Source organism: Geodermatophilus sp. SYSU D00684, from assembly GCF_054050455.1.
Window position 1 is genome coordinate 1 of the sequence record NZ_JBJGZI010000017.1, and the last position, 112,815, is coordinate 112,815.

The 112,815-nt window shown below is 75.0% G+C and carries 115 protein-coding genes, 2 pseudogenes and 1 riboswitch (1 of these 118 only partly in view); of the genes and pseudogenes, 50 read left to right on the forward strand and 67 right to left on the reverse strand.

The window, feature by feature from the left end; all coding sequences use genetic code 11:
- From ACI79L_RS13665 to ACI79L_RS13725, 13 genes and pseudogenes are all read right to left on the reverse strand, one after another.
- Nucleotides 1–182, reverse strand: a pseudogene (locus ACI79L_RS13665) (CpaF family protein); the annotation flags it as partial.
- A gap of 230 nt (nt 183–412) precedes the next feature.
- The gene (locus ACI79L_RS13670; protein WP_456937317.1) at nt 413–1,414 is read right to left on the reverse strand and encodes an NAD-dependent epimerase/dehydratase family protein; all 1,002 of its coding nucleotides are present in this window, start codon (nt 1,412–1,414) and stop codon (nt 413–415) included.
- Nucleotides 1,411–2,307 (reverse strand): phosphotransferase family protein, encoded by an 897-nt coding sequence (locus tag ACI79L_RS13675; RefSeq protein ID WP_456937318.1) that lies wholly within the window; start codon nt 2,305–2,307, stop codon nt 1,411–1,413. The genes ACI79L_RS13670 and ACI79L_RS13675 overlap by 4 nt, the downstream gene beginning before the upstream one ends.
- A gap of 56 nt (nt 2,308–2,363) precedes the next feature.
- Nucleotides 2,364–3,404, reverse strand: coding sequence for a phosphotransferase (locus ACI79L_RS13680; protein ID WP_456937319.1), 1,041 nt, complete (start codon nt 3,402–3,404; stop codon nt 2,364–2,366).
- Nucleotides 3,308–4,264 carry an aminoglycoside phosphotransferase family protein gene (locus ACI79L_RS13685; RefSeq protein WP_456937320.1) on the reverse strand — a complete coding sequence of 319 codons (957 nt, stop codon included), beginning with the start codon at nt 4,262–4,264 and terminating at the stop codon, nt 3,308–3,310. The genes ACI79L_RS13680 and ACI79L_RS13685 overlap by 97 nt, the downstream gene beginning before the upstream one ends.
- 8 nt (nt 4,265–4,272) lie before the next feature.
- Nucleotides 4,273–5,451: a hypothetical protein gene (locus tag ACI79L_RS13690; RefSeq protein ID WP_456937321.1), complete on the reverse strand. Its 1,179-nt coding sequence runs from the start codon at nt 5,449–5,451 to the stop codon at nt 4,273–4,275.
- A 42-nt stretch (nt 5,452–5,493) separates the two neighbouring features.
- Entirely contained in the window at nt 5,494–6,705 is a 1,212-nt protein-coding gene (locus ACI79L_RS13695; protein WP_456937322.1) for a hypothetical protein, read from the reverse strand.
- Nucleotides 6,702–7,778, reverse strand: a complete 1,077-nt coding sequence (locus ACI79L_RS13700) for a glycosyltransferase family 4 protein (protein ID WP_456937323.1) — start codon at nt 7,776–7,778, stop codon at nt 6,702–6,704. Before ACI79L_RS13700 ends, ACI79L_RS13695 begins: the two co-directional genes overlap by 4 nt.
- Nucleotides 7,775–8,752, reverse strand: coding sequence for a phosphotransferase (locus tag ACI79L_RS13705; protein ID WP_456937324.1), 978 nt, complete (start codon nt 8,750–8,752; stop codon nt 7,775–7,777). Before ACI79L_RS13705 ends, ACI79L_RS13700 begins: the two co-directional genes overlap by 4 nt.
- Entirely contained in the window at nt 8,749–11,379 is a 2,631-nt protein-coding gene (locus tag ACI79L_RS13710; RefSeq protein ID WP_456937325.1) for an ABC transporter transmembrane domain-containing protein, read from the reverse strand. The genes ACI79L_RS13705 and ACI79L_RS13710 overlap by 4 nt, the downstream gene beginning before the upstream one ends.
- 184 nt (nt 11,380–11,563) lie before the next feature.
- Entirely contained in the window at nt 11,564–13,996 is a 2,433-nt protein-coding gene (locus ACI79L_RS13715) for a glycosyltransferase (protein ID WP_456937326.1), read from the reverse strand.
- 143 nt (nt 13,997–14,139) lie between these two features.
- A complete protein-coding gene (locus ACI79L_RS13720) occupies nt 14,140–15,492 on the reverse strand; it encodes a UDP-glucose dehydrogenase family protein (RefSeq protein WP_456937327.1) in 1,353 nt (450 codons plus the stop codon).
- The gene (locus tag ACI79L_RS13725; RefSeq protein WP_456937328.1) at nt 15,483–16,502 is read right to left on the reverse strand and encodes a UDP-glucuronic acid decarboxylase family protein; all 1,020 of its coding nucleotides are present in this window, start codon (nt 16,500–16,502) and stop codon (nt 15,483–15,485) included. Before ACI79L_RS13725 ends, ACI79L_RS13720 begins: the two co-directional genes overlap by 10 nt.
- A 1,177-nt stretch (nt 16,503–17,679) precedes the next feature.
- Between ACI79L_RS13725 and ACI79L_RS13730 the strand changes: the two genes are divergently transcribed.
- Complete coding sequence (locus tag ACI79L_RS13730) at nt 17,680–18,381, forward strand: DUF4230 domain-containing protein (RefSeq protein ID WP_456937329.1); 702 nt, start codon at nt 17,680–17,682, stop codon at nt 18,379–18,381.
- Between the two features lie 10 nt (nt 18,382–18,391).
- On the opposite strand, the gene ACI79L_RS13735 is transcribed toward ACI79L_RS13730, so the two are convergent.
- From ACI79L_RS13735 to ACI79L_RS13755, 5 genes are all read right to left on the reverse strand, one after another.
- Complete coding sequence (locus tag ACI79L_RS13735) at nt 18,392–21,049, reverse strand: putative bifunctional diguanylate cyclase/phosphodiesterase (RefSeq protein WP_456937330.1); 2,658 nt, start codon at nt 21,047–21,049, stop codon at nt 18,392–18,394.
- 116 nt (nt 21,050–21,165) lie between these two features.
- The gene (locus tag ACI79L_RS13740; protein ID WP_456937331.1) at nt 21,166–22,716 is read right to left on the reverse strand and encodes an acetolactate synthase large subunit; all 1,551 of its coding nucleotides are present in this window, start codon (nt 22,714–22,716) and stop codon (nt 21,166–21,168) included.
- Entirely contained in the window at nt 22,713–23,033 is a 321-nt protein-coding gene (locus ACI79L_RS13745; RefSeq protein ID WP_456937332.1) for an EthD family reductase, read from the reverse strand. Before ACI79L_RS13745 ends, ACI79L_RS13740 begins: the two co-directional genes overlap by 4 nt.
- 80 nt (nt 23,034–23,113) lie before the next feature.
- Nucleotides 23,114–24,049: an NADP-dependent oxidoreductase gene (locus tag ACI79L_RS13750; RefSeq protein WP_456937333.1), complete on the reverse strand. Its 936-nt coding sequence runs from the start codon at nt 24,047–24,049 to the stop codon at nt 23,114–23,116.
- A 27-nt stretch (nt 24,050–24,076) separates the two neighbouring features.
- Nucleotides 24,077–25,141, reverse strand: coding sequence for a LacI family DNA-binding transcriptional regulator (locus ACI79L_RS13755; RefSeq protein ID WP_456937334.1), 1,065 nt, complete (start codon nt 25,139–25,141; stop codon nt 24,077–24,079).
- Between the two features lie 15 nt (nt 25,142–25,156).
- Here ACI79L_RS13755 and ACI79L_RS13760 point away from each other — a divergent pair, with 15 nt between their 5' ends.
- The 5 genes from ACI79L_RS13760 (at nt 25,157) to ACI79L_RS13780 (ending at nt 29,525) form a co-directional block, all read left to right on the forward strand.
- The gene (locus ACI79L_RS13760; protein ID WP_456937335.1) at nt 25,157–26,356 is read left to right on the forward strand and encodes an MFS transporter; all 1,200 of its coding nucleotides are present in this window, start codon (nt 25,157–25,159) and stop codon (nt 26,354–26,356) included.
- A 47-nt stretch (nt 26,357–26,403) separates the two neighbouring features.
- Complete coding sequence (locus ACI79L_RS13765) at nt 26,404–26,913, forward strand: hypothetical protein (protein WP_456937336.1); 510 nt, start codon at nt 26,404–26,406, stop codon at nt 26,911–26,913.
- A 91-nt stretch (nt 26,914–27,004) separates the two neighbouring features.
- Complete coding sequence (locus ACI79L_RS13770) at nt 27,005–27,796, forward strand: DUF4097 family beta strand repeat-containing protein (RefSeq protein ID WP_456937337.1); 792 nt, start codon at nt 27,005–27,007, stop codon at nt 27,794–27,796.
- On the forward strand, nt 27,793–28,740 hold the full coding sequence (locus tag ACI79L_RS13775; protein WP_456937338.1) for an ATP-binding cassette domain-containing protein: 948 nt from the start codon (nt 27,793–27,795) through the stop codon (nt 28,738–28,740). Before ACI79L_RS13770 ends, ACI79L_RS13775 begins: the two co-directional genes overlap by 4 nt.
- Nucleotides 28,737–29,525, forward strand: a complete 789-nt coding sequence (locus ACI79L_RS13780; RefSeq protein WP_456937339.1) for an ABC transporter permease — start codon at nt 28,737–28,739, stop codon at nt 29,523–29,525. Before ACI79L_RS13775 ends, ACI79L_RS13780 begins: the two co-directional genes overlap by 4 nt.
- A gap of 110 nt (nt 29,526–29,635) precedes the next feature.
- Here the strand turns inward: ACI79L_RS13780 and ACI79L_RS13785 are convergent, their stop codons facing one another.
- The 4 genes from ACI79L_RS13785 to ACI79L_RS13800 form a co-directional block, all read right to left on the reverse strand.
- Nucleotides 29,636–30,832: an acyl-CoA dehydrogenase family protein gene (locus ACI79L_RS13785; protein WP_456937340.1), complete on the reverse strand. Its 1,197-nt coding sequence runs from the start codon at nt 30,830–30,832 to the stop codon at nt 29,636–29,638.
- A 157-nt stretch (nt 30,833–30,989) separates the two neighbouring features.
- A complete protein-coding gene (locus ACI79L_RS13790) occupies nt 30,990–31,946 on the reverse strand; it encodes an HpcH/HpaI aldolase/citrate lyase family protein (protein WP_456937341.1) in 957 nt (318 codons plus the stop codon).
- A 76-nt stretch (nt 31,947–32,022) separates the two neighbouring features.
- Nucleotides 32,023–32,955, reverse strand: a complete 933-nt coding sequence (locus tag ACI79L_RS13795; RefSeq protein ID WP_456937342.1) for a DMT family transporter — start codon at nt 32,953–32,955, stop codon at nt 32,023–32,025.
- Nucleotides 32,952–33,845 carry a PhzF family phenazine biosynthesis protein gene (locus tag ACI79L_RS13800; RefSeq protein ID WP_456937343.1) on the reverse strand — a complete coding sequence of 298 codons (894 nt, stop codon included), beginning with the start codon at nt 33,843–33,845 and terminating at the stop codon, nt 32,952–32,954. The genes ACI79L_RS13795 and ACI79L_RS13800 overlap by 4 nt, the downstream gene beginning before the upstream one ends.
- A 25-nt stretch (nt 33,846–33,870) precedes the next feature.
- Between ACI79L_RS13800 and ACI79L_RS13805 the strand changes: the two genes are divergently transcribed.
- From ACI79L_RS13805 to ACI79L_RS13815, 3 genes are read left to right on the forward strand one after another with little or no spacing between them, the layout of a single operon-like run.
- Entirely contained in the window at nt 33,871–35,109 is a 1,239-nt protein-coding gene (locus tag ACI79L_RS13805; RefSeq protein WP_456937344.1) for a magnesium transporter MgtE N-terminal domain-containing protein, read from the forward strand.
- Entirely contained in the window at nt 35,102–35,641 is a 540-nt protein-coding gene (locus tag ACI79L_RS13810) for a DUF1003 domain-containing protein (RefSeq protein ID WP_456926222.1), read from the forward strand. The genes ACI79L_RS13805 and ACI79L_RS13810 overlap by 8 nt, the downstream gene beginning before the upstream one ends.
- Before the next feature lie 47 nt (nt 35,642–35,688).
- Nucleotides 35,689–36,165, forward strand: coding sequence for a methylated-DNA--[protein]-cysteine S-methyltransferase (locus ACI79L_RS13815; protein ID WP_456937345.1), 477 nt, complete (start codon nt 35,689–35,691; stop codon nt 36,163–36,165).
- A gap of 17 nt (nt 36,166–36,182) precedes the next feature.
- On the opposite strand, the gene ACI79L_RS13820 is transcribed toward ACI79L_RS13815, so the two are convergent.
- Entirely contained in the window at nt 36,183–36,500 is a 318-nt protein-coding gene (locus ACI79L_RS13820; protein ID WP_456937346.1) for an AzlD domain-containing protein, read from the reverse strand.
- A complete protein-coding gene (locus ACI79L_RS13825) occupies nt 36,497–37,186 on the reverse strand; it encodes an AzlC family ABC transporter permease (RefSeq protein WP_456937347.1) in 690 nt (229 codons plus the stop codon). Before ACI79L_RS13825 ends, ACI79L_RS13820 begins: the two co-directional genes overlap by 4 nt.
- A 315-nt stretch (nt 37,187–37,501) precedes the next feature.
- Here ACI79L_RS13825 and ACI79L_RS13830 point away from each other — a divergent pair, with 315 nt between their 5' ends.
- The gene (locus tag ACI79L_RS13830) at nt 37,502–38,662 is read left to right on the forward strand and encodes an Mrp/NBP35 family ATP-binding protein (RefSeq protein ID WP_456937348.1); all 1,161 of its coding nucleotides are present in this window, start codon (nt 37,502–37,504) and stop codon (nt 38,660–38,662) included.
- A 126-nt stretch (nt 38,663–38,788) separates the two neighbouring features.
- Here ACI79L_RS13830 and ACI79L_RS13835 read toward each other — a convergent pair whose 3' ends face one another.
- The 4 genes from ACI79L_RS13835 to sigE all read right to left on the reverse strand — a co-directional run bounded on the left by ACI79L_RS13835 (nt 38,789) and on the right by sigE (nt 42,126).
- Entirely contained in the window at nt 38,789–39,178 is a 390-nt protein-coding gene (locus ACI79L_RS13835) for a twin-arginine translocase TatA/TatE family subunit (protein ID WP_456937349.1), read from the reverse strand.
- Between the two features lie 50 nt (nt 39,179–39,228).
- The gene (locus ACI79L_RS13840) at nt 39,229–40,854 is read right to left on the reverse strand and encodes a S1C family serine protease (RefSeq protein WP_456937350.1); all 1,626 of its coding nucleotides are present in this window, start codon (nt 40,852–40,854) and stop codon (nt 39,229–39,231) included.
- Between the two features lie 103 nt (nt 40,855–40,957).
- Nucleotides 40,958–41,530 carry a zf-HC2 domain-containing protein gene (locus ACI79L_RS13845; RefSeq protein ID WP_456937351.1) on the reverse strand — a complete coding sequence of 191 codons (573 nt, stop codon included), beginning with the start codon at nt 41,528–41,530 and terminating at the stop codon, nt 40,958–40,960.
- Nucleotides 41,527–42,126, reverse strand: a complete 600-nt coding sequence (gene sigE, locus ACI79L_RS13850) for an RNA polymerase sigma factor SigE (protein WP_387986193.1) — start codon at nt 42,124–42,126, stop codon at nt 41,527–41,529. The genes ACI79L_RS13845 and sigE overlap by 4 nt, the downstream gene beginning before the upstream one ends.
- Nucleotides 42,127–42,318: 192 nt before the next feature.
- Between sigE and ACI79L_RS13855 the strand changes: the two genes are divergently transcribed.
- On the forward strand, nt 42,319–42,975 hold the full coding sequence (locus ACI79L_RS13855; protein WP_456937352.1) for an O-methyltransferase: 657 nt from the start codon (nt 42,319–42,321) through the stop codon (nt 42,973–42,975).
- A gap of 62 nt (nt 42,976–43,037) precedes the next feature.
- Here ACI79L_RS13855 and ACI79L_RS13860 read toward each other — a convergent pair whose 3' ends face one another.
- Together ACI79L_RS13860 and glgC are read right to left on the reverse strand one after the other, a co-directional pair.
- The gene (locus ACI79L_RS13860; RefSeq protein WP_456937353.1) at nt 43,038–43,547 is read right to left on the reverse strand and encodes a 2'-5' RNA ligase family protein; all 510 of its coding nucleotides are present in this window, start codon (nt 43,545–43,547) and stop codon (nt 43,038–43,040) included.
- On the reverse strand, nt 43,544–44,746 hold the full coding sequence (glgC, locus tag ACI79L_RS13865; RefSeq protein WP_456937354.1) for a glucose-1-phosphate adenylyltransferase: 1,203 nt from the start codon (nt 44,744–44,746) through the stop codon (nt 43,544–43,546). The genes ACI79L_RS13860 and glgC overlap by 4 nt, the downstream gene beginning before the upstream one ends.
- Before the next feature lie 91 nt (nt 44,747–44,837).
- Between glgC and glgA the strand changes: the two genes are divergently transcribed.
- From glgA to ACI79L_RS13895, 6 genes are all read left to right on the forward strand, one after another.
- Nucleotides 44,838–46,010, forward strand: a complete 1,173-nt coding sequence (gene glgA / locus ACI79L_RS13870) for a glycogen synthase (protein WP_456937355.1) — start codon at nt 44,838–44,840, stop codon at nt 46,008–46,010.
- Between the two features lie 58 nt (nt 46,011–46,068).
- The gene (locus ACI79L_RS13875; protein WP_456937356.1) at nt 46,069–47,277 is read left to right on the forward strand and encodes a PP2C family protein-serine/threonine phosphatase; all 1,209 of its coding nucleotides are present in this window, start codon (nt 46,069–46,071) and stop codon (nt 47,275–47,277) included.
- Entirely contained in the window at nt 47,274–48,359 is a 1,086-nt protein-coding gene (locus tag ACI79L_RS13880) for a hypothetical protein (protein WP_456937357.1), read from the forward strand. Before ACI79L_RS13875 ends, ACI79L_RS13880 begins: the two co-directional genes overlap by 4 nt.
- 40 nt (nt 48,360–48,399) lie before the next feature.
- Nucleotides 48,400–49,134, forward strand: coding sequence for a GAF domain-containing protein (locus ACI79L_RS13885; protein ID WP_456937358.1), 735 nt, complete (start codon nt 48,400–48,402; stop codon nt 49,132–49,134).
- A gap of 70 nt (nt 49,135–49,204) precedes the next feature.
- Nucleotides 49,205–50,311 carry a spore photoproduct lyase family protein gene (locus ACI79L_RS13890; RefSeq protein WP_456937359.1) on the forward strand — a complete coding sequence of 369 codons (1,107 nt, stop codon included), beginning with the start codon at nt 49,205–49,207 and terminating at the stop codon, nt 50,309–50,311.
- Complete coding sequence (locus ACI79L_RS13895; protein WP_456937360.1) at nt 50,311–51,363, forward strand: MsnO8 family LLM class oxidoreductase; 1,053 nt, start codon at nt 50,311–50,313, stop codon at nt 51,361–51,363. Before ACI79L_RS13890 ends, ACI79L_RS13895 begins: the two co-directional genes overlap by 1 nt.
- Here ACI79L_RS13895 and ACI79L_RS13900 read toward each other — a convergent pair.
- Both ACI79L_RS13900 and ACI79L_RS13905 read right to left on the reverse strand, forming a co-directional pair.
- On the reverse strand, nt 51,288–51,971 hold the full coding sequence (locus ACI79L_RS13900; protein WP_456937361.1) for a DUF6766 family protein: 684 nt from the start codon (nt 51,969–51,971) through the stop codon (nt 51,288–51,290). The genes ACI79L_RS13895 and ACI79L_RS13900 overlap by 76 nt on opposite strands.
- A gap of 85 nt (nt 51,972–52,056) precedes the next feature.
- Nucleotides 52,057–52,431, reverse strand: a complete 375-nt coding sequence (locus ACI79L_RS13905) for a hypothetical protein (protein WP_456937362.1) — start codon at nt 52,429–52,431, stop codon at nt 52,057–52,059.
- A 127-nt stretch (nt 52,432–52,558) separates the two neighbouring features.
- Here ACI79L_RS13905 and ACI79L_RS13910 point away from each other — a divergent pair, with 127 nt between their 5' ends.
- Together ACI79L_RS13910 and ACI79L_RS13915 are read left to right on the forward strand one after the other, a co-directional pair.
- Complete coding sequence (locus ACI79L_RS13910; RefSeq protein ID WP_456937363.1) at nt 52,559–54,061, forward strand: phytoene desaturase family protein; 1,503 nt, start codon at nt 52,559–52,561, stop codon at nt 54,059–54,061.
- Between the two features lie 27 nt (nt 54,062–54,088).
- Nucleotides 54,089–54,598, forward strand: coding sequence for a DinB family protein (locus tag ACI79L_RS13915; RefSeq protein ID WP_456937364.1), 510 nt, complete (start codon nt 54,089–54,091; stop codon nt 54,596–54,598).
- A 4-nt stretch (nt 54,599–54,602) separates the two neighbouring features.
- On the opposite strand, the gene ACI79L_RS13920 is transcribed toward ACI79L_RS13915, so the two are convergent.
- The 5 genes from ACI79L_RS13920 to ACI79L_RS13940 form a co-directional block, all read right to left on the reverse strand.
- Entirely contained in the window at nt 54,603–55,256 is a 654-nt protein-coding gene (locus ACI79L_RS13920) for a DUF4232 domain-containing protein (protein WP_456937365.1), read from the reverse strand.
- Nucleotides 55,240–56,703 (reverse strand): hypothetical protein, encoded by a 1,464-nt coding sequence (locus tag ACI79L_RS13925; RefSeq protein ID WP_456937366.1) that lies wholly within the window; start codon nt 56,701–56,703, stop codon nt 55,240–55,242. The genes ACI79L_RS13920 and ACI79L_RS13925 overlap by 17 nt, the downstream gene beginning before the upstream one ends.
- A 7-nt stretch (nt 56,704–56,710) precedes the next feature.
- On the reverse strand, nt 56,711–58,219 hold the full coding sequence (locus tag ACI79L_RS13930) for a leucyl aminopeptidase family protein (protein WP_456937367.1): 1,509 nt from the start codon (nt 58,217–58,219) through the stop codon (nt 56,711–56,713).
- Nucleotides 58,220–58,326: 107 nt separating this feature from the next.
- The gene (locus ACI79L_RS13935) at nt 58,327–58,494 is read right to left on the reverse strand and encodes a DUF3117 domain-containing protein (RefSeq protein ID WP_012947303.1); all 168 of its coding nucleotides are present in this window, start codon (nt 58,492–58,494) and stop codon (nt 58,327–58,329) included.
- 74 nt (nt 58,495–58,568) lie between these two features.
- On the reverse strand, nt 58,569–59,222 hold the full coding sequence (locus tag ACI79L_RS13940; protein ID WP_456937368.1) for a DNA-3-methyladenine glycosylase I: 654 nt from the start codon (nt 59,220–59,222) through the stop codon (nt 58,569–58,571).
- A gap of 117 nt (nt 59,223–59,339) precedes the next feature.
- On the opposite strand from ACI79L_RS13940, the gene ACI79L_RS13945 reads away from it, so the two are divergent.
- Nucleotides 59,340–60,515: a DUF222 domain-containing protein gene (locus ACI79L_RS13945; RefSeq protein WP_456937369.1), complete on the forward strand. Its 1,176-nt coding sequence runs from the start codon at nt 59,340–59,342 to the stop codon at nt 60,513–60,515.
- A gap of 592 nt (nt 60,516–61,107) precedes the next feature.
- Here ACI79L_RS13945 and ACI79L_RS13950 read toward each other — a convergent pair.
- On the reverse strand, nt 61,108–62,004 hold the full coding sequence (locus tag ACI79L_RS13950) for a DMT family transporter (RefSeq protein WP_456937370.1): 897 nt from the start codon (nt 62,002–62,004) through the stop codon (nt 61,108–61,110).
- 71 nt (nt 62,005–62,075) lie between these two features.
- Between ACI79L_RS13950 and ACI79L_RS13955 the strand changes: the two genes are divergently transcribed.
- A complete protein-coding gene (locus ACI79L_RS13955; RefSeq protein WP_456937371.1) occupies nt 62,076–62,411 on the forward strand; it encodes a hypothetical protein in 336 nt (111 codons plus the stop codon).
- 6 nt (nt 62,412–62,417) lie between these two features.
- Here the strand turns inward: ACI79L_RS13955 and ACI79L_RS13960 are convergent, their stop codons facing one another.
- Both ACI79L_RS13960 and ACI79L_RS13965 read right to left on the reverse strand, forming a co-directional pair.
- Nucleotides 62,418–63,266, reverse strand: coding sequence for an ABC transporter permease (locus ACI79L_RS13960; RefSeq protein WP_456937372.1), 849 nt, complete (start codon nt 63,264–63,266; stop codon nt 62,418–62,420).
- The gene (locus tag ACI79L_RS13965; protein WP_456937373.1) at nt 63,263–64,288 is read right to left on the reverse strand and encodes an ATP-binding cassette domain-containing protein; all 1,026 of its coding nucleotides are present in this window, start codon (nt 64,286–64,288) and stop codon (nt 63,263–63,265) included. Before ACI79L_RS13965 ends, ACI79L_RS13960 begins: the two co-directional genes overlap by 4 nt.
- A gap of 36 nt (nt 64,289–64,324) precedes the next feature.
- On the opposite strand from ACI79L_RS13965, the gene ACI79L_RS13970 reads away from it, so the two are divergent.
- From ACI79L_RS13970 to ACI79L_RS13985, 4 genes are all read left to right on the forward strand, one after another.
- Complete coding sequence (locus ACI79L_RS13970) at nt 64,325–65,041, forward strand: TetR/AcrR family transcriptional regulator C-terminal domain-containing protein (RefSeq protein ID WP_456937374.1); 717 nt, start codon at nt 64,325–64,327, stop codon at nt 65,039–65,041.
- A 58-nt stretch (nt 65,042–65,099) separates the two neighbouring features.
- Nucleotides 65,100–65,729 carry a LysE family translocator gene (locus ACI79L_RS13975; RefSeq protein ID WP_456937375.1) on the forward strand — a complete coding sequence of 210 codons (630 nt, stop codon included), beginning with the start codon at nt 65,100–65,102 and terminating at the stop codon, nt 65,727–65,729.
- Nucleotides 65,730–65,809: 80 nt separating this feature from the next.
- Complete coding sequence (locus ACI79L_RS13980; RefSeq protein ID WP_456937376.1) at nt 65,810–66,277, forward strand: DUF2243 domain-containing protein; 468 nt, start codon at nt 65,810–65,812, stop codon at nt 66,275–66,277.
- Nucleotides 66,274–66,999, forward strand: coding sequence for a cytochrome c oxidase assembly protein (locus ACI79L_RS13985; RefSeq protein ID WP_456937377.1), 726 nt, complete (start codon nt 66,274–66,276; stop codon nt 66,997–66,999). The genes ACI79L_RS13980 and ACI79L_RS13985 overlap by 4 nt, the downstream gene beginning before the upstream one ends.
- Here ACI79L_RS13985 and ACI79L_RS13990 read toward each other — a convergent pair.
- From ACI79L_RS13990 to dapE, 4 genes are read right to left on the reverse strand one after another with little or no spacing between them, the layout of a single operon-like run.
- Entirely contained in the window at nt 66,987–67,451 is a 465-nt protein-coding gene (locus ACI79L_RS13990; protein ID WP_456937378.1) for an SRPBCC family protein, read from the reverse strand. The genes ACI79L_RS13985 and ACI79L_RS13990 overlap by 13 nt on opposite strands.
- On the reverse strand, nt 67,444–67,839 hold the full coding sequence (locus tag ACI79L_RS13995; RefSeq protein WP_456937379.1) for a DivIVA domain-containing protein: 396 nt from the start codon (nt 67,837–67,839) through the stop codon (nt 67,444–67,446). Before ACI79L_RS13995 ends, ACI79L_RS13990 begins: the two co-directional genes overlap by 8 nt.
- A 7-nt stretch (nt 67,840–67,846) precedes the next feature.
- On the reverse strand, nt 67,847–68,689 hold the full coding sequence (locus tag ACI79L_RS14000) for an LOG family protein (protein WP_456937380.1): 843 nt from the start codon (nt 68,687–68,689) through the stop codon (nt 67,847–67,849).
- Nucleotides 68,686–69,792, reverse strand: coding sequence for a succinyl-diaminopimelate desuccinylase (gene dapE / locus ACI79L_RS14005; RefSeq protein WP_456937381.1), 1,107 nt, complete (start codon nt 69,790–69,792; stop codon nt 68,686–68,688). Before dapE ends, ACI79L_RS14000 begins: the two co-directional genes overlap by 4 nt.
- A gap of 53 nt (nt 69,793–69,845) precedes the next feature.
- Between dapE and dapD the strand changes: the two genes are divergently transcribed.
- Entirely contained in the window at nt 69,846–70,823 is a 978-nt protein-coding gene (dapD, locus tag ACI79L_RS14010; RefSeq protein WP_456937382.1) for a 2,3,4,5-tetrahydropyridine-2,6-dicarboxylate N-succinyltransferase, read from the forward strand.
- Between the two features lie 51 nt (nt 70,824–70,874).
- On the opposite strand, the gene ACI79L_RS14015 is transcribed toward dapD, so the two are convergent.
- A complete protein-coding gene (locus ACI79L_RS14015; protein ID WP_456937383.1) occupies nt 70,875–71,981 on the reverse strand; it encodes an alpha/beta fold hydrolase in 1,107 nt (368 codons plus the stop codon).
- A 137-nt stretch (nt 71,982–72,118) separates the two neighbouring features.
- On the opposite strand from ACI79L_RS14015, the gene ACI79L_RS14020 reads away from it, so the two are divergent.
- Complete coding sequence (locus ACI79L_RS14020; RefSeq protein WP_456937384.1) at nt 72,119–72,802, forward strand: hypothetical protein; 684 nt, start codon at nt 72,119–72,121, stop codon at nt 72,800–72,802.
- Between the two features lies 1 nt (nt 72,803).
- Here the strand turns inward: ACI79L_RS14020 and ACI79L_RS14025 are convergent, their stop codons facing one another.
- The gene (locus tag ACI79L_RS14025) at nt 72,804–72,968 is read right to left on the reverse strand and encodes a hypothetical protein (RefSeq protein ID WP_456937385.1); all 165 of its coding nucleotides are present in this window, start codon (nt 72,966–72,968) and stop codon (nt 72,804–72,806) included.
- Nucleotides 72,969–73,167: 199 nt separating this feature from the next.
- Between ACI79L_RS14025 and ACI79L_RS14030 the strand changes: the two genes are divergently transcribed.
- The 3 genes from ACI79L_RS14030 (at nt 73,168) to ACI79L_RS14040 (ending at nt 80,111) form a co-directional block, all read left to right on the forward strand.
- A complete protein-coding gene (locus ACI79L_RS14030; RefSeq protein WP_456937386.1) occupies nt 73,168–74,592 on the forward strand; it encodes a sensor histidine kinase in 1,425 nt (474 codons plus the stop codon).
- Nucleotides 74,589–75,245 carry a response regulator gene (locus ACI79L_RS14035; protein WP_456937387.1) on the forward strand — a complete coding sequence of 219 codons (657 nt, stop codon included), beginning with the start codon at nt 74,589–74,591 and terminating at the stop codon, nt 75,243–75,245. Before ACI79L_RS14030 ends, ACI79L_RS14035 begins: the two co-directional genes overlap by 4 nt.
- Nucleotides 75,246–75,319: 74 nt before the next feature.
- Nucleotides 75,320–75,403: riboswitch (cyclic di-GMP riboswitch) on the forward strand.
- A 31-nt stretch (nt 75,404–75,434) separates the two neighbouring features.
- Nucleotides 75,435–80,111, forward strand: coding sequence for an OmpL47-type beta-barrel domain-containing protein (locus ACI79L_RS14040; protein ID WP_456937388.1), 4,677 nt, complete (start codon nt 75,435–75,437; stop codon nt 80,109–80,111).
- A gap of 118 nt (nt 80,112–80,229) precedes the next feature.
- Here the strand turns inward: ACI79L_RS14040 and dapC are convergent, their stop codons facing one another.
- Together dapC and fdxA are read right to left on the reverse strand one after the other, a co-directional pair.
- Nucleotides 80,230–81,348, reverse strand: a complete 1,119-nt coding sequence (dapC, locus tag ACI79L_RS14045; RefSeq protein ID WP_456937426.1) for a succinyldiaminopimelate transaminase — start codon at nt 81,346–81,348, stop codon at nt 80,230–80,232.
- On the reverse strand, nt 81,345–81,671 hold the full coding sequence (gene fdxA / locus ACI79L_RS14050) for a ferredoxin (RefSeq protein ID WP_012947287.1): 327 nt from the start codon (nt 81,669–81,671) through the stop codon (nt 81,345–81,347). Before fdxA ends, dapC begins: the two co-directional genes overlap by 4 nt.
- Before the next feature lie 161 nt (nt 81,672–81,832).
- Here fdxA and ACI79L_RS14055 point away from each other — a divergent pair.
- Nucleotides 81,833–82,581: pseudogene (locus ACI79L_RS14055) on the forward strand (GNAT family N-acetyltransferase).
- A gap of 84 nt (nt 82,582–82,665) precedes the next feature.
- On the opposite strand, the gene ACI79L_RS14060 reads toward ACI79L_RS14055, so the two are convergent.
- Together ACI79L_RS14060 and mshB are read right to left on the reverse strand one after the other, a co-directional pair.
- A complete protein-coding gene (locus ACI79L_RS14060) occupies nt 82,666–83,061 on the reverse strand; it encodes a hypothetical protein (protein ID WP_456937389.1) in 396 nt (131 codons plus the stop codon).
- Complete coding sequence (mshB, locus tag ACI79L_RS14065) at nt 83,058–83,954, reverse strand: N-acetyl-1-D-myo-inositol-2-amino-2-deoxy-alpha-D-glucopyranoside deacetylase (RefSeq protein ID WP_456937390.1); 897 nt, start codon at nt 83,952–83,954, stop codon at nt 83,058–83,060. The genes ACI79L_RS14060 and mshB overlap by 4 nt, the downstream gene beginning before the upstream one ends.
- Before the next feature lie 29 nt (nt 83,955–83,983).
- Here mshB and ACI79L_RS14070 point away from each other — a divergent pair, with 29 nt between their 5' ends.
- Nucleotides 83,984–84,787 (forward strand): LLM class flavin-dependent oxidoreductase, encoded by an 804-nt coding sequence (locus tag ACI79L_RS14070; RefSeq protein WP_456937391.1) that lies wholly within the window; start codon nt 83,984–83,986, stop codon nt 84,785–84,787.
- A gap of 25 nt (nt 84,788–84,812) precedes the next feature.
- Here ACI79L_RS14070 and ACI79L_RS14075 read toward each other — a convergent pair whose 3' ends face one another.
- From ACI79L_RS14075 to ACI79L_RS14095, 5 genes are all read right to left on the reverse strand, one after another.
- Nucleotides 84,813–85,949 (reverse strand): ABC transporter ATP-binding protein, encoded by a 1,137-nt coding sequence (locus ACI79L_RS14075; protein WP_456937392.1) that lies wholly within the window; start codon nt 85,947–85,949, stop codon nt 84,813–84,815.
- Nucleotides 85,933–86,994: an ABC transporter ATP-binding protein gene (locus tag ACI79L_RS14080; RefSeq protein WP_456937393.1), complete on the reverse strand. Its 1,062-nt coding sequence runs from the start codon at nt 86,992–86,994 to the stop codon at nt 85,933–85,935. Before ACI79L_RS14080 ends, ACI79L_RS14075 begins: the two co-directional genes overlap by 17 nt.
- Nucleotides 86,991–87,962: an ABC transporter permease gene (locus ACI79L_RS14085; protein WP_456937394.1), complete on the reverse strand. Its 972-nt coding sequence runs from the start codon at nt 87,960–87,962 to the stop codon at nt 86,991–86,993. The genes ACI79L_RS14080 and ACI79L_RS14085 overlap by 4 nt, the downstream gene beginning before the upstream one ends.
- A complete protein-coding gene (locus ACI79L_RS14090; RefSeq protein WP_456937395.1) occupies nt 87,955–88,878 on the reverse strand; it encodes an ABC transporter permease in 924 nt (307 codons plus the stop codon). The genes ACI79L_RS14085 and ACI79L_RS14090 overlap by 8 nt, the downstream gene beginning before the upstream one ends.
- A gap of 145 nt (nt 88,879–89,023) precedes the next feature.
- Entirely contained in the window at nt 89,024–90,688 is a 1,665-nt protein-coding gene (locus ACI79L_RS14095; protein ID WP_456937396.1) for a peptide ABC transporter substrate-binding protein, read from the reverse strand.
- A gap of 368 nt (nt 90,689–91,056) precedes the next feature.
- Here ACI79L_RS14095 and ACI79L_RS14100 point away from each other — a divergent pair, with 368 nt between their 5' ends.
- Nucleotides 91,057–91,230, forward strand: a complete 174-nt coding sequence (locus ACI79L_RS14100; protein ID WP_387986309.1) for a CsbD family protein — start codon at nt 91,057–91,059, stop codon at nt 91,228–91,230.
- 56 nt (nt 91,231–91,286) lie between these two features.
- Here the strand turns inward: ACI79L_RS14100 and ACI79L_RS14105 are convergent, their stop codons facing one another.
- Entirely contained in the window at nt 91,287–92,048 is a 762-nt protein-coding gene (locus ACI79L_RS14105) for a (deoxy)nucleoside triphosphate pyrophosphohydrolase (protein ID WP_456937397.1), read from the reverse strand.
- A 70-nt stretch (nt 92,049–92,118) separates the two neighbouring features.
- Here ACI79L_RS14105 and ACI79L_RS14110 point away from each other — a divergent pair, with 70 nt between their 5' ends.
- The 6 genes from ACI79L_RS14110 to ACI79L_RS14135 all read left to right on the forward strand — a co-directional run bounded on the left by ACI79L_RS14110 (nt 92,119) and on the right by ACI79L_RS14135 (nt 96,255).
- Complete coding sequence (locus ACI79L_RS14110; RefSeq protein ID WP_456937398.1) at nt 92,119–92,589, forward strand: RrF2 family transcriptional regulator; 471 nt, start codon at nt 92,119–92,121, stop codon at nt 92,587–92,589.
- Between the two features lie 256 nt (nt 92,590–92,845).
- Nucleotides 92,846–94,537 (forward strand): nitrite/sulfite reductase, encoded by a 1,692-nt coding sequence (locus ACI79L_RS14115; protein WP_456937399.1) that lies wholly within the window; start codon nt 92,846–92,848, stop codon nt 94,535–94,537.
- Entirely contained in the window at nt 94,534–94,716 is a 183-nt protein-coding gene (locus ACI79L_RS14120; RefSeq protein WP_456937400.1) for a hypothetical protein, read from the forward strand. The genes ACI79L_RS14115 and ACI79L_RS14120 overlap by 4 nt, the downstream gene beginning before the upstream one ends.
- Nucleotides 94,713–95,423, forward strand: a complete 711-nt coding sequence (locus ACI79L_RS14125) for a phosphoadenylyl-sulfate reductase (protein ID WP_456937401.1) — start codon at nt 94,713–94,715, stop codon at nt 95,421–95,423. The genes ACI79L_RS14120 and ACI79L_RS14125 overlap by 4 nt, the downstream gene beginning before the upstream one ends.
- Before the next feature lie 12 nt (nt 95,424–95,435).
- Nucleotides 95,436–95,729 (forward strand): 4a-hydroxytetrahydrobiopterin dehydratase, encoded by a 294-nt coding sequence (locus ACI79L_RS14130; RefSeq protein WP_456926289.1) that lies wholly within the window; start codon nt 95,436–95,438, stop codon nt 95,727–95,729.
- Between the two features lie 55 nt (nt 95,730–95,784).
- The gene (locus ACI79L_RS14135) at nt 95,785–96,255 is read left to right on the forward strand and encodes an SRPBCC family protein (protein WP_456937402.1); all 471 of its coding nucleotides are present in this window, start codon (nt 95,785–95,787) and stop codon (nt 96,253–96,255) included.
- On the opposite strand, the gene ACI79L_RS14140 is transcribed toward ACI79L_RS14135, so the two are convergent.
- Together ACI79L_RS14140 and ACI79L_RS14145 are read right to left on the reverse strand one after the other, a co-directional pair.
- The gene (locus tag ACI79L_RS14140) at nt 96,239–96,637 is read right to left on the reverse strand and encodes a DUF3037 domain-containing protein (protein WP_456937403.1); all 399 of its coding nucleotides are present in this window, start codon (nt 96,635–96,637) and stop codon (nt 96,239–96,241) included. The genes ACI79L_RS14135 and ACI79L_RS14140 overlap by 17 nt on opposite strands.
- On the reverse strand, nt 96,634–97,503 hold the full coding sequence (locus tag ACI79L_RS14145; RefSeq protein WP_456937404.1) for a HipA family kinase: 870 nt from the start codon (nt 97,501–97,503) through the stop codon (nt 96,634–96,636). Before ACI79L_RS14145 ends, ACI79L_RS14140 begins: the two co-directional genes overlap by 4 nt.
- 24 nt (nt 97,504–97,527) lie before the next feature.
- Here ACI79L_RS14145 and ACI79L_RS14150 point away from each other — a divergent pair, with 24 nt between their 5' ends.
- Both ACI79L_RS14150 and ACI79L_RS14155 read left to right on the forward strand, forming a co-directional pair.
- The gene (locus ACI79L_RS14150) at nt 97,528–98,076 is read left to right on the forward strand and encodes a DUF1990 family protein (RefSeq protein WP_456937405.1); all 549 of its coding nucleotides are present in this window, start codon (nt 97,528–97,530) and stop codon (nt 98,074–98,076) included.
- Nucleotides 98,077–98,105: 29 nt separating this feature from the next.
- Nucleotides 98,106–99,245, forward strand: a complete 1,140-nt coding sequence (locus ACI79L_RS14155) for a serine hydrolase domain-containing protein (protein ID WP_456937406.1) — start codon at nt 98,106–98,108, stop codon at nt 99,243–99,245.
- Here the strand turns inward: ACI79L_RS14155 and ACI79L_RS14160 are convergent.
- The 4 genes from ACI79L_RS14160 to ACI79L_RS14175 form a co-directional block, all read right to left on the reverse strand.
- Complete coding sequence (locus ACI79L_RS14160) at nt 99,242–99,589, reverse strand: iron chaperone (protein ID WP_456937407.1); 348 nt, start codon at nt 99,587–99,589, stop codon at nt 99,242–99,244. The two genes, ACI79L_RS14155 and ACI79L_RS14160, sit on opposite strands and share 4 nt — an antisense overlap.
- Nucleotides 99,590–99,663: 74 nt before the next feature.
- Nucleotides 99,664–100,407: an ABC transporter permease gene (locus ACI79L_RS14165; RefSeq protein WP_456937408.1), complete on the reverse strand. Its 744-nt coding sequence runs from the start codon at nt 100,405–100,407 to the stop codon at nt 99,664–99,666.
- The gene (locus ACI79L_RS14170) at nt 100,404–101,306 is read right to left on the reverse strand and encodes an ABC transporter ATP-binding protein (protein ID WP_456937409.1); all 903 of its coding nucleotides are present in this window, start codon (nt 101,304–101,306) and stop codon (nt 100,404–100,406) included. The genes ACI79L_RS14165 and ACI79L_RS14170 overlap by 4 nt, the downstream gene beginning before the upstream one ends.
- Nucleotides 101,307–101,346: 40 nt before the next feature.
- Nucleotides 101,347–102,165, reverse strand: a complete 819-nt coding sequence (locus ACI79L_RS14175; protein ID WP_456937410.1) for a formate/nitrite transporter family protein — start codon at nt 102,163–102,165, stop codon at nt 101,347–101,349.
- 23 nt (nt 102,166–102,188) lie between these two features.
- Between ACI79L_RS14175 and ACI79L_RS14180 the strand changes: the two genes are divergently transcribed.
- On the forward strand, nt 102,189–102,908 hold the full coding sequence (locus ACI79L_RS14180) for a monooxygenase (RefSeq protein WP_456937411.1): 720 nt from the start codon (nt 102,189–102,191) through the stop codon (nt 102,906–102,908).
- Here the strand turns inward: ACI79L_RS14180 and ACI79L_RS14185 are convergent.
- Nucleotides 102,893–103,423, reverse strand: a complete 531-nt coding sequence (locus ACI79L_RS14185) for an N-acetyltransferase family protein (protein WP_456937412.1) — start codon at nt 103,421–103,423, stop codon at nt 102,893–102,895. The genes ACI79L_RS14180 and ACI79L_RS14185 overlap by 16 nt on opposite strands.
- An 82-nt stretch (nt 103,424–103,505) precedes the next feature.
- On the opposite strand from ACI79L_RS14185, the gene ACI79L_RS14190 reads away from it, so the two are divergent.
- The gene (locus ACI79L_RS14190) at nt 103,506–103,658 is read left to right on the forward strand and encodes a hypothetical protein (protein WP_456937413.1); all 153 of its coding nucleotides are present in this window, start codon (nt 103,506–103,508) and stop codon (nt 103,656–103,658) included.
- Nucleotides 103,659–103,682: 24 nt separating this feature from the next.
- On the opposite strand, the gene ACI79L_RS14195 is transcribed toward ACI79L_RS14190, so the two are convergent.
- Both ACI79L_RS14195 and ACI79L_RS14200 read right to left on the reverse strand, forming a co-directional pair.
- Nucleotides 103,683–104,411 carry an FAD-binding oxidoreductase gene (locus ACI79L_RS14195; protein ID WP_456937414.1) on the reverse strand — a complete coding sequence of 243 codons (729 nt, stop codon included), beginning with the start codon at nt 104,409–104,411 and terminating at the stop codon, nt 103,683–103,685.
- Between the two features lie 61 nt (nt 104,412–104,472).
- A complete protein-coding gene (locus ACI79L_RS14200) occupies nt 104,473–105,084 on the reverse strand; it encodes a sulfite oxidase-like oxidoreductase (RefSeq protein WP_456937415.1) in 612 nt (203 codons plus the stop codon).
- Between the two features lie 156 nt (nt 105,085–105,240).
- Between ACI79L_RS14200 and ACI79L_RS14205 the strand changes: the two genes are divergently transcribed.
- From ACI79L_RS14205 to ACI79L_RS14225, 5 genes are all read left to right on the forward strand, one after another.
- On the forward strand, nt 105,241–105,945 hold the full coding sequence (locus ACI79L_RS14205; RefSeq protein WP_456937416.1) for a succinate dehydrogenase cytochrome b subunit: 705 nt from the start codon (nt 105,241–105,243) through the stop codon (nt 105,943–105,945).
- A gap of 11 nt (nt 105,946–105,956) precedes the next feature.
- A complete protein-coding gene (locus ACI79L_RS14210; RefSeq protein WP_456937417.1) occupies nt 105,957–107,903 on the forward strand; it encodes a fumarate reductase/succinate dehydrogenase flavoprotein subunit in 1,947 nt (648 codons plus the stop codon).
- A 53-nt stretch (nt 107,904–107,956) separates the two neighbouring features.
- Nucleotides 107,957–108,676 (forward strand): succinate dehydrogenase/fumarate reductase iron-sulfur subunit, encoded by a 720-nt coding sequence (locus ACI79L_RS14215; protein ID WP_456937418.1) that lies wholly within the window; start codon nt 107,957–107,959, stop codon nt 108,674–108,676.
- 112 nt (nt 108,677–108,788) lie between these two features.
- A complete protein-coding gene (locus tag ACI79L_RS14220; RefSeq protein ID WP_456937419.1) occupies nt 108,789–109,295 on the forward strand; it encodes a winged helix-turn-helix transcriptional regulator in 507 nt (168 codons plus the stop codon).
- Nucleotides 109,285–109,836: a PaaI family thioesterase gene (locus ACI79L_RS14225; protein ID WP_456937420.1), complete on the forward strand. Its 552-nt coding sequence runs from the start codon at nt 109,285–109,287 to the stop codon at nt 109,834–109,836. The genes ACI79L_RS14220 and ACI79L_RS14225 overlap by 11 nt, the downstream gene beginning before the upstream one ends.
- Before the next feature lie 176 nt (nt 109,837–110,012).
- Here the strand turns inward: ACI79L_RS14225 and ACI79L_RS14230 are convergent, their stop codons facing one another.
- Both ACI79L_RS14230 and ACI79L_RS14235 read right to left on the reverse strand, forming a co-directional pair.
- Entirely contained in the window at nt 110,013–110,783 is a 771-nt protein-coding gene (locus ACI79L_RS14230) for a glycoside hydrolase family 16 protein (RefSeq protein WP_456937421.1), read from the reverse strand.
- Nucleotides 110,780–111,400 carry a hypothetical protein gene (locus tag ACI79L_RS14235; protein WP_456937422.1) on the reverse strand — a complete coding sequence of 207 codons (621 nt, stop codon included), beginning with the start codon at nt 111,398–111,400 and terminating at the stop codon, nt 110,780–110,782. The genes ACI79L_RS14230 and ACI79L_RS14235 overlap by 4 nt, the downstream gene beginning before the upstream one ends.
- Before the next feature lie 206 nt (nt 111,401–111,606).
- Here ACI79L_RS14235 and ACI79L_RS14240 point away from each other — a divergent pair, with 206 nt between their 5' ends.
- Entirely contained in the window at nt 111,607–112,797 is a 1,191-nt protein-coding gene (locus ACI79L_RS14240; protein WP_456937423.1) for an inositol-3-phosphate synthase, read from the forward strand.
- A protein-coding gene (locus ACI79L_RS14245) for a hypothetical protein (RefSeq protein ID WP_456937424.1) crosses the window boundary here: on the forward strand, nt 112,794–112,815 show its start. 893 nt of this gene lie beyond the right edge of the window; only the first 22 of its 915 coding nucleotides appear in the window; its start codon is at nt 112,794–112,796; its stop codon lies off the right edge, out of view. The genes ACI79L_RS14240 and ACI79L_RS14245 overlap by 4 nt, the downstream gene beginning before the upstream one ends.

The window sequence follows — 112,815 nt, forward strand, 5'->3', positions numbered from 1 at the left end:
GACTCGGGGTCACCGATCGGCGGCAGCGCCGAGGACAGCGACCGCTCGGAGTAGTCGGCGACGACGTCCCGCACCAGCACCCGGACCGGCGCGGGGTCGCTGAACGGGTCGAGCCCGCGGCGCCGGATGAGCTCGCGCACCTCGCCGTCGACGACGTCCAGCGCACTCGCCGCAGTCGGCACCGCACCCCCATCGGCCCTGTCCAGTTCCGGATCCCGGGACGGTGGACTGTAGGAGAGCTCGACCGTCCGTGGGGCGCTGGACGAACGCTGTGTGGATGACGCCGCGGAACTCCACCCGGTCGGGTGTCATCCACCGCCAGGCCCGGTCACACAGCGCTCCGGCGAGCTGCCGGTCCGAGGAACGGCACGCGGGACGCTCGGACGCACTGGCCTCACTGACCCGGGAGACGTCACTGCACCGCTACTCCACCGGGACCGAGCTGGTCATCCAGTCGAGCGTGCGTCGCAAGCCGTCGGCGGGGGACGTCGGCTCGGGGAGGCCCAGCTCGCTCCGAGCTCGGGTGACCTCCAGGCAGTTCCGCCGGACCTCCCCCGGCCGGGCCGGCCGCATCTCCGGGCACGAGGGTCGCCGGGTCCTTCCCGGCGGCCACGGCCACCGCCTCGATCAGCTGCAGAACGCTGATCTCCCGGCCTGTCCCGATGTTGTAGACCGCGTGCCGCAGGTCCCGCGCCTGTGCGGCGGCCACGTTCGCCGCGACGATGTCGTCGACGTAGACGTGGTCGCGGGTCTGTTCCCCGTCCCCGAAGACGATCGGGGATCGCCCCTCGAGCAACCGCGCGCAGAAGACGACGCCAGCGTCTCCGGAGGGGTCCTGACGAGGACCGTAGACGTTGCCGTACCGGAGCGAGATGACGTCGAGGTCCTTCACCCGCCGGTACCAGTCCGGGTACAGCTCGCCGGTCCGTTTGCTCAGGCCGTAGGCGGACAGGGGAACCGTCGGTCCGGTCTCGGGAGTGGGGACGACCGCCGCCTCCCCGTAGATCGCTCCGCCCGTCGACGTGTTCACGACTCGGGTGACGCCCCTGGCCGCGGCCGCCGTGAAGACGTTGATCGAGCCGACGACGTTGATCTCGGCGTCCCTCGCGGTCTCCACCATGGACACGCGGACGTCCATCTGCGCAGCGAGGTGGAACACGACGTCGGGACGGAAGCGGACGAAGGTCTCCTCCAGCGCCGCACCGTCGCGGAGGTCCAGCCGCGCGACGTCCGCGCCGGCTGCGAGCACGTCCTGGAGGCTCTCCGGCCTGCCCGTACTGAGGTCGTCCACGACCAGGACGGCCTCGCCGGCGCGGACGAGGGCGTCGGCGAGGTGGGACCCGATGAAACCGGCCCCACCGGTGACGACGGCGCGCCTGGGCGGAGTCCTCCCGGAACGGATCGGCTCGGTCACGACAGCAGCCGTCTGAGCACAGCGGAGGTGGCGACGAGTCGGTCCGCATGGGCCGTCGCCGTGCGCATCGGTTCCTCCACCCAGGAACGGCTGAGCCTCGGTGCCACCCACCCCAGGTGCTCGATGGCGCGGAAGAGGCGTCCTGCCGCGAGGAGGAGTGCACGGTCGGCCCGGGCCACTTCGGGGAACCTCCGCCAGTACCTCGACTCCGGTCCCGCGATCTTCGCCTCGACGAGCTTCCCGAGATCGCGAGCAGGAACGCCCCATCCCGCCGCGCCCCAGTCGAAGACGTGCAGCACCGGCCGCCCGTGCCTCGTCGCGATCAGCATGTTGCGCTGACTGAAGCTCCCGTGCACGAGCGTCCGCGGGAACTCCTCCACGGCCAGCACGAGCCGTGGCCACAGGTCCGACAGCTCGTGGCAGCAGTCAGCCGTCCGCTCGAGCACCTCGAGGTCGTCGGGACCGAGTTCCGGATTGCCCGCGGCGGCCGGGAGCAGGTGGACGAGATCGTCCAGCATCGCCCGGTAGCGACGTGGCCCGACGTCGGGGAGGCCGTCGGGGGCCGGACAGGCACGTGCCGCGGCGTGCAGCGCTGACAGCCAGTCCGCGGCGAGGTCGCGGTGCCACGGCACACGGGCGTCGTAGACGGCGCCGACGACCTCCTCCACGAAGACCCACGCCGTCCGGCCGTCACCGGCGTCCGCGCGACCGAGGTACCGCGCCGTTCCCATCCCGGTCCGCGGCAGCACGCCGGTGTAGACGAGCTCCTCCCTGTCGGCCTCGTGCCGCCGGCACCGCTTCGCGAACACGCGCACGTCCGCGGTCGTCCCCGACAGCCTCCAGACCTCAGCCTTGCGCTTCTGCCGTTGGACCGGCTCGGCCCGCTCCAGCACCGCCCGGGTGCCCGGCAGGGTGTGCCAGGCGGCGAGGGCCGGGCCCCAGTCGTCCGTCACGGCCGCCTCCCCGCGTCGACGACCGCCACGCCCGCCTCGATCCGGTCGAGGTAGAACTCCAGCTTCCCGACGGCCCGGTGCGGCCAGGAACCGATGAGGTTCAGCCGTTCTCCGGAGATGCCGGCGAAGCACCAGAGCACCTCGCCGACCGCGCCGACGAGCCGGGGTTCGGCCAGGTCGAGGCCCGCCCGTCGCACGCGCGCCGTGTAGCTGTGGAGGTCCACCATCGACAGGTCGGCGGCCGGGCAACCCCAGCCCGCCTGCTCCCAGTCGAACGCGAGCACCGCGGGGCCGTCCCCCCGCATGGCCATCCGCACGTTCTTGCCCGCGATCCCCGAGTGCACGAGGGTCGCCGGGAGCTCGTCGAGGAGTTCCTGGACATCGCTCCAGCGAGCGAGGACATCCCGACCGACGGCTTCGAGCCGGGAGATCGTCGTCCTGTGGGGCCGTGTGAGCCCCTCTCCCGTGTCGAGCGCGTCCGCGAGCGTCGCGCAGGCCTCGCTGACGACCGCCCGGTGGTAGGCCAGGTCCCGGGAGGGGAGGTCGGGCGGCACGACGGAACCGGACCAGGTGTGGAACTCCCCCATCCACGCCCCTGCGACGCGACGGTGGACCGCGGAACGCGCGTCGTAGGGCACGCCCGCGGCGTACTCCGACACCAGCCAGGCGCGACCTGCCGCGCGCGCCGGGGCGGTGCCGAACGTGTGCACCGAGGGGAACGGCGCGGCCTCCAGCCAGCCGAGCACGCGGTGCTCGACCGCGATCGTGTCCGCTTGCGCGCACTTGGCCACGAGCGACGGTCGCGCTCCCCTGCCGCGGACCTCGACGACGTCCGACTTGCCGTGCTTGAGTCGCACGCAGGCCACCGGGACGAACTCGGGCGCGACCGTCCGGACCACGTCCAGGGCTTCCCGAACCGGAGGACCCGCGTCGGCTGCCGTCACGAGCGCTCCCCTGCGTCGCCTCCGGCCAGGGCTCCGTGCCTGGCCAGCCCGAGCAGGTAGCCGGGCACCTTGGCCGCGGCGCGGTCCGGCCACGCAGATGCGAGGCTCTCCCGCTCCTCGATGAGCACCCAGGCCGTCCAGCAGACGCTGCCGAGTGCGCGGAGGGCACGCGCGGCGGACGGCGACAGCGGCGGCCAGTCCGGACCGAGCGACGCGACGTAGCTCGCGATGTTCACCCGCAGCAGGTCGATCATCGGGCATCCCCATCCGGCCGCGCCCCAGTCGTGGACCCAGGGGTGCTGGCCGGGTTCGTCACCGTTCATCTGCAGGTTCTGCGGGACGAGGTCGCCGTGCGTCAGCGTGCGCGGGACCGTCGCCATGCGTTCCTCGGCGTCCGACCACGTGCCGAGGACCCGCTCGAGGACCTCTGCGAGCGACACCAGGGCGGTGCGGCCCGGCTTCGGAACCGCCGGGTTCTCGACGCCGGTCTGCACGGTGAGCTGCGCCTCCGTGATCACGTCACGCCAGTACTCCGGGCCGTGGTCGGGGAAGTCTGCGGGCTCGGCCACCCGGACCGCACCGCTGTGCACCGCGCCGAGCCAGCGGGCCAGGCCGGTCGTGTGCACGGACGAGTCGTGGTCGAAGGGAACGCCGGCCGCGTGGTCCATGACCAACCACGCCCTGGTGGGGTCGTCCGAGGGCACGGTGCCGTAGCAGCGGATCGCCGGCACCGGCAACCGGGCCAGGACGTCGCGGTACACCCGTTCCTCCACCGCGCACACCCGGCGGTCGTCCCGCTTGAGGACGAGCGCCCCGTCCCCGCCGATCTCGTCCACCCGGTAGACGTCGGCCTTGCCACGCCGGGCGCTGAACCGCTGGACCGCCGCGGGCACGAACAGCGGGACGGTCCGGGCCACCGCCGCGAGCACCTCGTGCTCGCCGGGATCACACACCGTCGTGCTCACCTCCCCGCCGCCGCATCCGGGGGCGCCGGCTGGGCGGCCGTGCCGGGGATCCTGGTCAGGAGAGCGTCGAGGACGCGGACGGCGTCGAAGTACTCCGCGGCGATCTCCCGCGCGGCGCGTGCGTGCCGCGGCAGGTCGCCGTCGAGGGCGCGGAGACCATCGGCCGCCTCCTCGGGCGTGGTGAACGCGAGGACTCCCTCGCCGGTCGGGATCACCGACCCGAATCCCGTGTCCTGGACGACGACAGGGCGGCCTGCCGCCAGGTAGCAGGCCGAGCGGCAGCTGAACCAGCCCGGCGCGCCGGTGACGTAGCCGTGCTTGGCCACGCTCCACTCGCCGCGTGACGCCACGACGTAACGGCGGTAGGAGTCCAGGTCGGGGCAGGTCTCCGCCGGATCGACGATCGTCCATCCGCGCCGCCGGAGGAGGCCGAGCGGAGCCTGCGCGTTCCTGCCCGGGCTCATCGCGATCTCGATCCGGATCGGGTCGACGGCGGACGGCAGGTCGAGGAACCGGCGGAACTCGACGTCCTTCTGCCCGTAGCGCACACCCTCGAACTCGACGGGGTTGTAACTGGTCCAGTTCATGACCGTCGTGAACCGGTCGCCGTGCGGACGGTCCGGCCGCCACTCGTCGAGGAGCACGGGCTGCCGGGTGGGGAGCCACGTGTGACCAGTCGTGGGGACGCGGTCGGAGTGGGCCTCCCCGAAGCTGAAGTGGACGTCGTGGGCGTCGACCGCCCGCCGGAAGTCGGCCTGGCCGCGCGCCAGCTTGACCTGGGTGAAGACGGGGTCCGAGTCGATGAACACGAGGCGCGCGTCCGTCTGCTCGCGGAGGCTCACCGGGTCGCGCCAGACCCCCGAGACGTTGACGACGACGTCGGCCGTGGCGAGGACGTCGGCCCGGCGATCGTCGGGCATGCCGAACCACTGGTCGCGCCACGGGAAGCAGTACGCCCACCTGTCCTCGAGCCCGAAGCGCCGCATGAGCGTCGACAGGTGGCGCACGTTGTCGTCGCAGCCCTTCGACACCCCGCCCTCCCCGGGGTTGAACGGCCACTGCCCCGTGTCCTCGACGTAGTAGACGTCGTGGCCGAGCCGGTGGAAGCCGACCGGGTACTGCAGGTAGTCCCACGCGAGCCCGCCGAGCGGGTACTGCGCGAGCAACCCGGTCACGACGATGCGGAGTCGAGAGGTCGCATCCACGGCGTCGCCCCGCTACACCAGACCGACCGTGGCCATCAGGGATCCCAGGACGCGCTCGGCCTCGAAGACGTCGTGCGCGATGGCCCTCGCCGTCTCCGACTCCCGCTCGTAGTCGCCTGCGACGGCGTGGATCGACGCCGACGCCTCGTCGAGGGAGCAGAAGACGTGCAGTCCGCGCTGAGGACGACCCGCAGCACTCCGGAATCCGGTGTCCTGGACCACCACCGGCCGACCGGCGGCGAGATAGCAGACGGTCCGGTCACTGAACCAGCCGCTGCGCGAGGCCACGTACTGGTGCTTGGCCACCGAGAACTCCCCGAGCGAGCCACGGATGTACCGCCGGTAGGCGAAGGGGTCGTCGAGCCGCTCCGCCGGCCGGGTGCGCCAGCCGTGCGCAGCGACCACCTGCGCGGCCGCCCGCTCCCGTTCGCCCACGCGGATCGCCGCCTCGACGGGGACCGGCACCGAGGCGGGGAGGTCGAGGTACCGGACGAGTTCGACGTCCTTGCGCCACCGCCAGCACTCGTCCCTCCACTGGACGTCGTGCCCCACGCTGCTCCACTGGAGGATCGTGGTGAGGGCCGCACCCTGGTCGGGGCGCGTGTCGGTGGTCCACCAGTCGGTCACCACGGGCGGCACGGTCGGCACCCAGTCGTAGCGTGGGAGCGGGACCGACCACCCGGGTCCGCCGAGGTTGGTGGCGTAGGTGAAGTGGTGCTGGTACCGGTCCAGCCACTGGATCCAGTTGCGCTCGCGCTGCGCGACACCGACCTGACTCACGACGGGATCCGTCTCCAGGTACACCAGGCAGTCGATCACGTCGTGGCGCGGGAGCAGCTCCTGCGCGCCGCAGAGGTTCAGCACCGCGTCGGCGTCGCGGTAGAGGCGCTGCAGTCCGTCGACGTCGAGGGCGCCCGCCGTCTCGTCCGGCTCCGTCGGCGAGCGGAAGACCCACCGGTCGCCGAGGCCGACGGCGGCGAGGTGCCGGTGCATGAACTCGACGTTCGGGCCGACGTCGACGGTGCGGTCGCCCCCGCCGAGCGCGTACGGGTAGCGGTCGGAGTCCTCGACGTACCAGACGTCGAAGCCGAGCCGGCGCAGCCCCACCAGGTGGTGGAGCACCTGCCAGGTCATGCCCCCGAACGGGGAGTGGGCGAGCAGCCCCCACACCACGACGAGCCCCTTGTCGGCCGGCGGGTAGTCGGACCGCATCAGCCGGGTCACGGCGTCACTCCCCGGGCGAACTCGTAGAACGACACGTACGCGCGCGCCATCTCGTGGTGGCTGAACCGCTTCTCCGCGTGCCTGCGGACCACGTGCCGATCGAGGGCGATGGCCCGCTCGACCAGCGCCGGCAGGTCCTCGACGTCCTCGGCGTGGTAACCGGTCACGCCGCGGTCCACGACCTCGGGGACCGACCCGCGGCCCCGGGCCACGACCGGGGTCCCGCACGCCATGGCCTCGACCATGACGATCCCGAAGTGCTCCGACCAGTCGATGGGGAAGACGAGGGCGGCCGACTCCCCGAGCAGCCGGACCTTCTCCGCGTGGGAGACCGGCCCCGCGTAGACGACGTCGCGCCCGTCCACGAGCGGTCGGACCTCGTGCTCGAAGTAGTCCCGCTCGTGCCGCTCCTGCGGGGCACCCGCCAGGACGATCGGCATGCCGATCTGCCGCGCGACCCGCACCGCGGCGACCGGGTCCTTCCGTGGCCCCATGCGGCTGAGGAAGACCAGCTGCTCGCGGGGTTGGCGGGTGAACGCGTAGTCCGCGAAGTCGAGCCCGTGGTGGATCACCCGCATCGCAGCGCGTCTGTCGGGCGGCACATGGGCGATCTGGGACGCGCTGATCGCGGCGACGTGCGCCCCGGGGAACTGCTCGAGGAGCCACCGCTCGTCCGGGCCGTCGAGACCGGCGTGCACGGTGTGCACCACCGGCTCGTCCAGCAGTGCGGCGACGGGGATCAGCTTCGGACCGAGGTGGCAGTGGACGACGTCGAAGCGGTCCAGGTCGCGCGCGGCCGCCGCGAACTGACCGAGCGCATAGACGTCGTAGTCGTACGCGCGTCCGGCTCGCATCGCGTCGATCAGGTTCTCGGGCACGACCCCGTGGAGCGTGCCCGGAGTGTCCGAGTCCAGCGAGGCGTAGACGGTCACCTCGTGCCCCTGGGCGAGGAGCGCCGTGCTCAGCCAGTGCACCATCAGCTCCGCGCCGCCGTAGCTCGTCGGCGGCACTCTCGTCCAGAGCGGCGCGATCTGGGCGATCCGGAGCCTGGTCGGCTGCGCAGCGGTGGTCATCGAAGCCACTGGACCGCTTGGATGCAGCGGTCCATCCAGTCGTTGTGATACCGCAGCCGGGCCATCGCCGTCTGCGTCCAGGGCCACTCCAGCCGCTGCAGCTCCCACCGCATCGAGGCTCCGCAGCGGAAGATCTCACCCACGACCCCGAGCAGACGGATCCGCTCCGCGGTCATCTCCGGCCACCGCGCCGAGACGATCGGCAGGTACTCGGAGAGCAGCGGAGCGGTCCGGTGGGCCTCGAACGTCAGCACGTCGAGTGCGGGGACGCCCCAACCGGCCTCGTTCCAGTCGAAGCCGATCAGCGTGGGGCCGCCCGCACCGTCGACGACCCGGACGTTGTCGTCCTTGAAGTCCCCGAACACGAAGGTCGGTGGCATGGTCGCGCAGAACGCGCTGACCTCGTCCCACTGCGACCGGACCCGGGCGCAGACCTCCACGGTGCGGGCGACGTCGCGACGGTCGCCGGCGTCGAGCTCGGGATTGGCCGAGGCGAGCGTCGCCCGCTGCGGGACCACGTCCAGGTACTCCCTGAAGTGGTCGGGGCCACGGTCACGCAGCGACGGCCCCCCGGGCAGGTCGGCGCAGGCGACGTGCAGCTCGCCGAGCCACCGTCCGGCCACCGCCCGATCGCGGCGGTCGCCGAGGCGGAACTGGCGCCCCGCCGCCGCTTGGAGGAAGAGCCACGTGCGGTCGGTGTCGGCGTCCGCGACGCCGTAGAGCTCGACGCTCAGACCGGGACGGTGGGAGGTGAGCGTCGCGTAGACGATCTGCTCGCGTTCGGCCTCGCTCCGGGGGCAACGCTTCGCGACGACGTCGCGCCCGTCCGGCGCCCCGCCGACGAGCAGGTAGACGGAGCGTCGCCGTTCCTCCTGCAGCGGTACGACCGACGTGGGCGTCGAACCACCGTGGGCGATCCAGTTCTCGACCGCGGCGGCGCCGAACGTGGGACGGGAGGCCGTGGCGTTCCTCATCGCGCCGCCTCCAGACGCTCGCCGAGGGCATCGAGCCGGTCGAGGTAGGCGCCGACGGTCGGGATCGTCCGTTCCGGATCCCACCACCACCGCTGCTTCAGCCAGTCGAGCGCCTGCACGAGGTTGAGCCACGTGCCGACCGAGGCGCAGTCCATCAGCGTGTCGAAGTCCAGGCCCGGCCATCTGGTCTCCAGGCCGGCCATGTACCGCTCCGCGGTCTCCCGGTCCGCGGGGCTCGTGTCCGGGAACGCTCCTCGGATGGGGAAGAGCACCGCGAGGTCGGCGACCGGGGTCGTCAGCGCGAGGGTCCCCCAGTCGACCGCGATCACCCGGTCGTCGACCAGGCGCAGGTCTGCGTCTTTGACGTTGCCGTGCGCCAGGACGATCGGCGCGCTCGTCGCGCGGTCGAGGGCGGGCGGGACGAGACGCTCCACCGCCTCGAACCGCCGCAACAGGTCGACGGTGAGCTCCCTGGACCAACCCGGCGGGCCGCTCGACATGTCCTCGAACTCGGACGCGACCCGGCGGCAGTGGCGGAGCCGCCGGTCGAGCGTGTGTCGATCGAGGTCCGGGGCACCGTGGGTCGGGACCTCCACCGAGTGCAGCCGGGCGAGCCACGACGCCGCCCGCAACCGGTGCTCGGGGTTCGACCACTCCAGGCCGCGTTCGCCGGCGTCCTGGAGGAAGATCCAGCTGCGGCCCGGCTTCTGCGACGACGGTGCCCATCCCAGGCAACGCACGGTCAGGTCGTGGGGGATGACGCGCTCGTACAGACGGATCTCCCGCTGGACCCTCTCCGTTCGATGCAGCCTGGCGATCACCGCCTCGCCGTCGTCCCCCTCCCGGTGCAGACGGAACGCGGACCCGTTCCGGTGCTTCCGCCTCACGGGCGTCGCCTGCAGTCCGCCGCCCGGCCCCGCCCACAACGCCAGGGCTTCCTCACCCCGCGCGGACGAGGTCCTCGGCGCGTCGGCCGGCGAGGGGGTCGGTCCGGGGCAGAGCCCCGGTGTGGACGCCGCCCCACCACGTGCCGGCCACGGGTGATCGGCACGCTGCTTCACGACAGTGCACCGACCGTGCTCGACGCGGAGGATCACGTCACAGGACTCCAGCGTGCTCAGCCGGTGAGCGATCATGAACGTGGTCCGCCCCTGCACGAGGCTCTCCATCGCTCTCATGATCGACGCCTCGGTCTCGACGTCCACCGCGCTCGTCGGCTCGTCGAGGACCAGGATGGGGGCGTCCCTGAGGAATGCCCGGGCGAGTGCGATGCGCTGGCGCTCACCGCCGGACAGGCGCTGCCCGCGCTCTCCGACCACGGTGTCGTAACCGTCCGGCAGAGCGTCGACGAACTCCGCGATACCAGCAGCGCCCGCGGCCTGCCGGACCTCGTCGTCCGTCGCATCCGGCCTGCCGTAGCGGATGTTGTCGGCGATCGAGGTGGAGAAGAGGACCGGCTCCTGCTGGACGATGGCGAACTGGTTGCGGAGGTCCGCGATGCGGAGGTCGCGCACGTCCACCCCGTCCAGCCGAATGGTCCCCGACGACACGTCGTAGAACCGCATGAGCAGACTGACGAGGGTGGTCTTGCCGGCACCGGTTCGCCCGACGACCCCGAGACGCGTGCCCGGCGGGATGTCGATCGAGACGTCCTCGAGCACGGGCGAGCCGTCCTCGTAGGAGAAGGACACCTTCTCGTACTCGACGTGACCCCTGGCGCGCTGCACGGGCAGCGCGTCCGACCGCTCGGCCACGTCGGGTTCCTTGTCGAGCAGCTCGAAGGCCCGCTGCAGGCTCTCGTAGGCGTTCTGCATCCCGGTCACCCGCCTGGTCAGCGTCTTCAAGGGCGCGTAGAGCCGAGCCACGTAGTTCATGACGATGAGGAGGGCACCGACCGTGATGGACCCGGCCAGCACGCTCCGCGCACCCACGAAGAGGACCAGTCCGGTCCCGGCGGCGGTGATGAAGTCGATGGCGAGGTCGAGCAGGCCGACCCGGACCGCGATGCTCACCTGCTTCCCGGCGCTGGCGCGGCCCCAGCGGAGGAAGCGGCGGTGCTCGCTGTCCTCCCGGCCGAAGGCCTTGACGACCCGGATGTTGCCGAGCACCTCGTGGACGACGCCGAGCGCCGAGCTCTGCAGCCGCTTGTACTCCTTGTAGTGGGGCCGGATCCGCTTCTTGGACCGATTGGACAGCAGCGCGAGGAAGGGGGTGGCGATCAGCGCGATGAGGGCGACCTGGGTGTTGATCCCGAAGATGACCACGAAGACCGAGACGAGCGTGAACACGGCCGAGACGAGCGGGAGCAGGTTGTGGATCAGCATGTCGCCGAGCGCCAGCGCGTCGAACTGGATCCGGTAGAGGGAGTCGGCGGTGCCCCGGCGGTCGTGGAAGGCGAAGGAGAGCCGCTGGACGTGCGCGAAGAGGCGGCTGCGCAGGCGCAGCGTCAGGTTCTCGTGGGTCCGGGTCCGGAGGTAGGCCTGGCCCAGGCTCTGCAGGTCGGTCAGGAGCACGACGCCGATCTGGAGAGCTGCGGCGAACACCAGCAGCTGCGTGGAGGTCACCCCGTCCGGGAGGACCGCGTCCACCGGACCCGGCAGCGGTTTGTCGCTCAGCACCGAGTCCACCGCGATCGCCAGCGGGATGGGCGAGAGCAGGAACAGCGGAGTGGTGAGGAGCTCGATCACCAGCAGAGCGAGGGTGGCGATGCGGTACCCGGCGGTCTCCGCGTAGATCCGCCGCCACGTGCCCCGGTCGGCCCCTCTCCCCTGCCGACGGGCTCCAGGCGCTCGATGCCTCCCCACGTGGCGTTCAGCGCTCTTCATCGACCGGCTCCTCGGGGAGTGGCCCGACGGGCGTGGCCGCCCCCTCCACGGGTCGCCCAGCAGGCTCGGGCTCGTCCTGTGCCGACCGCTGCGCTCCTCCGGCCGCGCTCCGGGCGGTGGTCGAGCGCAGAGCCCGGGTGACCGCGGTGTGCAGCGTCCGAGCGTCGACGGCGAGCCCCCCGGCCACTGCGGCAGTGGCGAACGCGGCCGCCGCCGCGGGGAGATGGACTGCCACGACGGTGAGGGCGATCCCCGCGGCCACGGCAGGCCCGGTCCGGAGCCGGACGGCGACGCGGTGCCTCGGTTCCCACCTCCAGACGACGGCCGTGGTGATCCGGGCGGTGAAGAACGGCCCGCGCCGCAACTCGAGGTCGTGCTCGGCCGTCTCGCCGGCGGACACGACGGAGCACCCCTCGCTCGCGCCGGCCCGGCTCAGCGTGGTCAACCACCACTCGCGGTCGCCGTACCAGTCCGGGATCTCGTACGGGTCCGCGGGGCGGCGCTCGCCACGCAGTCGACCCCACGCGCGCACGAGCGGCTGGAGGACGTGGAGCCAGGCGACGAGCACGCGGAGGGCGAGCGGCCGGGGCTCGTGGCGAGGGAGCCGCGCCGCCGTGGCGACGGCGGCGCCGTAGCCGAGGACGGCGACCGTGCCCGTGGCCGCGACGACCAGACCGAGCGGATGGAGGATCCCGAGGAGGAGCGCGACCAGGCTCACCGCGGTGACCAGGGGCAGCAGAGCCGCACCCCAGACGGCGACCGCCTGGTCCCGCCGGCGAGTGCGTGGCTGGAAGGGCGCCGTGCCGGCGTACCCGTGGTAGACGACGGGTCGCAGCAATCGGGGGAACACCCCGGTGGCTCCGTAGATCGTCCCGCTCCACCGGGCCTGGCCGAGGCGGTTGAACCGGTGCCGGTGCCGGCTCCACAGCAGTCGCTCCGCCCGGCCGTAGCCGCGCTGCTGCTTCAGGTACCCCTTCACCGTGCCGCGACGGTGGTGGTTCACCTGCGCTGCCGGAGCGAAGCCGATCTCCCATCCGCGGTCGAGCAGCTTCCAGCACACGTCCACGTCGTCACCCGCGGCCGTGTAGACGGGATCGAAGCCGCCGATCGCCTGCAGGGCCTCCCGCCGGAAGGCCATGTTGCAGCCGGGCACGTGCTCGGCCCTGTCGTGGCTGGTCAGCACCTCCATCGGCGAGCCGGGCGACAGCGCCACCGCGCGCTCGACGAGACCGGCGTCGTCGACCGGGAGGTTCGGTCCGCCCGTGGCCACGATGCGTTCGTCCTCGAGGGAGAGCGCCAGGTGGAACGGCCACTCCGGATGGCAGGCCGCGTCCGCGTCGAGGTAGGCCACGACGTCCCCGCGAGCCGCGGCCAGGCCGGCGTTGCGCGCCCGGCTCAGCCCCCCGTGCTCGAGCTCGAGCAGCCGGAAGGGATGGCGCCGGGCGATCTCCGCCGTGGCGTCGGTGGACCCGTCGTCGCACACGACCACGTCGAGATCCGGGTAGGAGCAGGCCTCGAGCGACTCGAGGCACTCGGCGAGCGTCGCCTCCTCGTTGTAGGCGCACACGACCACGCTGATCGTCGGCCACTCGTCGCGGAGCTCGGCGACCGAGCGCCGGGCCCAGGCCGATACCACGTCGTTCGCCGGCTTCGGTCGCCGGCGCTCGTCGGTGACACCGAAGCCCCAGCCGGTGACGGGTGAACCGTCCACCACCCACTCGTCGGTCCACGAGAAGACGGTCGCGCCGGCACAGCCGACCTCGTCGACGGTGCGGAGCTGCCACTCGAGGGAGCGCGCCTGGGCGTCGACGCCGTGGATCTCCGATGCGAGACCCAGCTCACCGACGAGCAACGGCTTGTCCCCGGCCACGCTCTGCAGGTGCCGCAGGTAGCGCCGGAGCGCTGCAGGCTCCTCGAGGAAGACGTTGAAGGTGACGACGTCCAGGTTGTCGATCGTCAGGAACTCGGTCGTCGGGAAGTTGCCGTAGGTGACGAGGAGGTCCTGCCGAGCGTCGTGGATCCGGCAGACCAGCGACTCCAGGACCCCTTCCACCCGGCTGATGCCGTGGACCCGGAGGACGTCGACGGGTATCTCGTTTCCTATCGACAGCGCCAGGACCTCGGGTCGGTCGCCGACCGCGTCCAGGGCCGCGTCGATCGCCCCGTGAGCGCGGTCGGCGACCCGGCGGGTCGAGGCCCGAGACGCCACCCGCTCGTATCGCCAGTCCTCGTAGTGCAGGCCGACCAGCACGTGCATGCCGTGTTCCGCCGCGCAGTCGAGCACCTCCGGCGGCGGCACGGAGTACGTGCGCACGGTGTTCACGCCGCTGCTCGCCATCGCGGCGATGTCCCCGGCGATCACCTCCGGGACGGGGAAGGGAGCGCCGTCGGGCCGGGACGCGAAACTCCCGTAGCTCACCCCCCGGACCCGGTACGGCATCCCGTCACACCGCAGATGCCGCCCGCCCACGTGCACACGGCCGACCCGCGGCGAGCCCAGGCCCTGGGGACCAGCGGGGACGACCGGGCCGCTCACCTCGGTGCTCATCGTGATCTCGCCGGTCACAACGCCAGACCCGCCAGGGGCGGCTCCGCGGGCTCACGACGGCGCCCGAGCGCCCGCACCGTCCAGCCGGCCGCTCGCCACCGCCCGAGATCCAGGGCGTTCCGGGCGTCGAGAACGCGGGGTACGGCGACGAGGGGGCGCAGTCGCGCCGGATCCAGCGCCTGGTACTGCTGCCACTCGGTGACGTGCAGCACCAGGCGGGCGCCCTCGAGGACTCTGGTGACGTCAGTGGTGAAGTCCAGGGCGGGGACGGCCGCGCGGGCGTTCTCGACCGCCTCCGGATCGTGGACCCGCACCTGCGCACCCTGCGCGTGCAGGGCCGCCGCGACGGCCAGTGCCGGGGAATCGCGGATGTCGTCGCTGTCCGGCTTGAACGCCGCACCCAGGACGGCGATCGGCTGGTCGGACAAGGAGTCCCCGAGCATCTCGCGAGCCAGGTCGACGGTTCGCTGGCGGCGCCTGAGGTTGATCTCGTCGACCTCCCGCAGGAAGCCGAGGGCACGTCCCACGCCCAGCTCGTCCGCCCGCGCCGCGAAGGCACGGATGTCCTTCCCCAGACAGCCACCGCCGAAGCCGAGACCAGCGGACAGGAAGGCCGGACCGATGCGGGGATCGTGCCCGATCGCCCTCGCCAACGTCACCACGTCGGCCTCGGCTGCCTCGCAGACCTCCGCCATGGCGTTGATGAAGGAGATCTTCGTCGCGAGGAAGGCGTTGGCTGCCACCTTGACCAGCTCGGCGGTGGCGCGATCGGTGACGATGAACGGTGTTGCCCGCTCCAGCAGGGGCGCGTAGACCGAGCGCAGGTCGCTCACTGCGCGGGCGTCTTCCGCACCCACCACGATGCGGGTGGGCGTGAGCGTGTCCCGCACGGCGAAGCCCTCACGCAGGAACTCCGGGTTGCAGGCGAAGCGGACCTCGTCCCCCCGTGGCGTGAAGGTGTTCGCGAAGACCTCCAGTCGTGCCGCTGTGCCGACGGGAACCGTCGACTTGCCGACGACCAGGCAGGGTCGCTGGAGACGGCACGCGAGCTGCTCGACCGCTGAGTAGACGTGGCGGAGATCGGCGGCGTCGGACTCCGCGGCCTGGGGTGTGCCCACGCAGAGGAAGTGGACGTCGGCGAACTCGGCCGCCTCCTGCATCGACGTGGTGAACCGCAACCGGCCCGAGGAGAGGCCCCGGTGCAGTACGTCGGCGAAGCCTGGTTCGAAGAAGGGAGTTCGTCCTCCGGCCAGGAGCCGCACTCTCACCGGGTCCACGTCGACGCCCAGGACCGAGTGACCGAGATCGGCCATGCAGGCGGCGTGGACGGCTCCCAGGTATCCCGTCCCGATCACCGTCAGACGCACGACGGCCTCCGCACGTCCACCGGTGCCGGCACTCCGTCCAGCTGCCCGCCTGCGATCACGGTCCGGGCGGCGGCCACCTCCACCGGCCTGGACCTGAACCAGTCCACCGTTGCGCTCAGTCCCCGCTCCACGGGCACCGTCGGCCGCCAGCCCAGCAGGTCCGCGGCGCGGGCGATGACCGGACGACGGCGCGTCGGGTCGTCGGGAGGCAGCGGGTGGTACTCGACCGGAGACCGTGACCGGGTGATGCGGAGGACCAGAGCGGCCAGGTCGACGACGGAGTGCTCGACAGGGTTGCCGAGGTTGATCGGACCGACTTCCGACGAATCGATCATCGCCACGATGCCGCGGATGAGATCGTCCACGTAGCAGAGACTGCGGGTCTGGCTCCCGTCACCATAAACGGTCAACGGGTCACCATTCAGAGCCTGAGTGATGAAGTTCGTCACGACCCGCCCGTCGTGCGGTCGCATCCGAGGCCCGTAGGTGTTGAATATGCGGACTATCCCGACGTTCGCACCGAACTCGCGCCGATGGGCCATAGAGAGCGCCTCGGCATAGCGCTTCGACTCGTCGTAGACGCTCCGAGGACCGATCGGATTCACGTTCCCCCAGTATTCCTCGGACTGAGGATGGACGGCCGGATCGCCGTAGACCTCACTCGTCGAGGCGAGGACGAAACGTGCACCATGGGTTCGGGCCACGGTGAGAGCATTCTCGGTCCCGCGGCTCCCGACGGCCAGCGTCTCCAGCGGATGGCGGAGATAATCAGGTGGAGAGGCGGGGCTGGCGAGGTGTGCGACCGCGTCCACGATGCCACAGAGGGGCATGGCGACACTGACGTCCGCCTCGATGAAGTGGAATCCTGGGATTCCGATGAGATGGTTGATGTTGTCCACACTGCCGGTCGACAGGTTGTCGACGCAGACAACGGAATCCCCTCTTCCCAGGAGCGTCTCACACAAGTGCGAACCCAGGAATCCAGCACCGCCGGTGACGATTGCGCGCATCGGACCTCCCCGCTTCTGAGGGAAACCGCCAGATGGACGGCAGCATTGTTCAGAGGTGTCCGGCGAAAACGCGGACTTCTTCAGGTCTGACTGCGCTCCCTCCGACACGGAGGGGGACGAGGGCGAAGAGTTTGCTGACCGTTCACCGGCCTGTCAATGCCTATTCGGATGGAACGCAGATGGCCGTCAATGGTGACTTGAGGCCACCTCTCTGTGACCTCCCGTGAGATTGATCGAGACCGGGGAGAACCTGTTATTGAATTGCCTGATCAAGGACGCGTCGGCTGCCGGTCGGCCATCTCGTACGGGGGACGCTCAGGCGCCAGGGGGACTCTCCGTCCCGACGTGCACGCCCGAGCAGCCACAGCCCATGGCGCGCCATCACAGTCAGTAGTCATCGCGATCGTCGGCACCGCGGTCACCAGCACCGGCCCGCGTCGCGGCGGAGACTCCGAGCGGGGTCCGTGATCAGACCTGAGGGCTCCTGCAGTTTCCACCTGAGCTCCACGGCGCCTTCCTCCGCGCCCGGAGCACTCCCGTGGCGGGCCAGCAGGCCGCCACGTGGCGGCCGGTGCCCGCCGCCCGCGGTCATGCAAGCGATGTCCCCGGATCTGCCTCCGGGCTCCATGGGCAGCCAGCACCAACTCGGGGTCGTCCAGGTGCCGCTGCAGCGGCCCGAACCCGGCCACCCGGTCGAGCACGTCGCGCACCACCGACTCGGGGTCACCGATCGGCGGCAGCGCCGAGGACAGCGACCGCTCGGAGTAGTCGGCGACGACGTCCCGCACCAGCACCCGGACCGGCGCGGGGTCGCTGAACGGGTCGAGCCCGCGGCGCCGGAGGAGCTCGCGCACCTCGCCGTCGACGACGTCCAGCGCACTCGCCGCAGTCGGCACCGGACCCCCGTCGGCCCTGCCCCGACCCCGTTCGGGACGTCGGGACGACGGGGAGACGGAGGCGTTCCGCGGGAGGGCGGTCAGCCGATCTGTGGACAGCGCGTGCGCCGCCGCGGCCGCACGCCACCCGGCCGGGTGACCCGCGGACGGGCGCCGAGCGGGTGCGCCGACGCAGCGTTCCGGCGCCCCGGATGCGGCGCCGGCGCACCCGCTCGCCGGGAACAGAGCCGGCGCGCGGGGTGCTGTACGGAGCACACCCGACGACCGCGAGGAGATCGCGCATGCCGGTCCTGCTCCCGTCCCGTGTCCCCGCCCCCTCCGCCGCGCCGGCGCGCCGCCGCCGCCGCGGGTGGCTCAGGGCCGGCATCGCCGCCGCCGTCGTCGTCCCGGTCGGGGTGGTCGTGGCCGACAGGGTCGGCGACTGGACCGCGCCCTTCGAACAGGAGACCGTCGACCGCAGCACGAGGCCGCTGCTGCTGGCGATGGCCGACCTCGACGAGTACCACGCCGCCACCGGCACCTTCCAGGTCGTCGTCGACCAGGAGCGCGACACCGCCTGGGTGCCCTCGGCGATCAGCGGCGAGCGGGTGCAGTTCCTCGCCACCGGTGACGTCGACGCCTACGTGGACTTCGCCGCCCTCGGCGAGGACAGCGTCGACCTCTCCCCCGACGGCACGGCCGCCACCATCACCCTGCCCGCCCCGCAGCTCGGCGAGGCGCGGATCGACCCGGACGAGAGCCGGGTGCTCGACCGCGACCGCGGCCTCGTGGAGCGGCTGGGCGACGCGTTCGCCGACGACCCGACCGACGAGAGCGAGCTGTTCGCGCTCGCCGAGCGCCGGCTGGAGTCCGCCGCCGCGGACAGCGACCTGCTCGACCGCGCCGAGGACGGCACCCGCGACATGCTGACGACGCTGGCCCGGTCCCTCGGCGTCGACGACGTCACGGTCACCTTCGAGCCCGCGCCCGGGGCGGCCGGCTGACCGCCCGGCGTCAGACCCGGGACGTCAGCGCCCGCGGCGCGCGGGGCAGCGGCACGATCACGGGCACCCCGCCGCGGGCCGGAGCCTGCTCGAGGAGCAACGCCTCGGCGTCGCAGCGCTCCAGCGGCCGCGCGAACAGGTAGCCCTGCGCGGTGTCGCAGCGGCCCTCGGCCAGCAGCCGCGCCTGGTGCTCGTGCTCGACGCCCTCGGCGAGGACCTCCAGGCCCAGCGTGCGGCCCAGGTCGATGGTGCCGCGCACGATCGCCGGCAGCGGCTCGCCCTCGGCGATCGCGCCGACGAACGAGCGGTCGATCTTGAGCACGTCCACGGTGAACTGCCGCAGGTGGGCCAGCGACGAGTAGCCGGTGCCGAAGTCGTCCAGCGCCAGCCGCACGCCCAGCGCCCGCAGCGCGGTGAGGCACGCGGCCGCCCGCTCGGGGTCGCCCACCAGCGCCGTCTCGGTCACCTCGAGCACCAGCGCGCCGGCCGGCAGTCCGCTCGCGGCCAGCGCCGCGGCGACGGAGCCGGGGAGGTCCGGCGAGGTCAGCTGGCCGGCCGACACGTTGACCGCCATCGTGCGGTCGCCCAGGTGCCGCCAGGCCGCCGCGGTCGCGCACGCCTCGCGGAGCACCCACGCGCCGATCTCGTCGATCAGGCCCGCCGCCTCGGCCACCGGCACGAACCGGTCGGGGCCCACCGGGCCCAGCCGCGGGCTGTCCCAGCGCAGCAGGGCCTCGAAGCCGGTCACCCGGCGGCCGTCCAGGGCGACCACCGGCTGGTAGACCAGCCGGAACTCCCCGCGGGACACCGCGCCGCGCAGCTCCTGCTCCAGCTCGCGGGCGGCCTGCGCCGCCGCGCGCATGCCGGGCTCGAACCGCTGCACGCGGGCGCGCCCGTCGAGCTTGGCCGCGTCCAGCGCCAGGTCGGCGTCGCCGACCAGCGCGTCGCCGGCCACCGCGCCGCGGCCGACGGCCACGCCGACGCCGGCCGACACGGTCACCGGACCGCCGGGCAGCGCCACCGGCCGGGCGAGCACGTCGAGCACGCGGGCGGCGGTCACCATCGCCTCGTCGTCGCCGACGCCGGCCTGCTCGACCAGCACGGCGAACTCGTCGCCGCCCAGGCGGGCCACGGTGTCGTCGGCGCGGACCGCGCCGCGCAGCCGCGCCGCCACCTCGCGCAGCAGTGCGTCGCCGGCGGCGTGGCCCAGGGAGTCGTTGACGGCCTTGAAGCCGTCGAGGTCGAGGGAGAGCACCGCGGCCGAGCCGCCGCCGCGCACCGTGCGGCGCAGCGCCTGGCCGACGCGGTCCATGAACAGCGCGCGGTTGGCCAGGCCGGTCAGCCCGTCGTGCAGCACCGAGTGCGCCAGCGCCGCCTCGGCGCGGCGGCGCCCGGTCACGTCGGTCACGTGCACGACGACGCCGCCGACGTCGGGGTCGTCCCCGAGGTCGACCAGCCTGATGCCGATCCAGCGGTCCTCGCCGCGGTGGCGGGCGGGCAGCTCGGCGTCGACGACGCCGCCGCCGGCCAGGGCCCGCGCGAACAGCTCGGCGGTCAGCTCGGGGTCCACCCCGGCCAGGCGGACGGCGTCCGCGGCGGTGGTGACGCCGGCGGCCACGGTCCCGAGCAGCGCGGCCAGCGGCGCGGGGTCGCTGAGCAGCCGCCCGTCGCGGGAGACGACGAGGACCGCGTCGGAGGAGTGCGCGGTGAGCTTGGCGGCGAACCGTTCCCGCGAGCGCACCAGCGCCCGGGCGGCGGCCTCGCCGCGCAGCAGCAGCGCGGCGCGGACGAAGACCAGCGCGGTCAGCACGACCATCGCGACGACCATCGCGCCCGAGGCGTCCTCGACGGCGCCGAGGTCGGTGGCCAGCTCGGTCCCGGGCGGCACCAGCAGCGCCCCGAGGCACACGGCCAGCCGGGCCATCCCCGACCGGCCCTCCTCGCCGCCCGGGCCCGCCGCGACGGCACCGCGGGCGGTCGACCAGGTGGCCGCGGCGAGCAGCGCGCTGCCGAGCAGCCAGCCGGAGTCCAGCCACCCGCCGAAGGTGACGACGTCGGCGTTCAGCAGGTAGGCGACGTCGGAGACCAGCCAGCAGGAGCACGCGGCGGCGACGGCCAGCGGCGTCCACTCCCCCTGCCGGCGGGTGGCCAGCAGCCGCACGACCAGGCCGATCAGCGCGGCGTCGAGGGCCGGGTAGAGCGCGAGCACGACCCGGGTCCCGAGGCCGAGGGACGCGTCCTCCACGGTCGCGGCGATCGACAGCTCCCAGACGAGGAGCAGCGCGGCGACGAACACGACGAGCGCGTCGATCCAGCCCGCCGCCCGCAGGTCGCGGTCGGCGTGCCGGCGGCGGGCCATGAGCGCCAGGCCGGTGCCGAGGGCCACGTAGCTGCCCAGGTAGACGGCGTCGGCGACGCCGACGGCCGCGCCGTCGCCGGTCAGGGACGCCTGGACCTGCCAGAGCACGTCCCCGAGGGCGGACAGGCCGACGCCGAGGGCGAGCAGGACGGCGACCGGCCGCCGCCCCGCGCGGTGCGCCCCGGCCCACGCGGCGACGACGGTCAGCCCGACGACCACGAAGTACAGCGCGGCGCCGCCGGCCGTCCCGTGCAGCAGCCCCTGCAGCGCGACCACCGCGAGCAGGAGGGTGCACGCGACGACGGCCACCGGCCGCCTGCCCACGACGCCTCTGATCCACTCCGACACACGCCGGACATCGACGCGAAACGAGCCGGTCTGGAACGGATACGGCGAGTGGTTCCCCCGCGGGGGTGAGCCCGGGTCTACTCCCCGGGCCGCAGCACCGCCTGCACCAGGTGCGGCCCGGGCTCGCGCAGCGCCGTGCCCAGCCGCTCCGCCAGCTCCTCGGCGGTCTCCGCGCGGGTGGCCGGCACGCCCATCCCGGTGGCCAGCGCGACGAAGTCCAGCGCCGGGCCGCCCAGGTCGAGCAGCTGCCCGGCCCGCTCCCCGCCGCCGGCGGCCCCCACCCGCGCCAGCTCCCCCTGGAGGATCGCGTAGGACGCGTTGTCGTAGAGCAGCACGGTGACGTCGAGCTGCTCGCGGGCCATCGTCCACAGCGCCTGCAGCGTGTACATCGCGCTGCCGTCGGCCTGCAGGACGAGCACCGGCCGGTCGGGGCAGGCCACCGCCGCGCCGACCGCCATCGGCAGGCCGTCGCCGATCGCGCCGCCGGTCAGGGCGAGCCAGTCGTGCTGCGGTGCGCCCGCGGTCAGCTCGACGACGCCGATCCCGGAGGTGATCGCCTCGTCGACCACGATCGCCCGCTCGGGCAGCAGCGCGCCGACCACCGCGGAGATCCCCCGCGGCGTCAGGCGCCCGGCCGGCAGCTCCGGCCGGGAGGCCTCGCGCAGCTCCGGCTCGGCGCCGGCGGCCACCTTCGCGGCCAGCTCCTCGAGCGCCGCGACGCCGTCCTCACCGGGTGCCGACAGCACGTGCACCGTGCAGTCCTCGGGCACCGGCGTGCCCGGCACGCCGGGGTAGGCGAAGAAGTGCACCGGCGAGGTCGCGCCGGCCAGCACCAGGTGCCGGGTGCCGGCCAGCGCCTTGATCGCCACCTCGGGCGGGTAGGGCAGCTTGCCGACGGCGGGCAGCCCCGCGCCGCGCACCATCCGCGCCGGGAACGTCTCGGCCACCAGCCGGACGCCGGTGCCGGCGGCCACCCGCGCCGCGGCCAGGAGCCCCGCCTCCGACGCGACGACGTCGTCGCCGAGCAGCAGCACGGTCGGCTCGCCGGCCTGCACCACCGCGGCGGCGTCGTCCACGACCGACGGTGCCACGTGCGGCCGTGGCCGCACCGGCAGGGGCTCCGCGACGGCCGCGCCCTCGGACCAGGACACGTCGGCCGGCAGCACCAGCGTGGCGATCTGGCCGCGCGCGGCGGCGGCGACGGCGTCCGCGGCGTCGGCGGCGAGGTCCTCGGGGGCCAGCGAGCGGCGCACCCAGCCGGACACCGTGCCGGCGAGGGCGTCGATGTCGGACTCCAGCGGCGCGTCCAGCCGCTTGTGCGAGCGGCCGTGGTCGCCGACGACGTTCACCATCGGCGTCCGCCCGCGGCGGGCGTTGTGCAGGTTGGCCAGGCCGTTGCCCATGCCCGGGCCCAGGTGCAGCAGCGTGGCGGCGGGCCGGCCGGTCATGCGCGCCCAGCCGTCGGCGGCGCCGGTGGCCACCCCCTCGAACAGGGTGAGGACGCCGCGCATCTCGGGGACGTCGTCGAGGGCGGCGACGAAGTGCATCTCGGACGTGCCGGGGTTGGCGAAGCAGACGTCGACCCCGGCGTCGACGAGCGTGCGGATCAGTGCCTGGGCGCCGTTCACCGGGAGACGTGCACCTCGTTCACCTCGTAGTGCGTCATGGTCACGCCGCCGCTGGCGAAGGTGCGCAGGTCGGCCGCGCCGGCCTTGCCCGCCTCGGAGGCGAACGCGGCCCCCATCGCCTGCTCGGAGTCGAAGTCGAGCTCCGCGACGAGGTACGGCGCGGACTGGCGCGGGTCCAGCGGCTGCGGGCTGCCGGTGGCGAACCGGATCAGGCCGGGCATCTGCACGGTCAGCGGGACGTGGGTGTCCCGGTAGTGGGCGTCGAACGCCGCCGGGTCCTCCGGTTGCCCGTAGCTGACCACCAGCCTGTGCACCATCTGCCGCTCCTCCGCGCTCCTCCCCGGGCACCGTTGCCGGGGGCTCCCCCACCCTGGCACACGGGCCCGGGCGCGCGACCTCAGAAGGTGATCACCAGCCGGCCGCGCACGCCGCCGGCGGCCAGCACCCGGTGCGCCTCGGGGGCCTCCTCCGGCGCGAAGGTGCGGGCCACCCGCAGCGTCGCCGCGCCCGACTCCACCTGCTCGCGCAGCCGGTCGAGCGCGGCGCCGTTCTCGGCGTAGCGGCGCACCCTCGTGGGCAGCACCTCGACCCGGCCGGTCCCGTCGCCGCGGTAGCCGCGCACGGTGGCCACCTTCCCGCCGTCGCGTACCGCGGGCAGCACCAGCGCGTCCTGCACCGACCCGTCGGCCAGCCCGTCGACGCCGTCGGGGAACTCCGCGCGGATCCGCTCGGCGACGTCGTCGCCCCGCCGCACGACGACGTCGGCGCCGAGGTCGCGGACCAGCCGCTCGTCGGCCTCGGAGGCGTCGGCGACGACGGTGTGCCCGTCGGCTCTGGCCAGCTGGACGACGTAGCCGCCGAAGGCACCCGCCGCGCCGGTCACCGCGACCACCGAGCCGGGCGGCAGGGCCATCTGGTCCAGCGCCAGCCGCGCGGTGAGCGCGTTCATCGGCAGGGTGCACGCGGCGACGGCGTCGGCGCCCGCGGGCACCCGGGCCACCGAGCCGGCCGGCAGCACGAGGTCCTCGCGGTAGCCGCCGTGCGCGCCGGTGGGGACGACGATCGCCATGACCGCGTCGCCGGCGGCCACCCGGTCGACGCCGTCACCCACCTCGACGACCTCGCCGGCGGCGTCCATGCCGGGCACCCACGGCGGCGTCTTCACCGGGTCGCGGCCGGCGTAGGCGCCCTCGCGCAGGTGGGTGTCGGTCGGGCTCACCGCGGCGGCCCGCACCCGCAGCCGCACCTGCCCGGGCCCGAGGGGCTCGGCGGGCACGTCGACGACGGTGAGGGCCTCGGGCCCTCCGAACTCGGTCACTCCCACGGCGCGCACGCGTCGACCCTAGGAGGACCCCCGCGGTCAGCGCGGCCGGCGGGTGGTCGCCCGCTCCACCACGCGCCACCCGTCCGGCGCCGGGACCTCCGGGGCGCGCCCGAGCGCGACCAGCGCGCAGGCCGCCCCCTGCCGGCGCAGCGACTGCGCGACGGTGGTCAGCCCCGCCGGCGCCGCGGCGTCGCTGTCGTCCCAGCCGGTGACCGCCACGTCGCCGGGCACGGCCAGGCCCGCGGCCGCCACCGCCCGCAGCGCCCCCAGCGCGAGCTCGTCGCTCATCGCGGCGATCGCGTCCGGCCGGTCCGGGCCGGCGAGCAGCTCGGCGGCGAACGCCTGGCCCTCCTCGGCGTCGTTGACCGGGCACACGGCCAGCCGCAGCTGCGCCGCCGGGTGCCCGGCCCCGGTCCACGCGCCGAGCAGGCCCTCCCACCGGTTCCGCGTCACCGGGAACCGGACCGCCCCCACCTCCGGGGCGGGCAGCAGCCGGCGGGCGCGGGCGCGGTCGAGCGGGAAGCCGAGGACCACCGGACGCCTGGCCCCGGCGAACGCCACCCGCCCGATCGCCGCGGCGGCGGCGCGGTCGTCGATACCGACCACCGGCAGGCCCCGGTGGTGCGGCCCGGCGTGGACGACGGCGGGCAGGCCGGTGTCGGCGACCGCGTCGAGCACCGGGTCGTCGTCGCTGGTGGTCCAGACGACGAATCCGTCGACGACGGCCCGCGCGACCCGCTCGGGGTCGCTGGGCGCGCCGGTGGTCGGGACCAGCGTGAGGCCGACCCCCTCGGCGGCGCAGACGTCCGCGACCCCGGCGAGGAACCGGGCCGCCTGCGGGTCGTCGAAGGCGTAGCCCAGCCGCTCCCCCAGCACGACGCCGAGGCTGCCGACCCGCCCCCGCCGCAGCGAGCGGGCGGCCGGGTGCGGCCCGGGGTAGCCGAGCTCCTGCGCCGCCGCCCGCACCCGCGCCGCCGCCTCGGCCGAGACCCGGCCGGGCCGCGAGTAGACGTAGGACACCGTCATCGGCGAGACGCCGGCGGCGCGGGCCACCTCGCGCATCGTCGGCCGGCGCGACCGGTGGTCCGGAGGACTGGCCACTCGTACAGTCTAGGTGTGTATCGATACACAAGAGCCGAGGAGCAGGCCGGTACCCCCCTCGGGGCGGGGGGCGACGGCTTCGTCCGCGACGCGCCGACCGTGCTGGCCTACGCGGTGCTCGGGTGCTTCACCGGCTGGCTCTACGCCTTCGGCCCGGCGCTGTCGCTGCTGCGCGAGGAGCTGCACTTCTCGTACACCCTGCTGGGCGTCTACTCGGTCCTGTGGTCGGGCGGCGCGGCCCTGGCCGGCGCGGGGTTCGCGGCCGTGGCCCGCCGGCTGTCGCGGTCGGCGCTGCTGTGGTCCTCGGCCTTGGGCACCGCCGCCGGCGCCGCGCTGTTCACCCTCGGCCGCGGGCTCGTGCCGACCCTGCTGGGGGCGGCGGTGATGGGCACGGCCGGCACGGTGCTGCTGACGGCGACGCAGGCCGTGCTCTCCGACCGGCACGGCGCCCGGCGCGACCGGGCGCTCACCGAGGCCAACGTCGGCGCCGGGGCGTGCGCGGTCCTGGCGCCCCTCGTCCTCGGCGGGCTCGCCGCGGGGCCGGCCGGCTGGCGGGCGGCGTTCGCCCTCCCCGCGCTCGTCCTCGCGGTGCTGTGGCTCCGCTCGAGGCGCCGCCCGCTGCCGCCGCCGGCCGACCGCCGGGCCGCCGGGCGACCCGGGGCGCTGCCCCTGGCCGCCTGGCTGTTCGCCGCCCTGACCGCGATCGCCACGGCCGTGGAGTTCTGCCTGGTCTACTTCGGCACCGAGGTGCTCGTCGGCACGGGACTGGCGACCACCACCGCCGCGACGGCGCTGGGCAGCAACTACCTGGGCCTGCTCGTCGGCCGGCTCGGCGGGGCGGCGCTCACCCGGCGCCCCGGCCGGACGGTCCCGCTGCTGCACGCCTCCCTGGCGGTGACCGCGGCCGGCTTCGTGCCGTTCTGGCTGACCGACAGCCCGGTCGTCGCCGTCCTCGGCCTGTTCGTCTGCGGGATCGGCATCGCCAACCTCTACCCCCTCGCGCTGGCGCTCGCCCTGGGCGCCGCCCGCGGGCACGAGGACCGGGCCAACGCCCGCACCCAGCTGCTGGGCGGCCTGGTCACCGCCGCCGCCCCCTTCCTGCTCGGCGCCCTGGCCGACGCGCACGGCCTCACCGCGGCGTTCGTCCTGGAGCCCGCGCTGCTCGTCGGCGCGCTCCTGCTCCTGCTCGCGGGGGTTCGGGCGACACCACAGTGACACCACGGGGGTTGTGTATGACGTCATGATGGTGTCATCGTGACGTCATGGACCTCACCCCGTTCGTCGAGCAGCTCCGCCGGGAGCTCGTGCTCGCCGCCGCTCCCGGGGGCGAGGAGGCGCGCGAGCTGGCCGAGCGCCTCACCGCGCCGCTGGAGTCCTCGGTCCGGCTCGCCCTGCTGTCCGCCCTGTCCGCCGCGGCCGAGGAGCTCACCGGCCAGCTCGCGCCCGGTGCCGTCGACGTGCGGCTGCGCGGCAGCGAGATCGGCTTCGTCGTCACCCCGCCGCCGGCCGCCGCCGAGCCGCACGACGCCCCGGCGCCCGAGGCCGTCCTCCCCGACGGTGACGACGGCAGCACCATCCGCATCACCCTCCGGCTGCCCGAGCAGCTGAAGGTCCGCGTCGAGGAGGCGGCCACCCGCCTCGGCTCGTCGGTCAACACGTGGCTGGTCCGGGCCGTCAGCGACGCGGTGACCCGCGCCGACCGTCCCGCAGCTCCCGAGGCCCGCCGCTCGCGGTGGTCGTCGGGCCAGTCCTACACCGGCTGGGTCCGCTAGCCCGGCACCCCGCGCCCACCAGCACACCGCACCGCACCCACCCCCGGCCGACCGGCCGGGGGCCGACCCGGCACGCCCAGGAGGCGACGCCATGCCCACCTTCGACACCCCCGAGCCCGTCTCCGCCCGCATCGACGTCGCCGCCGGCAGCGTCCGGGTGCGGGGCACCGACCGCGCCGTCACCGAGGTCACCGTCCGGCCGCACGACGGGCGCAGCAGCGCCGACGTCCAGGCCGCCGAGCAGGCCACCGTCACCTGCGCCGACGGGCACCTGCTGGTCCGCACCACCGGCCGCCCGCGGCTGCTGTTCCTCGGCTCGAGCGGCGAGGTCGACGTCGACGTCGCCCTGCCCGAGGGTTCGTCGGTCGAGGTGCGCACGACGGCCGGGGACGTTACCTGCTCCGGCCGGCTCGGCCGCGCCGTCCTCGAGAGCCGCCACGGCGACCTCCGCCTCGACTCCGCCGCCGGGCTGCGGGCCCGCACCACCAGCGGCGGCATCACCGTCGGCGAGGTCTCCGGCGACGCGGTCGCGCACACCGACTTCGGCGACGTCCGGGTCGGTCGCACCGACGGCGACACCCGGCTGAGGACGACGTGCGGCGACGTCACCGTCGACCACACCGCCGGCTCGCTGCTCGGCAGCACCAACTACGGGAAGGTGCGCGTGGGCGAGGCGGTGCGCGGGTCGCTGGTGCTCGAGACCTCCTACGGCGAGGTCGAGGCGGGCATCGCCGCGGGCACCGCGGCCTGGCTGGACCTGCAGTCGGCGTCGGGCAGCATCCGCAACGAGCTCACCGCCGCCGACGGCCCGGAGGACGCCACCGGGACCGTGCAGCTCAGGGCGCGCACCGCCTACGGCGACATCCTGGTCCGCCGGGCATGAGCGGACCCGCCGTGATCTCCGTCGTCGGACTCCGCAAGACCTTCGGCGCCACCGTCGTCCTCGACGGCCTGGACCTCACCGTGCCCGAGGGCACCGTCTACGCGCTGCTCGGCCCCAACGGGGCCGGCAAGACGACCACCGTCGACGTCCTGTCCACGCTCACCCCCGCCGACGCCGGGACGGTCACCGTCGCCGGGTGCGACCTGGCGACCGACCCCGCCGGGGTGCGCGCCGCGATCGCGGTGACCGGCCAGTTCTCCGCCGTCGACGGCCTGCTCACCGGCCGGGAGAACCTGCGCCTGATGGCCGACCTGCACCACCTGGGCCGCCGCAAGGGGCAGCGCCGCGCCGCGGCGCTGCTCGAGCGCTTCGACCTCGTCGAGGCCGCCGACCGGCTGCCGGCCACCTACTCCGGCGGCATGCGCCGCCGGCTGGACCTGGCCATGGGCCTGATGGGCGACCCGCGGGTGGTCTTCCTCGACGAGCCCACCACCGGGCTGGACCCGCGCAGCCGCCGGGCGATGTGGGACGTCGTCCGCGGGCTGGTCGCCGAGGGCGTCACCATCCTGCTCACCACGCAGTACCTGGAGGAGGCCGACCAGCTGGCCGACCGGATCGGCCTGCTCGACGGCGGCCGGCTGGTCGCCGAGGGCACCGCCGACGAGCTCAAGCGGCTGGTCCCCGGCGGGTCGGTGCGGCTGCGGTTCGCCGACGCCGCCGCGCTCGACCGGGCCGCCCGCGCCCTCGGAACCGGCACGGCGGACCCGGCCGGCCTCCAGCTGGAGGTGCCCTCCGACGGCGGCGTCGCGGCGCTGCGGTCGGTGCTCGCCCGCCTCGACGAGGCCCGCGTCGACGTCGCCGGCCTCACCGTCGAGACGCCCGGTCTCGACGACGTCTTCCTGGCCCTCACCGGCCGCCCGACCACCGAGGAGGTGCCGGCGTGAGCCTCGCGACCACCCTGACCGACAGCCGCACGATGCTGCGCCGCGACCTGCGGCACGCGGTGCGCTACCCGTCGCTGACCCTGATCGTGGCCGCGGTCCCGATCGTGTTCCTGCTGCTGTTCGTCCACGTCCTCGGCGGGACGCTGGGCGCCGGGCTGGGCGGGCCGGCCGGCGGGCGCGCCGAGTACGTCACCTACGTGGTGCCCGGCGTGCTGCTGCTGGCGGTGACCGGCAGCGCGCAGGGCACCGCGATCGCGATGGCCATGGACGTGACCGAGGGCATCGTCGCCCGCTTCCGGACCATGTCGATCGCCCGCGCGTCGGTGCTCACCGGGCACGTCCTCGGCGCCGTCGTCCAGACCCTGGTGGGCCTGGCCGTCGTCGTCGGGGTCGCCCTGCTGGTCGGCTTCCGGCCCGACGCCGGCGTCCTCGAGTGGCTCGCCGCCGTCGGCGTCCTGACCATGACGGCGTTCGCGCTGGCCTGGCTGGCGGTCGCGATGGGCCTGGCGACGAAGACCGTCGAGGGGGCGAGCAACCTGCCGATGCCGCTGATGCTGCTGCCCTTCCTCGCCAGCAGCTTCGTGCCGGTGGAGTCGATGCCGGCGGGGCTGCGGGAGTTCGCCGAGCACCAGCCGTTCACCCCGCTCACCGAGACGCTGCGCGGCCTGCTCACCGGCACCGCGATCGGGTCCGGCGCGTGGGTGGCGACGGCGTGGTGCGCCGGCATCGCGCTGGCCGGCTACCTGTGGGCGCGGCGGAACTACGAGCGCCGCCCGGCCCGCTGAACGCGCGCGTGGCCCGGGACCGAACCGGTCCCGGGCCACGCGACGTCAGGTCGGCCCCCTGCTGGGTCCCGCCGCGAGCTCGCGAGTGGCGGGGGGCAGGGGTCCTTCCCCTAGCGCTTGAGGCCGTACTCCTTGAGCAGGCCGCGGCTGATGATCGTCTTCTGGATCTCGCTGGTGCCCTCGCCGATGAGCAGGAACGGCGCCTCGCGCATGAGCCGCTCGATCTCGTACTCCTTCGAGTAGCCGTAGCCGCCGTGGATGCGGAAGGACTGCGTGGTCACCTCGGCGCAGTACTCGCTGGCGATCAGCTTGGCCATGCCGGCCTCGACGTCGTTGCGCTTGCCCGCGTCCTTGAGCCGGGCGGCGTTGACCATCATCAGGTGCGCGGCCTCGACCTTGGTGGCCATCTCGGCGAGCTGGAACGCGATCGCCTGGTGCTGGACGATCGGCTTGCCGAAGGTCTCCCGCTGCTGGGCGTACTCGACGGCCAGCTCGAACGCGCGGATGGAGATGCCGCAGGCGCGGGCGGCGACGTTGACCCGGCCGACCTCGACGCCGTCCATCATCTGCGCGAAGCCGCGGCCGGGCTCCCCGCCGAGGATCATGTCCGCGCCGATGCGGTAGCCGTCGAACACCAGCTCGGTGGTGTCGACGCCCTTGTAGCCCATCTTGTCGATCTTGCCGGGGATGGTCAGGCCCGGGGCGACGGTGCCGAAGCCGGCCGGCTTCTCGACCAGGAACGTCGTCAGGTTCTGGTGCGGCTTGTCGGCGCCCAGGTCGGTGCGCACCAGCGCGGCCACGAGCGTGGAGGAGCCGCCGTTGGTCAGCCACATCTTCTGGCCGTCGACGACGTACTCGTCGCCGTCCTTGACCGCCTTGGTGCGGATGCCGGCGACGTCGGAGCCCAGCCCCGGCTCGGACATCGAGAACGCGCCGCGGACCTCGCCGGTGGCCATGCGCGGGAGGAAGTGGTCCTTCTGCTCCTGCGTGCCGTGCTGGCGGATCATGTAGGCGACGATGAAGTGGGTGTTGATGACGCCGGAGACGCTCATCCACCCGCGGGCGATCTCCTCGACCACCAGCGCGTAGGTCAGCAGCGACTCCCCGAGGCCGCCGTACTCCTCGGGGATCATCAGCCCGAAGATGCCGAGCTCCTTGAGCCCGTCGACGATCTCCTGCGGGTACTCGTCGGCGTGCTCGAGCTCCTGCGCGTGCGGGATGATCTCCTTGTCCACGAAGCTCCTGACCGTCGACAGGATCTCCTGCTGGATGTCGGTCAGGTCGGCGGTCTGCGCCAGTCGGGCCACGTTCGCTCCTCCGGGACTCCGGTGTCCGTTTGCTACCGGGGAGTATGGGCGACCGCCCCGGACCAGTCGCCGTGTCCCCGGTCACTCGGACCCGGTCACCCCGGGAACGACGACGGCCCGCCCGGGAGTGCCCGGGCGGGCCGTGCGGCGCGGGTGGCTAGGCGGCGTCGGGCGGGGTGAACGACGACGTGCGGCTCATGCCCGCGGCGCGTCCCTTGCCGGCGATGACCAGCGCCATCTTGCGGCTGGCCTCGTCGATCATCTCGTCGCCGAGCATGGCCGAGCCCTTCTTGCCGCCGGCCTCGGACGTGTACCAGTCGTAGGCGTCGAGGATGAGCTCGGCGTGGTCGTAGTCCTCCTGCGACGGCGCGTAGATCTCGTTGGCGGCGTCGATCTGCCCGGGGTGCAGCACCCACTTGCCGTCGAAGCCGAGCACCGCCGAGCGCTTGGCGACCTCCCGGAAGGCGTCCACGTCGCGGACCTGCAGGAAGGGGCCGTCGATGGCCTGCACGCCGCGGGCGCGGGCGGCCATGAGGATCTGCATGAGGATGTAGTGGAACGGGTCGCCCGGGTAGTCCGGGTGCAGGGCGCCGACCACCAGCGACTTCATGTTGATGCTGGCCATGAAGTCGGCCGGGCCGAAGATGATCGTCTCGATCCGCGGGCTGGCGAACGCGATGTCGTTGACGTTGATCAGGCCCTGCGCGGTCTCGATCTGCGCCTCGATGCCGATCCGCCCGACCTCCAGGCCGTTGGCCTTCTCGATTTGGGTGAGCAGGAGGTCCAGCGCCGCCACCTGATGGGCGTCGACGACCTTCGGCAGCATGATGCAGTCGAGGTTCGCGCCGGCGCCCTCGACCACCTCGACGACGTCGCGGTAGGTCCACTCCGTCGTCCAGTCGTTGACCCGGACCGTGCGGATCTTCTCGCCCCAGCCGCCCTCGTTGAGCGCCGCGACGATGTTCTTGCGGGCGCCCGGCTTGGCCAGCGGGGCGCAGGCGTCCTCGAGGTCCAGGAACACCTGGTCGGCCGGCAGGCCCTTCGCCTTCTCGAGGAAGCGCGGGTTGCTGCCCGGCACGGCGAGGTTGGAACGACGGGATCGGAGCTCGGCCACGGTGCCTCCGCTGTCGGATCGGGATCTTCGGCTACCGGAGGGTAACCAGGGGGCAGAAATGGCCATTTCCGCCGGGTCAGGTGACCGGCTCGACCGGCGTCTGCGGCCGCCCGGCCCGGACCACCAGCGCCACCCCCGCGACGACGGCGACCATCCCCGGCAGCGCGAGCAGCGGCGGCGTCTGGCCGAGCAGCACCAGCGCCACGAGCAGCGCGCCGGGCACCTCCAGCAGCACCGCCAGCCCGACGACGGTGGGACCCACGCTGGACAGCACCAGGTTGAGCAGCGTGTGCCCGAGGATCTGCGCGCACACGGTGATCGCCAGGATCAGCCACCAGTCTCGGGCGGCGAACCCGGCGAGCGGGGTGGTGGTCACCAGCGCGGCGACGGCGAGCACGGCCGCGCAGGTGGAGTAGCAGACGACCGAGTACGCCGACGTCGCCAGGCGCGTGCGGGCGCGGGCCCCGGCGAGCATGTAGCCGCCGGCGCAGACCGCCCCGAGCAGCGCCAGCCCGTCCCCGGCCAGCGCCTCCAGGCTGACCGCGACGTCCACCCCGGCGATCAGCGCGGCACCGACGACGGCGAGCGCGAGCCCGGTCCACACCTGGGGGGGCAGCCGGACGCCGGACACCCGCGCGGCCAGCGCGGTCCAGATCGGCGTGGTGGTGACCAGCGCCGTCGACGCGGCGACCGTGGTCATCGACAGGCTGGGCAGCCAGGCGGCGAAGTGCGCGGCGAGGAACAGCCCGGCCACGACCGAGCTGCCCAGGTCCCGCGGCCGCAGCCCGGCGAGGGTGCCGCGCTCGCGGCCCAGCAGCACCGGCACCAGCAGCGCGGCGCCGGCGGCGTTGCGCCAGAACGCCAGCGCCAGGAACGACGCGCCGACCAGCGCGGTCAGCGGGCCGGAGAAGGAGACCCCGACGACGGCGACCGCCATGAGCGCGACGTCGCGGGAGCCCGGCCGGTGGACCGCCCACGGGGAGACGGCCGCCGTCGAGCCGGCGCTCACGGCACGCGGATGCGCCCGGCGGCCACCGGCACCACCGCCCCGGACACCGTGGCCGCCGTCGCCCGGCCGCCGTCGGCGGTGACCGTGCACGACAGCAGCGACGGCCGGCCCATCGCCTCGCCCTGCCGGACGGTGTACGACGACGTCCCGTCCGGGGCGACCAGCCCGGTGGCGACCAGCCAGACGCCGGTGCCGAGCGCCGCCGAGCCGGTGGCCGGGTCCTCGCCCCAGCGCAGGTCGTTCGCGAACACGCGGGCGTACGCGGTGGAGCCGTCCCACGACAGCACCGAGACGCCCTCCCCCACGCCGAAGGCGGCGAGCGCGGCGGGGTCCGGGACGGCGCGGTCGACGACGTCCGGGTGCACGGCGAGGAACGCGAAGGGCAGGCCGCAGCCGGCGACGTGCGCGGGCAGCCCGACGACGTCGGCCGCCGACAGCCCCAGCGCCGCGGCCAGCGCCGCCGGGTCCGGGCCGTCCTCCAGCGTCGGCCGCCCGCCGGTGAGCGTCGCGCCGTCGCCGGTGACCTCGACCGGCAGGACGCCGGCGCCGCACTCCTGGTGCAGCGTGCCCGCGGCCAGCCGGCCGGTGCGCACCAGCGTGTGCGCGGCCCCGACGCTCGGGTGCCCGGCGAAGGGCAGCTCGGCGAACGGGGTGAAGATCCGCACCCGGTAGGAGGCGCCCGGCTCGGTCGGCGCACAGAGGAACGAGGTCTCCGACAGCGCGAACTCGTTGGCCAGCGCCTGGCACTGCGCGGTGGTCAGCGCGTCGGCGTCGAACACCACCGCGAGCGGGTTGCCCGCGAACGCCCGGGGGGCGAACACGTCGACGACCTCGTACTCGACGGACGCGTGCTCGACGGACGCGTGGTCGACGGACCCGGGGCTCGCCACGACCCCGACGGTAGCCTCACCGAGTGTGAGCACGGTGACCAGGGCGTACGTCTCGCGGCTCGCCGGCCTGCCCGTCTTCGACCCCAACGGGGACCGGGTCGGGCGGCTGCGCGACGTCGTCGTGGCGCTGCGCGTGGGCACCGCCTCCCCCCGGGTGCTCGGCCTGGTCGTGGAGGTCGTGGCCCGCCGGCGCATCTTCGTGCCGATGGGCCGGGTGACCAGCATCGACCCGGGCGCGGTGGTGCTCGCCTCGGGCACGCTCAACCTCAAGCGCTTCGAGCAGCGGCGCGGCGAGACGCTGGTCCTCGGCGAACTGCTGGACCGGACCGTGACCATCACGGAGTCGGGCCGGCCGGGCACCGTCGTCGACGCCGGGATCGAGCAGACCCGCACCGGGGAGTGGCAGGTCACCCGCCTCGCCGTGCAGGAGCCCGGCCGGCTCGGCCGCCGCGGGCAGCTGCACCAGCTGGCGTGGGACGAGGTCGCCGGGCTCGCGCTGCCGGAGAGCGGGCAGGGCGCCGAGACGCTGATCGCCACCTACCGCGAGCTGAACGCCGCCGACCTCGCGCACGCGCTGCAGGACCTGCCGATCAAGCGGCGGCACGAGGTCGCCGAGGCCCTCGACGACGAGCGGCTGGCCGACGTGCTCGGCGAGCTGCCGGAGGCCGAGCAGGTCACCATCCTCGGCACGCTGGACGAGTCCCGGGCCGCCGACGTGCTCGAGGTCATGGACCCCGACGACGCCGCCGACGTGCTCGCCGAGCTGTCCAACGTCGACCGCAACCGGCTGCTCGAGCTGATGGAGCCCGACGAGGCCGAGCCGGTGCGCCAGCTGCTGCAGTACTCCGAGGACACCGCCGGCGGGATCATGACCAGCGAGCCGGTGATCCTCGCGCCGGACGCGACCATCGCCGAGGCGCTGGCCCGGGTGCGCGAGCCCGAGCTGACCCCGGCGCTGGCCAGCCAGGTGTACGTCTGCCGGCCGCCGTCGGCGACCCCGACGGGGCGCTACCTGGGCCTGGCGCACATCCAGCGGCTGCTGCGCGAGCCGCCGTCCAGCCTGGTGAGCGGGGTGCTCGACGACCTGGACCCGCTGCGGCCGGAGGCGCCGCTGGGCGAGGTCACCCGCTACTTCGCCACCTACAACCTGGTGGCCGCGCCGGTGGTCGACGACCGGGGCCGGCTGGTGGGCGCGGTGAGCGTCGACGACGTCCTCGACCACCTGCTGCCCGAGGACTGGCGCGAGCGGGCCCGCCGTGGCTGACGGCCGCCGTCTCGACGTCCCCCGCGGCTCGTCCCGCGGGATCACCGGCTACCTGCGGCTGGACCCCGACGCGGTCGGCCGCTTCGCCGAGGGGATCGCCCGCTTCCTCGGCACCGGGCGCTTCCTCGCCGTCCAGACGGTGATCGTGGTGCTCTGGATCGCCCTCAACGTCTTCGCCGTCCGGCTGCGCTGGGACCCCTACCCGTTCATCCTGCTCAACCTGGCCTTCTCCACCCAGGCCGCCTACGCCGCGCCGCTGATCCTGCTGGCGCAGAACCGGCAGGCCGACCGCGACCGCGTGCAGGCCGAGGAGGACCGCGCCCGCGCCGCGCAGACCCGCGCGGACACCGAGTACCTGGCCCGCGAGCTCGCCGCGCTGCGGGTGGCCATCGGCGAGCTCGCCACCCGCGACTTCATCCGCGGCGAGCTGGGCCGCCTCGCCGAGAGCCGCTCGCCCGAGGAGCGGGAGAAGAAGGTCAAGAAGAAGCCGAAGGACCCCGTCCAGCCGGCGCTCGCGGACCCGACGGCGTAGCGCACCGGGCCGCCCGGACCGTCGTCCCCCCGCGGCACACTGCCGGCATGCGCACGCACGCGGTGGTGGCCTCCCCCATCGGGCCGCTGACCGTCGTCGCCGACGACGGCGTGCTCGGCCGGCTGTACCTCTCGCCCCCGGGCCCGGAGGCCGACCTCGGCGCCCGGGACGACGCCGCGCTCGCCGACGTGACCGGCCAGCTCGGCGAGTACCTCGCCGGCGAGCGGGAGGCGTTCGACCTGTCCCTGCGCCCGCGCGGCAGCGACTTCGAGCTGGCCGTCTGGGAGCGGCTCACCCGCATCCCCTACGGCGCGACGACCACCTACGGGGCGGTGGCGCTGGCCGTCGGCGAGCCGGGCGGCGCGCAGGCCGTCGGCCTGGCGTGCGGGCGGAACCCGCTGGCGATCGTCGTCCCGTGCCACCGGGTGGTCGGCGCCGACGGCAGCCTGGTCGGCTTCGGCGGCGGCCTGTCCCGCAAGCGCTTCCTGCTCGACCTGGAGCAGCGGGACGCCCGGTTGTTCTGACCCGGCGCCCGCCGGGTTCACCCTCCGGCGAGGTGGACCAGCGCGCCCGTGGCGCCGGCCAGCACGAGCACCACGACGAACGGCGCGCGCAGCGCGAGGGCCACCGCCGCGACCGCGACGCCGGCCAGCCGGCCGTCCACCACGAGGTCCTGCCCCGAGGCCAGGGTCTGCACCGCGACCAGCGCGGCCAGCAGCGCCGCGGGCACGAAGGTGACCAGGCGGGTCACCCACGGCCGCTCGACCCACGCCGCGGGCACCGACAGCCCGGCCAGCTTGAGCAGGTAGCAGCCCAGCGACCCGACGACGACCACCGCCCACAGCGTCCCGCTGCTCACGCCGCCTCCGCCCGCGGCCGGCCGGCCAGTCCCACCGCCACGACGGCGGCCACCACCTGCACGCCCGGCGGCACGAACGGCGTCAGCGCCAGCGCCACCGCCGCGCCGCCCAGCGCCACCCGGCGGGCGACGCCCGGCTCCTCGGCGCCGGCGCGCAGCCGCGGCCACAGCAGGGCCAGGAACGCGGCCGGGACGACGGCGTCCAGCGCCGCCGCCGCGGTCTCCCCCAGCGCCCCGGCACCGAGCGCGCCGGCCAGCGTGGTGGCGTTCCACACCGTGAAGATCGATGCGCCGCCGGCGAGGAAGGCCAGCCGGGACAGGCCGCGGTCGGGGGCGGCCACGGCCAGCGCCGTCGTCTCGTCGATCACCCAGTGCGCCAGGCCCAGCCGGCGCGTCAGCCCGCGCGGGGCCAGCAGCGGCGCCAGGCGGACGCCGTAGACGGTGTTGCGGGTGCCCAGCAGCAGCGCGCTGCCGATGGCGGCCGCGCCCCCGCCGCCGGCGCCGAGGACGCCGACCAGCGCGAACTGCGAGGCGCCGGTGAACATCAGCAGCGACATGGTCAGCGCCTGCCAGGGGTCCAGGCCCGCGGCGTCGGCGGCCGCGCCGAAGGCGACGCCGTAGAGGCCGACCGCCACCCCGAGCCCGATCGCGTCGCGGAGGACGGCGGCACGGGCGGGAGCGGACACGTCGCCGCAGCCTACGGCCCGGCTGCGTACGGTCGGGCGCGTGACCGGAGCCACCGGCGGCCGCCGGGTGGTGCTGCGCGACGACCGGGGCCGCGGGCTGGCCCGGCTCCTGCAGGACGCCGGCGTCGAGCACCGCCTCGGGAACCGCGTCGGCGGCTGACCGCCCCGCACGGACCGCTGGTGCGCAGCACATCACCTCCGCACCGGGCGGCACCCGGTGCCCGCCGCCGTACAGTGGCAGGTGGGCCGGAGTGCAGGTCGCCGACGTGTGGTGCCGCGGACCGGGTCCCCCCGTCGAAGGAGACACAACCCCCCATGTCCGACACGCTGACCGGCTCGCCGGCGCTCGACGCCGTCAACGCCGCTCTGGCCACCGTCCAGGACCCGGAGATCAACCGTCCGCTGACCGACCTCGGGATGGTCAAGGACGTGCAGATCGGCGTCGGCGGTGACCCGGGCGCCGTGCGCGTCGAGGTCTACCTCACCGTGGCCGGCTGCCCGATGCGCGAGACGATCACCAACCGGGTGACCACCGCCGTCTCCGCCGTCCCCGGCGTGACGTCGGTGCAGGTCGGCCTGGACGTGATGAGCGACGAGCAGCGCGCCGAGCTGCGCCGCACCGTCCGCGGCACCGACGCGGCCGACCCCGTCATCCCCTTCGCCCAGCCGGGCTCGCTGACCCGCGTCTACGCGGTCGCGTCCGGCAAGGGCGGCGTCGGCAAGTCCAGCGTCACCGTCAACCTCGCCGCGGCGCTGGCCAAGCGCGGTCTGTCGGTCGGCGTCGTGGACGCCGACATCTACGGCCACTCGGTGCCGCGCATGCTGGGCGTCGACGACAAGCCGACCCAGGTCGACAACATGATCATGCCGCCGCAGTCGATGGGCGTGAAGGTCATCTCGATCGGCATGTTCACCCCGGGCAACACCCCGGTCGTGTGGCGCGGGCCGATGCTGCACCGCGCGCTGCAGCAGTTCCTCGCCGACGTGTGGTGGGGCGACCTCGACGTCCTGCTGCTGGACCTGCCGCCCGGCACCGGCGACGTGGCGATCTCCATCGCCCAGCTGCTGCCCAACGCCGAGATCCTCGTGGTGACCACGCCGCAGCAGGCCGCCGCCGAGGTGGCCGAGCGGGCCGGCGCGATCGCCACCCAGACCCACCAGCAGGTCGTGGGCGTCATCGAGAACATGTCGTGGCTCGAGCTGCCCGACGGCTCGCGCATGGAGGTCTTCGGCTCCGGCGGCGGCCAGGCGGTCTCCGACGCGCTGACCCGCCTGCTCGGCGCCAACGTGCCGCTGCTGGGTCAGATCCCGCTCGACACCCGCCTGCGGGAGGCCGGGGACGCCGGCGCGCCGATCGTGCTCGCCGACCCCGAGACCCCGGCCGCGAAGGCCCTGGCGAAGGTCGCCGACTCCCTCGCCGTCCGCCAGCGCGGGCTGTCGGGCATGTCGCTGGGGCTCACCCCCGTCCGCCGCTAGCGACCAACTGGAACGGCCTCGGTGCAGGGGCCCGCGCCGAGCGTCAGCGAGGTGTGGGGGGCACCGAGGTCCTTCTTCGGAGGCCCGGTCCCCTCGGGGGCCGGGCCTCCGTGCGTCTGAGGGCGGCTAGGTCGCGTCGACGTCGAACGGCGGCGGGACGCTCCGGTCGTGCTCGACGACGGCCGGGCGGGTGGCGGGCTTCACCAGGCTCGCCGCGGTCGCGCCCGCGGGGCCGGCGTCGCCGCGGCGCACCGGCAGGGCGTCGTCGTCGTCGAACAGCTGCGCGCGGATGAACGTCTTCGGGTGGTACTTGCGCAGGTCCAGGTCGCGCAGCCCGGCGAGGTCGTCGCCGAGGGACTCGTCGACCTGGGCGCGCACCCCGGTGATCGCCTGCTTGACCTTCTTCAGCCCCGCCGCGGCGTCACGCGCCAGGGTGGGCAGCCGCTCGGGCCCGAAGATGAACAACGCGGCCAGCGCCAGGACGACGATCTCGCCCCAGCCGATCGAGTCGAACACGCGTCGCTCCCTCCTCCGCGGGTCCCAGGGTATTCGGTGCGGAGGTCCCGCTAGGCCTGGGCGAGGGTGGCCTGGACCGTCGTCGACGACCCGTTCCGGACCAGCTCGATGGTCACCGCGTCGCCGGGGTCGTGGGCGTCGACGGCGACGACGAGCTCCTCGGAGCTGCCCACCTCCTGGTCGTCGACGGCGATGACGACGTCCTGCTCCCGGATGCCGGCCCGGGCCGCGGGGCTGTCCGGCTCGACGTTGAGGACCAGCGCGCCGTCGCGGGTGCCGTCGGTGACCGACCGGGTGTTCACCCCGAGGGTCGCGTGCACCGCGCTGCCGGTGGCGATGAGCTGCTCGGCGACGTCGCGCGCGGTGTCGATCGGGATCGCGAAGCCCAGGCCGACGCTGCCGCCGCCGAGCGAGGCGATCGCGGTGTTGATGCCGATGACCGCGCCGGTGCCGTCGACCAGCGCGCCGCCGGAGTTGCCCGGGTTGATCGGCGCGTCGGTCTGCACCGCGCTGATCACGGCGTTGGTGTCGCTGCCCTCCCCCGCCAGCCGCACCGGCCGGTCGAGGGCGGAGACGATGCCGCTGGTGACCGTGCCGGCCAGGCCCAGCGGCGAGCCGATGGCCACCACGGGGTCGCCGACCACGACGTCGTCGGAGTCGCCGAGCGAGGCGGTGACCAGGCCGGGCTTCTCCACCTTGACGACGGCGATGTCGCTGGCCGGGTCGCGGCCGACGATGCGCGCGGCCGAGCCGCTGCCGTCGCTGAACACCGCCCGGATCTCCGCACCCTCCACACCGTCGGCGCCGGAGATGACGTGGTTGTTGGTGACGATGTAGCCGCCCTCGCCGTCGATGACGACGCCGGAGCCGGTCGCGCCGGCGTCGCCGATGCGCACCTCGATCGACACGACCGCCGGCGCCACCCGGCCGGCGATGTCGGACACCGACCCCGGCTCGCGGCTGATGCCCTCGTCGGTCTCCGACAGGGCGGTGCCCGGCGCCAGCAGCGGGGTCTCGCTCGCCTCGCGGGTGAGCAGGTAGCCCACGCCGCCGCCGAGCGCGCCGGCGAGCAGGACGGCGAGGACGACCAGCAGGGCCACCCGCACCGACAGGTCGCGCAGCCGCAGCTTCCTGCGGCCCTTCCGGTCGACGACGACCGGGCCCGCCTGCTCGGACTCCTCCTCGAACACCGCCGGGCCGGTGAGGCCGGCCGGGGCGTGCGGGTCGCGCCACGGGTCGCTCTTCGCGTCCGGCTTCCACCACGGCCCGGCCGAGGTGCGGCGGCGCCCGGGCCGCCCACCGGGCGGCTCCTGCAGCCCGGCCTGCCCGGCCGGGGCGCGGAAGGCGCGCAGCACGGCCTCCGGCGGCGGCGGGGCCACCGGCCGCGGCGGCGGGGCCGGGCGGTCGCCGGCGAAGCTGCCCGGGACGGCGGCCGGGCGGCCGAACGCGGCGGCCTGGGCGGGGCTGGCCGGCGGCGGCGCCGGCACCGCGGCGGGGCGCGGCCGCTCCGGCGGCGCGAAGGAGCCGGTGGCGCCGGCGGGACGGGCGAACACCGCGTCGTCGTCCCCCGTACCGGCGGCCACCGGCGGGCGGACGACGGCCTCCACCGTGCGCTCACCGTCGCGGGGGGCGGGCTCGACGGGACCGGTCTCGCGGGCGTCGTCGGGTGCGGTCACGGGTTCAGGGTCCTCCCCGGACCTGGCAGCGGACGTGGACTACGGGTGCCGGCGCGACGCTACCCGTCCGCGGGCTCGGGGGTCCGGGGTCAGGGCCCGGGAGTCACGGCGTGGCGCCCGGCCCGGACGACGGGCCGCTGAGCGTGCGGACCACCGGCGGCACGACCTCGGTGCGCTCGTCCGGCGAGGAGGGGCCGGCCACCGACGACGGCGTCCGGGTCACCCGCTCCCCCGGGTCCGGCAGGTTCAGCGCGAGGACCGCGACCCCGAGGCCCAGCCCGGCCAGCGTGCCGGCGACGCTGCGGCGCAGCCACCGCGCGTGGTGCGGCGACGCGGGACGGACCGGCGGGTCGTCGAGCGACACGGTCCAGCGGCCGGAGGACCCGGTCACGGTCAGCTCCCCGGCCGACGCGGTGACGGTGCCCAGCCCGCCGCCCCCGGGCACGTCGGCGGTGAACGGGATGGCGCACAGCCGGGAGAGCAGGTCGCCGGGGACGGCGACGTCGGCGGCGGCGTGCAGCGCGTCCTTGGCCTCGCGCTGGGCTTGCACCAGCATCCGGCACTCGGAGCAGCCGGCCAGGTGGCGGGCGGCGCGCGCGGCCGGGCCGCTGGCCAGCTCGCCGTCGACCAGCGCGGCGATCGCCTCCTGCGCCAGGTGGCTCTCCGGCAGGCTCATGCGGGAGCCCCCGGTGCCGGGACGCTGCGCGGAGCCAGGTGGGCGAGGGCCTGGCGCAGCTGCACGCGGCCGCGGTGGATGCGGCTGCGCACGGTGCCGAGCTTGATGCCGAGGGTCGCCGCGATCTCCTCGTAGGTCAGGCCCTCGATGTCGCAGAGGACGACGGCCACGCGGAACTCCGGGGGCAGCGCGTCCAGCGCCGCCTGCACCTGCGGGTCGAGGTGGGTGTCGGCGTAGACCTGCTCGGGGCTCGGCGCGGTGCCGGGCAGCCGCTCGGTGTCCTCGGGCAGCGCGTCGAACCGGATCCGCTGGCGGCGGCGGACCATGTCCAGGAACAGGTTCGTGGTGATGCGGTGCAGCCAGCCCTCGAAGGTGCCCGGCGAGAAGTCGGCCAGCGAGCGGAACACCCGGACGAACGTCTCCTGGGTGAGGTCCTCGGCGTCCTGGGCGTTGCCCGACAGGCGGTAGGCCAGCCGGTACACGCGCGCCGAGTGGTCCCGCACGACCTGCTCCCAGGTCGGCGCCACCCACACCTCGCCGGCGCCGGACGCGGCCGACTGCTGGTCGGCGGCAGGGGGGACGGCGGCCTCGGGCACGTCCTCAGTATCGCGGACGCGCACGCTGCCGACCTCCCCCGCGGGATGGACGGGGACGGCGGCACGCTCGGGTGTCACGCCGGGACCAACGGCCGTGACGGCATTCCGTGTTCCCGTCGTCAGTTCTTGCCAGGTTCCTCACAGGAACGCCTCCCGGAACGCGGGCCGCGGTCCCCTTACCCTCGGCCGGTGATGAGCGCCCAGGGACCGTCGCGCGCCGGCGGGACCGGCGCAGCCGCCTGGTCCGACCGCTACGCCACCGAGGACCCCGTCCTCGCCGCGGCGCGCGCCCGGGCCGCGGCGCTCGGCGGCCCGCCCCCGCCCGGCCCGGCCGCCGGCGCCACCCTCGCCGTCCTGGCGGCCGGCGCCGGCGCCCGCGCGGTCGTGTCGATCGGCAGCGGCGGCGGGGTGGTCGGCCTGTGGCTGCTGCGCGGCATGCGGCCCGACGGCGTCCTCACCGCCCTCGACGCCGACCCCGAGCAGCTGCGCGGGGCGCGGCGGGCGTTCTCCGAGGCCGGCGTCCCGCCGGGCCGGACCCGGCTGATCTTCGGCACCCCGGGCGAGGTGCTGCCCCGCCTGTCCCCCGGCGCCTACGACCTGGTGGTCTGCGCCGGCCGGCCGGCCGAGTACGCCCCGCACCTGGGCGCGCTGCTCGCGCTGGTGCGCACCGGCGGGACGCTGGCCTGCCACGGCCTGCTGGACGGGGACCGCATCGGCGACCGCGCCGCCCGCGATCCCGACACCGTCGCCTGGCGCGACCTCGCCCACAACGTCCGCGAGGACGAGGGGCTGACCTCCGCCGTCCTGCCGATCGGCGCCGGCCTGCTGGTGGCCACCCGCCGCGCCTAGGGAAGGACCTCCCTGCTCCCCACCGCTCGCACGCTCGCGGCGGGCCCCTGCAGGGAGGCCGGTCAGCGGAAGAGGTGCTCCACGAGCGGCTCCCACGGGCCGCCGAGGTAGCGCCACAGCCCCAGCCCGCGGGCGGGCACCTCCCCGGGGACGAACTCCGCGGCCAGCCGGTCGCGCAGCGCCCGGGCGACGGCGGGCTCCACCTTGTTCTGCACGGTGACGTGCGCCGACAGCCGCTGGCGGTCCTGCCGGGTCAGCCACGGGTCGAACTCCGCGGCCAGCCCCGCGTGCAGGGCCGACAGCTCCGGCGCGGCCAGCCGGTAGGCGACCCCGCGACCGAGCAGCTGCAGCCCGGTCACGGCGACGGCGAACGGCGGCCGGGCGGCGGCCGCGGCCAGGGCGGCGCCGACGTCGTCGCGCCGGTCGCCCGGGAGGGCGTGGAACAGCGTGACGTGCGCGGCCAGGTGGTTCCGCCCGGCCGGGAAGTGCTCGGCGCGCAGCCGGTCGAACCGCGCCTGCGCCTCCGCCCCGAGCAGCAGCGTCACCACCAGCGGCGCCGCGTCGGCGCTCACACCAGCGCGCGGGCGCCCTTGCCGAGGACGGTCACGCCGCCGGCACTCACGTGGTAGCGCTCGCGGTCGGCGTCGGAGTCCACCCCGATCCGCGCCCACGCCGGGACGACGACGTTCTTGTCGAGGATCGCCCGCCGGACGTAGGCGCCCTCGCCGATCTGGACGCCGTCCATGAGCACGCTGTCCTCGACCCGCGCGCCGCGCTCGACCCGCACGCCGGGCGAGACGACCGAGTTGTGCACCGACCCGCCGCCGATGATCGCACCGGCGCTGACCATCGACTCCTCGGCCCGCCCGCCGAGCACGAACTTCGCCGGGGGCTGCTGCGGGGGCAGGGTGAGGATCGGCCACCGGTCGTTGTAGAGGTTGAACACCGGGGTGACCGACACCAGGTCCATGTGGGCGTCGAAGTAGGAGTCGATCGTCCCGACGTCGCGCCAGTAGCCGTGGTCGCGCTCGGTGGCCCCGGGGACGATGTTGGTGGAGAAGTCGTAGACGTAGGCGTCACCGGTCTCGGCGAGCATCGGCATGATCGAGCCGCCCATGTCGTGCGCCGAGTCGGCGTCCTCCGCGTCCGCGCGCAGCGCCTCGAGCAGCGCGTCGGTGGTGAAGACGTAGTTGCCCATGGAGGCGAAGGACTCCTCCGGGCTGTCGGGCAGGCCCGGAGGGTCGGCCGGCTTCTCGAGGAAGCCGCGCACCTTGCCGTCGGCGCCGGCGTCGATGACGCCGAACCCGGTGGCCTCGCGCCGCGGCACCCGCAGGCCCGCGATGGTCACCCCGGCGCCGGTCTGCAGGTGCTGGTCGATCATCTGCGCCGGGTCCATGCGGTAGACGTGGTCGGCGCCGAACACCACGACGACGTCCGGGCGCGCGTCGTAGATGAGGTTGAGGCTCTGGAAGATCGCGTCGGCACTGCCGGTGTACCAGCGCGGCCCGAGCCGCTGCTGCGCCGGCACCGGGGTGATGTAGTTGCCGAGCATCTGCGACAGCCGCCACGTCGTGGTGATGTGCCGGTCGAGGCTGTGGCTCTTGTACTGGGTGAGCACGGCGATCTGCCGGACGTCGGCGTTCACCAGGTTGGACAGCACGAAGTCGATGAGCCGGTAGTTGCCGCCGAAGGGCACCGCCGGCTTCGCGCGGTCCTGGGTCAGGGGCGCGAGCCGCTTGCCCTCACCACCGGCCAGGACGATGCCGAGCACTCGAGGACCGCCACGCATGGAGGGAACGTAGCCGCTGCACGGGTCCGCCGTCGCCCCGCCTCCGCACTCCCCGCCCCCTAGGGTGACCGCCGTGCGGATCGGCATCGTCACCCGTGAGTGGCCCCCCGACGTCTACGGCGGTGCGGGGGTGCACGTCGAGCACCTCGTCGCGGCCCTGCGCTCGCTGCCCGCGGGCCCGGACCTGGAGGTGCACGCCTTCGGCGGCCCCCGGCCCGACGCCCGCGGCTGGGCGGTGCCGCCGGGCCTGGCCCAGGCCAACGGCGCGCTGCAGGCGCTGGGCACCGACGTCGAGATCGCCGCGGCGCTGGCCGGGGTGGACCTCGTGCACAGCCACACCTGGTACGCCAACGGCGCCGGCCTGCTCGCCGCGCTCGTGCACGGGGTGCCGCACGTCGTGACCGCGCACTCGCTGGAGCCGCGGCGGCCGTGGAAGGCCGACCAGCTCGGCGGCGGCTACCGGCTGTCGTCCTGGGTGGAGCGCACCGCCTACCTCGCCGCGGACGCCGTCATCGCGGTGAGCCACGGCATGCGCGCCGACGTCCTCGACGCCTACCCCGACCTCGACCCGGCCCGGGTGCACGTCGTCGGCAACGGCGTGGACGCCGAGGCCTACAGGCCGACGCCGGCGCCCGACGTCGTCCGCTCGCTCGGGGTCGACCCCGACCGGCCCTACGCGCTGTTCGTCGGCCGGATCACCCGGCAGAAGGGCGTCGTCCACCTGCTGCGGGCGGCCGAGCAGCTGCCGGCCGACGCCGGGCTGGTGCTGTGCGCCGGCGCCGCCGACACCCCGGCCGAGCGGCAGCAGGTCGCCGACGCCGTGGCCGAGCTGCAGGCCCGGCGGCCGGGCGTCGTCTGGATCGAGGCGATGCTGCCGCGGGAGCAGCTGGTGCCGCTGATCACCGGGGCGACGGTGTTCGTCGTCCCCTCGGTCTACGAGCCGCTGGGCATCGTCAACCTCGAGGCCGCCGCCTGCGGCACCGCGGTCGTGGCCAGCGCAGTCGGCGGGATCCCCGAGGTCGTGGCCGACGGCGTCACCGGGCTGCTGGTCCCCTACGACCCGGCCGACCCGGCCGCCTTCGAGGCCGGGCTGGCCGCGCGCACCGCCGAGCTGCTGGCCGACCCGACCCGGGCCGCGGCGATGGGCGCCGCGGGCCGCGAACGGGTGCTCTCGGAGTTCGGCTGGCCGGCGATCGCCCAGCAGACGGTCGGCGTCTACAAGGCCGTCCTCGACGGCCGGGGCTGACCGCCCGCGCCCCACTCCACCGCGCCCGCCGCGGGCCGGGATGCGATCCTGACCCCTCGTGGCCACCGATCCGCGCCCGTCCGAGCGGGACCCCGTCCGGGCGCTCATCCGTGCGTCGCACCACCTGTCCGCCGACGAGCTCGGCGCCGTGGTCGCGGCGCAGGCGCGGCGGCTGGGCGTCCTCGGGGCGGTCGTCTACCTCGCCGACTACGCCCAGCACGCCCTGCTGCCGCTGCCCGGCGAGGGCGTGCCCGCCCGGCAGGAGCTGACCATCGACGGGTCGGTGGCCGGGCGCGCGTTCCGCCGGGTCGAGCCGGTCCACGCCCCGGCCGGCGACGGGCCGGCCAGCCTGTGGGTGCCCCTGCTCGACGGCGCCGAGCGGATCGGCGTGGTCGAGTACGTGCTCGATGGCGACCCGACGCCGGAGCTCGAGGACGACGCGCGGTCGTTCACCTCGCTGGTCGCCGAGCTGGTCGTCACCCGCGACGCCTACAGCGACCTGTTCGCCCGGCTGCGGCGGCGGCGCGAGCTGACGCTGGCCGCGGAGATCCAGTGGGAGCTGCTGCCGCCGCTGACCTACGCGAGCGACCGCGTCGTCATCACCGGCGCGCTCGAGCCGAGCTACGACATCGGCGGGGACACCTTCGACTACGCGGTCAACGGCGCGCTGGTGGACCTGGCCGTGCTCGACGCCGTCGGCCACGGCCTGCCCGCCGCCCTGCTGACCACCGCCGCCGTCGGTGCCTACCGGCACGCCCGGCGCGCGGGCCTCGACCTCCCGGCGGTCGCGGCCGCGATGGACGCCGTCGTCGCCGGCCAGTTCGCCGGCAGCCGGTTCGCCACCGCGGCCGTCGCCCGGCTCGACCTCGACACCGGGCTGCTCGCCTGGGTGAACTGCGGGCACCCCGACCCGATCGTCGTGCGCGACGGCGCCCTGATCCGGCCGCCGGCCTGCCCGCCGGCGCGCCCGCTGGGGCTGCTCGCGGCGGCGCCCGCGGTGTGCCGGATGCAGCTGCGCCCGGGGGACCGCGTGCTGCTCTACACCGACGGCGTCGTCGAGGCGCGCTCGCCCGACGGCGCGTTCTTCGGCGAGGACCGGCTCGCGGACCTCGTCGTGCGCGCCGAGCTGGCCGGCGACCCGCCGCCGGAGACGATGCGCCGGCTCATGGGCAGCGTCATGCAGCACCAGGACGGCCGGCTGCAGGACGACGCGAGCATCGTCATGGTCGAGTGGCAGACCGGGCACGAGGAGCGGTTGAGGCTGTGAGCACGGCACCGGAAGGACCCCTGACCGGCGAGGCGGCGGGTCCGGCCGACGTCGTCGTGGGGCTGGTCGCCGCGCCCGGCGCGCCGGTGGAGGTGGCCGACGAGCTGGCCGCCGACCTGGCCGGCGCGCTGCGCGAGCGGCACCCCGACGTCGTGTGGGACGTCCGCGTGGTCGAGGACGGGCTGGTCCAACCGCCGGCCGACGACGCGGAGATCGTCGCCGCGGCGCGCGACCGGCTGCTGTCGGAGGAGTGGGACCTCGCCGTCGTCGTCACCGACCTGCCGCTGTCGGTCGACCGGCGCACCGTCGTCGCGCACGCCAGCCCGGTGCACGGCGTCGCGGTGCTGTCCCTGCCGGCCCTGGGCGCGGTCGGCCGGCGCCGCCGCGCGCTGCAGACGACGGTCGGGCTGGTCCGCACGCTGCTCGGCGACGCCGAGGGCGACGACGACCCGGCCGCGCTGCGCCGCCGCGTGCGCGAGCTGGCCACCGACCCGGCCGACACCGCCGACGGCGTCCGGTTCACCGCGCGGGTGCTGACGGGCAACCTGCGGCTGCTGGTCGGCATGGTGCGCGCCAACCGACCGTGGCGGCTGACCATCCAGCTGTCCCGTGCGCTGACGGCGGCGGTCGCGGCCGGCGTCTTCGCCCTGGTGACCGCCGACATCTGGCGGCTGGCCGACCGGTTCGGCTGGCTGCGGCTGTCCACCGTCGGGCTGGGCTCGGTGGTGGCCATCTGCGCGACGCTGGTCGTCGGTGCGGAGCTGTGGGAGCGGGCCCGCTCGCGCCGGGTGCGCAAGCAGGTGGCGCTGTTCAACCTGGCCACCGTCGCGACCGTGGTCATCGGGGTGCTCACCCTCTACGCCGCGCTGTTCGCCCTCGCGCTGGCCGGCTCGCTGCTGCTGGTGCCGTCGGCGCTGTTCGCCGAGGGGCTGGGGCACCCGGCCGCGATCGGCGACTACCTGGAGCTGGCCTGGCTGACCAGCTCGCTGGCGACGGTCGGCGGGGCGCTGGGCGCGGGCCTGGAGGACGACGACGCCGTCCGCGGGGCGGCGTATGCGCACCGGCCGGACGCGGCCGGGTGACCGGGATGGCCCCGGTGCCCGCACGGGGCGAGGATGACGTGTGACCATCTCCACGCGGTTCGCCGCCGCGCTGGACGCCGAGGCCGCCGGGAGTCCCGGGTCGGCCGAGCTGCTGCCGGTCCGCCTGACCCGGGCCTGCGTCACCACCCTGGGGGTCGACGCCGCGGGGTTGTCGGTCGTCGACGGGTCCGGCTCGCGCATCCCGCTCGGGGCGAGCACCACCGAGGCCGCGTGCGCCGAGCGCCTGCAGTTCACCGTCGGCGGGGGGCCGTGCTGGGAGGCCCAGGAGACCCGGCAGCCGGTGTTCGCGCTGCTGGACGACCTGCGGCGGCGCTGGATGCCCTTCGCCGACCTGCTCACCGCACAGACGCCGTTCCGCGCGGTGGTCGCCCTCCCGCTGCGCGAGGACCTCGCCGGCGCCGGGGCGCTGGACCTGTACTTCACCGACGAGGCCGCCGTGCCGGAGCTCGACGTCTTCGCGGCGATGGCCGTCGGCGAGATGGTCACCGCGGCGCTCAGCGACGCCGCCGTCTGGTCGGACTGGCCGGCCGAGCGCGGCCCCGACTGGCTGCACGGTCCCGAGGCGCGCCGGCGGGCCGCGGTGCTGCGGGCCGCGGGCCGGGCGGCGATGGCGCTGGACACCGACCCGGCCACCGCGCTGGACCTGCTGCGCGCCGAGGCCTACGCCGGGGGGCGCGCGGTGGAGGACGTCGCCGAGGACCTCGAGCTGGGCCGGCTCGACGTGCGCGAGCTCGCCCCGAACTGGCACCACTGACCCGCACCGTGTGACCGTCCCCGCAGGTCAGGGGCGGAATCCGGGCCCGCGCGCGGGCGCTGTACCCGGCGTGACCGCAGCGCCCCCGCCGTCCGCCGTGTCCGCGCCCGTCCCCTCCTCCACGCGCCTGCTCGACGTCCGCACCGTCTACGCCGAGCCGGCCGCCCTGGACTCCGCCCGCGGCCGTGAGGTGCTCGCCCGCTTCCCCGGCGCGGAGGTCGTCGAGGTGCCGTCGCACTGGAGGATCCCGGAGCTGCACGGCAACGAGGGCAACGTGGACCGCTGGGTGCGGGTGAAGACCGAGACGCTGGTGCTCGGCGTGAAGAAGTCGCTCACCGCCCGCCCGAACGGCCGGTCGGCGGACTGGATCGCCCCCTCGACGGCGAACGGCTGCGCGATGGCCTGCGCCTACTGCTACGTGCCGCGGCAGAAGGGCTACGCCAACCCGATCACCGTCTTCACGAACATCGAGCAGATCACCGGCTACCTGCGCCGGCACGTCGCCCGGCAGGGCACGAAGACGGTGCCCGACCAGTGCGACCCGGTCAGCTGGGTCTACGACATCGGCGAGAACAGCGACTGCTCGGTCGACGCGCTGGTCAGCGACAACGTCGCCGACCTGGTCGCCACCTTCCGCGAGCTGCCCACCGCCAAGGCGTCGTTCGCCACCAAGTACGTCAACCGGCAGCTGCTCGACCTCGACCCGCGGGGCCGCACCCGCATCCGGTTCTCGCTCATGCCCGACGCCGACTCGCGGGTGGTCGACGTGCGCACCAGCCGGATCGCCGAGCGCGTCGCCGCCGTCGACGACTTCGTCGAGGCCGGGTACGAGGTGCACCTCAACCTCTCCCCGGTGGTGCTGCGCGACGGGTGGGAGGCCGACTGGGCGCAGCTGCTGCGGCAGCTCGACGACACCCTCTCCCCCGCGGCCAGGGACCAGGCGGCCGCCGAGGTGATCATGCTGACCCACAACCGGGACCTGCACGAGGTCAACCTCGGCTGGCACCCGAAGGCCGAGGACCTGCTGTGGCGGCCGGACCTGCAGCAGCCCAAGCGCAGCCAGAACGGCCAGTGGAACGTGCGCTACCGCAACGACGTCAAGCGGGCCGGCGTCGAGCGGCTGCGGGCGCTCGTCGCCGCCCACGCCCCCTGGCTGCGCGTGCGGTACGCGTTCTGATGCGGCTCTCGCTCCTCGACCGGTCGCGCACCCGCGCCGGCGAGCCGGACGCGGCGGCGCTGCGCGGCACCGTCGAGCGGGCGGTGTCCGCCGAGCGGCTGGGCTACGGGCGGTTCTGGGTCGCCGAGCACCACGGCGTGCCCGGCATCGCCGGCGCCGCCCCCGCGGTGCTGCTGGCCGCGGTCGCCGGCCGGACGACGACGATCCGGCTGGGCTCGGCCGGCGTCATGCTGCCGCACCACCAGCCGCTCGTCGTCGCCGAGCAGTTCGCCACCCTCACCGCCTTCGCGCCCGGCCGCGTCGACCTCGGCCTGGGCCGCTCGCCGGGCTTCACCCCGCCCGTGCGCCGGGCGCTGCGGGAGACCGAGCGCGACTTCGCCGCCGACCTCGCCGAGCTGCGCGCCCACCTCACCGGGACCGCGGAGATCACGATGCACCCGCGCCCGGTCGGCGACGTGCCGATGTGGGTGCTGGCCACCGGCTCCGGGCTGGACGTCGCCGCAGCGCTCGGCCTGCCGGTCGTCGTCGGCGGCCCGCTGCTCGGGGTGGCCGGCGACCCGGAGCCGGGCCGGGTGGCGCTGGCCCGCTACCGCCGGGCCTACCGGCCCTCGGGGCAGGCGCCGGAGCCGGAGGTCGCGATCGGCCTGGACGTGCTCGTCGCCGACACCGCGGCCGAGGCCGCCGACCTGCTGCTGCCCGAGGCGTGGGCGATGGCGCAGGCGCGCACCACCGGCGTCTTCCCCCCTGTGGAGCCGGTGGCCGCGGCGAGGGCGGCGGCGATGACGGCGGTGCAGCGGCGGCACGCCGAGCGGACGGCGGCCACGGCGGTCGCCGGCACCGCCCCGCAGGTGGCCGCGCGGCTGGCGGAGCTCGCCGAGCGCACCGGTGCGACCGAACTCGTCGCCGCGGGCAGCACGCACGACCGCGCGGCGCTGGCCGCCTCCGACGCGGCGCTGGCCGGGCTGCTGGGCGCGGCTCAGCCGGTGGCGCCGGTGTCGGAGTGGGACGCGCCGACCGGCTTGGACTCCGGCGACCCCCGCTGGCGCAGGTAGACCGCGAACACCGCCATCGAGCCGACGGCGAGCATCTCCGACTGCCAGTTCTGGAAGCTGCGGTTCCAGAAGTCGGCGTGGCCGAGGTAGGCCACCCAGCTGAGCGGGTCGGCGTGCGACTGCAGCTGCTCGGTGTTGTACGCCGCCCAGCCGGCCACCGAGGTCGCCGCCCAGGTGAGCAGGAAGATGCCGGCGAACAGCAGGCCCAGGGACCGGGAGAACAGCGCGCCGCGCCATCCGCCCACCCGCGCCCACGCCGGGGAGTCGTCGCGGGCGTGCGCCCCCGTCCGCTGGTCCTCGTCGCTCTCGGTGCCGACGTCGGCCGGCTCCTTGGACTCCGGCGACCCGCGCTGCACCAGCCAGACGGTGGCGAACACGTAGAGGAAGAACTGCAGGTACTCCGACTGCCAGTTCTCCATGACGTCGACGGCGAACGACGACGAGGTCACGTAGTGCACCAGGGTGACCGGGGCGAGACCCTCGGCCTGCCGGTCCTCGCTCGTCTGCGCCGCCCCGGCGACCGCCTGCCCGACGAGGCTGAGCAGGAACAGCAGGCCGAAGACCAGGCTCAGCGAGTTCTCCCGGACGAACCGCCGCACGCCGCTCACCGCCCGAGCAGGGCGAGGACCAGGCAGTAGGCCACGCCGCCGAAGACGGTCAGCAGGTAGACCACGAACACCCCGCGCACAGATCTCACGAGCCCTCCACCAGGCAGTCGTAGCGCCCCTCGCCGGCCGCCTCGCAGCCGGCCGCGGCCACCTCCCAGCCGTCGGGGGTGCGGGTGAGGAACAGCGTGTCGTCGGTGAGCCGCACCTGGGCCTCCTGACCCCAGACCTGCGCGGAGACGACGCCGCCGGTGCCGAGCGGGAGCTCCCCGAGCGCCACGGGGCAGCCGGTCGGCTCCTCGTGCTCCAGCGTCTGCACCACCGCGTCGGTGAGCAGGTCGCAGCGGGTGGCGGGGTCGGCCGCCGCGAAGTCCCGGGCCACCCGCTCGACGTCGGGCAGGTGCGCGTCCGAGCACCCCGTCAGCATCACCAGCGCCGCGATCGCGCTCACCGCCGTCCGCACGGGTCGTCCTCCCGTCGTGCTCCCGCATCGGCTCCGCAGGTGGACCGATCGTGGGACCGGGAGCCGGACCCCGCCACCCCAGGTGATCACACGATCGGGCGGTGAGCTGCGGCACTACGGTGACGCTGTGGCACGGGTGGTGGTCGTCGGCGCGGGGCTGGGCGGCCTCGCCGCCGCGGCACGGCTGGGCGCGCTCGGGCACCGGGTGACCGTGCTGGAACAGTCCGGCGCCGTCGGCGGGAAGCTCGGCTGGTACGCCCGTGACGGCCACGCCTTCGACACCGGCCCCAGCCTGGTCACGCTGCCGCAGGTGCTGCGCGACCTGTTCGACGCCACCGGCGGCCCGCTGGAGGAGTCCGTCGACCTCGTCCGGCTCGACCCCGCCGTCGACTACCGGTTCGCCGACGGCACGCGGCTGGCCGTCCCCGGGCACCTCGACGCGGTCCCCGGCGCGCTCGACGCCGCCCTCGGCGACGACGCCGGCACGCAGTGGCGGGCGCTGCTCGAGCGCGCCGGCGCGATGTGGGCGATCACCGAGCAGCCGTTCCTCCGCTCGCCGCTGCGCGGCGCGGCCACCCTGGCCCGGCTGGCCCGGGACCCGGCCGACGTCGCCGCCGTCGCGCCCTGGCAGACGCTGCGCGGCCTGGGCGCCCGCTACCTGCGCGACCCGCGGCTGCGGGTGCTGCTGGACCGCTACGCCACCTACTCCGGCTCCGATCCGCGGCGCGCGCCCGCCGTGCTCGCGACCGTGCCCTACGTCGAGCAGGCGTTCGGCTCCTGGTACGTCCGCGGCGGGCTGCACCGGCTGGCGGAGGCGGTGGCCGAGCGGGCCCACGAGCACGGCGCCGACGTCCGCACCGGCACGCCGGTCCGGCGGGTGCTGCGCGACGGCGGCCGGGTGGCCGGGGTGGAGCTGGCCGAGGGCGGCGAGGTGACCGCCGACGTCGTCGTCTCCGGCGCCGACGCCACCGCCCTGTACGCCGGGCTGCTGCCGCCGGACCGGCGCACCCGCGCGGTGCGGCGCGGGCTGACCCGGGCGACGCCGTCGCTGTCGGGGTTCGTGCTGCTGCTCGCGCTGCGCGGCCGCACGCCGGGGCTGGCGCACCACACCGTCGCCTTCCCCGCCGACTACGACGCCGAGTTCGACGCGGTGTTCGGCACCGGCCGGCACCGCGGCCTGCCCTGCCCGGTGCCCGACCCGACCGTCTACGTCAGCGCCCCCGACGACCCCACCACCCGGGCCGACGACGACAGCGAGTCCTGGTTCGTCCTGGTCAACGCGCCGCGGCACGACCCCGAGTGCGGCGTCGACTGGGACACCCCCGGTCTCGCCGACCGCTACGCCACCCGGGTGCTGGAGGTGATGGCCGCGCGCGGGCTCGACGTCCGGTCCCGGCTGCGCTGGTGCGTCACCCGCACGCCGGCCGACCTCGCGCGCGAGACCGGCAGCGTCGGCGGTTCGATCTACGGCACGTCGAGCAACGGCGCCCGCGCGGCGTTCCTGCGGCCGGGGAACGCCGCCCCGGTGCGCGGGCTGTACCTGGTCGGCGGCTCGTCGCACCCCGGCGGCGGGCTGCCGCTGGTGACCCTGTCGGCGGAGATCGTCGCCGGGCTGGTCGGCCCCGCCTGACGCACCCCGGCGTGCGAGGGTCCTCCGGTGCGCACCGACCCGCCGGAGACCGCCGACGAGACCACCACGCTGACCGCCTACCTCGCCTTCCAGCGCGAGACGCTGCTGCTGAAGACCGAGGGGCTGACCCGGGAGCAGCTGGCGCGGGCGCACCCGCCGTCGTCGCTCACGCTGGCCGGGCTGCTGTACCACCTCGCGCTGGTCGAGGAGTCCTGGGCGGTGGAGCGGTTCGCCGGGGAGCCGATCCCCGCGCCGTGGGACGGCGTCGACTGGGACGCGACCCCCGACTGGGAGTTCGACGCCGCCGTGGACCTGGAGCCGGACGTGCTGCGCGGGCGCTACCGGGAGGCCGGGCGGCGCACCGACGCGGTGGTCGCGGCGGCCGGGTCGCTGGACGCGCTGTCGGCGGTGCCGCTGCGCAGCGGCAACCGGTTCAGCCTGCGCTGGATGCTGCTGCACCTGGTCGAGGAGACCGCCCGCCACAACGGCCACGCCGACCTGCTGCGCGAGGCGGTGGACGGCGTCACCGGCGAGTGAGGCGCTACCGCGCGAGCTCCGTCGCCCAGGCGGCCACGGCGATCTCCCCGGTGGTGCCGGCGTCGACCCACGTCGGCAGGACCTGGCCGGCATCACCCGGCACCGGGACGACGCGCAGCGCCTGCCCCTCGGTGAGCCCGCCGGCGGTGACCGTCGCCGACCAGGAGACGCCGGTGACCGCGCTCTGCCCGGGCTGCAGCACCAGCGGGGACGGCCCGGGGTCGCGGACCATGTAGGTGGACTCGTGCGCCACGGTGAACGGCATCGGCCGTCCCGTCCCGTCGAGGACGGCGACCTCGGCGTAGCCGGTGACGTCCCGCGGGGCGTCCCCGCAGTTGGTCACGGTGACGACGACGCCCCGGTGGCCGAGGCCGGCGTCGACCGGGCCGGCGGTGACGAGCAGGCCCAGCGGCGAACAGGTCGGCGGCACCGGCCGCGGCGCTTCCGGGGCGCCGGGTGCCGGGGTCGGCTCGGTCGGCTCCGCGGACGGGGTGGGCGCAGGCGGGACGCCGATGCCCGCGGCCTCGGCGCCGGCCGGTGCGCGGGCGGCCAGCGCTCCCGCCGTCACCGCGACGACGGCCAGCGCCACCAGCAGCGGGACCAGCCACCGGGCCCGCGGCGCCTCGCCGCCGTGCTGGGCCTCAGCCCCGCGCGGCACCGAGGCCCAGCACGGCGGCGAGCCCGAGCGCGCTGCGCGGCGCGTAGGCCGCCCGCCACAGCCCGCCGTGGACGGCGGCGTACGCCTCGTCCTGCCACGGCTGCTCGTGCCGCGGCCCGCCGCCGGTGTGCAGGTCGTGCACCAGCAGCGCGGCCATGAGCACGTTCGACGTCGCCGGCTCGAACACCTCGACGCCGAAGCGGTGCGCCCCGGCGTAGGCGGCGGCCAGCGCCCGGTTCTTCACCACCGAGCGGGTGCGGGTCGGCGGCGCGACGTTCATCGACACCGTCGCCCCGGCCGCCCGCGCGACGGTCGCCCGCCACCGCTGCAGCCGCTTGGCCAGCGCGTAGTTCGGCCCCTGCTGGGCGACCAGGCTGTCGCTGATGCCCGGGTCGGTGCCCGGCACGTACGCCCGCTGCAGCAACCGCCCGGCGGAGAGGGTGCGCAGCGGCCGGCCGAGGAGCTTGCCGGCGCGGGAGCGGCCGGCGTAGGCGCGCGCCGACTGCTCGACGGCGTCGCCGGGGACGGCGAAGACGTCGGTGGGCGTGGCGAGGAAGGCCAGCGCGAGGTCGGGCCGCTCGCGCTGCAGGCGGAGGGTGAGCGCGTCGACGGCGGCCGACACCCGCACGTTGGTGGCGCCGTCGGCGTAGACGTAGTCGCCGAGCACCGGGTCGCCGGGCAGGCCGGCCACCCAGTCGCCGACGGCCGGCACCTCGCGCACGAGGTCGGCGCCCGCGGTGCCGGCGAGGTCGCCGTCGTCGTCGGCGGCGGGCAGCAGCAGCCGGCCGGCGCCGCGGCGGGCGGTGTCGAGCACCCGCCGCCACAGGTCCGGCCGCGGCAGGTCGACCCCGGCCACGGTGGCGCCCCACCGCAGCAGCGCCGTCAGCGGGCCCATCTCCGCGCCGGCGCCGAGCACGACGACGGTCCGGCCCGGCAGCGCCAGCCACTCGGGGTGCGCGGCCACGGTGCGCACCGCCTCGGCGAGGCTGGGCTCGGCGATGCCGCCCTCGACCCAGGTGTCCACCTGGCGCAGCAGGTCGTCACCGCGCAGCCGCCGGCCGTGGAAGGGCAGCGTGAACTCGCGCTCGGGCTCGGCGGTGCCGGCGACCTCACGGGTCCGCAGCGCCCGCCCGGCCGGTGCCGCGGGCAGCGCGGTCAGCGGCTGCTCGCCGCCGTCGTCGGCCACCCGCAGCCGGGCGTGGACGGCGTCCAGGCCGGCCGCGGCGATGGTCCGGGCCGCGTCCGGGCTGGTCAGCCCCGCCTCGACCAGGCGGCGGAAGTGCACCAGGTAGCCCGCCCGCCAGTTGGTCTCGGACTCGGCGGCGCGGGCGCCGGTCGGGTCGACCGGGCGCAGCGCGTCGGCGACGACGGCGCGGCCCACCGCCGCGGTGCTGCGCCGCCCGTCCGGGCCGGCGGGGAAGACGACTCCGGTGTCGTCGGTGCTCATGGGCTCCTCAGTCCGTCACGGTCGGGGGCGGGTCGAGCGGGGCGCCGGCCTCCAGCCAGCGCAGCAGCGTGCGGGCGCCGAACCCGGTGCCGCCCTTGACCACCTCGGCGTCGTCGGAGCCGGCCCGGGCCGGGCCCGCGATGTCGAGGTGCGCCCACGGCAGGTCGCCGGCGAACGGGCGCAGGAACAGCGCGGCGGTGGTGCCGCCCGGGTTGCCGGGGGCGTTGTTCGCGTCGGCGACGTCGCTGTCGAGCAGGTCGGCGTACTCCTCGGCCAGCGGCATCCGCCAGACCCGCTCGCCGGCGTGCAGCGCGGCGGTGGACAGCGCGCCGGCCAGCCCGTCGGTGGTGGCGTACAGCCCGGCCGTGCGGGCGCCGAGCGCGGTCCGCATCGCGCCGGTGAGCGTGGCGACGGCGACCAGCGCGGTGGCGCCCAGGTGCAGCCGGGCGTGGGCGAGGCCGTCGGCGAGCACCATCCGGCCCTCGGCGTCGGTGTTCCTCACCTCGGTGGTGCGCCCGCCGACGTGCCGGACGACGTCGGCCGGGCGGTAGGCCGACCCGGACACCGCGTTCTCCGCGGCCGGGACGACGGCCGTGACCGCGACCGGCAGCTCCAGGCGGGCGGCGGCGTCGACCGCGGCGAGCACCGCCGCTCCCCCGGCCATGTCGGTCTTCATCTCGCGCATCCCGGGGCCGCGCTTGATCTGCAGGCCGCCGGTGTCGAACGTGATGCCCTTGCCGACGAGCACCGGCCGGGCGGGGCCGGCGCCGGGCGGCGCGTACGCGGCGACGACGACCCGCGGCGGGGACGCCGAGCCGCCGCCGACGGCGAGCACGCCGCCGAAGCCGCCCGCGGCGAGCTCCTCGGGGCCGAGCACGGTGACGGTCACGTGCGGCAGGCCGGAGAGCCGCTCGACGGCCTGCCCGGCCAGCCAGGCGGGGTCCTTCGTGTTGCTCGGGGTGTTGACCAGGTCGCGGGCCCAGGCGACGGCGGAGCCGGTGACCTCCCCGGCGCGGGCGGCGGCGACGACGGCCGGGTCGTCGGCGTCGGCGGCGACCACGGTGACGGTGGCCAGCCGGCGCGGGTGCGGCTTCGACGTCTCGCGGAACCGGTAGCCGGCCAGCAGCGCGGCCTCGGCGGCGGCGCGGACCTCGTCGGCCCCGGCGGGGGCGGTGGCGGCGTCGAGGGGCAGGACCAGCCGGGTGGCGCCGTGCTCGGCGAGGGTCTGCGCGCGGCGCACCGCGGTGGCGACGTAGCCGCGCAGGTGCGGCAGCGTCCCGTCGCCCAGGCCGACGGCGACGACGCTGCGCGGGGAGCGGCCGGGGACGGGCAGGTTGGTGATCGCGCCGCGCCGGCCGGTGTTGCCGGTGTCCTGGAGCGCGCCGGCGAGCAGGTCGGCCGGGACCGGCGGGGCGGCGCCGGGGGCGGGCGAGGTCAGCCAGGCCGGCAGCGTGCCACCGGACCCGACCGGGACGGCGAGGACGTCGTCCCCGGTGAGGCGCGGCAGGCGGGCCACCAGTTCGACCCGCGGCAAGGGTGCGGCCCCGGTCGCCGGCGTGCTGCCGGTGGCCGGGGCCGCGTCGTCCTGCGCGGTGCTGCCCGAGGGCGAGCTCGCGGGGACGTTCAGCTGGTCGCGCCCTTCAGCGCCTCGGAGAGCGCTGCGGCCTCGTCGGGGGACAGTTCGACGACCAGCCGGCCGCCGCCCTCGAGCGGCACCCGCATGACCAGGCCGCGCCCCTCCTTGGTGACCTCCAGGGGACCTTCACCCGTGCGCGGCTTCATGGCCGCCATGCGTGCCTCCTTCGCCGGCCACCCGTCGCTCCTGTGCGGCTGCGGTGTGGCTGTGTCTCGTGCAGTGAGCTCCGCTACCCATGATCCCGTATGACCGCCGCGGAACCAACCGGAGCCCCCTCCCGGGTGGCGCGGAAGCACGTCGCGACGTGGTCGTCGACCATGCCGGTGGCCTGCATGAGCGCGTAGGCGGTGGTCGGTCCGACGAAGACGAAGCCCCGCCGTTTGAGCTCCTTGGCCATCGCGGTGGACTGCGGACTGGTGGCCGGGACGTCGGCGAGCGTGGCCGGCCGCGGGCGCTCCCCCGTCGGCGCGAACGACCACAGCAGCGCCGACAGGCCCCCGGGGACGTCCTGCGCGGCGCGGGCGTTGCGGACGGCGGCGGCGATCTTGGCGCGGTTGCGGACGATGCCGGCGTCGGCCATCAGGCGGGCCTCGTCGTCGGCGGTGAAGGCGGCGACGGCGTCGATGGAGAAACCCGCGAAGGCGGCCCGGAAGGCGGGGCGCTTGCGCAGGATGGTGATCCAGGACAGGCCGGACTGGAACGCCTCGAGGCAGAGCCGCTCGAACAGCGCGTCGTCACCGTGCAGCGGGGTACCCCACTCCTCGTCGTGGTAGGCGACGTACTCGGGGGAACTGTCACCCCAGGCGCAGCGCACGCGGTCGGTGGTCGGCACGGGCTCCACGCCGGCGACGCTAGTGCCGCCGTCCGACAGGTCGGTCGTCATGGACACCTCCTACCGCGGCCCGGACAGGTCCCGCGACGGCGGCCGAGGATCTGTGGACAGGCGTCTGAGCTGCGAATTCGGGTCGCGGGTGGGTGCCCGATCGACTAGACTTCGATCATGTGTTCGGGTGATTCCGGTGGCGGGGACGTCCTGGACGACGTCGCCGCGCTGGTCGCCGAGCACAACCGGATCGACGCCCGGCTGGCCCGCGCGGTCCGCGCCGCGGAGCTGTCCCAGGCGCCCGAGCGGGAGGGCCTGAGGTCGATGGCCTCGTGGCTGCGCGGGCACTGCCGGCTGTCGCCGGCGGAGGCCGCCCGGCTGGTGCGCGACGGCCGGGCGCTGGAGCACCTGCCGGCGCTGGCCGAGGCCCACGGGGCGGGGCTGGTGTCGGCCGAGCAGGTCGCGGTCGCGGCGAAGGCGGTGACGCCCGAACGGCTCATCGCGGCCGCGGTTGCCGGGGTGGACCTGGCGGTCATCGACGCCGTGTTCACCGGTGTGGCGGTCGAGCGCGCGCACGCCGACCTGGTCCAGGTGGTGCAGCACTACTGCACCGACCTCGATCCCGACGGCCCCGAGCCGGATCCCACCGAGGGCCGGGCACTGACGCTGTCCCGGCACGCCGACGGCTCGCTGTCCGGCCGGTTCCACCTCGACGCCGTGGGTGGGGAGCGGGTCCAGGCCGCGCTCGAGGCGCACGTGCAGGCCGACCGCCCGGCCGGGGACGAGCGCACCCGCGCCCAGCGGCTGGGTGACGCCCTGGTCCAGGTGGCCGACAACGCCCTCGCGTCCGGATCCCTGCCGCAGCTGCGCGGGCACAAGCCGCAGATCGCCGTCGTGATCGACGTGGAGGACCTGGTCGACCCGCACGGCAGCCCGAACGCCGGGCGGATGGGATTCGGGGCGACGATCTCCGCCGCCCGGGCGCGGTGGCTGGCCTGCGACGGGGCGGTGTCCCGGGTGGTGTTCGGCCCCGACGGGACACCGCTCGATCTGGGCCGGGAGCAGCGGCTGATGAGCCGGCACATCCGTAAGGCGGCGGAACTGCGCGACGGCGGCTGCGTGTTCGCCGGCTGCGGCGCCCCGACCTGGTGGTGCGACGTCCACCACCTCGTCCACTGGATCGACGGCGGCGACACCTCGCTGGAGAACGCGGCGCTCCTCTGCGAGCGGCACCACACCAAGGTTCACCACGGCTTCCGCGTCGAACGACAACCCGACGGCCGATGGCGCACCTGGCGCTCGGACGGAACCGAGATCACCACCCCCGCGCCGCTGCTCGCCCCCGCCGCCTGAACCCGGCCCCGGGCACGGGTCCCTGAGCGGCCCGTTCAGGGACGACCACAACGAACCCCCGATGTGACCGCCGCCAGGTCCATGGTCGGCCCGGGCCTCGGCCATCGCAGCTTCTTGCCACTGTTACCCGCAGCGGAGATGCTGCCCGCGAGTGGTGAGACCTGAACGCGGGTCGGCGGAACGATCGAGGACCAGCCGACCCACTCACGACATGCCGGCGCGGCGAGAGGTGACGGGCCATGACAGCAGCGGATGATGCCCGCCAACGCTGGCTTGACGGCGGTGGCCCCCGCTACCAGGTCCTGCCCGAGCTGGTAGCGCTCGAAGAGACGATCGCCGTCCACCCGGCGGAGCCAACAGGGCCCCCTGCCGATTGGCACGTTGGACCCGATGCTCCCGGTGACGGCGGCGACGGGGGCGACTGACTGTCCTTGCCGCCTTCAGGGACACGGGTGGCGGGCACGTGATCCGCAGGACCGGCTCGAAGCACTTGCGGCGCGGGAGCACCGTCGCCCGTCCGTGCACGTCGAACGACCTCGAGTCCGGCGACCGCCTCCGCGCGCGGCTGTCCGCCCGGGCATGACCGCGGGCCTCAGGGGACCGCGGCGTCCACCGCGGCGGGGGCCGGAGCGGGGGTGTTGCGCCGGGTAGCGAGCACACAGCCGAGGAGCACCAGCGGCAGCCCGACGGCCAGGCCGAGCGTGAACGGCTCCCCCAGCAGCAGAACGCCGGCCACGACGGCGACCGCCGGGTTCACGAACGTGATCACCAGCGCCCGCTGCGGCCCGACCTCGCGGATGAGCGCGAAGAAGAGCACCAGCGCCACCGCCGTGCACACCACCCCGAGCGCGACCAGCGACGCCAGCGCGGACACCGACGCGTCGGCCACCTCCCCGACCCGAGGCAGCGCGAACGGCGCGTACACGAGCGCGGTGATCGTCAGCGCGATCGCGCTGACCGCCACACCGGGCACGTCGGCCAGCGACCGGCTGGCGACCAGCGGCGCGGTGCCGTAGCCGATGACGACCAGCACGACGGCGAGCACCGGCAGCAGCGCGATGCCCTCGACGTCGAGACCGAGCAGCGCGGCGATGCCGACGACACCGAGCCCCATGCCCGTGAGCCGTACCGGCGTCAGCCGCTCCTCGCCGCCCACCAGCCGCGCGGCCAGCGCCGCGACGAACGGCACCGAGGCCACCAGCAGCCCGGTCAGCGAGCTCGACAGCGACACCTCGGCGTAGGACAGCAGCAGCCACGGCCCGGTCATCTCGAGGACCGTGAACACCAGCAGCGCCCGCCAGTGCCGCAGCGCGGGCCGCACCTGCCCGCGGGCCAGCGTCCACGGCAGCAGCAGCGCCGCCCCGATCACGCACCGGGCGAAGACGACCACGACCGGCGACGTCTCCTCGACCGCCACCTTGATCAGCAGGTAGGGCACTCCCCAGATGACCGACATGGCCAGGAACAGCGCCCATCCGCGACGACTCACCGCGACATCCTCACCGATCCGGCACCCGTTCCCGTTGCGCATCCCCGGTGACCGGCGTTGGACTCCTCGTCGTGGACCCCGGCCGCCGCTTCGACCTCCTGGTGGAGGCCCTCGCCACCCGGCCCGGCGTCGGCCCGCCCGGCGCGGGCGGGGGCCGGGGCTTCGGCTCGGCCGCGCTCACCGTCGACGGGGCGATCTTCGCGATGGTCGTCGGCGGCGCGCTGGTGCTGAAGCTGCCGAGTCACCGGGTGGAGGGTCTGGTCACCGCCGGCACCGGGCTGCCCTTCGCCGCGGCCAACGGCACCCCGATGCGCGAGTGGGTCGCCCTCGACCACGGCACCCCCGAGTCCGATCTCGCCCTCGCCGAGGAGGCCATGGCGTTCGTGGCCGCCGGTCGGCGCACCTGACGACCGCTACTCGGGGCGGCTGAACAGCCAGGAGGCGACGGCGAGCAGCGCCGCGCCCACCCCGCCCACGATGACGACGTCGAGCCAGACCGGCACCGGCCAGCCGCCCCAGTGCAGCGCGACGGCGTCGGCGGCCGCGGGGTCGACGTAGTGCAGGACCAGCCGCCGAACCGCGTCGACGCCGTAGGTGACCGGGTTGGCCAGCGCGAGCGCGTGCAGCCACCCCGGCAGCGCGCCGCTGACGGGGAAGAACGCGCCGGACAGGAACATCAGGGGGGCGAGCAGCAGCTGCACCCGGGGCATCACGGTCTGGATCTGGTCGACCCGGACGGCGATGACCAGGCCCAGCGCGGTGATCGAGAACGCGACGACGAACAGCAGCGCGATCGTCCCGACGATCATGAGCGGCGCGTACGGGACGCCGACCAGCCCGGCGAGCGCCAGCAGCACGACCGACTGCAGCGTCGCCACCGTCGCCCCGCCCAGCGCCTTGCCCAGCACGATGCTGGTCCGGCTGACCGGCGCGACGAGCATCTCCCGCAGGAAGCCGAGCTCCCGGTCCCAGACGATCGAGATCGCCGAGAAGACGGCGGTGAACATGACCGAGGTGGCCAGCACGCCGGGGAACAGGAACGTCGAGTAGTCGGCGTCGCCGAAGGTGTCGACCGGGAGCGTGGCCCCCAGGCCCTCGCCCAGCACGAACAGGAACAGCAGCGGCTGGGCGAACGACGACAGGATCCGGCCGCGGTCGGTGCGGAACCGCAGGATGTCGCGGTGCCACACCACCTTCACCGCGCGCAGCTCGTGCCGCAGGCCCCGGCCGGCCGGCCGGACGGGAGCGGTGGTCGCCGTCATCGCCGGCCTCCCCGGAACATCGCCGCCACCATCGGGTTGCGGCCGGCCGCCGCCTGGCGGTCGGCCATGCGCGCGCCGGTGTAGGCCAGGAACACGTCGTCCAGCGTCGGCCGGGACACGCTCACCGAGCGCACCGTGAGGCCGAGCTCGAACAGCCGCGGCACGAACTGCTCGCCGTCGGGGGTGAGGACGACCAGCGCCCCGCCCTCCCGCTCCGTCTCCACGCCCAGCCGCTCGCGCACGAGCGCCTCGGCGGCGTCGTCGTCGGTGGTCGCGACCCGCACCCGGTCGTGGCCGACGCTGGCCTTGAGCGCCGAGGGCGTGTCCAGCGCGCCGATCCGGCCGGCGTCGACAATGGCGATGCGGTCGCAGCGCTCGGCCTCGTCCATGTAGTGCGTGGTGAGGAAGACGGTGATGTCCTCCTCGGCGCGCAGCCGGTCGACGTAGCGCCACAGCGACGCCCGCGACTCCGGGTCCAGCCCGATGGTCGGCTCGTCGAGGAACAGCACGCGCGGCGAGTGCAGCAGGCCGCGGGCGATCTCCAGCCGGCGCTTCATGCCGCCGGAGAAGGTGCGCACGAGCGAGCCGCGGCGGTCGGTCAGGCCCACCATCTCGAGGACGACGTCGATCCGCGGCCCGACATCGGCCCTCGGCATCCCGTAGATGTCGGCGTGGAAGCGGAGGTTCTGCTCGGCGGTCAGGTGGTCGTCGAGGGTCGTCTCCTGGAACACCAGGCCGATGTGCCGGCGCACCTCGGTGCGGTCGCGGACGACGTCGAAGCCGGCCACCCGCGCGGTGCCGGCGGTGGGCCGCAGCAGCGTGCACAGGATCTTGATGGTGGTGGACTTGCCCGCACCGTTCGGGCCGAGGAAGCCGAACAGCTCGCCCCCGCGCACCGTCAGGTCGATGCCGCGCACGGCCTCGACCTCGTCGAACGTCTTCACCAGGCCGACGACCTCGACCGCGGGCGGACGGTCGGCGGCGGCCTCCCCCGACGGGGTCCCTAACGCCGTTAGAGTCACCTCCGGAGCGTCCTCGAACGCCGTTAGAGTGTCAAGGTGCCGATCTCGAGGGACGACGTCGTCCGCGCCGCCGTCGAGGTGCTCGACGACGAGGGCCTGGCGGGCCTGACCCTCCGCGGGGTCGCCGCGCGGCTGGGCGTGAGCGCGCCGACGCTCTACTGGCACGTCAAGGACAAGCGGCACCTGCTGGACCTGGTGGCCGACTCCGTCATGGCGGAGGTGCCGGAGAGCACGCGGGCGCCGCGGCCGGGCGAGCCGGTCTGGGAGTGGCTGGCCGAGGCGAGCCGGGTCCGGCGGGCGCTGCTGCTCGCCCACCGCGACAGCGTCCAGGTGGTGGCCGGCAACCGGCCGACCGAGGTGGCGCTGCCCGGCATCGAGCGCACGCTGCGCGTCCTGGTGGAGGCGGGGCTGGAGCCGGGTGAGGCGGTGCGGGTGGTGACCGCGCTGGGCTCGTTCGTCCTCGGGGACGCGCTGGAGACGCAGACGGCGCTCGACCGGCCGGCGGGCGAGCCGGCGGGCGGGCCGGCGGGCGGGCCGCCCGGCGACCCGGACCGCTTCCCCACGCTCACCGCCGCGGTCCCCGCGGCCGGCGGCGACGAGGAGCGGTTCGAGGAGGGGCTGGCGCTGTTCCTCGACGGGCTGCGCACCCGCCTGGAGCGCCGCGCCCGCGCCCGGCACGGGGCGGCCCTCGGCGCCCCGGGTCCGGAGGTGGAGCGCCTGGGCCCGGGGGCGCCGGTGCCCGCGCGGGACTGACCACCGCACCCCGCGGGAGGCACCTGCCCGGGGCGGCCCGGTCGGTAGCGTCGACGGCGTGGACCGGTCGGGATACGGGACCTTCGTCGTCCTCGCCGTCGTGCTCGTGCTCGTGCCGGGGCCCGACGTCGCCGTCGTCCTGCGCAACACCCTCGGCGGCGGCCGGGGGCGCGGCTCGTGGAGCGCGGTCGGCATCACCGTCTCCAACGTCCTGCAGGGTGCCGCGGCCGCGACCGGCCTGGCCGCGCTGGTCGTCCGCGTGGAGCCGCTGTTCCAGGCGATCCGCTGGGCCGGGGTCGCCTACCTGACGTTCCTCGCCGTCCAGGCGTTCCGGTCGGCGGTGCGCGGCCGCTACCCCGACCTCGGCGACGGCGGGCCCGACACCGGCCGGGCCGCGCTCACCGGCCTGCGGCAGGGCTTCCTCAGCAACGTGACCAACCCGAAGGTGCTCGCCTTCTACCTCGCCGTCCTGCCGCAGTTCCTCGCGCCGGGCACCGCGGTGCCGGTGCTGCTGGCCTACGCGCTCACCCACGCGGCGGTCGGGCTGGTCTGGCTGCTCCTGCTGGTGGCCGGGCTGTCCCGGGCACGGCGGGTGCTGGCGCGCCGCCCGGTCCGCCGGGCCCTCGACGCGTTCACCGGCTGCGCGCTGCTCGCGTTCGGGGCGCGGCTGGCGGTCTCGCGCGGCTGACCCGCGCCGCCGACGCGGCGCCGTTTCCCGGCCGCGCCGGCCGGGCAGCGCCCGGGGACACCCGACGACGGGAGGGCCCCGTGCCCGACGCACTCCCCCGGCCGGCGCCCCGGCGCCGGCTGCTGGTCTCCGGCCTGCTGCTCGGCGCCGGCACCGCGGGCGCGGTGGACGAGATCGTCTTCCACCAGCTGCTGCACTGGCACCACTTCTACGACCGGGCGAGCGGCGCGGCCGGTCTGGTCTCCGACGGGCTGCTGCACGCCGGCACGTTCTCCGCCGCGGTCGCGGGGCTGGCGCTGCTGGCCGACGCCCGCCGCCGCGGCCCGTTCGCCGCCGTCCTGTGGTGGGGCGCGGTGCTCACCGGCGCCGGCGCCTTCCAGGTGTGGGACGGCCTGGTGCACCACAAGCTGCTGCGGCTGCACCAGGTGCGCTACGGCGTCGACCTCACCGGCTACGACGTCGCGTGGGTGCTGCCCGGCGCGGCGCTGCTGGCCGCCGGGGTGCTGCTGCTCCTGCGCGCGCGGGGTCGCCCGGTCCCGCGCACGTGACCGCCGTCCTCGCGCTGCTGCTCGCCGCGGCCGCCGCCTACGTCGCCGCGACGTGGCGCTGCCGCCGTCCGTGGCCGCTGGCCCGCACCGCCGCGTGGCTCGCCGGGCTGGCCGCCGCGGCGGTCGGCGTCGCCGGGCCGGGGACCGCCCACACGGACCTGCACGCGCACATGGCCGCGCACCTGCTGGTGGGCATGGTCGCCCCGCTGCTGCTCGTGCTCGCCGCCCCGGTCACCCTCGCGCTGCGCACCCTGCCGCCGCCGGCCGCGCGCCGGCTGTCCCGGCTGCTGCGCACCGCCCCCGCCCGGTGGCTCGCCGACCCGCTGGTCGCCGTCCCGGTCAACGCCGCCGGGCTGTGGCTGCTCTACGGCACCGGGCTGCACACCGCGGTCGCGCACCGGCCCGGCCTGGCCGCGCTGGTCTGGCTGCACGCGCTGGTCAGCGGCCACCTCGCCACCGCCGCGGTGCTCGCCGTCGACCCGGCGCCGCACCGCCGGCCCGTGGCCGTGCGGGCGCTGGCGCTGGCCGGCGGCGCGGCCGCGCACGACGTCCTGGCCAAGCTCCTCTACGCGCACCCGCCCGCGGGCACCGTGGGCGCGGAGGAGGGCGCGCGGCTCGTGTACGACGGCGGCACGGTGGTCACCGTGCTGACGGCGGCGCTGCTGTGGCGGCGCTGGTACGTCAGCCGCGACGCCGTCCGGGCGGCCGCTCAGCCGGCATAGGCGCGGGCGAAGCGGGCGAACCGGCGCAGCGCGACCCGGAAGCCCACGACGACGAACGGGCGCGCCAGCGGCCAGCCGGCCCGGCCGAGCGGCCCGAACGGCGGGTACCACCGTTCGGTCAGGACCAGGTCGGTGCCGCCCCCGGCGGGCGTGAGCTCGAAGATGCCCGGCCCGCGCACGATCCGGCCGGTGTGCTGGACGACCACCCGCCGCGGCGGGTCCCACTCGGTGACGACCATCGTGTCGAGCACGCCGAGGTGCCGGCCGCGCCGCCACGGCAGCGGGACGCCGGTGCGCGCGGCCAGCCGCACGCCGACGCCCTCCGCCGCGTCGGTGACCACCTCGACGTCGGTCGCCGGCATCCACCGCCCCTGCGCGCGCCAGTCGGTGAGCGCCGCCCACACCTGCTCGGGCGACGCCTCCACGTGGACCGGCAGGACCAGCTCAGGCATCCCGGCGCACCCCGTCCCCGGTCGGTGCCCCGCCCGGCCCGTCGCGGTCCGGCAGCGGCAGGTCGGGGTCGGTGTCGGCGTCGGCGGCCCGCGGCGCCGGCACCGCGCGCAGCGCCGCGATCGTCTCGTCGCGCTCGTCCAGCGCGAGGGCGAGCTGCTCGAGCAGCCAGTCGACCTCGCTCATCCGGTAGCCGCGCACGGCCACCGACACCTGCAGCCCGCGCACGTCCTCGCCGGTCACCGGCCGGTCGTCGGGCAGCTCGACCGGCGAGCGGTCCAGCTCGGCCGGCGGCTGGGTCTCCCCGCGGCCGAGCAGCAGCGACCCGCCGAGGAACAGCAGCGCCCCCACGACGGCGACCGCGGCGATCCCGACCAGCAGGGACAGCACGGCCGCCTCAGCCCTCGACCGGCTCGACCGGCGGGGCCAGCGGCGCCCGCATGCCCCCGCCGCCGTCCCCGTTCTGCCGGGCGGTCTCCGCCTCGCGGACCAGCGCGAGCACCTCGTCGACGTCGTCGGTGACGGTGAACAGGTCCAGGTCACCGGCGTTGATGGTGCCCGCCTCGACCAGCGTGCCGCGGATCCAGTCGACCAGCCCCGACCAGTACGCGCTGCCGAACAGCACGACCGGGAAGCGGGTGACCTTGCGGGTCTGCACCAGCGTCAGCGCCTCGAACAGCTCGTCGAGGGTGCCGAAGCCGCCGGGGAGGATGACGAAGGCCTGCGCGTACTTGACGAACATCGTCTTCCGCACGAAGAAGTAGCGGAAGCTGATGCCGACGTCGACCCACTCGTTGAGCTCCTGCTCGAACGGCAGCTCGATGCCCAGGCCCACCGACAGCCCGCCGGCCTCCGACGCGCCGCGGTTGGCCGCCTCCATCGCGCCGGGCCCGCCGCCGGTGATGACCGCGTAGCCGGCCCGCGCCAGCGCCGCGCCGATCTCCACGCCGGCCGCGTAGTGCGGGTGGCCGGGCTTGGTGCGGGCGCTGCCGAACACACTGACCGCTCGCGGCAGCTCCGCGAGCAGGCCGAAGCCCTCGACGAACTCGCTCTGGATGCGCAGCACGCGCCACGGGTCGGTGTGCACCCAGTCGGTCGGCCCGCGGCGGTCGAGCAGCCGCTGGTCGGTCGTCGTCCCGACCGTCTGCGGGTCCGGCTCGCCCCCGCGCAGCATGATCGGGCCCCGGTGACGGGTCGGGCGCGGCTTCCGCGCGCCGTCGGGCGGGGGGACGGTCGTCATGCGCTGCCTCCGGACAGGTAGGCGGTCAGGGCGTCCTCGGCCGGCTGCAGCCGGTCCACGAGCACGGACTCCTCGCGGGTGTGCGCGAGCCGGGGGTCCCCCGGCCCGTAGTTGACCGCCGGGATGCCCAGGGCGGCGAACCGGGCGACGTCGGTCCAGCCGAGCTTGGCCCGCGGCGGCCGGCCGACGGCGGCGACGAAGGCCGCGGCGGCGGGCTCGGTCAGCCCGGGCAGCGCGCCGCCGGCGTTGTCGACGACGGTCAGCGTGGCGCCGGCGGCCAGCGCGTCGGCGAACACCTCGCGGACGTGCGCCTCCGCGGCGTCCTCGTCCCGGTCGGGGGCGTAGCGGAAGTTGACCGTCACCCGGCACTCGTCCGGCACGACGTTGCCCGCGACCCCGCCCTCCACCCGGACGGCGTTGAGCCCCTCGCGGTAGGTGCAGCCGTCGATCTCGACCTGCCGCGCCTCGTAGGCCGCCAGCGTGCCGAGGATCCCGGCGGCGCCGTGGATCGCGTTCACGCCGAGCCAGCTGCGCGCCGAGTGCGCCCGGCGGCCGGTCACCTCCAGCACCGCCCGCAGCGTGCCCTGGCAGCCGGCCTCGACCTCGCCGTCGGTGGGCTCCAGGAGGACGGCGAGGTCGCCGTAGAGCCAGCCGCGCCGCTCGCGGGCCACCCGGCCGAGGCCGCTCTTCGCGGACTCGACCTCCTCGTTGTCGTAGAAGACGAACGTGACGTCGTGCGCGGGCTCCGCCCCCGGGACGCCGAAGCGGCCGGCCAGCCGCAGCATGACGGCGTCGCCGGACTTCATGTCGCTGGTGCCGCAGCCGTACACGCGCCCGTCCTCGAGCCGGCTGGGCACGTTGTCCGCGATCGGCACGGTGTCCAGGTGGCCGGCCAGCACGATGCGGGTGTCGCGGCCGAGCGTGGTGCGGGCGAGCACCGTGTCGCCGACCCGCTCGACCTCCAGCCCGCCGAGCTCCCGCAGCGCGGCCTCGACGGCGTCGGCGAGCACCCGCTCGTCGCCGGAGACCGACGGGGTGTCGACCAGCGCCCGGGTGAGGGTGAGGACGTCGGCGGACAGGTCCAGGTCGAGCGCGCCGGTCACGGTGCCCGAGCCTACGGGCGGGCGGTGCGGCGTCGCTGGGTAGCGTCGGGACCGTGACCGCTCCACGCTCCGCCGTCGCCGCCGGCCTCGCGACCATCACCGCCTCCGGCACCGTCCTGGACACCTGGTACCCCTCCCCCGCGCTCGGCGGCGGCGACGGGCCGGCCGGGACCCACCAGCTCGGCACCCTGGAGCTCGGGGGCGAGCTCGGGCACGAGTTCTCCGGGCTGGTGCGCACCGACGACGCCCGCGCCGTGGAGGTGGTGGGCGTCCGGACCGTGATCCCCGACCTCGACGCGCCGCCGGTCGACGCCCACGACGTGTACCTGCGGCTGCACCTGCTCTCCCACCGCCTGGTCCGTCCGCACGGCGTCAACCTGGACGGCGTCTTCGGCCTGCTGGCCAACGTGGCCTGGACCAGCGCCGGCCCGGTGCTGGCCACCGAGCTGACCCCCGCCCGCCGCGCGACCCTGCGCGCGGCGCACGGGCACGTGACCGTGCTGTCGGTGGACAAGTTCCCGCGGATGATCGACTACGTGGTCCCCTCCGGCGTGCGGGTCGCCGACGCCGACCGGGTGCGGCTGGGCGCGCACCTGGCCGAGGGGACGACGGTCATGCACGAGGGCTTCGTCAACTACAACGCCGGGACGCTCGGCCCCTCGATGGTCGAGGGCCGGATCAGCGCGGGCGTCGTCGTCGGCGCCGACAGCGACATCGGCGGCAGCGCGTCGATCATGGGGACGCTGTCCGGGGGCGGCAAGGAGGTCGTCTCGATCGGCACCGGTTGCCTGCTCGGCGCCAACTCCGGCATCGGCATCTCCCTCGGCGACGACTGCGTCGTCGAGGCCGGCTGCTACGTCACCGCCGGCTCGCGGATCACCCTGCCCGACGGGTCGGTGGTCAAGGGCCGCGAGCTGTCCGGCCGCGACGGGCTGCTGTTCCGCCGCAACAGCGTCTCCGGTGCGCTGGAGGCGCTGCCGCGGTCGGGCCAGTGGGGCGCCCTCAACGCCGCCCTGCACGCCAACGACTGAGGGCGGACGCCTCCCGCGGACGTGCCCGGTGCACGTCCGCGGAGGTGCGCCTCAGGTGAGGCCGGCGGGCTCCTCGGCGGGGACGTCGAGGTGCTCGAGCAGCGCGACGACGAACTCCTGCGGCCGCTCGACGTGCGGCGAGTGCCCGACCCCGGGCAGGACCACCTCGCGGTAGGCGCCGCCGGCCGCGGCGTAGCGGTCGAGCACCGCGCGGGTCTGGGTGACCGTCGGCTGCGGCGGGCAGGCCTCCGTGCCCGGCCAGCCCGGCACCGCGCCGAGCTGGCCGAGGTACGCCAGGTCGAACACCGAGGTGTCGGAGACGATCGCGTCGGCGTCGCCGCGGATCCACAGCACCGGCGGCTTGTCGGCCAGGTCGACGACGCCGGACACGTCGAACACCGTGGGCGCCATGGTGTTGAGCACCCCGCGCGTCCCAGGGGCGGTCCCCGGCCAGGCGTCGCTCGGCACGGCGTCGCCCGGGTAGTGGTCCTCGCCGGTGCGGGTGGACAGCATCGCGGCGACGAAGACGTCCCCCAGCGCCGGGTCCAGCGGCAGGGAGCCCGGCGCCACGTAGAAGGCGCGCAGCACCGACCGCGGTGCGGACGGCGTCGCGTCGGAGGTGTCGCCGGCCGCGAGTGCGGCCACGAACTCCGGGTTGGCCAGTCCCCCGCCGGAGCCCGCGCCGTCGTCGGCCAGCCGCCGTCCCTCGGGACCCGTGGTGCCGCCGAAGCCGTACGGCGAGACCGGCGCGACCAGGGTCACCGAGGCCACCCGCCGCGGCGCGTCGAGCAGGTGCTGCAGGACGACGGCCGCGCCCATGCTCCAGCCGACCAGGTGCACCCGGTCCAGGCCCAGCGCGTCCAGCAGCGCGCCGAGGTCGTCGGCCCAGTCGCCGACCCCGCGGCGCGCGTCGACGGGCAGCGGGTCGGTGTCGCCGTAGCCGCGCAGGTCGACGGCGAGCACCCGGTGCCGCCCGGTGCCGTGCACCGCCAGCAGCGTCTGCTGCCAGAACAGCGCGGAGCTGACGTTGCCGTGCACGAGGAGCACGGCCTCGCCGGGGCCGGCCGGGTCGGTGCCCTCGGGGTGCAGCACGTTCTGGGTGAGCCGCGCGGTGGGCACGCGGGTGGCGGAGACGCCGGGCAGCAGGACGTCGGGCATGCGGGCTCCAGGAGGTGCGCGGGGCGGGAGGACGGCGTGAGGCGGCCGTCACGGTAGCGATCACGCCCGTCCCACGACACCCGTCCGCACCGCGACGTCCGGGGTCCGGCCGGGGAGCCCACCTACAGTCGGGGGCGATGACCAGCGCACGGACGGCTCCGCCCCGCCGGCCGGCGCCAGGGACCCGGCGCCCGGCCGCGAAGCGCCCCTCCGGCAGCCGGCCCGCCCCGAAGCGCACCCCCGCCCGGCGTCAGGCCGGCCGGACCCGCCGCCGCGGCGGCCCGGCCGCCCTGCGCACGTGGTGGCCCGCCTACGTGATCGGGATCGTCGTGGTGTTCGCCCTGGCGTGGAAGGCCGACCGGTCCGAGCCGCCCGCGCCGGCGGCGACCGGGATCTGCACCGTCCCCTCGACGTCGGTGACGCTGTCCGCCGAGCAGTGGGCCAACGCCCAGGCGATCGCGGCCGTCGCCCGGCAGCGCGGGCTGCCCGAGCGGGCCGTGGTCATCGCGCTGGCCACGGCCATGCAGGAGTCGACGCTGCGCAACCTCGACTACGGCGACCGGGACTCCCTCGGCCTCTTCCAGCAGCGGCCCTCGCAGGGCTGGGGCACGCCGGCGCAGGTGCAGGACCCGGTCTACGCGGCCGGCCAGTTCTACGACCGGCTCGTGCGGGTGCCCGGCTGGGAGACCATGCGCCTGACCGACGCGGCGCAGTGGGTGCAGCGCTCGGGCTTCCCGGAGGCCTACCAGCGTTGGGACGGCTTCGCCCAGGCGCTGACCACCGCGCTGGGCTCCGACGAGCGCGAGCGCAACTGCGGGTAGCTCAGCTCAGCCGGGCGCGGCTCCTGCCGTACAGCTCGGGCCGGTCGAAGGCCGCGGGCATCCCGGCGGAGCCGGCCAGGCTGCGGTTGCGGTGCAGGCGTGCCTCGAGCGCGACCAGCGCGACGAGGACGGCGACGGGGAACAGCAGGAACAGCACGAGGAACACGGCAGGGCCTCCGCGACGGGGCCGGGCGGGCTGCCCGGCTGACGGGGACCACCGTGTCGGGGCGCCCTTGCGAACGCCTGGCGGTCGACCGTTGTCCGCTTGCGGGGCGCTAGGAACGGCCGGCCTGGAGGACCCCCTAAGGGTGGGGCCGCCGTGGCGGACGCATGGGGAGGAGTTCGGGGCAACTACCGTGTCCGACGTGCTGCCCACGGGGGGAGGGCTGCTGTCGCGACGGTACGGCGCCCTGGCCGGCTGGACCGCCGTCGTCGCCGGCGGCGCCACGGTCGCTGTCGTCGTCGTGCCGTTCCTCGGGTTCGCCTACCGCGCCCCGGCGCTGCACGTGGCGTTCGAGACCGCCGACGCGCTCATCGCCCTGCTCGTCGCGTACCTGCTCTACGGCCGGTTCCGCACCGACCGCCAGGCGCGGGAACTGCTCCTCGTCCTCGCCCTGTGCACCGTCGCCGGCGCCAACCTGGTGCTCACCGCGGTGCCGAACGCGGTGGCGCTGGCGCAGGGCGGGGAGTTCAGCCGGTGGACCGGTCTCGTCATCCGGTTCTGCGGGACCCTGCTCCTCCTCGCGGCCGCCTTGACCCCTCCCGCGGTGCACCTCGGGCGCCGGTCCACCGCGCTGCTGTCCGCCGGTGTCGGCGCGGCCCTCGCGACGCTCGCGGCCGTCGGGGTCGTCCTCGGTGACACGCTCCCGCCGACCGTCGACCCGTCACAGCCCCTCGGCGATGCGACCCGTCCGGTCCTGTCGGCGCACCCGGCGGTGCTCGCGGTCCAGGCCCTGGGTGCGCTCTGCTACGCCGTCGCCGCCGTCGCCTTCACCGGCCAGGGCAGGTCCTCGGGCGACCAGCTCCTGCGGTGGCTGGGTGCCGGCTGCGTCCTCGGGGCGGTCGCCCGCGTCCACTACCTGCTCTTCCCGTCGCTGTACTCCGACTACGTCTACACCGGGGACGTCCTGCGGCTGGGCCTCTACGTCTTCCTGCTCGTCGGCGCGGCCCGGGAGATCCGCTCCTTCTGGGAGCTGCGCACCCGCGCCGCCGTGCTGGAGGACCGTCGGCGCACCGCCCGGGAGCTCCACGACGGGCTGAGCCAGGAACTCGCCTACATCGTCGCCCAGTCGAAGCGACTGGCCGCGGAGCCCGGCGACCCGGGGACCGCCGAGCGCATCGGTGCGGCGGCGGCCCGGGCCCAGTTCGAGGCGCGCCGGGCCCTGCGGGCGATGACGCGGCCGCACGACATGCCGTTCCCGGCCGCGTTGCAGCAGGCGCTGGACGACCTGGCCGAGCGCTACGACGTCAAGATCGTCACCGACCTCGACGCCGGAGTGCGCCTCGCGCCCGCCGCGGGTGAAGTGGTCCTGCGGATCGTCGGCGAGGCCGTGCGCAACGCCGTCCGGCACGGCGCGGCGCAGCGCATCGAGGTCGGGTTGACCGCGCAGCCACTCGCCCTGTCCGTGACCGACGACGGCCGCGGGTTCACCGTCGGCACCTCGCGCGGGACGCGTGCAGGCGGGTTCGGCCTCACCAGCATGCGGGAGCGGGCCGCCCAGCTCGGCGCGGAACTCGAGATCACGTCCTCCCCGGGTGAGGGCACCACCGTGCGGGTGAGATGGCCGTGAGCGGACCCCTGCGCGTGGTCCTCGCCGACGACCACGCCCCGACGCGGATCTCCGTCGCCGAGGCCCTGGGCGAGCAGGGCATCGAGGTGGTCGCCTCGGTCGACAGCGGGGACGCCGCGCTGCGGGCGGCGCAGGAGCACCGGCCCGACGTCTGCCTGCTCGACATCCACATGCCGGGCAACGGCATCGTGGCCGCGGCGGACATCACCCGTGCGCTCCCCGGCGTCGCCGTCGTCATGCTCACCGCGTCGGCGGACGACGAGGACCTGTTCGCCGCCCTCAGAGCAGGGGCCTCCGGCTACCTGCTCAAGGAGATGGACCCCGCCCGCCTCGGCCCGGCGCTGCGGGGCGTGCTCGCCGGCGAGTCCGTGCTGCCCCGCTGGCTGGTGACCAAGGTGGTCGCCGAGTTCCGCTCGCGACCGCGCCGCCGGTTCGCGCTGCCCGGCCGTCCGAAGCCCGTCGAGCTCACGGAGCGGGAGGCCGAGGTGCTGGACCTCATGGCCGCCGGGCTCTCCACGGACGAGATCGCGAGGAAGACGTTCGTCGCGCCGGTCACCGTGCGCACCCACATCCGGGCAATCCTCCGGAAGCTCCGGGTGCCGGACCGCGAGTCGGCGATCCGGCTGGCGCGCGGGGATCACCCTGAGGGTTGAAAGCCGTTGAGCGTTGAGCCATCTCAACGCGGGGCTCGTTGTGCGGCCTCACATCGGCTTCGTAACTTCTCGGTGACACACCGCGATGCAGTGATACGGGGCCTGTATCTGGTCGCTTGGGCCCCGAGGAGCGAGTAGCGAAACCGCCGCGGTGACCTGCCCCCTGCGGGCACTTCACCGAGGAGCTCCATGTCCCAACCTCCGTCGGGCACGCCTGCCCGCACGTCCCGGACGCGGCGGTTCACAGCCGGCCTGCTGTCCCTGACCACGGTCCTGACCCCGGCCCTGGTCACCCTGACCACCGCGCCGGCACAGGCGGCGTCGGTCACGTCCGCGGTGTTCTCCGGCGGTTCGGGCACCGTCAGCGTGGGCGGCACCCTCTACGCCAAGCAGGGCGCCGCGCTGACCCTGCGGGTCATCACGTCGTCGGACACAGAGTGCGTCGACGTCAAGGGTGCGGCCACGCTGCCCCGCCAGACGTCCTCGACGGCGAAGTCCGACTGGACCTTCACGACCACCGCGCCCGCCGGCGACGGGGTCCAGGCCTTCACCGTGACCGCCTCGCAGAAGTTCAACGCCAACAACTGCACGGGGCAGAGCACCTCGACGCAGGCCTCCTACACCGTCGACGACACCGGCCCGGTCGTCACCGGTGCCCTCACCCCGGCCCCGAACGCCGCGGGGTGGAACAACAGCGACGTCACCGTGGACTGGACGGCCACCGACGCCGGCTCCGGTGTCGCCGCCGCGCAGCCCTTCAGGACCGACTCGGTGACCGCCAACGGCATCGTCACCCGGACAGCGCCGGCGCAGGCCGACCGGCTCGGCAACACCGGCGCGGCCGGCTCGGTCACGGTGCGCGTGGACAAGGCCAAGCCGGCCATCACCGCCGACCAGACCAAGAATGCCGACGGCACCACCACCGTCACCTTCACCTGCTCCGACTCCAGCGGCGGCTCCGGGATCGCGAGCTGCCTCGCGGACGGGTCGACCAGCAACTCGAAGACGGTGCAGCCCGGCGTCACGGTGACCGGCACGGCCACCGACCGGGCCGGCAACACCGCCACCGCGTCGTCGACCGCTCCCGCCGGTGACACCACGGCTCCGACCCTCTCGGGTACTCCGACCTCTCAGCCGAACAGCAACGGCTGGTACAGCGGCGACGTCACCGTCCACTGGACCGCCACCGACCCGGAGTCGGGGATCCCGACCGCGCCGGTCGACACCACCATCACCGGTGAGGGCACCGGGCTGACCAGCACGGTGACCGTCGAGAACGGCGCCGGGCTCCCGACCACCGCCACCAGCCCGGCCGTGAGGATCGACCGGACCGCGCCGACCACCGGCATCAGCGGCACGTCGAACAGCTGGGTCAACGGTGAGGTGCGGGTCTCGCTGTCCGCCACGGACAACCTCTCGGGCGTGGCCTCGACCACCTACACGGTCGACGGCGGTGCCCCCCGGACGGGCACGAGCCTCACCCTGTCGACCGAGGGCCACCACACGGTCACCTTCTCCTCGACGGACGAGGCCGGGAACGCCGAGGCGGCGCAGACCGCGCACGTCAGGATCGACCAGACCGCGCCGACCATCTCGCACGCCTTCACGCCGCTGTCCTACGAGGACGGCGCCTGGACCAACCAGGACGTGACGGTCACCTTCGCCTGCGCCGACCAGGGCGGCTCCGACGTCGTGAGCTGCTCGCCGGCCACCACCGTCTCGGGCGACACCCCGCGGGCCGGCCAGGTGATCACCGGCACCGCCACGGACGGCGCCGGCAACACCGCCACCGACCAGGCCACCGTCCGGGTGGACCGGACCGCCCCGGTCATCACCGCGACCGTCAACGGCGCCAAGAACGCCGCCGGTTGGTACCGCGACGACGTCACGGTGACCTACACCGCCAGCGACGCGCTCTCGGGCGTCTCGGGCGTCCCGGCGGACGACGTCCTCGGTGAGGGCGCGGACCAGAGCGCCGGCGCCACGGTCACCGACGCGGCCGGCAACCCGGCGTCGGCCGAGGTCACCGGGATCAACGTCGACAGGACGAAGCCCGTCCTGACCGCCGAGGTCCCGAGCGGCTGGCACACCGGGGACGTGACGGTCCACTGGACCTGCACCGATGCGCTCTCCGGCGTCGCCACCGACCCCGCCGACACCGTCGTGGGCGGCGAGGGCGACAACCTCTCCTCCACCGCCAGCTGCACCGACGAGGCCGGCAACACCGTGACCAGGACGGTCGACGGCATCCAGATCGACCGTCACGCGCCCACCACCGCGGCTGCCGTTCCCGCCCTCCCCGAGAGCGGCTGGTACCGGGGCGACGTGGAGGTCGCGCTGACCGGCACGGACAACCTGTCCGGCGTCGCGGCGACGTACTACACGGTCGACGACGAGGCTCGACAGACCTACGGCGGCCCGTTCTCGGTCGGCGAGGGCACGCACACCGTCACGTTCTGGAGCGAGGACGGTGCCGGCAACGTCGAGACCGCGGGCGCTCCGCTCACCCTCCGGGTCGACACGACGGCGCCGGCGACCACGGTGATCAACCCGATCTCGCCGGACAGCGGCTGGTTCGTCACCAGCGGCATCCCGGTGGCGTTCACCGCCACCGACGGCGGCTCGGGCGTGGCGGCGACCTACTACACGATCGACGGCGGCGACCCGCAGACCTACGGCGAGCCGTTCACCGCCGACCTGTCGACCGGTACGCACACGATCGCGTACTGGAGCGTGGACGTGGCGGGCAACGAGGAGGCCCGCGGGACGACCAACACCGTCGTGGTGAGGGTGGACACCGTCGCACCGAGCATCGAGGGCGCCCAGGCGCCGGCTGCGAACGAGTTCGGCTGGAACAACACTGCCGTCGACGTCGGCTTCAGCTGCACCGACGCCGACTCGGGGATCGACGGTGTCGCGGGCTGCGCCGGCGACACCACGCTGACCAACGAGGGTGCGGGCCAGATGGTCCGCGGGGACGCGGTGGACGTGGCCGGCAACCGGAACAGCACCGACCACGGCCCGGTCAACATCGACACGACCCCGCCCACGCTCGTCGGCGTCCCGGCCGACCCGAACGCCGCCGGCTGGTACAAGGGCGACGTCAGGGTGACGTGGGTCGGCGACGACGCGCTCTCCGGCATCGACCTGGGCAGCCGGCCGGCGGCCAGCACGATCACCGGTGAGGGCCGCGACCTGGGCGCCGGTCCGGTCACCGTCACGGACAGGGCCGGCAACGTCAGCGCCCCAGCCTCGGTCAGCGGCATCAGGATCGACCGGACCGCTCCGGTCATCACCGGTGGTCCCACCACCCGGCCGAACGCGGCCGGGTGGTACAAGGACGAGGTCACCGTCGACTTCACCTGCACGGACAACCTGTCCGGGGTGGCGTCCTGCCCGACGAGCACGGTGATCAGGGGCGACGGCGCCGGCCAGAGCGTGACGAGCGACCCGGCCGCCGACGTCGCGGGCAACACGAGCGCCGGCCGGACGGTGGGCGGCATCAACATCGACGGCACCGCGCCGACGAGCTCCGCCGACAACCAGTGCACGCGGACCAACGGCTGGTGCACCGGCTCGACCGCCACCGTGGTGCTGACCGCGACCGACCAGGCGGCCCTGTCCGGCGTCCGGGAGATCCGCTACAGCGTCAACGGCGGGGCCGAGCAGGTCGCCACCGGCGCCACCACGACGGTGAGCGTGCCGCTGGACGGCAGCGGCAACGCGAGCGTGACCTACGTCGCGGTGGACAACGCCGGCAACGTGGAGGAGACCAACGCCGTCGCGCTCCAGTGGGACAACATCGCCCCTGCGGTGCGGCACTCCCTGTCGCCCCGGCCCAACGCGGACGACTGGAACAACAGCGACGTCACCGTCACCTTCACCGCGACGGACGACGACGCCGGCTCCGGCGTCGACGCCGGCACGCTGACCGCTCCGGTCATCGTCTCCACCGAGACGGCCGGCCAGGTCGTCACCGGCACGGCGGCGGACGTCGCGGGCAACGTCGGCACCGACTCGGTGGCCGTCAAGCTGGACAAGACCGCGCCGACCATCACCGCCGCGGTCACCAGCGGCGCCATGACGGCCTCCGGCTGGTACAGCGGACCGGTCACGGTGACCTTCACCTGCTCGGACGCGCTGTCCGGCGTGGCCACCTGCCCCGACCCGGTCGTCCTGACCGCCAACGGCGCCAACACCGCCACCGGCACGGTCACGGACAAGGCCGGCAACACGGCGACCGCCACGCTGGACGGGATCCGGATCGACCAGGAGAAGCCGACGCTCACCACGGCCGACGTCAACGTCAACGGCGCCACGTACACCCTGGGCAACGTCCCGGCGCCGACCTGCACGGCGAGGGACAGCTTCTCCGGTCTGGCGTCCTGCACGGTGACCGTCACCGGCGGCAACGCCAACGGGGTGGGCACCTTCACCTACACCGCGACGGCGACCGACAAGGTCGGCAACCGGAGCACGGCGACCGGCACCTTCCGGGTGATCTACCGGTTCGACGGGTTCCTGCAGCCGATCAACGACACGGCCCACCAGGTCGGCACCTCGACGAGCGTCTTCAAGGCCGGCAGCACCGTGCCGGTGAAGTTCCAGCTCAAGCGGGCCGACGGCACGGTGGTCCAGGGCGGTGGCTCTGCGTGGCTGACCCCGGTCAAGGGCAGCACCACCAGCGCCCCGGTGGACGAGTCGGCGTACACCGCCGCGACCGACAGCGGTACGACCTACCGCTACGACAGCTCGGCGGGCCAGTACATCTACAACTGGAAGTCCGGGACCGGCGGCAACTACTGGCGGATCGGCGTCACCCTCGACGACGGCCAGACCTACTACGTGAACATCGGCCTCCGGTGATCACGAGCCAGTAGCAGTACGACCACGAGGCCCCGCCCGGCTGCAGCCGGGCGGGGCCTCCTGGTCTTCTGTCCGAGGATCCGCGTGGGGGTCCGCGCGGGGCGATCGCCCCGGGGGCTCACCGCGCGAGGCGCTCCACGGCGGTGTCGATCCGCTCGTCGGTGGCGGTCAGCGCCATGCGCACGTGCCGCGCGCCGGCGGGGCCGTAGAACGACCCGGGCGCGGGGACGATGCCGAGCCCGGCCAGCCAGTCGACGGTCGTCCAGCAGTCCTCGTCGCGGGTGACCCACAGGTACAGGCCCGCCTCGGAGTGGTCGATCCGCGCGCCGGTCGCGCGCACCGCCGCGGCCAGCCGCTCCCGGCGGGCGCGGTAGCGCTCCCGCTGCGCGTCGACGTGCGCGTCGTCGGCCAGTGCCGCGGCCATGGCCGCCTGCACGGGGCCGGGCACCAGCAGCCCGAGGTGGCGGCGCACCTCCCACACCTGCCGGACCAGCGCGGGGTCGCCCGAGAGCAGCCCGGCGCGGTAGCCGGCCGCCGTCGACTGCTTGGACAGCGAGTGCACCGCCAGCAGGCCGGTGTGGTCCTCCCCCGCGACGGCGGGGTGCAGCAGCGAGCGCGGCTGCACGTCCCAGCCGAGCGTCGCGTAGCACTCGTCGGCGACGACCGGCACGCCGTGCGCCCGGCCCCACGCCACCCAGGCGCGCAGCTCGTCGTCGGACAGGACCCGGCCGTGCGGGTTGCCCGGGGAGTTCAGCCACACCAGGACGACGCCGGCGGGGTCGTCGGGCGGGGTGTCGGTGCGGCGCACGGCGAGCCCGGACAGCACCGCGCCGACCTCGTAGGTCGGGTAGGCGACCTCGGGGATCAGCACCGTGCCCTCGCGCAGGCCCAGCAGCGTGGGCAGCAGCGCGACGAGCTCCTTGGAGCCCACGGTCGGGATCACCGACGGGTCCGCGGCGAACGGGTCGGCCAGGGTGACGCCGAGCCGGCGGTGCAGCCAGCCGGCCGCCGCGGCCCGCAGCTCACGGGTGCCGAGCGCCGTCGGGTAGCCCGGGGAGTCCCCCGCCGCGGCCAGCGCCGTGCGCAGCACCTCGGGGGTCTCGTCGACCGGCGTCCCGATGGACAGGTCCACGAGGCCGCCCGGGTGCTGCGATGCGCGCGCCCGGGCGGCCTCGAGGCTGTCCCAGGGGAAGTCGGGCAGCCGGCCGGCCGCCGTCCCCGGGGCGGTGGTCGTCAGTGCCCCTCGCCCTGCGGCGGGAGGGCCGCCACCAGCGGGTGGTCCTTGCCGATCTTCCCGGTCTTGGCCGCGCCGCCGGGGCTGCCGAGGTCGGAGAAGAACTCCACGTTGGCGTTGTAGAAGTCCTTCCACTTGTCCGGGACGTCGTCCTCGTAGTAGATGGCCTCGACGGGGCAGACCGGCTCGCAGGCGCCGCAGTCGACGCACTCGTCGGGGTGGATGTAGAGCATCCGGTCGCCCTCGTAGATGCAGTCCACCGGGCACTCGTCGATGCACGCCTTGTCCAGGACGTCGACGCAGGCCTGGGTGATCACGTAGGTCACGGAGGGTCCTCCCTGGGGGACGTGCGGGCAGCGGCCCCGGCTCCCGCCGGACCCGCGCGTGTCGCCCGTCAGTATGGCCCCGGCTCCCGGGGCCGGGCGCGACGGGTGGACCCGCCCGCCCCGGTGGAGGGACGCGGGCGCGCGCCCCGCAGGATCGGGTCATGGGACGGAGCCGCTCGCCCCTCGGCGTGGCCGACCTCGAGCGGGTGGCCGCGCGCGGCTGGCGCGGCACCGAGGAGGAGCCGCTCGGCGACTGGCTGCTGCGCGCCGGGGGCGGGTTCACCGGCCGGGCCAACACCGCGCTGGTCACCGGCGCCCCCGGCCGGCCGCTGCCGGAGACGGTCGGCGCGGTGGCCGACTGGTACCGCGCGCGCGGGCTGCGGCCCGGCGCGGCGCTGCCCGGTGCGCAGGCCCGCCCGGCCGACGCCGCGTTCGCCGCCGCGGGCTGGGAGCGCGGCGAGGACGTCCTGGTGCTCACCGCCCCGCTGGTCCCCGGCGCCGGCGACGGGGTGCCGGTCGAGCTCTCCCCCACCCCGACGACGGCTGGCTGGGCGCCTACCGGCACCTCGGGAACGCCCTGCCGCCCACCGCGCCGGCCGTGCTCGGCAACGCCCCCGTCGTCGTGTTCGCGGCCGTGCGGCCGGAGCCGGGCGCGGTGCCGGTCGCGGTGGCCCGCGGCGTCGTCACCGACGGCTGGCTGGGCGTCGGCGCGGTCACCGTCGCCGAGGACGCCCGCCGCCGGGGCCTCGCGACGGCGGTGATGGCGGCGGTGACCCGGTGGGGCGCGGACCGCGGCGCGCGCTGGGTGTACCTGCAGGTCACCGCCTCGAACGCGGCGGCCCGGGGGCTGTACCGCCGGGCCGGCTACGTCGAGCACCACCGCTACCACTACCGGTGGGCGCCGGACTGAGTCCCCGGCCGACCCGGCAGGGAGGACGCGTGCCGCACACCGGTGCGCAGCGCGGTCCCCTGCCGGCGGGCGGCGCGCCGACCCTCAGGCCGGCGGGCCGGCCGGGCGCCGCGGCGTCGCCAGCACCCGGCCCACGGCGACCGCCGCGGCGACCACCCCGAGGCCGAGGAACGCGAGGGTGACCGCGCCGAGCCCGCCGGTGCCGACGGCGACCAGGTCGCCCTCGGGCCGCGGCATCGTGGCGCCGACCGCGACCACCAGCCAGGTGGCCGCCGGCAGCAGCGCCACCACGCGCGAGCCGGTGAGCCGGTGCGCGCCGGTGACCAGCAGCCAGTTGCCCGCGACGGCGGCCAGGACCGACAGGGGCAGCAGCACGCCGGCCACCCGCAGCGGCAGCCAGAAGACCTCGACCAGCGCCAGCCACCCGGCGGCCAGCACCGCCGCGAGCCCGGCGAGGACCAGCCCGGGGACCCGGCTCACGCGTCCAGACCGGCGAACAGGTCGTCCTCCCAGCCGTGCGGCCCGTCCCCCGCCGGGCCGCGCTCGCCGCGCACCAGCCGGTAGTGCTCGACGCCGAGCACCTCCTGACCGAAGTTGTTGGACAGCGCGAAGAACGGCCCGTCGACGGTGATCTGGGTGGCGTGCGCCCGCATGGCGGCGTCCTTGCGGGCGGCGTACGCGCGGCCGTCCACGGCGGCGGCCACCACCTCGTCGGGGACGGCGAAGGGGATGTCGTCGATCTCGCCGAGCTGCTCGAACGGCGAGGCCTCCCCCAGCGCGGCCATGGCCTCGGCGCCCTCGCGCAGCACCGACCGCGGCACACAGGCCCAGTAGACCTTGGCGACGTCCCACGCCCCGCCCAGCTCCGGGCGCCAGGCGGGGTCGGCGGCGCGCTCGACGGCGGCCATCGCGACCCGGTGGGCCTGGATGTGGTCGGGGTGCCCGTAGCCGCCGTTCTCGTCGTAGGTGACCACGACCTGCGGCCGCACCTCCCGCACGACGGCGACCGCGTGGCCCACCGCCTCGTCGAGGTCGGCGTTCCAGAAGGCGCGGGGGTGGTCGTTGGCCGGCGTCCCCATCATCCCGGAGTCCCGGTAGCGGCCGGCGCCGCCGAGGAAGCGGCTGTCGGTGACGCCGAGGGCGGCCATCGCGGCGGCCAGCTCGCCGATCCGGTAGCCGCCGAGCTGGTCGGCCTGGTCGGGGGCCAGCTGCGCCAGCTCGGGGACGAGGACCTCGCCCTCCTCCCCCAGCGTGCAGGTGAGCAGCGTGACCTGCGCCCCCTCGGCGACGTAGCGCGCCATCGTGGCGCCGTTGTTGATCGTCTCGTCGTCGGGGTGGGCGTGGACCAGGAGGAGGCGGCGGTCGGCGGTCACGGGCGCACAGTCTCCCACCGGCCCGCCCGGTGCACGGACCTGCGCCCCTGTGCGCGAACGACCACCTCGTCTTCGCCCGCCCCTGGCTGGACGGCCCGACCGCCCTGGCCGCGGTGGCCGGGGACTCCGGGGACCTGACGCTGGCGACCACGGTGGCCCTCCCGGGGGTCCGCGGCGCCGCCGCGACGGCGAAGACGCTGGCGTCGCTCGACGTGCTGTCCGGCGGGCGCCTGGTGGCCGGCGTGGGCCCCGGCTCCTCGGCGGCGGACCACGCGCTGGCCGGCCTCCCGTTCGAGGACCGCTGGCGCCGCTTCGACGAGGACCTGCGCACCCTCCGCGGCCTGCTGGGCGGCGACCCCGCGGGCGCCGGCGGGCCGCGGCTGGAGCCCGCCGCCCCGCGGCTGCCCGTGTGGGTGGCCGGCTGGGGCAGCGCGGCCGGGCTGCGCCGCGTGGCCCGCCTCGGGGACGGCTGGGTCGCCTCGGCCTACAACACCACCCCCGACCGGTTCCGCGAGGCCCTCGGCACCCTCCGGGAGCTCACGGCCGCCCGCGCCGTCCCGCTGCCCCACGCCCTGGCGACGACGTGGGTCCACGTCGTCGAGGACGCCGGCGAGGGCGAGCGGGTGCGCACCGGCGTCCTGGCCCCGCTGCTCGGGCGGTCCCCCGACGCGCTGCGGCAGCTGCCGATCGGGCCGGCGGAGGTCTGCGCGGACCGGCTCCGCGGGTTCGCGGCGGCCGGCGTGCAGCGGGTGCTGCTCTGGCCGCTGACCGACCCGGTGCGCCGGCTCGAGCTGGTCCGGGAGCGCGTGCTGCCGCAGGTCGGGACCTCCTGACGACGACGGCGCGGGGCGGGAGGTGCTACTCGACGTCGACCGGGACGACCATCCGGGCCTCGGCGAAGTGGCACGCCGAGGGGTGGCCCTGGCCGCGGTCGACCAGCGCCGGGGCCTCCTGCGCGCAGATGTCCTGCGCCTTCCAGCAGCGGGTGCGGAAGCGGCAGCCCGAGGGCGGGTCGGCCGGGCTGGGGACGTCGCCCTGCAGCAGGATCCGGTCCTTCTGCCCGCGCAGGTGCGGCTCGTGCAGGGGCACCGAGGACAGCAGCGCCTGGGTGTAGGGGTGCGACGGCGAGGCGTAGACCTGCTCGTCGGTGCCCTCCTCCACGATGCTGCCCAGGTACATCACCGCGACGCGGTCGGAGATGTGCCGCACCACCGACAGGTCGTGCGCGATGAACAGGTAGGACAGGCCGAACTCGTCCTGCAGGTCCTCGAGCAGGTTGACCACCTGAGCCTGCACCGAGACGTCGAGCGCGGACACCGGCTCGTCGCAGACGATGACCTCCGGCTGCAGCGCCAGCGCCCGGGCGATGCCGATGCGCTGCCGCTGGCCGCCGGAGAACTGGTGCGGGTAGCGGTTGACGTAGTCAGGGTTGAGGCCGACGCGGTCGAGCAGCTCCTGCGTGCGCTTGAGCCGGCCCTTCCGCGGGGCGACGTCGTCGTGCACGGCCCAGCCCTCGGCGACGATGTCGCCGACGGTCATCCGCGGGTTCAGCGACGCGTAGGGATCCTGGAAGATGATCTGGACCTCGCGCCGGTAGTCCTTCAGCGCGCGGCCGCCCATGCGGGCGACGTCCTTGCCCTTGTAGAGGATCGACCCGGCGGTCGGCCGCTCCAGCGCCACGATCAGCTTGGACACCGTCGACTTGCCGCAGCCGGACTCGCCGACCAGGCCCACGGTCTCGCCGCGGCGCAGGGTCAGGTCCACGCCGTCGACCGCGCGGACGTGCCCGATCGTGCGCTTGAAGACGACGCCCTGCGTCAGCGGGAAGTGCTTCTGCAGCCCGCGGATCTCGAGCAGCGGCTCCCCCGTCGCGCCCCGGGCACCCGACGGCATCGGCTTCGCCAGCGTCGGGTCGCCCGGCACCGCCCCGGTGGACGGCGACGACTTCGACAGGGACGACGCCGCGGTGGCGCCGGACTCACTCGGCAGCGACACCGAGGACCTCCTCGCTGTAGTGGCACGCCGCCTCGCGTCCGGGCACGACCAGCCGCAGCGGCGGGACGTCGGTGGCGCACTCCCGTCCCGGCGCGGCCGCGTCGCCGAGCCGGCGGTGCGGGCACCGCGGGTGGAACGGGCAGCCGCTGGGGATGCGCGCGAGGTTCGGGGGCTGGCCGGCGATCGGCTGCAGCCGCCCGCCCTTCGCCTCGACCTGCGGCACCGAGCCCATCAGCCCCTCGGTGTAGGGGTGCGAGGGGCGGGTGAAGACGTCGTCGACGGTACCCCGCTCGACGATCTCGCCGGCGTACATGACCGCGACGTTGTCGGCGACCTCGTTGACGACACCGAGGTCGTGGGTGATGAGGATCAGCCCCATCCCCGTCTCGTCCTGCAGGTCCTTGAGCAGGTCCATGACCTGCGCCTGCACGGTGACGTCGAGGGCGGTGGTCGGCTCGTCGGCGATGAGGATCCGCGGGTCCAGGGCGATCGCCATCGCGATCATCACGCGCTGGCGCATGCCGCCGGAGAACTGGTGCGGGTAGTCGTCGACGCGGCGGGCCGCGGCCGGGATCCGCACCCGGTCCATGAGCTCGACGGCCCGCTTGCGGGCCTCCTTCCTGCTCATCCCGCGGTGCGCCCGGAACATCTCGCCGATCTGGAAGCCCACGCTGTACACGGGGTTCAGCGACGACAGGGCGTCCTGGAAGATCATCGAGATGCCCGGGCCGCGGATCTTCCGCTGGTCCTCGGCGGACATCTCCAGCATGTTCTTGCCCTGGAACCAGATGCCGCCGCCGGTGATGACCGCGGGCGGGGTCTCGAGGATCCCCATGATCGCCTGGGCCGACACGGACTTGCCGGAGCCGGACTCGCCGAGGATGGCCAGGGTCTCCCCCGCCGCCAGGCTGTAGCTCACGCCGTTGACGGCGTGCACCGTGCCCGAGCGGGTGCGGAACTCCACGTGCAGGTCGTCGACCTCGAGCAGGGGCGTGCCCTGCCCGGCGAGCTCCGCGGTCGGCTTGGTCAGGTCGAGGTTGGTCATGCGCGCTGCCTCGGGTCGAGGGCGTCGCGCAGGGCGTCACCCATCATCACGAACGCCATCACGGTCATGGTCAGGATCAGGCTGGGGAACAGCACCAGGTGCGGTGCGGTGCGGATGGAGTCCTGCCCCGCCTCGATCTGCAGGCCCCAGGAGATCGCCGGCCGCTGCAGACCCACGCCGAGGTAGGTCAGCGTCGCCTCCGCGGCGATGATCACGCCGATGGTGATCGTCGCGTAGACGAGCACCGGGGCGACGGCGTTGGGCAGGATGTGCCGCAGCAGGATGCGCCGGCTGGACGCCCCCATCGCGCGGGCGGCGGCCACGTAGTCGGAGCTCTTGACCGCGATGACCTGGGAGCGGACCAGCCGCATCGCCGTCATCCAGCCGAACAGCGCCAGCGCGATGGCCACCGCGCCGGGCCCCCGGCTGTTGATGACCGGGATGTCGGTCGAGGGGCCGACCCGCAGCAGCACCAGCGCGCCGAGGATGAGCGGCAGCGCGTAGAAGATGTCCGCGATCCGCGCGAGGATCCCGTCGGTCAGCCCGCCGTAGTAGCCGGCGATCGCCCCGACGACGACGCCGAGCAGCAGGATGACCAGCACGGCGATCACGCCGATGATCAGCGAGTTGCGGGCGCCGTAGACCACGTTGGCCAGGTAGTCGCAGCCCTGGGTGTCGAAGCCGAACCAGTGCTGCGCCGAGGGCCGCGCCCGGGAGTTGGACAGGTCGCAGGAGCGCGGGTCGGCCCCGCGCGCGAACACCTGCGGGAACAGCGCCATCAGGAGGAAGAACACCCCGAGGACGGCGCCGATCCAGAACAGCGGGTTGCGCCGCAGCTCGCCCCAGGCGTCGCTCCAGAGGCTGTTCTGCCGCTCCTTGGTGACGTCGACCGACGGGCTGGCGAGGCCGGTCGTGGTGCCGGCCTCCACCTCGTCCTTGCGCAGGTCGAGCTGCTGCTGGTCAGTCATAGCGGATCCTCGGGTCGAGGACGGCGTAGAGCACGTCCACGACCAGGTTGAAGAAGATGAAGAAGAACACCATCAGGGTGACGATGCCGACGACGACCGCGCCCTCCTGGGAGCGGATGGCGTTGAACACCTCCCGGCCGATGCCGGGCAGGTTGAACACCGTCTCGGTGACGATCGCCCCGCCCAGCAGCGTGCCGATGTCGGCGCCGATGAACGTGACGACCGGGATCAGGCTGTTGCGCAGCGTGTGCCGGACGATGACCGTCCGCTTGGGCAGGCCCTTGGCCCGCGCCGTGCGCACGTAGTCGGCGCGCAGGTTCTCCGCCAGGCTGGTGCGGGTCAGCCGGGCCACGTAGGCCAGCGACCCGGACGCGAGGACCAGGCCGGGCAGCAGGTAGCTGTAGAGCCCCTCGTTGGTCCCGGCGATGGGGAACCAGCCGAGCTTGAGGCCGAAGAGGAGCTGGGCGAAGAAGGCCAGCACCAGGATCGGGATCGAGACGATCAGCGTCGTCGAGACCAGCACCAGGTTGTCGAAGAAGCTGTTGCGCCGGATGCCGGCGAGCACGCCGGCGACCAGGCCGATGAGGATCTCGAAGACGACCGCGGTGAGGGCGAGCTTGATCGTCACCGGCAGCGCGCGCTCGATGGTGTCGAACACCGGCCGGCCGCGGAAGTCGGTGCCCAGGTCGCCCTGGAACAGGCTCTTCAGGTACTCCCAGTACTGGATGTACAGGGGGTCGTTGAGGTTGAACCGCTCACGCAGCTCGGCGACCACGGCGGGCGAGAGCGGACGGTCACCACCCAGTGCGCGGATGGGGTCGCCCGGCAGGGCGTAGACCATCGCGAAGATCAGGAACGAGGCGCCCAGCAGAACCGGGATGGTGAGCAGCAGGCGGCGCGCGACGTAGCGGCCCATGGTCCCCCTCGGGGTGTGTGCGCCGCCGGGTTCACGGCGGCGCCGGTGTCCATCGTGCCCGCAGGGCCGCACACGCGCCGCCGGGGGCGACCGTCCTGGTCGGACGGGCGCCCCCGGCGGGTGGTGCGGGTCCTGCGGGGTCGGGTCAGGCGTTGTTGACGGTGACCTCGGAGAGGACGATCCGCTGGAACAGGTCCAGACGGACGTCGGAGACGTTCTCGGAGGTCACGGACTGGATCTCCGTGAAGAACATCGGCGCCATCGGCATCTCCTCGGCGATGATGTCCTCCGCCGCCTGGTAGTCCTCCACGCCGGCCTCCGGGCTCTCGGCCTGGTCACCCTGGGTGATCAGGCTCTCGACCTCGGGGTTGGTCCAGAAGGAGTAGTTCGAGCCGGCCGGGGCGAGCGACGAGGTCGTGAACAGCGGCGTCAGGTAGCTGTCCGGGGCCGGGTAGTCGAAGCTCCAGCCGTAGCGGAACGGACCGGTCCAGCCCTTCGACTCGCCCAGCGGCAGGTACTCGGCGAAGTCGAGGTTGCCCTGGAGGACGTACTCGACGCCGAGGTTCTCGCGCAGCTGGTTGCCCACGGCCTCCATCCACGCGTCGTGACCGGCGCCGGCGTTGAACCACAGGTCGACGGGCTGGCTGCGGTCGAAGCCGGCCTCGTCGAGCAGCTGGTTGGCCCGGTCGGCGTCGAGGGTGCAGTAGGTGCAGCTGCCCTCGCGGTAGCCGTCGACGACCGGCGGGATGAACGAGTCGGCCGGGGCGCGGGTGCCCTGGAAGATCGCCTCGGAGATCGCCTCCCGGTCGACGGCCATGGAGAACGCCTGGCGGACCCGCGGGTCGGCGAAGCGCTCGTCGTAGGTCGGGAACCCGATGTAGGTGATCTGCGAGGACTCGGTCTCGATGAACCGGTCGCCGAACTCGGACCGGGCCGACTCGATGACGTCCGGCGGGATGACGTCGACGATGTCGAGGTTGCCGGCCTGCACGTCGGTGTAGGCGGTGTTGACGTCGGCGTAGACGACGAAGTCGACGCCGTCGGCCTTCGCCGCGTCGTCGCCGGCGTAGTCCTCGTAGCGGGTCAGCGAGACACCCTGACCGGGGACGAAGTCCTCCTCCGCCTGGAACGGGCCGTTGCCGATCGGGCGGGTGCCGAAGCCCTCGGGGTCGTCGAAGAACGCCTGCGGCAGCGGGTAGAAGGAGTTGTAGCCCACGACCGCCGGGAAGTTCGAGAACGGCGAGGACAGCGTCACCGTGAAGGTGCGGTCGTCGACGACCTGCAGGCCGCTCATCTGCTGGGCGGCCGGCTCACCGGTCACGTTGCCGGCGTCGTCGGTCGGCGCCTGCAGGTCGGCGTAGCCCGCGATCCGCGACAGGTAGGACGCGGCGCCCTGGGCGTTCGGGCTGTAGGCGGTGTAGTTCCACGCGTTGACGAAGGACTCGGCGTCGACCGGGCTCCCGTCGTGGAAGGTCCAGCCGTCCTTGAGCGTGACGGTCCAGGTGGTGTTGTCGTCCGACTCGATCGACTCCGCGACACCCGAGTACTCGACGGAGCCGTCCTCGGCGTACTTCACGAGGCCGGTCCACAGCGCGTTGACGACCTGGTCACCCTCGGACTCGGTGGTGTTGCCCGGCACCAGCGGGTTCTCCGGCTCACCGATGTAGACGCTGAAGGTGCCGCCGCTGGCGGCGCCGCTGCCGCTGTCGCCGGAGCCGCTCTCGTCGCTGCCGCCGCCACAGGCGGACAGCAGGAGGGCGCCGGACAGGCCGACGGCGACGAGCGCCGACCGGCGCTTGCTCAACTTCACGTGTGATGCCTCCCTCGTCCCGCGCGAGCGGGGGGAACGGACTGGTCTCTGCGTACCGGGACACTGCGCACCCGGGCGCACTGGCCGAGCGCCGGCGTCCTGCGGGTGAACACCGCGGAACGGAGCCGGAACGCCGTGGGCGACCCTAGGCACCCCCGACGAGGACCGTCCACGTCCGCAACCGATTTGTGACCGAGGCTCACGACTCCTGTCACACCGCTGCAACAGCAGCGGTCGACGAGGGCGCGGACCGCAGGGCTTACGGTCCGCAGTCGCTCACCCCGGAGGACTTCCGCCATACAGGCGAACCGGGTGTGCTCACCCTACTCCCGGGTACTCCACGGCCATCCGAGAGGGAGGAGGCCACCGTGAGCGGCATCGACAAGCTGCAGAACAAGGCCCAGGAGCTGGCGGGCGAGGGCAAGGAGCGCGTCGGCGAGGCCACGGGCGACCGCGACCTGCAGGCCGAGGGCGCCAACGACAAGGCCGCCGGCAACCTCAAGCAGGCCGGCGAGAAGGTCAAGGACGTCTTCAAGGGCTGAGCCCGGACGACCGCACCAGGGGCGCCGTTCCGCACGGGACGGCGCCCCTGGTGCGTTCAGAGGCGGCCGAGCAGGTCCCGGACCGCGGGCAGCAGGGGGCGGTCGGCGGCGATCCAGTCCAGGCCGTCGAGGTCGGCGGCGTCCACCCAGCGCAGCTCGCGGTGCTCGTGCGCGACCGGCTCGCCCGAGGCCAGCCGGGCCCACCAGACCCGCAGCGTCGAGGCGCCGGGCGCCCCGCCCGCCACCCGGCCGTCCAGCGGCACCTCGCCCAGGAACGCCTGGGGCGCGACGACGACGCCCATCTCCTCGGCGCACTCGCGGACCAGCGCCGCGACGTCGTCCTCCCCCGGCTCCACCTTGCCGCCGGGGAACTCCCACAGTCCCGCGAGCGGCCCCGACCCGCGCTGGGCGACCAGCACCCGGTCCCCGCGGACGACCGCCGCGCCCACCACCTGGACGACGTCGAGGGCGCGCACCGCGGCCGCGGCGGCGTAGCCGTCCAGGTGCCGGCGCATCGCCCGCAGCACCCGCCGGCGCAGCACCGTCTGGTCGACCAGGCCGCCGAGCGCCCCGGGCAGGCCGGTGTCCCAGTCGACCTGCTCGTCGACGACGGTGCCGGCACCGGTGGCGGTGAACCGGCGCTCGTGGGTGAGGCTGCGCCACCCCCGCCCCGGCCCGGCGGCGTACAGGTCGCGCACCGGGCGGACCGACTCGACCTCCTCCAGGGGGAACGGCCAGGGGCGGCCGAGGGCCCGGGCGACGTCGAAGGCGACGGTCAGCGGCGCCGTCACGACCGTGGTGAAGCGCAGCCGGTACACGCCGTCACCCTGGCAGACCGGGCAGGATGGGCCCGCGGGACCCGGCAGGCGGCCCGCAGGAGGGAGCACCGTGCGCATCACCGCCCGGGTCGACTACGCCGTCCGCGCGGCCCTCGAGCTGGCCGCGGCGGCGCCGGGCGCGCTGACCTGCGACCGGATCGCCACCAACCAGGGCCTCCCCGCGCGCTTCCTGCAGGGGATCCTCGGCGACCTCCAGCACGCCCGGCTGGTCACCAGCCAGCGGGGCCGCGAGGGCGGGTACCGGCTGGCGCTGCCGCCGTCGGAGATCTCCATCGCCCGGGTCATGCGGGTGGAGCAGGGCTTCCTCGCCGAGGTGCACGGGCAGCGGCCCGAGGACGTCAGCTACCCCGGCGCCGCCGAGGAGCTGGCCAGCGTGTGGGTCGCCGCCCGCGCCGCCTACCGGCGGGTGCTGGAGGAGGTCACCCTCGCCGACGTCGTCGCGGGGAAGCTGCCCGGGTACGCGGCCGAGCTCGCCGCCGTCGAGAGCGCCTGGCGCTCGTTCGGCGACGACGCCCCCTGAGGACGCCCCCTGAGGACGCCCCCCTCGGGTCACACCGGCCGGGGCCGGACGTGTGCGACCATGGGGGGCGTGACGGACCGCGGCAGCCTCCTCGTCGCGCGTCTGCACGTCGACCTCGCTCTCGTCAGCAGCGCCGCCTGTCGCGCCTCGCGCTGACCACCAGTCCTCCCCCGCGGCCCGGAGCCGCGACCCCGACCTGGCAGCGCCCTCCCGCGCGGGTGCAGACCGGCGCGGACGGCGCAGGAAGAAGTGCACCGTGTCCGCACCTCCCCGTCCGAGCAACCGGCCCGCGCGCCGTGACGCCCCCCAGCGCGGCCAGGGCCAGTGGGCGCTGGGCTACCGGGAGCCGCTGAACCCCAACGAGCGGATGAAGAAGGACTCCGACGGGCTCGAGGTCCGTCAGCGGATCCTCGACATCTACTCGCGGACCGGCTTCGACGGCATCGACCCGGGCGACCTGCGCGGCCGGATGCGCTGGATGGGCCTCTACACCCAGCGCGCCCCGGGCATCCCCGGCGGCAAGACCGCCGTGCTGGAGCCCGAGGAGCTCGAGGACTCCTACTTCATGATGCGGGTGCGCACCGACGGCGGGGCGCTGACCAGCGAGCAGCTGCGCATCCTCGGGGGCATCAGCACCGAGTTCGGCCGCGACGTCGCCGACGTCACCGACCGGCAGAACATCCAGTACCACTGGATCCGCATCGAGGACGTCCCCGAGATCTGGGACCGCCTCGAGGCCGTCGGCATGACCACGACCGAGGCCTGCGGCGACACCCCGCGCGGCATGCTCAACTGCCCGCTGGCCGGCGTCCTGGAGGACGAGGTCCTCGACGCCACCGACGTCATGGCGCAGACCGTCGCCCGGTATGTGGGCGACCCCGCGTTCAGCAACCTGCCGCGCAAGTGGAAGACGTCGATGTCCGGCTGCGTCGACCACTGCACCGAGCCCGAGATCGACGACGTCTCCTTCGTCGGCGTCGTGGGTCCCGACGGCGAGCCCGGCTACGACCTGTGGGTCGGCGGCGGCCTGTCGACCAACCCGATGTTCGCCCAGCGGGTCGGCGTCTTCGTGCGGCCGGAGGAGGTCACCGAGGTGTGGGCGGCCTGCACCTCGGTCTTCCGCGACTACGGCTACCGCCGGCAGCGCAACCGGGCCCGGATCAAGTTCCTCATGGCCGACTGGGGCCCGGAGCGGTTCCGCCAGGTGCTGCAGGACGAGTACCTGCACCGCGCGCTGCCCGACGGTCCCGCGGCCGCGCCGCCGAAGAACGAGTCCCGCGACCACGTCGGCGTCGCGCGGCAGAAGGACGGCCGCAACGCCGTCGGCTTCGCGCTGCGCACCGGCCGGATCAGCGGGACCGTGCTCACCCGGATCGCCGACCTCGCCGACCAGTACGGCGCGGGCCGCATCCGGACGACGACCCAGCAGAAGATGGTGGTCCTCGACGTGCCGGACGAGCACGTGGAGGACCTGGTCGCCGCGCTCGCCGAGCACGACCTGCTGGTGCGCCCGAGCGCCTTCCGCCGCGGCACCATGGCCTGCACCGGCCTGGAGTTCTGCAAGCTCGCCATCGTCGAGACCAAGCAGCACGCCCAGGACCTGTACGCCGAGCTGGAGAAGCGGCTGCCCGGCTTCGACGAGCCGATCGGCATCAACGTCAACGGCTGCCCGAACAGCTGCGCCCGCTTCCAGACCGCCGACATCGGCTTCAAGGGCTCGATGGTCCGCGACGAGAGCGGCGAGATGGTCGAGGGCTTCCAGGTGCACCTGGGCGGCCACCTCGGCGTCGACGCCGCCTTCGGCCGGAAGTTCCGCGGGCACAAGGTGACCAAGGCCGAGACGGCGGACTACTGCGAGCGGGTGCTGCGCGGCTACCTGGAGCGGCGCGAGCCCGGCGAGCGGTTCGCCGCCTACGTGGCCCGCGCCGAGGAGAGCTGGCTGCTGTGAGCGAGGAGGCGGAGGACACGGGCGGCCGCGCGGGAAGGCAGCGCCAGCTGCCCGTGTTCCACTGCCCGTACTGCGGGGACGAGGAGCTGACCCCGCACGGGGACGGGGGCGAGTGGCACTGCGCCGCGTGCCTGCGGACCTTCACCGTCCGGCTCACCGGGACAGGAGTGCAGGCATGACGACCGCCGTCCGGCCCACGCCGGAGCTCGCCGCCGAGGCCGACGCCCGCTTCGAGGGCATCGCCGACCCCGTCGAGCAGGCCCTCGCCGTGCTGCGCTGGGCCGGGGAGACCTTCGGCGACGACTTCGCGATCACCTCGTCGATGGCCGACGGGCTCCTCGCGCACCTGGCCTCCCGGGCGGCGCCCGGGGTCAACGTCGTGTTCCTCGACACCGGCTACCACTTCGCCGAGACGATCGGCACGCGCGACTGGATCAGCAGCGTCCTGCCGATCACGCTGGTGAACGTGACGCCGCCGCAGACGGTGGCCGAGCAGGACGCCGAGCACGGCCCGGCGCTCCACGACCGCGACCCGGACCTGTGCTGCTCGCTGCGGAAGGTGCAGCCGCTGGCCACCGCGCTGGCCGGCTACGCCGCGTGGGGCTCGGGCGTCCGCCGCGACGAGGCCGCCACCCGCGCGGGCACGAGGGTCGTCGACTGGGACGCCAAGCGGGGCATGGTGAAGGTCAACCCGCTGGCCGCCTGGACGCAGGACGACGTCGACGCCTACATCGCCGAGCACCGGGTGCCGGTCAACCCGCTGCAGGAGATCGGGTACGCCTCGATCGGCTGCGCGCCGTGCACCCGCCCGGTCGCTCCGGGCGAGGACCCGCGCGCCGGGCGCTGGGCCGGCCGCGGCAAGACCGAGTGCGGCCTGCACCTGTAGGAGCATCCCGACGTGCCCCGGCCGCCGCGACTGTCCCCCGACGAGGTCGCGGCCGGCCTGCGCGCGCTGCCGCTGTGGTCCGGTGACGTCACCGGCCTGCACCGGACGGTGCAGCTGTCCTCGTTCCGGGCCGCGGTGGAGGCGATCGTCGCCGTCGCCGACGTCGCCGAGGAGATGGACCACCACCCCGACGTCGACCTGCGGTGGCGCACGCTGCACCTCACCCTCGTCAGCCACTCCGCGGACGGGGTGAGCGCGCTCGACCTCGAGCTCGCCCGCCGCATCGACGAGCTGCTCCCGGGGTAGCGCCGGTCCCGCGGAGCACGGGCCGAGGCAGCCTCCCGACCAGGAGATGGTCCCGATGACCGCCGAACTGAGGACGTCCGTCGACATCGACGCCCCGCCCGAGCGCGTCTGGGCGGTGCTCACCGACCTGCCCGCCTACGCGGAGTGGAACCCGTTCGTCACCGAGGCGGCCGGGGCCGTCGTCGAGGGGGGCCGGCTGTCGGTCCGGGTGCCGCCGGTGAACGCCCTCGTCCGCTCGGACCTGCGGCCCACGGTCCGGCAGGTGGTCCCCCTCCGGCGGCTGCGGGTGTGGAGCCGGCTGGACCGGCTGGGCGTCCCGGGCCTCTTCTCCGTCGAGCACACCGTGACCCTCACCGACCACGGCGGGGGCGTCCGGCTGTGGCAGCAGGACCGGTTCGGGGGTCTGCTCGCCCCGCTGCTCGTCCGGTCCCTGAACCAGCACCGGCTCGCGGCGTTCCACGCCATGGTCGCGGCGCTCAAGCGGCGGGCCGAGGCGACCGGACCGGCGCTCAGCCCTGGTCGCTGACCGGCAGCACGAGCAGGCGCAGCAGGCGGTCGGCCTCGGCGTCGGGGTCCTCGGTGAGGCCGGTGTGCACCGGGCCGGGCTGGACGACGGTGCTGCGCGGCGCGGTGAGCCAGCGGAACCGGGAGCCCAGCGCCTCCCGGCCTGCGGCGCCGGCGGCGGGGTCGGCGGCGCACACGTCGGCGGCGGCCTGCAGCGCCCGGCCGATGGCGGCAGGGTCGGCGGTCGGGTCCAGCGCGCGCAGCCGGTCGACGTCGAGGTGCACCCGGCTGCCCAGGTAGTCGCGCTGCCGGCAGTAGACGAGGACGCCGGCGTTGAGCGCCTCGCCCCGCTCCACCCGCGGCACCACCCGCAGGACGGCGTACTCGAAGGTCTCCCGGCTCACCGCTGGGTCACCCCCGGCGGCGGGGGCGGGCCCAGCCACGCCGGCCGGTTCTCCCCGCGCGGCGACCGGCGGCGGCCCCCCGCGCCCGCGGCGGCCGCGGCCACCACGCCGGGCAGCCACGCGTCGCGGGCGGCCAGCCGGGCCAGCAGCTGGGACACGTAGCGCTCCCGGACGGCGGCCGGCGGCTCGCCGGGCTCCGGTCCCTCCAGCCAGTCGTCGGGCACCTGCGCCAACACCCGCTCCAGCAGCGGCCGGGTGACCCGCGGCGCGAGGTCGGCGTCGGCGGCGAGCAGGTCCGGCGAGCACTCGACCAGCGCGTGCTGGGCGGCGTCGTAGGGGCGGGCGACGGCGGCCGGCGCCCCCGCCCACGAGTGGTGGAAGGTGAGCGCGGCGCCGTGGTCGATCAGCTGCAGCCGGCCGTGCCAGAACAGCATGTTGGGGTTGCGCCAGGACCGGTCGACGTTGCCCACCAGCGCGTCGAACCACAGCACCCGGCCGGCCAGCTCGGGCTCCACCTCGCCCACCCCGGCCTCGAAGTCCAGGGCGCCGGGCAGGTAGTCCAGCCCCAGGTTGCGCCCGGCCGAGCGCTGCAGCAGCTCCTGCACCTCGGGGTCGGGCTCGCCGACGGCCAGCTCCGGGACGACGTCCACGGTGACCAGCGCCGGCACCGGCAGCGCCAGCGCGCGGGCCAGCTCGCCGCAGACCACCTCGGCCACCAGCACCCGCACGCCCTGGCCGGCCGCCCGCCACTTGACCACGTAGGTGCCGAGGTCGTCGGCCTCCATGAGCCCGGGCAGCGAGCCACCCTCGCGCAGCGGGGTGACGTAGCGGGTGGCGGTGACGGCGGGCAGCACAGTGCCGGTCAACCTACGCCGGTCCAGACTGTGCCCATGGGCCTGTTCCGGGCCGTGTCGCCCGAGGGCCTGCGCGACGCGCCGCTCACCTATGCCGAGGTCGGCGCCACGCGCGCCGCCGAGCTCCCCGCCGGCTACCGCACCGGCACGTGGACCGAGGTCGTCGGCTCCGGTCGGGCGGCGTTCGAGCGGGTCGCCGCGGCGGTGTTCGCCTGGGCGCCGCAGCGCAGCACCGGCCTGCGGGTGCGCGCGACCGGCTCGCCCGGCGAGGTGGGCACGGTCGTCGTCCTCACCGCGGGGCTGCCGCGGCTGGGCTACGACATCCCCTGCCGGGTCGTCTGGGCGTCGACCACCGGCGACGAGCGCGGCTTCGCCTACGGCTCGCTGCCCGGCCACCCCGAGAGCGGCGAGGAGTGCTTCACCGTCCGGCTCGACCCCGGCGGCGACGTCGTCGCCTCGATCCGGGTGTTCTCCCGGCTGGCCTCCCCCGCCGCCCGCCTCGTGCCGCCGGTGAGCTGGGCCCTGCAGCGGCTGGCCACCGGCCGCTACCGCGCGACGCTGCGCCGGGCCGCCCGCGACCGATGAGCCCGGGCACCCCGGGCGGTCACCCCTGCATGGGTCTGGCCGAGGAGATCGAGCGGGTGGTGTCCGGCGCCGTGGCGGACGGCGCGGTGCCGGGCGCCGCGTGGCTGGTGCGGCGCGGGAACGAGGTGGCCCGCGGCGCGGCGGGCACGCACACCCCGGGCGGGGACGACCCGGTCGCCCCGGACACCGTCTTCCGGATCTCCTCGGTGACCAAGCCGGTGGTGGCCACGGCCGCGCTCACCCTGGTCGACGACGGCACGCTGACCCTCGAGGAGCCGGTGGACCGGCTGCTGCCCGAACTGGCCGGCCGGCGGGTGCTCGCCGACCCCGCCGACGCGGCCGCCGGCACGGTCGAGGCCCGGCGGGCGGTCACGGTGCGCGACGTCCTCACCTTCCGGCTCGGCCTGGGCATCGACTTCACCGCGCCGTGGCCCACCCCGACCGTCGCCGCGCTCGGCGAGGCGGGCCTGCCCGCCGGACCGCCGGCGCCGCAGGCCGCTCCCCCGCCGGACGAGTGGCTGCGCCGGGTGGCCGGCGTCCCGCTGGCCCACCAGCCCGGCGAGCGCTGGCTGTACCACACCGGCGCGAGCGTGCTCGGCGTCCTCGTGGCCCGCGCCGCCGGCCGGCCGCTGCCCGAGGTGCTCGCCGAGCGGGTGCTGGTCCCGCTCGGGATGACCGACACCGGCTTCGGCGTGCCGGCGCCGGCCCGCGGCCGGTTCGGCCCGCACTGGACGCCGCCGGACGAGCACGGCGAGCGGCATCTCTACGACCCCGCCGACGGCCAGTGGGCGACCCCGCCGCCCTTCCCCGACGGCGGGGACGGCCTGGTCTCCACCGTCGACGACCTCGGCGTCCTCGCGCGGGTGCTGCTCGCCGGCGGGGAGCCGGTGCTGCGCGAGCCGACCGTGCGCGCGATGCTCACCGAGCAGGCCGGGCCGGTCGACGACGAGGGCGGCGGCTGGGGCCTGGGCCTCGGCGTCCGGCGCACCGACGAGGCCGGCGGCCGGCACGCCGGCTCCTTCGGCTGGGACGGCGGGCTGGGCAGCACGTGGTGGACCGACCCGGTCACCGGCACCACCGCGGTCCTGCTGACCAACCAGATGTGGTCCTCGCCGGTGCCGCCGGCGGTGTTCGACGCCTTCCGCGCGGCCGCCTTCGGTCCCCGCTAGGCGCGCCGGGCCGCGACCGCCGCGGCCACCCGCTCGACGAGGTCCTCGGGCACCGGGCGGCGGTAGGGCAGGTGGACCGCGTCCTTGCCCGAGCGGTGCGGCGCGACCTCGGCCTCCAGGTCGCCGTCGAACACGGGCACCGGGTAGAGCGCCGCGTGCCGCTTCCACGCGGCGTAGTGCAGCCCGTAGCGGCTGCCGAGCATCGCGGCCGGCATGCCGTAGCGGATCGTCTCGGTGGCCCCGGGCATGCCGCGGAGCACGGCGGCGCGCACCTGCCCGAGCGCCGTCCGCGCCTCCTCGGGCAGGGCCGCCAGGTACTCCTCGACGGTGGCGGGGACGGGCATCGCGGGCTCCTCGGGCTCGGGCGGCTGCGGGGATGCTGCCCGGGCGACCGGTCCCCGCGCCAGGCGTCGCGGCGCTAGACGTCGCGGCGCTCGACCAGGCCCGCGCCCAGCACCCAGGCCGCGACCGCCCACGCCGCCGACACCGCCAGGCCCACCTGCCAGGTCGTCGGGACGGCGAGGAAGGACTCCTCCCCCACCCGCAGCGCCGGCAGCGCCTGCGACAGCAGCTCGGCGGTCCGCCCGCCGGCCAGCGCCAGCGCGGGCGGCGCGACGAACACCAGCGCGACGCCCAGCCCCAGCGCGCCGGCGGTCGAGCGCAGCACCGCCCCGAGCCCGGTGGCGAGCACGGTCACCAGCACCGCGCCGGCCACCTGCAGGCCGGCCGACCGCAGCACGTCCGGGTCGCCCAGGGGCACGCCGCCGGGCACCGCGACCAGCGTCCGCGCGGCCAGGGCGCACGCGGCCACCAGCAGGGCGGTGAGCAGCGCCGCCCACGCCGCGACGACGGCCGTCTTGGCCACCAGCAGCCGGGTGCGGCGCGGGACGGCGACCAGCGAGGACAGCGCCATCCCGCTGCCCAGGTCGGAGGTCACCGCGAGCACCCCGAGGACGACGAGCACCACCTGGCCGAAGGCGAACCCGATCATCGCGACGCCGACCGCGGCGTCCGCGTCCGGCGCCGTCGGCGTGGTCGCCGCGGCCAGCCACCCGAACGCGCCGACGACGAGCAGGTAGACGGCGCTGCACCACCAGGTCGAGCGCAGCGTCCGCAGCTTGGTCCACTCGGCGCGCAGCACCGCCGCCGGGCCGACCCTCACGCCGCACCCGCCCGGTACTCGACGTCCTCGCCGGTCAGCGCCAGGTAGGCCGCCTCCAGCGAGGCGACCACCGGCGTCAGCTCGTGCACCGGCACCCGCGCGGCGAAGGCGACGTCGCCCACCGCGGCCGGGGCCAGGCCCTCCACCCGCAGCGCGCCGTCGGTCTCCAGCGCCACCCCGGCCCCGGCCCGGCGCAGCGCGGCGGCCAGCAGCGGCGCCTGCGGGCTGCGCACCCGCACCGCGGCGTGCCGGCCCAGGAGGTCGGCCATCGGGACGTCGGCGAGCAGCCGGCCGCGGCCGAGCACCACCAGGTGGTCGGCGGTGTCCTCCATCTCGCTCATCAGGTGGCTGGACACCAGGACCGTGCGGCCCTCGTCGGCCAGGTCGCGCAGCAGCCCGCGCACCCAGCGGATGCCCTCGGGGTCCAGGCCGTTGACCGGCTCGTCGAGCAGCAGCACCTCGGGGTCGCCGAGCAGCGCGGCGGCGATGCCGAGCCGCTGCCCCATGCCCAGCGAGAAGCCGCGCACCCGCTCGTGCGCCACCGCGCCGAGGCCGACCAGCTCGACGACGTCGTCCACCCGCGAGGCGGGCAGGCCGTTGCCCTGCGCCAGCGCGAGCAGGTGCGCGTGGGCGGTGCGGCCGGGGTGGCGCGCCCGCGGGTCCACCAGCGCCCCGACGCGCCGCATCGGCACGTCGAGGTCCCGGTAGGGCACGCCGAGCACCGTCGCCGTCCCGGCGGTGGGCCGGGTCAGGCCGAGCACGCAGCGCATCGTCGTCGTCTTGCCCGAGCCGTTCGGGCCGAGGAAGCCGGTGACCCGGCCCGGGTGCACGGTGAAGCTGACGTCGTCGACGGCGACCCGCGCCCGGTAGTGCTTGGTGAGCCCGTCGACCTCGATCACGCCGACAGTGTGGCGACCGGGGGCCGCAGAGCCCGGCAGGCTAGTCCCGGGCGGCCGCGGCGCGTTCCCGCTGGAGCAGCTCCTTGCTGCGCACCAGCCGCAGCAGGGTGACCACGATCAGCCCGCCGGCCATGTTGAGCAGCGTCGTGTACCAGAACCAGGCCAGCCAGTCGGCGTAGCCGAACGGCGCGGTGCCGGTGTGGAGTGCGCCGAAGACCAGCAGCGAGTCCAGCACCGAGTGGAACAGCTGCAACCCGGCCAGCACGAAGGCACCGGCGAACGCGGCGACGATCTTGGCGCCGTCGGCGGAGGTGCCGTTCTGCATGCGGGTCATCAGCGTGATGACGACGCCGCCGAGGAAGGCCAGGCACACCGCGCGCAGGTCCAGCGGCGACTCGACGAAGTGCCGCGCCGACTCCACCACGGTCGCCCCCAGCTGCGGGAAGCCGTGCACCACCACCCACATCGCCAGCCAGCCGCCGACGAGGTTGCCCGCCAGCGTCCCGGCCCACAGCCGGCCCAGCTGCGACCAGCTCGCCCGGCCGGCGACGACGGCGGTGACCGGCAGCAGGAAGCCCTCGGTGAACAGCTCGCTGCGGGCCAGCAGCAGCGCGACGAAGCCGACGCCGAACGCCAGCCCGGCCAGCAGGTGGCTGCCGGTCTCGGCGTAGACGGCGAGCAGCGCGAGGACGCCGATCGCCACCTCCAGGCCGCCGGCGAGCCCGGTGGTGAGCACCTCCCGCCAGGTGCGGTGCAGCCGCTGCGCGCCCTGGCTGACCACCCGGTCGAAGGCCTGGACGACCTCGTCCTCCGCGGGCGCGTCGGTGTCGCCGAGCTGGATCCGCCGCTGGTCGGTCACCGCCCGCACCTACCCTCGGCCGCGTGCGTCCATCCGAGCCGGGGCCGGTGACCCTGCACCTGTGGGGCGTCCCCGGCCGCGCCGTGCCGCGGGCGGTGCTCCGGATGGCCTCGGCCCGCCCGGCGCTGGGGCGCCTGCCGGGGCTGCGGTTCGCCAAGCTGCTGGGCACCGGCGACGGGCGGACCTTCACCGTCCGCGACGCCGACCCGCGCCGCTGGGGCCTGCTGGCCGTCTGGGACGACGACGCCGCCGCGGACGCCCTCGACGACTCCCCCGTCGCCGCGAGCTGGCGGCGGATCGCCGACGAGGAGTGGTCGGCGCGGCTGCGCCCGCTCGCGGCGCGCGGGCTGTGGTCCGGCCGCGAGCCGTTCGGCCGGCCGCGGCCGCAGCGCTGGGACGGGCCGGTGGCCGCGGTGACCCGGGCGCGGCTGGTGCTGCGCCGGGCGGCCCGGTTCTGGTCGGCGGTGCCGCCGGTGTCGGCGGACCTGCACCGGGCGCCGGGCCTGCGCATGGCGGTCGGCATCGGCGAGGCGCCGCTGGGCCTGCAGGGCACCTTCAGCGTCTGGGACTCCGCGGCGGCGCTGAACGCCTTCGCCTACGACCGCCCCGAGCACGCCGCGGTGGTCCGGCGGACGGCGCAGGAGGGCTGGTACGCCGAGGAGCTGTTCGCCCGCCTGGCGGTGCTGTCCACCCGCGGCACCGTCGACGGCACCGACCCCGCGGGGGGCTACAGCTCCACGTAGAGGTGGATCTCCTCGCGGTCGTCGCCGGGGGCGAGCCGGATCGCGCCGGGCATCCGGCCGAACTCGCGGTAGCCCAGCCCCTGGTAGAAGCCCTCGATGCCGTAGCCGCCGCGCACGGTGAGGTGCAGCATCTCCAGCCCGAGGTCGCGGGCGGCGTCGTGCACCCCGGTCATCAGCGCCCGGCCCAGCCCCTGCCCCTGCCGGGCCGGGTGGACCTGCACCCGCAGCACGGTGGCCCAGTGCCGGCGCAGCGGGCTGACCGACAGCGACAGCACCGCCCAGCCCGCGAGCTCGCCGTCCGCGCGCAGCACCACGACCCGCTCGCGGCCCTGCGCCACCCGCTCGAGCAGGGCGTCGAGCACCGGGCCGACGTCGTCGCGGGTGACCGGGGGGACGAAGCCGACCGCGCCGCCGGCGTTGGAGACGTCGGTCCAGCAGGCCAGCAGGGCCTCGCGCAGCTCCGGATCGACGTCCTCGACGGCGGTGGCCACGGCAGACGGCACGGCGCTCGGCATGCCCCCGATCATCGTCCGCGACGCGCGTCACGGACCGCCCGGCCCCTGGACCCCGGCCCGCCCGCGGGCCAGGCTCGCCGGCATGACCGACGCTCCCGGCCCCGTCCCGGTCCCCCGCCCCGTGGACGACGAACTGCGCGTCCCGTTCTGGATCGTGCTCGCCGGCGTGGGCGCCGGCGCGTTCTGGGCCCTGGCCGGCGTGGCCCTCGGCGCCTGGCTGCGCTCCCGCCGCTGAGCCGCCGGGCAGGCCGCGGGGGCGTCAGCCCGACGAGCCGCTGGGACCGAAGCGCTCCACCCGGACGTCCGGCTCCGGCACGCCGAGGCCGACCAGCAGCTGGCTGGCCGACTCGGCGAACGGCGTCGACCCGCAGACGTAGGCGGTCTGGCCCGGCTCCCACAGCGGCACGAGGTCCGCGGCGGTCAGCCGCCCGGCGGGGCGGATGCCCGAGGGCTCGCGGGTGGTGACCACCAGCGCCCCGGCCGCCCGCAGCTCGTCGGCGTAGGGCAGCTCGGCCAGCGTGCGGGTCGAGACGGCGATCCGCAGCAGGTCCTCGCGGCCCAGCTCGCGCGCGGTCCGCAGCATCGACACGAACGGCACGACGCCGGTGCCGCCGCCCACGAGCAGCGCCGGCTCGTCGCCCTCCCAGACGAACCAGCCGCCGATCGGCCCGCGGACCTCCAGCTCGTCGCCGGGCTCGACCACGTCGGCGAGGTAGGTGGACACCTCGCCGTCGTCGAGCCGCTCGACCAGCAGCTCGACCAGCGGGTCCCCCGGCGCCGACGCCAGCGAGTAGGACCGCTGGGCCCGGTAGCCGTCCTCGGCGGTGAGCCGGACGACGTAGTGCTGGCCGGCCAGGTGGTCGACGCGGTCGGGCACCTCCAGCCGCAGCCGGACGGTGCGCGGAGTGGGGCGCTCGACCTCGCGGACGGTCGCCGTGCGCCAGCCGCCGGCGGGCGCCCGCCGGCGCAGGCGAGGTGAGGGAGCCATCGGCCCCGCTGCAGGGTCCCGCCGCGAGCCTGCGAGCGGTGGGGGGCAGCGGGGTCCTTCGTCAATCACCCTGGTACCGCTGCTCGCGCCACGGGTCGCCGCGGTCGTGGTAGCCGTTCTGCTCCCAGAACCCCTGCTGGTCGCGCTGCAGGAGGGTCAGCCGGGTGACCCACTTGGCGCTCTTCCAGAAGTACAGGTGCGGCACGAGCAGCCGCACCGGGCCGCCGTGCTCGATCGGCAGCGGCTTCCCGTCGAACTCCCAGACGATCCACGCCTTGCCGCCGGTGACGTCCTCGAGCGGCAGGTTGGTGGTGTAGCCGGTCTTGGACGTCGCGATGACGAAGTGCGCGTCGGCGGTGGGACGGGCGGCCTCCAGCAGGGTGTCCACGCTGACGCCGGCGAAGTGCGTGTCGAACTTCGACCACGTGGTGACGCAGTGGATGTCGCCGCGGTAGTCCGAGGCCGGGAGCCGGTGGACGTCGTCCCAGGTCCAGGTGGTCGGGTCCTCCACCCGGCCGTCGACGGTGATGCTCCAGGTCTCCGGCGCGATGCGCGGGGTGGGCTCGGCGGTCAGCACGGGCCAGTCGCGGCCGACGTCGTACTGGCCGGGGGGCAGTCGCGGGTCGCGCTCGCGCCGGCTGCGGCCGAGGAAACCCCTGGTCGGTCCTGCCACGCGTCCTCCTCCGATGGGGGTGGGTGTGCCGACACGCTCCCACGCCCCGGCAGGCGGACACCAACGTCCTGACCAGGGCTGAGGGTTCCCTTACGAGAGGTGAGTCACGTCGTGTTCACATGGCCGACACGGGGGCATGGAGCCTAACTTTGTGCCGTGGTGACGGTGACGAACTCGGGCCAGCGCAGGACCCCGAAGGTCGCGAAGACCAGCTCGGTCGCGAAGAAGGCCGTGATGGCGGTCAGCGGGATCATCCTGGTCCTGTACTTGATCGCGCACATGGTCGGGAACCTCAAGCTGTTCGCCGGCGCGGAGACCTTCAACGGCTACTCGGAGTGGATCCGCCGCATCGGCGAGCCGGCCGTCCCGGGCCAGACGCTGCTGTGGATCATCCGCGTCGTCCTGCTGGTGGCGGTGGTCGCCCACGCGTGGGCCGCGATCTCGCTGTGGCGGCAGGCCAAGCGCGCCCGGCCCACCCAGTACGTGGCCCGCAAGGCCGTGGCCCAGAGCTACGCCTCGCGCACCATGCGCTGGGGCGGCGTCATCCTGGCGCTGTTCATCGTCTACCACATCCTCGACCTCACGCTGGGGGTCGCGAACCCCGAGGGCCACGACTCCACGCCCTACGAGCGCGCGATCGCCGGGTTCTCCAACCCGTTCGTCACCCTGGTCTACGTCGTCGCGCTGCTGGCCCTGGGCTTCCACCTGCGGCACGGCATCTGGAGTGCCACCCAGACGCTGGGGCAGAGCAACAAGACGCGCGAGCGGACCGTCAACGCGTTCGCCACCGTCTTCGCCGTCGTCCTGACCGCCGGGTTCCTGATCCCGCCGCTCAGCGTCCTCGTCGGCATCATCGAGTAGGAGCACTCCTCATGGCCCTCGACCTGTTCACCGTCGGCGACCCGATCGCCGACACCAAGGCCCCCCGGGACGTCCCGATCGGCGAGCGCTGGAGCGAGCGCCGCTTCCGGGCCAAGCTGGTCAACCCGGCCAACCGGCGCAAGCTGACCGTCATCGTCGTCGGCACCGGCCTGGCCGGCGGCTCGGCCGCCGCCACGCTCGGCGAGGCCGGCTACAAGGTCAAGTCGTTCTGGTACCAGGACAGCCCGCGCCGGGCGCACAGCGTCGCCGCGCAGGGCGGCATCAACGCCGCCAAGAACTACCGCAACGACGGCGACTCGGTGCACCGGCTGTTCTACGACACGGTCAAGGGCGGCGACTTCCGCGCCCGCGAGGACAACGTGCACCGGCTGGCCGAGGTCAGCGTCAACATCATCGACCAGTGCGTCGCCCAGGGCGTGCCCTTCGCCCGCGAGTACGGCGGCCTGCTGGACAACCGCTCCTTCGGTGGCACCCAGGTGTCGCGGACGTTCTACGCCCGCGGCCAGACGGGTCAGCAGCTGCTCTACGGCGCCTACCAGGCCCTCGAGCGGCAGATGGCGGCCGGCACCGTCGAGCAGTTCGCGCGCACCGAGATGCTCGACCTGATCGTCGTCGACGGCCGGGCCCGCGGCATCGTGGCGCGGAACCTGATCACCGGCGAGATCAGCACGCACTTCGCCGACGCCGTCGTGCTGGCCACCGGTGGCTACAGCAACGTCTTCTACCTGTCCACCAACGCCAAGGGCTCCAACGCCACGGCGATCTGGCGGGCGCACAAGCGGGGCGCACTGTTCGCCAACCCCTGCTACACGCAGATCCACCCGACCTGCATCCCGGTGCACGGCGAGTACCAGTCGAAGCTCACGCTGATGAGCGAGTCGCTGCGCAACGACGGCCGCGTGTGGGTGCCCAAGGAGCGCGGCGACACCCGCGACCCGCGGCAGATCCCCGAGGACGAGCGCGACTACTACCTCGAGCGGATCTACCCCTCGTTCGGCAACCTCGTCCCCCGCGACATCGCCTCGCGGCAGGCCAAGAACGTCTGCGACGAGGGCCGCGGCGTCGGCCCCAACGGCCTGGGCGTGTACCTCGACTTCGCCGAGGCCATGCAGCGGCTGGGCCGGCCGGCCATCGAGGCCAAGTACGGCAACCTCTTCGACATGTACGCCCAGATCACGGGTGAGGACCCCTACGAGGTCCCCATGCGGATCTACCCGGCCGTGCACTACACGATGGGCGGTCTGTGGGTCGACTACGACCTGCAGTCGAACATCCCCGGCCTGTTCGTGATCGGCGAGGCCAACTTCTCCGACCACGGCGCGAACCGGCTCGGCGCCAGCGCCCTCATGCAGGGCCTGGCCGACGGCTACTTCGTGCTGCCGAACACGATCAACGACTACCTGGCCTCCGGCCCGTTCGACAAGGTCGACCCGCAGCACCCGGCCGCCGTCGAGGCGCTCGAGGGCGTCCGTGCGCAGACCGAGAAGCTGCTGTCGATCAACGGCACCCGGACCACCGCCTCCTTCCACCGCGAGCTCGGCCGGCTGATGTTCGACCTGTGCGGCATGGAGCGGTCGGAGGAGAGCCTGCGCAAGGCCCTCGACCGGATCCCCGAGATCCGGCAGGAGTTCTGGACCAACGTGAGGGTCCCCGGCGAGGCCGGGCGCTTCAACCAGAGCCTGGAGCACGCCGGCCGCGTCGCCGACTTCATCGAGCTCGCCGAGCTCATGTGCGTCGACGCACTGCACCGCAACGAGAGCTGCGGTGGTCACTTCCGGGCCGAGAGCCAGACCCCCGACGGGGAGGCCCTGCGCGACGACGAGAACTTCGCCTACGTCGCGGCCTGGGAGTGGACGCCCGAGGGCGTCCCGCCGGTCCTCCACAAGGAGGACCTGGAGTTCGAGTACGTCCACCTCGCCCAGCGGAGCTACAAGTAATGAACCTCAAGCTGCGTGTCTGGCGTCAGCGGAGTGCGGCGGAGAAGGGGAGGATGGTGACCTACGAGGTCACCGACGTCTCCCCGGACATGTCGTTCCTCGAGATGCTCGACGTGCTCAACGAGCAGCTCATCCTCGACGGTGAGGACCCGGTCTCCTTCGACCACGACTGTCGCGAGGGCATCTGCGGGTCGTGCGGCGTGATGATCAACGGCCGCGCGCACGGCAACGGCCTGTTCGAGAACCACCCGCAGACCACCACGTGCCAGCTGCACATGCGGTCGTTCAAGGACGGCGACACGATCGACATCGAGCCGTGGCGGGCGACGGCGTTCCCGGTCATCAAGGACCTCGCCGTCGACCGGTCGGCGTTCGACCGGATCATCCAGTCGGGCGGCTACATCAGCGCCCCGACCGGCACCGCCCCCGAGGCGCACTCGATCCTGGTCCCCAAGAAGGACTCCGACGCCGCCTTCGACGCCGCCACCTGCATCGGCTGCGGCGCCTGCGTGGCGGCCTGCCCGAACGCCTCGTCGATGCTGTTCACGGCGGCGAAGGTGACGCACCTGGGGCTGATGCCGCAGGGCCAGCCCGAGCGCAACGACCGCGTGGTCAACATGATCCACCAGCAGGACCTCGAGGGCTTCGGCGGCTGCACCAACATCGGCGAGTGCTCGGCGAGCTGCCCCAAGGGCATCTCCATGGAGAACATCTCCCGGCTCAACCACGACCTGCTCGGCGCCCTGCGCGCCGGCGCGCGTCCCAAGAGCTGAACCCGGCACCCTGACGACCGCCGACGGGCGGGGACTCCTCACGGGGTCCCCGCCCGTCGGCGTCGGCGGGCCGGCGGTGGCGCCGGGTCGGTTCGAGGTGCAAACTGACGGCGTGACCGCGCTCTACGACCTCGCGGACCTGCCCGGCCGCCCGTGCACCATCGCCGCCGCCCTGGAACTGGTCGGCGAGCGGTGGTCGCTGCTGGTGGTCCGGGAGGTCTCGCTGGGCAACCACCGCTTCAGCGACATCGCCCGCGGCACCGGGGCGCCCCGGGACCGGCTGACCGCGCGGCTCAACGCCCTGGTCGCCGCCGGGGTGCTCGAGCGCCGGCAGTACAGCGACTCGCCGCCCCGGTCGGGCTACCACCTCACCGCGTCCGGCCGCGACCTGCTGCCGGTGCTGCAGGCGCTGCTGCAGTGGGGCGACCGCTGGGCCGCCGAGGAGCCGCCGGTGCGGCTGACCCACGCGCCGGCCGGGCACGAGGAGCACACCGTCGACGCCGAGTGGGTGTGCCGCACCTGCGGCGAGCCGGTCAACTCCTCACGGGTCGAGCGGGTGCTCACCCCCGCCGGCCGCGCGCTGTCCGGGCTGCCGGCGACCGAGACCCGTGAGCACTGAGGCCGGCACCGGGACCGAGCCCGTCACCGGCGCGCCCGTCGGGTGGGGCGAGCCGCGCTCCCGGACGGTCACCTGGTTCGACCCGATGGTCACCGCGGCTGGCGGCCGCGAGCGCTCGGGGCTGGAGACGCTGGAGGCGGTGCGCGACGGCGTGCTGCCCCCGCCCCCGATCGCCCAGCTGCTGCAGATGGACCTGGTCGCCGTCGAGGAGGGCCGGGTCGAGTTCGCCTGCGCCGTCGACGAGTCGGTCTACAACCCGATCGGCGTCGTCCACGGCGGGCTGGTCTGCACGCTGCTGGACTCCGTCGCCGGCTGCGCGGTGCACACCACGCTGCCACAGGGCGTCGGCTACACCTCGATCGAGCTGAAGGTGACCTACCTGCGGGCGGTCACCCGGGGCAGCGGTCCGCTGACCGCCGTCGGCACGGTGGTCAAGCCCGGCCGCCGGGTCGCCTTCGCCGAGGGGCAGGTCACCGACGCCGCCGGCAAGGTGGTCGCGACGGCGTCGAGCTCGCTGCTGGTCTTCCCGCTGCCGGTCTGAGTCAGCGGCGGCGGATCCGCACGTCGTCGGTGCAGGTGGCCGTCGAGCGCAGCCGCCGCCGGCCCGGGCCCGCGTCCTCGAGCCACCGCGGCGCCGAGAGCTCCCCGGCCGCGCACGACGACGCGGTGGGCGCGGCTGGACACGGCGGGCGACGGTGGCGGCGCGCCCGCCCGCGGTCACCCGGATCCCCGGCTCCCCCGGAACCGGTCGACGACGAGTTCGGGGACGACGTAGGGCTCCCCCGGCACCGCCTTCTCCGGGAAGTCGAAGACGGCGACCATCGACTGCAGCGGGTAGTCCGGGGTGACCGCGACCTCGCGCACCACCTGCCCGTCCACGGAGAACGCGCCGCCGTCGGGCCGCCAGTCGACGGCGTAGGTGTGCCAGTCGGCGACGTCGACGCCGGGCCGGGGCGCGGCGAAGTCCTCGGCCAGCCGCGGGTCGCGGAACGGGTGGGTGCCCATCCCGACGGCGGCGCCCTCGGCCGGGTCGACGGCGTCCCCGAACACCTCCATGACGCACAGCTCGCCCGAGCGCTCGGGCGCGTCCTCCGGCCCGACCAGCCACCAGGCGACCATCGACCGCGGCGTCACGGTGGCGCGGGCGCGCATCTCCAGCCGCCCGTACCGCGGCGTCCAGCCCCAGTGCGCCGGCTGCTCCTCGCGGACCACCGCCCCGGGCCGCACCGGCTGCTGCCCGACCGTGCTGCCGACCGGCCCGGAGAACACACCGGACTGGATGCCCGAGACCCGCAGCGGCGGATGGTCGTCGGGGCACCACAGGGGCGTGTCGTCGGGCAGGTACAGCCGCAGGCAGGAGTCGCGGACCTCGTAGCAGGCCGCCGTCGCCGCGCGGGAGCTCCACTGCGGCAGGTAGTGCGGAACCCAGACGTCGCGGTCGAGGTCGTCGCCGTCGAAGTCGTCGACGAAGTCGCCGGGGTCGCTCATCGTGACTGCAGCGCGTCCAGCGCCACGGCCATGGACGCGGCGACGCGGAAGTCCAGCCGGGGGTCGGGGACGGTGACGTCGTAGCGGTCGCGGACCGACTTCCGCCGCTCGACGACGAGCACCGGCTGCCCGGTCGCGGTGTCGACGAAGTCGAAGTGGAAGACGAACGGCACCCAGACGTCGCCGAGGTACGGGATGAGCTCCCAGACCCGCCGCAGGATCGCGATGAACGGCCGCCGCTCCCGGCCGACGGCGGTCAGCCCCGGCACCGAGAGGTCCCACGTCGAGCGCAGCAGGCTGGCGCCGAACCGCTTGCCGAACGTGCCGAGCGGGCGGCCCTGCTCATCGAGGACGTCGTGCTCGGCGTGCACGTCGAGGCGCTGGCGGGCGCGGAAGGAGAAGACCGGCCGGGTGCGCTCCTCGTCGGCGGTGAACAGCACCTCCTCCTTGAGCTTGAGCCGCTTCTGCTGCGCCATGGCCAGCAGTTCGCCCTCGGTGCCGTCCGGCCCGACGGCGCGGACCTCGTAGCGGTTCACCATCACGGTGATCCGCTGCCGGACGGTGAAGCGCGGGACGACCATCGCGGCGCGGGGCTCGTCGGCGTACGGCACGGTCACGGCGGCACCTCCGGCTCGGGTCCTGACCCCCATCGTGGTCCCCGCGTCCAGGACACGCCGTGCGCAACCAGGTAGAACGCAAGAATCTCGTTCTCATCCAGCGAGTGCACAACCGCTGTGCCAGGGTCGGCCTCAGGTGGAGCGGGTCCACCGCCAGGAGTACGGAGGTCGTGGTGTCGCAAGGGTCCCGTCGCGTCGGCGTCGCTGTGGTCGGACTCGGGGGTGCGGTCGCCACGACCGCCGTCGCCGGGCTGGAACTGCTCCGGATCGGGGCCGCGGGCACCGACGGGCTGCCGCTCGCCGGGCTGGAGGTGGCCGGCGGGCCGGTCGAGGAGACGACGGACCTGGCCGGCTACGACGCCCTCGTCGTCCGCGGCTGGGACCTCGACGGCTCGGACCTGCGCAAGGCCGCCGAGCAGCACGCGGTCCTCGACTCCCGGCAGCTGGAGCAGGTCGGGCCGGCGCTGTCGGCGCTGACCCCGTGGCCCGCGGCCGGCGACGCGGACTTCTGCCGGAACGTCACCGGCGGCAACGTGGTGCTCGCCGAGACCCGCCGCGACCAGGTCGACGCCGTCCGCGCCGACCTGCGGCGGTTCCGCGAGGAGGAGTCCCTCGACGGCCTGGTGCTGGTCAACCTCGCCTCGACCGAGCGCTGGCCCGACCCGACGGCGCCCGCGCTGCAGACGGTCGAGGCGTTCGAGGCCGGGCTGGACGCCGACGACCGCGCGATCACCCCGGCGATGGTCTACGCCTACGCCGCCATCGCCGAGGGCGTCGGCTACGTCAACTTCACGCCGTCGCTGGCCGCCGACGTCCCGGCGCTGGTCGCCCTCGCCGAGGCCCGCGGCGTCCCGGTCGCCGGCAAGGACGGCAAGACCGGCCAGACGATGATGAAGACCGTCCTCGCGCCGGCGTTCCGCGCCCGCTCGCTCACCGTCGAGGGCTGGTACTCCACCAACATCCTCGGCAACCGCGACGGGCTCGCCCTCGAGGACCCCGACTCGCTCAACAGCAAGCTGCAGACCAAGGGCAGCGTGCTGGACTCGATCCTCGGCTACCCGGTCGAGGACCACGTCGTCCGGATCGACTACTACCGGCCGCGCGGGGACCAGAAGGAGGCCTGGGACGCCATCGACCTGGTCGGCTTCCTCGGGCAGCGGATGCAGGTCAAGGTCGACTTCCAGTGCCGCGACTCGATCCTCGCCGCCCCGCTGGCGCTCGAGCTCGCCCGGCTCACCGACCTCGCGCAGCAGCGCGGCGAGGGCGGGGTCCAGCGGCAGCTGGGCTGGTTCTTCAAGGCCCCGATGACCGCCGACGGCAGCGTCCCGGAGCACGCGTTCCACACGCAGGAGGCGACGCTGCTCGACTGGCTGGCCGCCGGCGCCCCCGCGCGGTGACCGCCCTCGCCTCCCGGG

Excerpts from the sequence above, each read along its gene's own strand:
- ACI79L_RS13700 (WP_456937323.1), bottom strand. The coding sequence starts at position 7,778 with ATGACCACCGCTGCGCAGCCGACCAGGCTCCGGATCGCCCAGATCGCG.
- ACI79L_RS13705 (WP_456937324.1), bottom strand. The coding sequence starts at position 8,752 with ATGAGGAACGCCACGGCCTCCCGTCCCACGTTCGGCGCCGCCGCGGTC.
- ACI79L_RS13725 (WP_456937328.1), bottom strand. The coding sequence starts at position 16,502 with ATGCGCGCAATCGTCACCGGCGGTGCTGGATTCCTGGGTTCGCACTTG.
- ACI79L_RS13730 (WP_456937329.1), top strand. The coding sequence starts at position 17,680 with ATGCCGGTCCTGCTCCCGTCCCGTGTCCCCGCCCCCTCCGCCGCGCCG.
- ACI79L_RS13745 (WP_456937332.1), bottom strand. The coding sequence starts at position 23,033 with ATGGTGCACAGGCTGGTGGTCAGCTACGGGCAACCGGAGGACCCGGCG.
- ACI79L_RS13765 (WP_456937336.1), top strand. The coding sequence starts at position 26,404 with ATGGACCTCACCCCGTTCGTCGAGCAGCTCCGCCGGGAGCTCGTGCTC.
- ACI79L_RS13770 (WP_456937337.1), top strand. The coding sequence starts at position 27,005 with ATGCCCACCTTCGACACCCCCGAGCCCGTCTCCGCCCGCATCGACGTC.
- ACI79L_RS13775 (WP_456937338.1), top strand. The coding sequence starts at position 27,793 with ATGAGCGGACCCGCCGTGATCTCCGTCGTCGGACTCCGCAAGACCTTC.
- ACI79L_RS13815 (WP_456937345.1), top strand. The coding sequence starts at position 35,689 with ATGCGCACGCACGCGGTGGTGGCCTCCCCCATCGGGCCGCTGACCGTC.
- ACI79L_RS13830 (WP_456937348.1), top strand. The coding sequence starts at position 37,502 with ATGTCCGACACGCTGACCGGCTCGCCGGCGCTCGACGCCGTCAACGCC.
- ACI79L_RS13845 (WP_456937351.1), bottom strand. The coding sequence starts at position 41,530 with ATGAGCCTGCCGGAGAGCCACCTGGCGCAGGAGGCGATCGCCGCGCTG.
- ACI79L_RS13855 (WP_456937352.1), top strand. The coding sequence starts at position 42,319 with ATGAGCGCCCAGGGACCGTCGCGCGCCGGCGGGACCGGCGCAGCCGCC.
- ACI79L_RS13895 (WP_456937360.1), top strand. The coding sequence starts at position 50,311 with ATGCGGCTCTCGCTCCTCGACCGGTCGCGCACCCGCGCCGGCGAGCCG.
- ACI79L_RS13925 (WP_456937366.1), bottom strand. The coding sequence starts at position 56,703 with ATGAGCACCGACGACACCGGAGTCGTCTTCCCCGCCGGCCCGGACGGG.
- ACI79L_RS13935 (WP_012947303.1), bottom strand. The coding sequence starts at position 58,494 with ATGGCGGCCATGAAGCCGCGCACGGGTGAAGGTCCCCTGGAGGTCACC.
- ACI79L_RS13940 (WP_456937368.1), bottom strand. The coding sequence starts at position 59,222 with ATGACGACCGACCTGTCGGACGGCGGCACTAGCGTCGCCGGCGTGGAG.
- ACI79L_RS13945 (WP_456937369.1), top strand. The coding sequence starts at position 59,340 with ATGTGTTCGGGTGATTCCGGTGGCGGGGACGTCCTGGACGACGTCGCC.
- ACI79L_RS13960 (WP_456937372.1), bottom strand. The coding sequence starts at position 63,266 with ATGACGGCGACCACCGCTCCCGTCCGGCCGGCCGGCCGGGGCCTGCGG.
- ACI79L_RS13990 (WP_456937378.1), bottom strand. The coding sequence starts at position 67,451 with ATGCCTGAGCTGGTCCTGCCGGTCCACGTGGAGGCGTCGCCCGAGCAG.
- ACI79L_RS14000 (WP_456937380.1), bottom strand. The coding sequence starts at position 68,689 with ATGACGACCGTCCCCCCGCCCGACGGCGCGCGGAAGCCGCGCCCGACC.
- ACI79L_RS14015 (WP_456937383.1), bottom strand. The coding sequence starts at position 71,981 with ATGCCCGACGTCCTGCTGCCCGGCGTCTCCGCCACCCGCGTGCCCACC.
- ACI79L_RS14020 (WP_456937384.1), top strand. The coding sequence starts at position 72,119 with ATGACCAGCGCACGGACGGCTCCGCCCCGCCGGCCGGCGCCAGGGACC.
- ACI79L_RS14040 (WP_456937388.1), top strand. The coding sequence starts at position 75,435 with ATGTCCCAACCTCCGTCGGGCACGCCTGCCCGCACGTCCCGGACGCGG.
- ACI79L_RS14080 (WP_456937393.1), bottom strand. The coding sequence starts at position 86,994 with ATGACCAACCTCGACCTGACCAAGCCGACCGCGGAGCTCGCCGGGCAG.
- ACI79L_RS14085 (WP_456937394.1), bottom strand. The coding sequence starts at position 87,962 with ATGACTGACCAGCAGCAGCTCGACCTGCGCAAGGACGAGGTGGAGGCC.
- ACI79L_RS14090 (WP_456937395.1), bottom strand. The coding sequence starts at position 88,878 with ATGGGCCGCTACGTCGCGCGCCGCCTGCTGCTCACCATCCCGGTTCTG.
- ACI79L_RS14125 (WP_456937401.1), top strand. The coding sequence starts at position 94,713 with ATGACGACCGCCGTCCGGCCCACGCCGGAGCTCGCCGCCGAGGCCGAC.
- ACI79L_RS14135 (WP_456937402.1), top strand. The coding sequence starts at position 95,785 with ATGACCGCCGAACTGAGGACGTCCGTCGACATCGACGCCCCGCCCGAG.
- ACI79L_RS14150 (WP_456937405.1), top strand. The coding sequence starts at position 97,528 with ATGGGCCTGTTCCGGGCCGTGTCGCCCGAGGGCCTGCGCGACGCGCCG.
- ACI79L_RS14155 (WP_456937406.1), top strand. The coding sequence starts at position 98,106 with ATGGGTCTGGCCGAGGAGATCGAGCGGGTGGTGTCCGGCGCCGTGGCG.
- ACI79L_RS14160 (WP_456937407.1), bottom strand. The coding sequence starts at position 99,589 with ATGCCCGTCCCCGCCACCGTCGAGGAGTACCTGGCGGCCCTGCCCGAG.
- ACI79L_RS14185 (WP_456937412.1), bottom strand. The coding sequence starts at position 103,423 with ATGCCGAGCGCCGTGCCGTCTGCCGTGGCCACCGCCGTCGAGGACGTC.
- ACI79L_RS14190 (WP_456937413.1), top strand. The coding sequence starts at position 103,506 with ATGACCGACGCTCCCGGCCCCGTCCCGGTCCCCCGCCCCGTGGACGAC.
- ACI79L_RS14195 (WP_456937414.1), bottom strand. The coding sequence starts at position 104,411 with ATGGCTCCCTCACCTCGCCTGCGCCGGCGGGCGCCCGCCGGCGGCTGG.
- ACI79L_RS14210 (WP_456937417.1), top strand. The coding sequence starts at position 105,957 with ATGGCCCTCGACCTGTTCACCGTCGGCGACCCGATCGCCGACACCAAG.
- ACI79L_RS14215 (WP_456937418.1), top strand. The coding sequence starts at position 107,957 with ATGGTGACCTACGAGGTCACCGACGTCTCCCCGGACATGTCGTTCCTC.
- ACI79L_RS14230 (WP_456937421.1), bottom strand. The coding sequence starts at position 110,783 with ATGAGCGACCCCGGCGACTTCGTCGACGACTTCGACGGCGACGACCTC.